Origin of the sequence: Leucobacter fengyongliangi (genome assembly GCF_050971685.1) — a bacterium.
GTDB lineage: Bacteria > Actinomycetota > Actinomycetes > Actinomycetales > Microbacteriaceae > Leucobacter.
The window spans coordinates 1-115,343 of the sequence record NZ_JBPCEU010000007.1 but is presented as its reverse complement, the minus strand read 5'-3'; the positions used below and the strand labels follow the sequence as shown (position 1 = coordinate 115,343).

Annotated in this window: 105 protein-coding genes, 2 tRNA genes and 1 pseudogene (1 of these 108 running past the window's edge); 78 read left to right on the top strand and 30 right to left on the bottom strand. The window is 62.1% G+C overall.

What is annotated here, in order from left to right; translation table 11 throughout:
• From ftsW to msrA, 14 genes are all read left to right on the top strand, one after another.
• Nucleotides 1-298, top strand: the 3' end of a protein-coding gene (gene ftsW / locus ACR0R4_RS06970; protein WP_433646607.1) for a putative lipid II flippase FtsW. 809 nt of this gene lie to the left of the window's left edge; only the last 298 of its 1,107 coding nucleotides appear in the window; its start codon lies off the left edge, out of view; its stop codon occupies nt 296-298.
• Nucleotides 295-1,365 carry a UDP-N-acetylglucosamine--N-acetylmuramyl-(pentapeptide) pyrophosphoryl-undecaprenol N-acetylglucosamine transferase gene (locus ACR0R4_RS06965; protein ID WP_433646606.1) on the top strand — a complete coding sequence of 357 codons (1,071 nt, stop codon included), beginning with the start codon at nt 295-297 and terminating at the stop codon, nt 1,363-1,365. Before ftsW ends, ACR0R4_RS06965 begins: the two co-directional genes overlap by 4 nt.
• Nucleotides 1,366-1,389: 24 nt before the next feature.
• Nucleotides 1,390-2,802, top strand: coding sequence for a UDP-N-acetylmuramate--L-alanine ligase (gene murC, locus ACR0R4_RS06960; RefSeq protein ID WP_433646605.1), 1,413 nt, complete (start codon nt 1,390-1,392; stop codon nt 2,800-2,802).
• 398 nt (nt 2,803-3,200) lie between these two features.
• Nucleotides 3,201-3,875, top strand: a complete 675-nt coding sequence (locus ACR0R4_RS06955; protein WP_433646604.1) for a cell division protein FtsQ/DivIB — start codon at nt 3,201-3,203, stop codon at nt 3,873-3,875.
• Nucleotides 3,876-4,067: 192 nt separating this feature from the next.
• Nucleotides 4,068-5,258 (top strand): cell division protein FtsZ, encoded by a 1,191-nt coding sequence (gene ftsZ / locus ACR0R4_RS06950; protein WP_433646603.1) that lies wholly within the window; start codon nt 4,068-4,070, stop codon nt 5,256-5,258.
• Between the two features lie 22 nt (nt 5,259-5,280).
• On the top strand, nt 5,281-5,979 hold the full coding sequence (locus tag ACR0R4_RS06945; RefSeq protein WP_433646602.1) for a YggS family pyridoxal phosphate-dependent enzyme: 699 nt from the start codon (nt 5,281-5,283) through the stop codon (nt 5,977-5,979).
• Between the two features lie 42 nt (nt 5,980-6,021).
• Nucleotides 6,022-6,510, top strand: a complete 489-nt coding sequence (locus ACR0R4_RS06940) for a cell division protein SepF (RefSeq protein WP_433646601.1) — start codon at nt 6,022-6,024, stop codon at nt 6,508-6,510.
• Between the two features lie 6 nt (nt 6,511-6,516).
• Nucleotides 6,517-6,810: a YggT family protein gene (locus tag ACR0R4_RS06935; protein ID WP_433646600.1), complete on the top strand. Its 294-nt coding sequence runs from the start codon at nt 6,517-6,519 to the stop codon at nt 6,808-6,810.
• Nucleotides 6,811-6,877: 67 nt separating this feature from the next.
• A complete protein-coding gene (locus tag ACR0R4_RS06930; RefSeq protein WP_433646599.1) occupies nt 6,878-7,513 on the top strand; it encodes a DivIVA domain-containing protein in 636 nt (211 codons plus the stop codon).
• Between the two features lie 9 nt (nt 7,514-7,522).
• Nucleotides 7,523-8,101 (top strand): signal peptidase II, encoded by a 579-nt coding sequence (gene lspA, locus ACR0R4_RS06925; RefSeq protein ID WP_433646598.1) that lies wholly within the window; start codon nt 7,523-7,525, stop codon nt 8,099-8,101.
• Nucleotides 8,101-9,021: an RluA family pseudouridine synthase gene (locus ACR0R4_RS06920; protein ID WP_433646596.1), complete on the top strand. Its 921-nt coding sequence runs from the start codon at nt 8,101-8,103 to the stop codon at nt 9,019-9,021. The genes lspA and ACR0R4_RS06920 overlap by 1 nt, the downstream gene beginning before the upstream one ends.
• Before the next feature lie 132 nt (nt 9,022-9,153).
• Nucleotides 9,154-12,636, top strand: a complete 3,483-nt coding sequence (gene dnaE, locus ACR0R4_RS06915; protein ID WP_433646646.1) for a DNA polymerase III subunit alpha — start codon at nt 9,154-9,156, stop codon at nt 12,634-12,636.
• Between the two features lie 48 nt (nt 12,637-12,684).
• Entirely contained in the window at nt 12,685-13,533 is an 849-nt protein-coding gene (gene nadE, locus ACR0R4_RS06910) for an NAD(+) synthase (protein ID WP_433646595.1), read from the top strand.
• A gap of 5 nt (nt 13,534-13,538) precedes the next feature.
• Complete coding sequence (gene msrA, locus ACR0R4_RS06905; protein ID WP_433646594.1) at nt 13,539-14,063, top strand: peptide-methionine (S)-S-oxide reductase MsrA; 525 nt, start codon at nt 13,539-13,541, stop codon at nt 14,061-14,063.
• Between the two features lie 19 nt (nt 14,064-14,082).
• Here msrA and ACR0R4_RS06900 read toward each other — a convergent pair whose 3' ends face one another.
• Nucleotides 14,083-14,664 (bottom strand): single-stranded DNA-binding protein, encoded by a 582-nt coding sequence (locus ACR0R4_RS06900; RefSeq protein WP_433646593.1) that lies wholly within the window; start codon nt 14,662-14,664, stop codon nt 14,083-14,085.
• A 260-nt stretch (nt 14,665-14,924) separates the two neighbouring features.
• Here ACR0R4_RS06900 and ACR0R4_RS06895 point away from each other — a divergent pair, with 260 nt between their 5' ends.
• The 15 genes from ACR0R4_RS06895 (at nt 14,925) to era (ending at nt 29,093) form a co-directional block, all read left to right on the top strand.
• Complete coding sequence (locus ACR0R4_RS06895; protein WP_433646592.1) at nt 14,925-15,443, top strand: DUF6993 domain-containing protein; 519 nt, start codon at nt 14,925-14,927, stop codon at nt 15,441-15,443.
• A gap of 141 nt (nt 15,444-15,584) precedes the next feature.
• Nucleotides 15,585-17,264, top strand: a complete 1,680-nt coding sequence (gene ettA / locus ACR0R4_RS06890) for an energy-dependent translational throttle protein EttA (protein WP_433646590.1) — start codon at nt 15,585-15,587, stop codon at nt 17,262-17,264.
• Between the two features lie 10 nt (nt 17,265-17,274).
• On the top strand, nt 17,275-17,751 hold the full coding sequence (locus ACR0R4_RS06885) for an acyl-CoA thioesterase (RefSeq protein ID WP_433646589.1): 477 nt from the start codon (nt 17,275-17,277) through the stop codon (nt 17,749-17,751).
• A gap of 116 nt (nt 17,752-17,867) precedes the next feature.
• Nucleotides 17,868-18,128, top strand: coding sequence for a 30S ribosomal protein S20 (rpsT, locus tag ACR0R4_RS06880; protein WP_433646588.1), 261 nt, complete (start codon nt 17,868-17,870; stop codon nt 18,126-18,128).
• 74 nt (nt 18,129-18,202) lie between these two features.
• Entirely contained in the window at nt 18,203-20,050 is a 1,848-nt protein-coding gene (gene lepA / locus ACR0R4_RS06875) for a translation elongation factor 4 (protein ID WP_433646587.1), read from the top strand.
• Nucleotides 20,047-20,739, top strand: a complete 693-nt coding sequence (locus ACR0R4_RS06870) for a DUF1990 domain-containing protein (protein ID WP_433646586.1) — start codon at nt 20,047-20,049, stop codon at nt 20,737-20,739. The genes lepA and ACR0R4_RS06870 overlap by 4 nt, the downstream gene beginning before the upstream one ends.
• Nucleotides 20,740-20,742: 3 nt before the next feature.
• Nucleotides 20,743-21,966 (top strand): radical SAM family heme chaperone HemW, encoded by a 1,224-nt coding sequence (gene hemW, locus ACR0R4_RS06865; RefSeq protein ID WP_433646585.1) that lies wholly within the window; start codon nt 20,743-20,745, stop codon nt 21,964-21,966.
• 42 nt (nt 21,967-22,008) lie between these two features.
• Nucleotides 22,009-23,043 (top strand): heat-inducible transcriptional repressor HrcA, encoded by a 1,035-nt coding sequence (gene hrcA, locus ACR0R4_RS06860; RefSeq protein ID WP_433646584.1) that lies wholly within the window; start codon nt 22,009-22,011, stop codon nt 23,041-23,043.
• A 90-nt stretch (nt 23,044-23,133) separates the two neighbouring features.
• A complete protein-coding gene (gene dnaJ, locus ACR0R4_RS06855) occupies nt 23,134-24,231 on the top strand; it encodes a molecular chaperone DnaJ (protein WP_433646583.1) in 1,098 nt (365 codons plus the stop codon).
• Between the two features lie 6 nt (nt 24,232-24,237).
• The gene (locus ACR0R4_RS06850) at nt 24,238-25,008 is read left to right on the top strand and encodes a 16S rRNA (uracil(1498)-N(3))-methyltransferase (RefSeq protein ID WP_433646582.1); all 771 of its coding nucleotides are present in this window, start codon (nt 24,238-24,240) and stop codon (nt 25,006-25,008) included.
• Between the two features lie 23 nt (nt 25,009-25,031).
• Nucleotides 25,032-25,382, top strand: a complete 351-nt coding sequence (locus ACR0R4_RS06845; RefSeq protein WP_433646581.1) for an HIT domain-containing protein — start codon at nt 25,032-25,034, stop codon at nt 25,380-25,382.
• Nucleotides 25,372-26,418: a PhoH family protein gene (locus ACR0R4_RS06840; protein ID WP_433646580.1), complete on the top strand. Its 1,047-nt coding sequence runs from the start codon at nt 25,372-25,374 to the stop codon at nt 26,416-26,418. Before ACR0R4_RS06845 ends, ACR0R4_RS06840 begins: the two co-directional genes overlap by 11 nt.
• Nucleotides 26,415-26,873, top strand: a complete 459-nt coding sequence (gene ybeY, locus ACR0R4_RS06835) for an rRNA maturation RNase YbeY (protein WP_433646579.1) — start codon at nt 26,415-26,417, stop codon at nt 26,871-26,873. Before ACR0R4_RS06840 ends, ybeY begins: the two co-directional genes overlap by 4 nt.
• Complete coding sequence (locus ACR0R4_RS06830; protein ID WP_433646578.1) at nt 26,873-28,195, top strand: hemolysin family protein; 1,323 nt, start codon at nt 26,873-26,875, stop codon at nt 28,193-28,195. Before ybeY ends, ACR0R4_RS06830 begins: the two co-directional genes overlap by 1 nt.
• 7 nt (nt 28,196-28,202) lie before the next feature.
• On the top strand, nt 28,203-29,093 hold the full coding sequence (gene era / locus ACR0R4_RS06825) for a GTPase Era (RefSeq protein WP_433646577.1): 891 nt from the start codon (nt 28,203-28,205) through the stop codon (nt 29,091-29,093).
• A 36-nt stretch (nt 29,094-29,129) separates the two neighbouring features.
• Here the strand turns inward: era and ACR0R4_RS06820 are convergent, their stop codons facing one another.
• Nucleotides 29,130-30,926: a DUF2207 domain-containing protein gene (locus ACR0R4_RS06820; protein WP_433646576.1), complete on the bottom strand. Its 1,797-nt coding sequence runs from the start codon at nt 30,924-30,926 to the stop codon at nt 29,130-29,132.
• A gap of 152 nt (nt 30,927-31,078) precedes the next feature.
• On the opposite strand from ACR0R4_RS06820, the gene leuA reads away from it, so the two are divergent.
• From leuA to ACR0R4_RS06785, 7 genes are all read left to right on the top strand, one after another.
• Entirely contained in the window at nt 31,079-32,857 is a 1,779-nt protein-coding gene (gene leuA, locus ACR0R4_RS06815) for a 2-isopropylmalate synthase (protein ID WP_433646575.1), read from the top strand.
• Between the two features lie 115 nt (nt 32,858-32,972).
• Entirely contained in the window at nt 32,973-33,632 is a 660-nt protein-coding gene (gene ruvA / locus ACR0R4_RS06810) for a Holliday junction branch migration protein RuvA (RefSeq protein WP_433646574.1), read from the top strand.
• Nucleotides 33,629-34,627: a Holliday junction branch migration DNA helicase RuvB gene (gene ruvB, locus ACR0R4_RS06805; RefSeq protein ID WP_433646573.1), complete on the top strand. Its 999-nt coding sequence runs from the start codon at nt 33,629-33,631 to the stop codon at nt 34,625-34,627. Before ruvA ends, ruvB begins: the two co-directional genes overlap by 4 nt.
• A 63-nt stretch (nt 34,628-34,690) precedes the next feature.
• Nucleotides 34,691-35,098 (top strand): preprotein translocase subunit YajC, encoded by a 408-nt coding sequence (gene yajC, locus ACR0R4_RS06800; protein ID WP_433646572.1) that lies wholly within the window; start codon nt 34,691-34,693, stop codon nt 35,096-35,098.
• Nucleotides 35,099-35,177: 79 nt separating this feature from the next.
• Nucleotides 35,178-37,004, top strand: coding sequence for a protein translocase subunit SecD (gene secD / locus ACR0R4_RS06795; RefSeq protein WP_433646571.1), 1,827 nt, complete (start codon nt 35,178-35,180; stop codon nt 37,002-37,004).
• 1 nt (nt 37,005) lies between these two features.
• Complete coding sequence (gene secF / locus ACR0R4_RS06790; protein ID WP_433646570.1) at nt 37,006-38,067, top strand: protein translocase subunit SecF; 1,062 nt, start codon at nt 37,006-37,008, stop codon at nt 38,065-38,067.
• 71 nt (nt 38,068-38,138) lie between these two features.
• Nucleotides 38,139-40,388, top strand: coding sequence for a RelA/SpoT family protein (locus ACR0R4_RS06785; RefSeq protein ID WP_433646569.1), 2,250 nt, complete (start codon nt 38,139-38,141; stop codon nt 40,386-40,388).
• Here the strand turns inward: ACR0R4_RS06785 and ACR0R4_RS06780 are convergent.
• Together ACR0R4_RS06780 and ACR0R4_RS06775 are read right to left on the bottom strand one after the other, a co-directional pair.
• The gene (locus tag ACR0R4_RS06780) at nt 40,367-41,011 is read right to left on the bottom strand and encodes a hypothetical protein (protein WP_433646568.1); all 645 of its coding nucleotides are present in this window, start codon (nt 41,009-41,011) and stop codon (nt 40,367-40,369) included. The genes ACR0R4_RS06785 and ACR0R4_RS06780 overlap by 22 nt on opposite strands.
• Before the next feature lie 62 nt (nt 41,012-41,073).
• Nucleotides 41,074-42,300, bottom strand: coding sequence for a DUF349 domain-containing protein (locus ACR0R4_RS06775; RefSeq protein ID WP_433646567.1), 1,227 nt, complete (start codon nt 42,298-42,300; stop codon nt 41,074-41,076).
• Nucleotides 42,301-42,414: 114 nt separating this feature from the next.
• Between ACR0R4_RS06775 and ACR0R4_RS06770 the strand changes: the two genes are divergently transcribed.
• The 26 genes from ACR0R4_RS06770 to ACR0R4_RS06645 all read left to right on the top strand — a co-directional run bounded on the left by ACR0R4_RS06770 (nt 42,415) and on the right by ACR0R4_RS06645 (nt 66,648).
• Entirely contained in the window at nt 42,415-43,830 is a 1,416-nt protein-coding gene (locus ACR0R4_RS06770) for a replication-associated recombination protein A (protein ID WP_433646566.1), read from the top strand.
• Nucleotides 43,831-44,047: 217 nt separating this feature from the next.
• Nucleotides 44,048-44,677, top strand: coding sequence for a 30S ribosomal protein S4 (rpsD, locus tag ACR0R4_RS06765; protein ID WP_433646565.1), 630 nt, complete (start codon nt 44,048-44,050; stop codon nt 44,675-44,677).
• A 115-nt stretch (nt 44,678-44,792) separates the two neighbouring features.
• Nucleotides 44,793-45,017 carry a hypothetical protein gene (locus ACR0R4_RS06760; protein ID WP_433646564.1) on the top strand — a complete coding sequence of 75 codons (225 nt, stop codon included), beginning with the start codon at nt 44,793-44,795 and terminating at the stop codon, nt 45,015-45,017.
• A 106-nt stretch (nt 45,018-45,123) separates the two neighbouring features.
• A complete protein-coding gene (gene alaS, locus ACR0R4_RS06755; protein WP_433646563.1) occupies nt 45,124-47,778 on the top strand; it encodes an alanine--tRNA ligase in 2,655 nt (884 codons plus the stop codon).
• 15 nt (nt 47,779-47,793) lie between these two features.
• On the top strand, nt 47,794-48,330 hold the full coding sequence (ruvX, locus tag ACR0R4_RS06750) for a Holliday junction resolvase RuvX (protein ID WP_433646562.1): 537 nt from the start codon (nt 47,794-47,796) through the stop codon (nt 48,328-48,330).
• Nucleotides 48,327-49,406 carry an endolytic transglycosylase MltG gene (gene mltG / locus ACR0R4_RS06745; protein ID WP_433646561.1) on the top strand — a complete coding sequence of 360 codons (1,080 nt, stop codon included), beginning with the start codon at nt 48,327-48,329 and terminating at the stop codon, nt 49,404-49,406. Before ruvX ends, mltG begins: the two co-directional genes overlap by 4 nt.
• The gene (locus tag ACR0R4_RS06740; RefSeq protein WP_433646560.1) at nt 49,373-50,323 is read left to right on the top strand and encodes a shikimate dehydrogenase family protein; all 951 of its coding nucleotides are present in this window, start codon (nt 49,373-49,375) and stop codon (nt 50,321-50,323) included. The genes mltG and ACR0R4_RS06740 overlap by 34 nt, the downstream gene beginning before the upstream one ends.
• 5 nt (nt 50,324-50,328) lie before the next feature.
• A complete protein-coding gene (gene aroC, locus ACR0R4_RS06735) occupies nt 50,329-51,525 on the top strand; it encodes a chorismate synthase (protein WP_433646559.1) in 1,197 nt (398 codons plus the stop codon).
• Nucleotides 51,522-52,289: a shikimate kinase gene (locus tag ACR0R4_RS06730; RefSeq protein WP_433646558.1), complete on the top strand. Its 768-nt coding sequence runs from the start codon at nt 51,522-51,524 to the stop codon at nt 52,287-52,289. Before aroC ends, ACR0R4_RS06730 begins: the two co-directional genes overlap by 4 nt.
• Nucleotides 52,286-53,380, top strand: coding sequence for a 3-dehydroquinate synthase (gene aroB, locus ACR0R4_RS06725; RefSeq protein ID WP_433646557.1), 1,095 nt, complete (start codon nt 52,286-52,288; stop codon nt 53,378-53,380). Before ACR0R4_RS06730 ends, aroB begins: the two co-directional genes overlap by 4 nt.
• A 100-nt stretch (nt 53,381-53,480) precedes the next feature.
• The gene (locus ACR0R4_RS06720; RefSeq protein WP_433646556.1) at nt 53,481-54,914 is read left to right on the top strand and encodes an MFS transporter; all 1,434 of its coding nucleotides are present in this window, start codon (nt 53,481-53,483) and stop codon (nt 54,912-54,914) included.
• Nucleotides 54,911-55,573, top strand: a complete 663-nt coding sequence (gene rpe, locus ACR0R4_RS06715) for a ribulose-phosphate 3-epimerase (protein ID WP_433646555.1) — start codon at nt 54,911-54,913, stop codon at nt 55,571-55,573. The genes ACR0R4_RS06720 and rpe overlap by 4 nt, the downstream gene beginning before the upstream one ends.
• 55 nt (nt 55,574-55,628) lie before the next feature.
• Nucleotides 55,629-55,892, top strand: a complete 264-nt coding sequence (locus ACR0R4_RS06710) for a phosphoribosyl-ATP diphosphatase (RefSeq protein WP_433646554.1) — start codon at nt 55,629-55,631, stop codon at nt 55,890-55,892.
• Between the two features lie 46 nt (nt 55,893-55,938).
• Nucleotides 55,939-56,781, top strand: coding sequence for an ATP phosphoribosyltransferase (gene hisG, locus ACR0R4_RS06705; protein ID WP_433646553.1), 843 nt, complete (start codon nt 55,939-55,941; stop codon nt 56,779-56,781).
• On the top strand, nt 56,781-57,560 hold the full coding sequence (gene hisF, locus ACR0R4_RS06700; RefSeq protein ID WP_433646552.1) for an imidazole glycerol phosphate synthase subunit HisF: 780 nt from the start codon (nt 56,781-56,783) through the stop codon (nt 57,558-57,560). The genes hisG and hisF overlap by 1 nt, the downstream gene beginning before the upstream one ends.
• The gene (hisI, locus tag ACR0R4_RS06695; protein ID WP_433646551.1) at nt 57,557-57,952 is read left to right on the top strand and encodes a phosphoribosyl-AMP cyclohydrolase; all 396 of its coding nucleotides are present in this window, start codon (nt 57,557-57,559) and stop codon (nt 57,950-57,952) included. The genes hisF and hisI overlap by 4 nt, the downstream gene beginning before the upstream one ends.
• A gap of 28 nt (nt 57,953-57,980) precedes the next feature.
• Nucleotides 57,981-59,531: an anthranilate synthase component I gene (locus ACR0R4_RS06690; protein WP_433646550.1), complete on the top strand. Its 1,551-nt coding sequence runs from the start codon at nt 57,981-57,983 to the stop codon at nt 59,529-59,531.
• Nucleotides 59,524-60,141: a Trp biosynthesis-associated membrane protein gene (locus tag ACR0R4_RS06685; protein WP_433646549.1), complete on the top strand. Its 618-nt coding sequence runs from the start codon at nt 59,524-59,526 to the stop codon at nt 60,139-60,141. Before ACR0R4_RS06690 ends, ACR0R4_RS06685 begins: the two co-directional genes overlap by 8 nt.
• Before the next feature lie 99 nt (nt 60,142-60,240).
• Nucleotides 60,241-60,474, top strand: a complete 234-nt coding sequence (locus ACR0R4_RS06680; protein WP_433646548.1) for an HGxxPAAW family protein — start codon at nt 60,241-60,243, stop codon at nt 60,472-60,474.
• A 1-nt stretch (nt 60,475) separates the two neighbouring features.
• A complete protein-coding gene (gene trpC, locus ACR0R4_RS06675) occupies nt 60,476-61,246 on the top strand; it encodes an indole-3-glycerol phosphate synthase TrpC (RefSeq protein WP_433646547.1) in 771 nt (256 codons plus the stop codon).
• A gap of 38 nt (nt 61,247-61,284) precedes the next feature.
• Entirely contained in the window at nt 61,285-62,547 is a 1,263-nt protein-coding gene (gene trpB, locus ACR0R4_RS06670; RefSeq protein WP_433646546.1) for a tryptophan synthase subunit beta, read from the top strand.
• Nucleotides 62,547-63,344: a tryptophan synthase subunit alpha gene (gene trpA, locus ACR0R4_RS06665; RefSeq protein WP_433646545.1), complete on the top strand. Its 798-nt coding sequence runs from the start codon at nt 62,547-62,549 to the stop codon at nt 63,342-63,344. The genes trpB and trpA overlap by 1 nt, the downstream gene beginning before the upstream one ends.
• A gap of 78 nt (nt 63,345-63,422) precedes the next feature.
• On the top strand, nt 63,423-64,379 hold the full coding sequence (lgt, locus tag ACR0R4_RS06660; protein ID WP_433646544.1) for a prolipoprotein diacylglyceryl transferase: 957 nt from the start codon (nt 63,423-63,425) through the stop codon (nt 64,377-64,379).
• A 41-nt stretch (nt 64,380-64,420) separates the two neighbouring features.
• Nucleotides 64,421-65,896 carry a pyruvate kinase gene (gene pyk, locus ACR0R4_RS06655; protein WP_433646543.1) on the top strand — a complete coding sequence of 492 codons (1,476 nt, stop codon included), beginning with the start codon at nt 64,421-64,423 and terminating at the stop codon, nt 65,894-65,896.
• Nucleotides 65,897-65,947: 51 nt separating this feature from the next.
• Nucleotides 65,948-66,029: transfer RNA gene (locus ACR0R4_RS06650), tRNA-Leu, on the top strand.
• 16 nt (nt 66,030-66,045) lie between these two features.
• Nucleotides 66,046-66,648 carry an ANTAR domain-containing response regulator gene (locus tag ACR0R4_RS06645; protein ID WP_433646542.1) on the top strand — a complete coding sequence of 201 codons (603 nt, stop codon included), beginning with the start codon at nt 66,046-66,048 and terminating at the stop codon, nt 66,646-66,648.
• A 51-nt stretch (nt 66,649-66,699) separates the two neighbouring features.
• On the opposite strand, the gene ACR0R4_RS06640 is transcribed toward ACR0R4_RS06645, so the two are convergent.
• Nucleotides 66,700-67,137, bottom strand: a complete 438-nt coding sequence (locus ACR0R4_RS06640) for a hotdog fold thioesterase (RefSeq protein ID WP_433646645.1) — start codon at nt 67,135-67,137, stop codon at nt 66,700-66,702.
• Nucleotides 67,138-67,322: 185 nt separating this feature from the next.
• On the opposite strand from ACR0R4_RS06640, the gene polA reads away from it, so the two are divergent.
• The 3 genes from polA (at nt 67,323) to coaE (ending at nt 72,280) form a co-directional block, all read left to right on the top strand.
• Nucleotides 67,323-69,947, top strand: coding sequence for a DNA polymerase I (gene polA, locus ACR0R4_RS06635; RefSeq protein WP_433646644.1), 2,625 nt, complete (start codon nt 67,323-67,325; stop codon nt 69,945-69,947).
• 191 nt (nt 69,948-70,138) lie between these two features.
• Nucleotides 70,139-71,587 carry a 30S ribosomal protein S1 gene (gene rpsA, locus ACR0R4_RS06630; protein WP_433646541.1) on the top strand — a complete coding sequence of 483 codons (1,449 nt, stop codon included), beginning with the start codon at nt 70,139-70,141 and terminating at the stop codon, nt 71,585-71,587.
• An 81-nt stretch (nt 71,588-71,668) separates the two neighbouring features.
• Nucleotides 71,669-72,280 carry a dephospho-CoA kinase gene (coaE, locus tag ACR0R4_RS06625; RefSeq protein WP_433646643.1) on the top strand — a complete coding sequence of 204 codons (612 nt, stop codon included), beginning with the start codon at nt 71,669-71,671 and terminating at the stop codon, nt 72,278-72,280.
• A gap of 9 nt (nt 72,281-72,289) precedes the next feature.
• Here the strand turns inward: coaE and ACR0R4_RS06620 are convergent, their stop codons facing one another.
• Nucleotides 72,290-72,901: a vitamin K epoxide reductase family protein gene (locus tag ACR0R4_RS06620; RefSeq protein WP_433646540.1), complete on the bottom strand. Its 612-nt coding sequence runs from the start codon at nt 72,899-72,901 to the stop codon at nt 72,290-72,292.
• A 226-nt stretch (nt 72,902-73,127) separates the two neighbouring features.
• On the opposite strand from ACR0R4_RS06620, the gene ACR0R4_RS06615 reads away from it, so the two are divergent.
• The 12 genes from ACR0R4_RS06615 to ACR0R4_RS06560 all read left to right on the top strand — a co-directional run bounded on the left by ACR0R4_RS06615 (nt 73,128) and on the right by ACR0R4_RS06560 (nt 83,313).
• Nucleotides 73,128-75,683, top strand: coding sequence for an Rne/Rng family ribonuclease (locus ACR0R4_RS06615; protein WP_433646539.1), 2,556 nt, complete (start codon nt 73,128-73,130; stop codon nt 75,681-75,683).
• A 171-nt stretch (nt 75,684-75,854) separates the two neighbouring features.
• Nucleotides 75,855-76,163, top strand: coding sequence for a 50S ribosomal protein L21 (gene rplU / locus ACR0R4_RS06610; RefSeq protein ID WP_433646538.1), 309 nt, complete (start codon nt 75,855-75,857; stop codon nt 76,161-76,163).
• 35 nt (nt 76,164-76,198) lie between these two features.
• On the top strand, nt 76,199-76,453 hold the full coding sequence (gene rpmA, locus ACR0R4_RS06605; RefSeq protein WP_433646537.1) for a 50S ribosomal protein L27: 255 nt from the start codon (nt 76,199-76,201) through the stop codon (nt 76,451-76,453).
• 89 nt (nt 76,454-76,542) lie between these two features.
• Nucleotides 76,543-78,048 carry a GTPase ObgE gene (obgE, locus tag ACR0R4_RS06600; RefSeq protein ID WP_433646536.1) on the top strand — a complete coding sequence of 502 codons (1,506 nt, stop codon included), beginning with the start codon at nt 76,543-76,545 and terminating at the stop codon, nt 78,046-78,048.
• The gene (gene proB / locus ACR0R4_RS06595) at nt 78,048-78,848 is read left to right on the top strand and encodes a glutamate 5-kinase (RefSeq protein WP_433646641.1); all 801 of its coding nucleotides are present in this window, start codon (nt 78,048-78,050) and stop codon (nt 78,846-78,848) included. The genes obgE and proB overlap by 1 nt, the downstream gene beginning before the upstream one ends.
• A 10-nt stretch (nt 78,849-78,858) precedes the next feature.
• Entirely contained in the window at nt 78,859-80,112 is a 1,254-nt protein-coding gene (locus ACR0R4_RS06590) for a glutamate-5-semialdehyde dehydrogenase (protein WP_433646535.1), read from the top strand.
• Between the two features lie 85 nt (nt 80,113-80,197).
• Nucleotides 80,198-80,410 carry a hypothetical protein gene (locus tag ACR0R4_RS06585; protein ID WP_433646534.1) on the top strand — a complete coding sequence of 71 codons (213 nt, stop codon included), beginning with the start codon at nt 80,198-80,200 and terminating at the stop codon, nt 80,408-80,410.
• Nucleotides 80,376-81,011, top strand: coding sequence for a nicotinate-nucleotide adenylyltransferase (nadD, locus tag ACR0R4_RS06580; protein WP_433646533.1), 636 nt, complete (start codon nt 80,376-80,378; stop codon nt 81,009-81,011). Before ACR0R4_RS06585 ends, nadD begins: the two co-directional genes overlap by 35 nt.
• Before the next feature lie 3 nt (nt 81,012-81,014).
• Nucleotides 81,015-82,265: a hypothetical protein gene (locus ACR0R4_RS06575; protein WP_433646532.1), complete on the top strand. Its 1,251-nt coding sequence runs from the start codon at nt 81,015-81,017 to the stop codon at nt 82,263-82,265.
• A gap of 29 nt (nt 82,266-82,294) precedes the next feature.
• Nucleotides 82,295-82,675 (top strand): ribosome silencing factor, encoded by a 381-nt coding sequence (rsfS, locus tag ACR0R4_RS06570; RefSeq protein WP_433646531.1) that lies wholly within the window; start codon nt 82,295-82,297, stop codon nt 82,673-82,675.
• Between the two features lie 36 nt (nt 82,676-82,711).
• A tRNA-Ala gene (locus ACR0R4_RS06565) sits at nt 82,712-82,787 on the top strand.
• Nucleotides 82,788-83,004: 217 nt separating this feature from the next.
• Nucleotides 83,005-83,313, top strand: coding sequence for a hypothetical protein (locus ACR0R4_RS06560; RefSeq protein ID WP_433646530.1), 309 nt, complete (start codon nt 83,005-83,007; stop codon nt 83,311-83,313).
• A 24-nt stretch (nt 83,314-83,337) separates the two neighbouring features.
• Here the strand turns inward: ACR0R4_RS06560 and ACR0R4_RS06555 are convergent.
• The 8 genes and pseudogenes from ACR0R4_RS06555 to ACR0R4_RS06520 all read right to left on the bottom strand — a co-directional run.
• Nucleotides 83,338-84,468, bottom strand: a pseudogene (locus tag ACR0R4_RS06555) (recombinase family protein); the annotation flags it as partial.
• Between the two features lie 155 nt (nt 84,469-84,623).
• A complete protein-coding gene (locus tag ACR0R4_RS06550) occupies nt 84,624-84,890 on the bottom strand; it encodes a hypothetical protein (RefSeq protein ID WP_143003620.1) in 267 nt (88 codons plus the stop codon).
• On the bottom strand, nt 84,856-85,491 hold the full coding sequence (locus ACR0R4_RS06545; RefSeq protein ID WP_143003621.1) for a hypothetical protein: 636 nt from the start codon (nt 85,489-85,491) through the stop codon (nt 84,856-84,858). The genes ACR0R4_RS06550 and ACR0R4_RS06545 overlap by 35 nt, the downstream gene beginning before the upstream one ends.
• Entirely contained in the window at nt 85,488-86,006 is a 519-nt protein-coding gene (locus ACR0R4_RS06540) for a single-stranded DNA-binding protein (RefSeq protein WP_071043335.1), read from the bottom strand. The genes ACR0R4_RS06545 and ACR0R4_RS06540 overlap by 4 nt, the downstream gene beginning before the upstream one ends.
• A 74-nt stretch (nt 86,007-86,080) precedes the next feature.
• Nucleotides 86,081-91,117, bottom strand: a complete 5,037-nt coding sequence (locus tag ACR0R4_RS06535; protein ID WP_409617153.1) for a helicase-like domain-containing protein — start codon at nt 91,115-91,117, stop codon at nt 86,081-86,083.
• 47 nt (nt 91,118-91,164) lie between these two features.
• Nucleotides 91,165-91,719 (bottom strand): hypothetical protein, encoded by a 555-nt coding sequence (locus ACR0R4_RS06530; RefSeq protein WP_071046098.1) that lies wholly within the window; start codon nt 91,717-91,719, stop codon nt 91,165-91,167.
• A 107-nt stretch (nt 91,720-91,826) separates the two neighbouring features.
• Entirely contained in the window at nt 91,827-93,611 is a 1,785-nt protein-coding gene (locus ACR0R4_RS06525; RefSeq protein WP_079941066.1) for a type IV secretory system conjugative DNA transfer family protein, read from the bottom strand.
• Nucleotides 93,608-94,066, bottom strand: a complete 459-nt coding sequence (locus tag ACR0R4_RS06520) for a hypothetical protein (protein WP_079941065.1) — start codon at nt 94,064-94,066, stop codon at nt 93,608-93,610. Before ACR0R4_RS06520 ends, ACR0R4_RS06525 begins: the two co-directional genes overlap by 4 nt.
• Nucleotides 94,067-94,695: 629 nt before the next feature.
• Between ACR0R4_RS06520 and ACR0R4_RS06515 the strand changes: the two genes are divergently transcribed.
• The gene (locus ACR0R4_RS06515) at nt 94,696-98,211 is read left to right on the top strand and encodes an SIR2 family protein (protein ID WP_433646529.1); all 3,516 of its coding nucleotides are present in this window, start codon (nt 94,696-94,698) and stop codon (nt 98,209-98,211) included.
• Between the two features lie 213 nt (nt 98,212-98,424).
• Here the strand turns inward: ACR0R4_RS06515 and ACR0R4_RS06510 are convergent, their stop codons facing one another.
• From ACR0R4_RS06510 to ACR0R4_RS06435, 16 genes are all read right to left on the bottom strand, one after another.
• Nucleotides 98,425-101,418 carry a thioester domain-containing protein gene (locus ACR0R4_RS06510; protein ID WP_200769281.1) on the bottom strand — a complete coding sequence of 998 codons (2,994 nt, stop codon included), beginning with the start codon at nt 101,416-101,418 and terminating at the stop codon, nt 98,425-98,427.
• A gap of 135 nt (nt 101,419-101,553) precedes the next feature.
• Complete coding sequence (locus tag ACR0R4_RS06505; protein WP_432707308.1) at nt 101,554-103,023, bottom strand: putative type IV secretion/conjugal transfer ATPase; 1,470 nt, start codon at nt 103,021-103,023, stop codon at nt 101,554-101,556.
• Complete coding sequence (locus ACR0R4_RS06500) at nt 103,020-103,514, bottom strand: hypothetical protein (RefSeq protein WP_139770611.1); 495 nt, start codon at nt 103,512-103,514, stop codon at nt 103,020-103,022. The genes ACR0R4_RS06505 and ACR0R4_RS06500 overlap by 4 nt, the downstream gene beginning before the upstream one ends.
• 28 nt (nt 103,515-103,542) lie before the next feature.
• Entirely contained in the window at nt 103,543-104,988 is a 1,446-nt protein-coding gene (locus ACR0R4_RS06495) for an SCO6880 family protein (protein WP_079941061.1), read from the bottom strand.
• A 9-nt stretch (nt 104,989-104,997) separates the two neighbouring features.
• Nucleotides 104,998-106,374: a conjugal transfer protein TrbL gene (locus ACR0R4_RS06490; protein WP_079941060.1), complete on the bottom strand. Its 1,377-nt coding sequence runs from the start codon at nt 106,372-106,374 to the stop codon at nt 104,998-105,000.
• 33 nt (nt 106,375-106,407) lie between these two features.
• Entirely contained in the window at nt 106,408-106,677 is a 270-nt protein-coding gene (locus ACR0R4_RS06485) for a DUF6112 family protein (RefSeq protein ID WP_079941059.1), read from the bottom strand.
• A gap of 133 nt (nt 106,678-106,810) precedes the next feature.
• Nucleotides 106,811-107,074: a DUF6112 family protein gene (locus ACR0R4_RS06480; RefSeq protein WP_079941058.1), complete on the bottom strand. Its 264-nt coding sequence runs from the start codon at nt 107,072-107,074 to the stop codon at nt 106,811-106,813.
• A gap of 6 nt (nt 107,075-107,080) precedes the next feature.
• On the bottom strand, nt 107,081-107,749 hold the full coding sequence (locus ACR0R4_RS06475) for a M23 family metallopeptidase (RefSeq protein WP_348528108.1): 669 nt from the start codon (nt 107,747-107,749) through the stop codon (nt 107,081-107,083).
• Nucleotides 107,750-107,762: 13 nt separating this feature from the next.
• The gene (locus tag ACR0R4_RS06470) at nt 107,763-108,482 is read right to left on the bottom strand and encodes a hypothetical protein (protein WP_079941055.1); all 720 of its coding nucleotides are present in this window, start codon (nt 108,480-108,482) and stop codon (nt 107,763-107,765) included.
• Nucleotides 108,483-108,523: 41 nt separating this feature from the next.
• A complete protein-coding gene (locus ACR0R4_RS06465; RefSeq protein ID WP_079941054.1) occupies nt 108,524-109,582 on the bottom strand; it encodes a ParB/RepB/Spo0J family partition protein in 1,059 nt (352 codons plus the stop codon).
• Nucleotides 109,582-110,424, bottom strand: a complete 843-nt coding sequence (locus tag ACR0R4_RS06460) for a hypothetical protein (protein WP_079941052.1) — start codon at nt 110,422-110,424, stop codon at nt 109,582-109,584. The genes ACR0R4_RS06465 and ACR0R4_RS06460 overlap by 1 nt, the downstream gene beginning before the upstream one ends.
• A gap of 95 nt (nt 110,425-110,519) precedes the next feature.
• Nucleotides 110,520-111,002: a hypothetical protein gene (locus ACR0R4_RS06455; RefSeq protein WP_139770610.1), complete on the bottom strand. Its 483-nt coding sequence runs from the start codon at nt 111,000-111,002 to the stop codon at nt 110,520-110,522.
• Nucleotides 110,999-111,700, bottom strand: a complete 702-nt coding sequence (locus ACR0R4_RS06450; RefSeq protein WP_079941094.1) for a DUF2637 domain-containing protein — start codon at nt 111,698-111,700, stop codon at nt 110,999-111,001. Before ACR0R4_RS06450 ends, ACR0R4_RS06455 begins: the two co-directional genes overlap by 4 nt.
• Nucleotides 111,697-112,647, bottom strand: coding sequence for a bifunctional DNA primase/polymerase (locus tag ACR0R4_RS06445; protein ID WP_079941049.1), 951 nt, complete (start codon nt 112,645-112,647; stop codon nt 111,697-111,699). Before ACR0R4_RS06445 ends, ACR0R4_RS06450 begins: the two co-directional genes overlap by 4 nt.
• A gap of 166 nt (nt 112,648-112,813) precedes the next feature.
• A complete protein-coding gene (locus ACR0R4_RS06440; RefSeq protein WP_369691078.1) occupies nt 112,814-113,311 on the bottom strand; it encodes a helix-turn-helix transcriptional regulator in 498 nt (165 codons plus the stop codon).
• A 676-nt stretch (nt 113,312-113,987) separates the two neighbouring features.
• Entirely contained in the window at nt 113,988-115,244 is a 1,257-nt protein-coding gene (locus tag ACR0R4_RS06435) for an integrase catalytic domain-containing protein (protein WP_433645266.1), read from the bottom strand.
• Nucleotides 115,245-115,343 lie beyond the last annotated feature (99 nt).

Below are 115,343 nucleotides of genomic sequence, written 5' to 3'. Positions count from 1 at the left end.
CGTGATCGTGCTGTTCGTCGCGCTCGCCGCGGTTATGCTTCGGGTGATCGCCCGGGCCCGTGATCGCTTCGGGCGCGCGGTCGTGGGGGGGATTCTCGTGTGGATTGTCGGGCAGGCGTTCATCAACATCGGAGTCGTGATCGGCGTGTTTCCGGTGCTGGGAGTGCCTCTTCCGCTCATAAGTTCGGGAGGCACCGCGCTTATCGCCTGCCTGCTCGCGATGGGAGTGGTGGTATCCATCGCTCGTGATGGTTCCGCCTACCAGGCCGAGCTCGCGGCGCAAGGTGCGCACTCATGACCCGTTACCTGCTCGCGGGCGGCGGGACCGCCGGCCACGTGAATCCGTTGCTTGCGCTCGCCGACCATATCGCTCGGGTGGATCCCGATTCCAGCATTGTGGCACTGGGAACTCGGGAGGGCCTCGAAGCGCGGCTCGTTCCCGAACGCGGATACGAACTCGTGTGGATCGACCGGGTACCCTTCCCTCGGAGACCCGACATGCAGGCCCTCCGTTTTCCCTCTCGCTTCCGCCGAGCGGTCTCGAAAGTCCGCCGGCTGATCCAAGATCGCCGCATCGACATCGTGGTGGGGTTTGGTGGCTATGTCTCTACTCCGGCGTATGTCGCGGCGCACCGTGAGGGGATCCCCATGGTGATTCACGAAGCCAACGCGAAACCCGGCCTGGCTAATCGGCTCGGTGCTCGTTACGCCGCGCGTGTCGGAGTGACGTTTCCGGATACGCCCATTCGCGGTGCCCAAGTCACGGGGATGCCACTTCGGCCCGAGATCGCTCGACTTGATCGTGCGCTGCTTCGTGCACAAGCCAGGGAGCACTTTGGCCTGGATCCGCACAAGCCAACCCTGCTGGTGACTGGAGGCTCGCTCGGCGCGAGGGCGCTGAATCGAGGCATCGCAGGATCGGCGGAGGCGATCGTCGATTCTGGTGCTCAAGCCTTGCACGTCTGGGGCGGATTGACTGAACTCGAAGACCCTGAGGTGCCGGGGTATACGGTCATTCGCTATTGCGACCGGATGGACCTGGCGTTCGCCGCGTGTGACCTCGCCGTCTCGCGGGCAGGATCAACGACGGTGAGCGAGCTCGCAGGTCTTGGGATTCCGGCCGTTCTGGTGCCCTACGGCACGGGCAACGGCGAGCAGAGGTTCAACGCACGTGCCACGGTGCGAGCTGGTGGCGCGCTGCTCGTGAATGACGCTGATCTTACCCCTGAATGGATTCATCAATCGCTGCTGCCGCTGCTGGGTGACGCGCGGCGTCTCGCCAACATGGGTCAAAAGGCGCGGTCGTCGGGCGCCCTCGATGGTACCGAGCGGCTCTATGAACTGGTGCAAGAGGCGGTAGTCTAGGGTGTTCGCGTCAAAGGAGGACCCATGATTTATCCCGACCTCACCGTGAAGATTCCGGAGCACCTGGGTCGCGTCCACTTCGTTGGTATTGGTGGGTCGGGCATGAGCGGCATTGCGCGCATGATGCACCAAGCAGGCGTGCGCGTCACCGGGAGTGACCGCAGCGCGAACTACAGCACACGTGCGTTGCAGGAGCTCGGGATCACCGTGGCCATCGGGCACGACGAGAAGAACGTCAGAGACGCCGATACCCTGGTAGTCACCGGTGCACTCTGGCAAGACAACCCAGAATATCAATTCGCGCTCGCACACGGCCTTCCCGTGCTGCATCGCTCTCAGGCGCTCGCCTGGCTGGCGCGGGGCCGACGAGCTGTATCGGTGGCGGGCGCTCACGGAAAAACCACGTCGACCGGAATGGTTGTCACCGGGCTACAGGGCCTGGGAATCGATCCCTCGTTCGTGAATGGCGGCATCATTGAGTCGCTCGGAGTGAGCTCAGGCGCGGGAAGCGATGACCTCTTCGTGATCGAGGCTGACGAGTCTGACAAGTCATTTCTGCTGTATGACACTCGGGTTGCGCTCATCACCAACGTGGATCCCGAACACCTCGATTTCTACGGCTCCCGCGAGGCGTTTATGCAGGCGTTCGTCGATTTCGCGCACGGGGCGAGTGAACTTGTGGTGATCTCGGCCGATGATCCGGGTGCACAAGAAGTACGCGCAGCACTCCATTCCGCCGTCCCGATCCGCACCTTCGGAGAACATCCGGATGCCGACGTTCGACTGGTGTCGATCAACGACTCCGGGCCAGTGAGCTTCGTAGCGGAGGTCGACGGAACGCAGTGCGAGGCGCAATTGCGGGTCTTTGGCCGACACAATGCGATGAACGCGCTGGGCGCGCTCGCGACGCTCACGGGGCTTGGCTACGATGCTGCCGCGGCCCTTGCCGCCATCGCGCAGTTCGGCGGCACGAAGCGTCGCTTTGAGTTCCATGCAGAGGTGGGGGGAGTGCGTGTGTATGACGACTACGCTCACCACCCGACCGAGGTCGCTGCCCTGCTCGATTCCGCGCGCGCCGTCGTGGGGGATGGGCGACTCATCGCGATCCACCAGCCACATCTATACAGCCGGACACAACTGTTTCATCGGGAGTTTGCGGAGGCGCTTGAGCGCGGGGCCGATTACACGGTGGTTCTCTCCGTGGACGGGGCCCGGGAGGACCCTGTTGACGGGGTTACCGGTGCGCTCGTTTCTGACGACTTCGTGAAATCCGACCGGGTGATCTACGTCGATGAGTGGCAACGCGCGGCCGAGCATCTCGCCGAAATAGCACGCCCCGGCGATGTGATGATTACGATGAGCTGTGGCACGGTGTACCAGATCATTCCGCAGGTTGTCGCCGCTCTGCGCGACCGGTTCGAGCCTGAGGTTCAGTGAAGCGCCCCGGTGGTTTTGACCGGGGAGACGCACCACGGTTCGATGAAGCTGCGCGATCGGTGCCGAGCGCAGCGAGAGAGCCGAGTCAACCAAGCGATCGAAGCAACACCGGCACACCGAGCGAACAGGGCACAGCCCCAATTGATGCACTGACGGAACCGTTAGAACCGGTCCGCGCTGAACCCGTGCGCGCTGAACCCGTGCGCGCTGAAGTGGGGCCACCCAACGAGCCAGATGTGCAGGCCGTGCCGTCTGCATGGAATCCGCTGCGGCGGTTTTCAGTGGATTCTTCAGAGGCGACTGAGGACCCCGTTCGAGCCGCGGGTCGGCGGTTGCGCAGCGCGGAGCGATCTCGCAGGGCGCGCGAGCGGAGAGACCAGCGCCGATTCACTGTGCACGTGCGAAGACGTAGACGTGTCTGGGTGATCGCCGGATCCGCTGTTGTCGCACTCGCGTTGTTTGTAGCCGTTGGGGTGTTTACGCCGATCATGGCGGTACAGGAAGTGCAGGTCGTTGGTACTTCGCGTATCGATGCAGGCGAACTTGCGGGAGCCCTCGGCAGGTTCGAGGGCGTTCCGCTAGCTTTGGTAAATGAGCAGGATGTGCATCGTGCACTTGAGCCATTTCCGTTGATTCAGCGATACGCGATCGAGCGAATCCCACCGCACACGCTCATTGTGCGTATCGAGGAGCGCGACCCAGTCCTTGCCCTGGAACGCGAGGGTCAATTCGTTCTCGTCGATCCTGCAGGCGTACTGGTCGCGACATCCGCGGAGCGACCAGAGGGAGTGCCCGTTGGGTCTGGGACGGTCATTGATACCGCGTCACCGGCCTTCGCCGCAGCAGCCAAAGTTGTGCGCGACATGTCGCCGGACTTGCGTGTGCAGCTCGCTGCGGTGACGGCATCCAGCGGGCAAGACATCGAGTTCACGCTCACGAGTGGAACGCGCGTTATCTGGGGCGATGATGCCAATACGCAGCGCAAGGCAGCAGTGCTACGTGCGATGCTCGCGTCGATCGGTACAGTCTCGATGATTGATGTGGCCTCACCTGAGTCACCGGTATTCCGCTAACCCGGATTTCGTTGAGCTCTTCCGACCTGCTTGCTGCTCGATTCGGGCTACTTTCGTGAGAAAGTCGGCCGCCTCTCGGAGTGTCGGCCGACTTTCCCGCTCTCAAGAACATAGCTTGGGGTTCGTAAACGTATACCCGAATACTAACTTTCACCTTCAGGTAGAGGTTGAGAGTTGAGGGGAAGGACCCACGTGTCATCGAACCAGAACTACCTCGCAGTGATCAAGGTTGTCGGCGTCGGCGGAGGCGGGGTCAATGCGGTAAATCGCATGATCGAGCTCGGGCTGCGCGGAGTCGAATTCATTGCAGTCAATACCGACGCGCAAGCGCTTTTGCTGACTGACGCTGATGTCAAACTCGATATTGGTCGTGAGCTGACCCGCGGTTTGGGCGCAGGTGCAGACCCTGAGGTCGGGCGACGCGCCGCTGAGGATCATTCCGACGAGATCGAAGAGGCTCTGACTGGAGCCGACATGGTCTTCGTGACCGCGGGTGAAGGCGGCGGTACCGGCACCGGAGCGGCTCCCATCGTGGCTCGCATCGCGCGTTCAGTCGGCGCACTCACAATTGGCGTGGTGACTCGCCCGTTCAGTTTTGAGGGCAAGCGGCGTGCGGCACAGGCAGATGCAGGAGTCCACGCACTGCGCGAGGCTGTCGACACGCTTATTGTCGTGCCGAACGACCGACTCCTTGAGATCAGCGAACCTGGGATTAGCATGATCGAGGCCTTTGCCGCCGCCGATCAGGTTTTGCTCGCGGGTGTGCAGGGGATCACCGATCTCATCACAACGCCGGGCCTCATCAACGTTGACTTTGCAGACGTAAAATCAGTGATGCAGGGTGCGGGATCCGCACTCATGGGTATTGGTTCGGCGCGTGGCGCAGATCGCGCAATCAAGGCGGCGGAGTTGGCGGTCGCGTCTCCGCTGCTCGAAGCATCAATTGAGGGCGCACACGGTGTGCTGCTGTCCATTCAGGGCTCGTCGAACTTGGCGCTTAGCGAGATCACTGAGGCATCTCAGCTTGTACATGATGTCGTGCATCCTGAGGCAAACATCATCTTTGGCACCGTCATCGATGACACGCTCGGCGATGAGGTTCGTGTCACGGTGATCGCCGCTGGATTCGACACCGAACCGGGAAGCGAAGGGAATCGTCCAGAACGTGGACGCCGGGCGAACCGCGTTGAGACGATCGAGAACCTCGCACCTGCGGCCGTCGGCATCTCTGCCAACGGCTTTGGATCGGGTGCGAGCCAGTCCGACTCTTCGCCGCTTGAGTTCGGAGATGCCATCAGCAACCCTCCGGTGGAGGAACACCTTTCAGACCCCGCCTTCGACGGCGAGGATCTCGATCTCGATATCCCCGAGTTCCTGCGGTAATACGGGCGTGACGGACGAAGGCATGGCTGACGGGTCGTCGGAGCGGGCTCTGCTCGCCTCGCGACTCGAGAGCGTCCGATCTGGCATCGAGGAGGCCGCAAGGTCTGCCGGCCGGGACCCCGCGGAACTCACTTTGGCCGTGGTGACGAAGTTCCATCCGGCGAGCTTGGTGCGCAACCTTGCTTCGCTGGGAGTGCACGACGTCGGAGAGAACCGGCATCAGGAAGCGCAGACGAAGTCGGCCGAGTTGCAGGATCTAGATCTCCGCTGGCACTTCATCGGTCAACTGCAAACCAAGAAGGCCAGGCAAGCGGCCCAGTACGCACACGCGATCCACTCGATTGATCGAGAGAGACTCGTGGATGCGCTTGCGGGAATCGAACGTACCGTTGACGCGTTCGTGCAGGTCAACCTTACGAGCGACCCGAGCCGCGGCGGAGCTCCTCCCGAAGAGCTCGAACGACTTGCCGAACGCATCCTAGAGACGCCCACACTCCGGCTGCAAGGCGTCATGGCGGTCGCTCCGCTGCCCGAGGAAGAAGACGCTGCTCGCGCGTTTGCGAGACTCCGTGGGTACTCGGATCGAGTGAGAGCCCTCGCGGCGGAAGCCACGTGTATCTCTGCAGGAATGACCCACGACTATGCAGAAGCAATTGCGGCAGGGGCGACACACCTGCGCATTGGGAGCGCAATCACGGGAAATCGTCCGGTCGCGGGCTAGGGTCGAAAGTAATCTGATCGCTGAGATCGTTAGGAAGTAATCATGAGCAATCCACTGAAGAAGACCATGGTGTTCCTCGGTCTCGCCGAGGAGGACCTCGACGAGCAGGGTACCCCCAGGAGCGAGCCGCAGCACCAGGCGGAGGCTCACGCTCCTGCGAGCACCGCTGCCCGTCCCGCGCCCCAGCGCGCGCCTGTGACCCCGCTGCGAAAGGTGACACCGGTGCGGATGCCGGCAGCACAGACCATGAATGAAATCCTGACGGTTCACCCCACCGAGTATCGCGATGCCACCGTCGTGGCAGAGAGCTTCCGAGAGGGAGTTCCCGTGATTTTGAACCTTTCTCGCATGAATGAGGCTGAGGCCAAGCGACTGATCGACTTTGCGAGCGGCCTCTCCATGGGTCTGCGCGGTCGAATCGAGCGAGTGACCAGCAAGGTGTTCTTGCTGTCGCCCGAGCACATTGCCGTCAGCGGTGACGAAGGCACGAAAAATGAGGATGGCTCATTCTTCGTGAGTCCTTCAGCGTAATTCCCGGTGGCGATCGCACTCGCAGTCATTCTGCTTACCCTGAAGTGGCTGCTTCGTATCTACACCTATGTCCTCTGGGCAAGATTCATTCTCGACTGGATCATGGTGTTGAACCCCAGGTTTCGGCCGCGAGGGTTCTTGCTCGTGCTCGTAGAACTGGTCTATACGCTGACCGATCCACCGATCAAGCTTTTCAGGAGAATCCTGCCTCCAATCCGGTTGGGGCAGATTTCGCTTGACCTCGGATGGATGCTGACAATGTTCGCTTGCTGGATCCTCATCGCCCTGATCCCCGTCTAACAGGGATTGTTTGCTACCGTTAACGTGACACCACCCCAGTGGTTCCCCAACGAAAGAGATATTCACGATGGCCTTGACACCCGAAGAGGTTGTGAACCAGAAGTTCACAATCACGAAGTTCCGCGACGGCTACGATCTTGACCAAGTCGATGACTTCCTCGACACGATCGTTGAACAGTTTCGCCAGCACGAGCAGGAAAAGGCGGAGCTCCAGCAGCAGCTTGACGAGGCGAATGCTCGTGTCGAAGAGCTGACCGCTCAGCTGGAACAGGCCGAGGTCGCATCAGTCGAGGAAGGTAAGCCTTCCGAGCAGACTATTGTCGTCGATGCCCCGGCGCAGACGGCTACTCAGATGCAATCCGCCTCTGGTACAAACCCGGCAGACGCGGTGAAGTCGAGCGCAATGCTGCAGTTGGCACTCGAGTTGCATGACAAGTACGTGCACGAGGGGGAGACGCAACGCGACCTCCTGGTAAACGAGGCAGAGACCAAGGCCAAGCGCCTGGTCGAGGAAGCCCAGTTGCAGCGCGCAGAAGAATTGCGGATCCTGGGTGAAGAACGTCAGGGGCTGAAAGACAAGATTAAAGAGTTGCGCGAGTTCGAGTCCGACTACCGTGGCACGCTACGTTCCTACATTCAGTCGCAGTTGCGCGGTCTCGACGGCTCTCCCGAGCCTGACGGCGCACCGCAGGGTCTCGAGTAGTCCCGGGGCGTGACTCACGCACCCGAATCGGAGGCCCTCTCCCCGTCGGCCTTCGTCGCGACAACGCGACGCCGCATGCAGTCGTTCCTGCTGCTTGGCGTCGCGATTGTCGTGTACGTGGCAGATCAGCTCACGAAGAACTGGGTTGTCAATACCCTCCCCGAGGGAACACCAGTTCCGGTGTTGGGGGAGTTCCTGCAGTGGTACTTCGTGCGCAACCCAGGTGCGGCGTTTTCGATGGCGAGCGGTGCGACCTGGATATTCACGATTCTGGCTGTCGTTGTTGTCGTGGTAATCGTGTGGCAGATCAGACGACTCGGGTCTCGCTCTTGGGCATTGTTTTTCGCACTGCTTCTGGGAGGAGTACTCGGAAACTTGACGGATCGCTTGACCCGTGAACCTGGATTTCCGGTCGGTCACGTCATTGATTTCATCTCAACCCCGTGGATGATTCCCGCGATCTACAACATTGCTGACATGGCAATAGTTGTCGGAATGGGTCTGTTTATCCTCATCTCTCTCTTGGGTCTTCCGATGGACGGGTCCCCGCGGGCAAAGCGTGCCTCCGCTCAGAAGGAGTCCACGTAATGGAGCGGCGATCACTGCAGGTACCTGACGGACTCGCGGGTAAACGGGTAGACGCTGCGCTTGCGTCGCTTCTCGGATTCTCGCGCACCTTCGCCGCGGAGATTGTCGAGCAAGGCGGAGTGACACTCGATGGACGAGAACTGGCGAAGTCCGACCGGTTAAGCGCTGACGGCTGGCTGGAGGTCAGCTGGCACGAGCGGCGCGGCCCGGAAATCATACCGGTGGTCGTTCCCGACTTGAAGATCGTGCACGACGACGATGACATTGTGGTGATTGATAAGCCCGCAGGGGTTGCCGCTCATCCCTCGCTCGGCTGGCAGGGCCCGACAGTTCTCGGTGCGCTCGCAGGTGCGGGCTACCGGATCGCAACTTCTGGCCCAGCCGAGCGTCAGGGAATCGTGCACCGACTCGATGTGGGAACGAGCGGTTTGATGGTGGTTTCCAAGAGCGAGCGAGCCTACAGTGAGCTGAAGCGTGCCTTTCACGACCGTGAGGTTGACAAGATCTATCATGCGGTGGTGCAGGGACACCCCGATCCGTTCGCTGGAACGATCGAAGGTCCGATCGGGCGTCACCCGGGGTCCGAGTGGAAGTTCGCGGTTACCCGCGACGGGAAGCCATCAGTGACTCACTATGTCACCCTGGAGGCTTTTCCCTACGCTTCGCTCTTGGAGATCGAGCTTGAGACTGGACGTACCCATCAGATCCGAGTACACATGTCAGCTCAGAGACATCCCTGTGTGGGCGACAGCATGTATGGTGCCGACCCAACGTTGACGGAAAAGCTTGGACTCCAGCGTCAGTGGCTGCACGCGATGAAGCTCGGATTCAAGCATCCAGGTTCGGGGGAGTACATCGAGTTCAAGTCCAGTTACCCCGCCGATCTTCAGCATGCCTTGGCGGTATTGCAGGGCGTCTAGCAGATCCACTCGGACAGCAAAAGGGAGTGAGCTGCGCTCTGACCGGTACCCTGGAGGTTCGTGATCTGAGAGGCGGCGGTCGTGAGTGACGCAGACGGTTTTGTGCATTTGCATGTGCATAGCGAGTACTCGATGCTGGACGGCGCCGCCCGGGTCAAACCGCTGATCGAGGCGGCACATCAGCAGGGAATGCCTGCGATCGCGGTGACCGATCATGGCAACACTTTTGGCGCATTCGACTTCTGGAAGACGGCGCGAGACACCGGTATCAAACCCATCATCGGTATTGAGGCCTATCTCACGCCAGGTACCGCGCGCGGCGATCGCACGCGCGTCCGCTGGGGCTCGGGAGGCGGAGACGACGTCTCGGGAGGTGGTGCCTACACCCACATGACTCTGCTCTCGGAGACCACCGAAGGCATGCACAACCTCTTTCGCCTTTCGAGCCTCGCTTCGATCGAGGGGTACTACTTCAAACCGCGCATGGACCGAGAACTCCTGCAGACCTATTCTCGGGGCATCATTGCCACGACAGGATGCCCGTCGGGTGAAATTCAGACCAGGTTGCGCCTCGGCCAGGTTGCCGAGGCGCGAGAAGCGGCCGCGGAGTTTCAGGACCTGTTTGGAAAAGAAAACTTCTTCTGCGAGATCATGGACCACGGCCTCGATATCGAGCGCCGGGTGCAGAAGGAACTGATTCAGCTTGCCCGTGACCTGAGTATCCCACTGGTCGCGACTAACGACTTGCACTACACGCATCAGTCCGACGCAGAGGCACACTCCGCCTTGCTGTGCGTGCAGTCAGGATCCACGCTCGATGACCCAAATAGGTTTCGGTTCGACGGTGATGGGTACTACCTGAAATCCGCCGCAGAGATGCGGCACCTCTTCCGCGAGTTGCCTGAAGCCTGTGACAACACGTTGCTGATCGCAGAGCGGTGCTCGTCTGAGTTCAATACGAGCGCCAACTACATGCCGCGATACCCCGTTCCCGCCGGGGAGACTGAAGACAGCTGGTTCGTCAAGGAGGTTGAGCGGGGCTTGCACTACCGGTATCCGGAGGGCATTCCCGATGCCGTGCGAAAGCAGGCCGAATATGAGACGACCGTCATTCTCCAGATGGGCTTCCCCGGCTACTTCCTGGTTGTCGCCGACTTCATTAACTGGTCGAAAGACAACGGCATTCGCGTCGGACCCGGGCGCGGATCAGGAGCGGGTTCTATGGCCGCCTATGCGATGCGCATCACCGATCTTGATCCGCTGCAACACGGGTTGATCTTCGAGCGGTTCCTGAACCCCGACCGTGTCTCGATGCCCGACTTCGATGTCGATTTCGATGATCGGCGCCGCGGCGAGGTCATCCGATACGTCACCGAAAAATATGGTGACGAGCGGGTTGCGCAGATCGTCACCTACGGCACAATCAAGTCGAAGCAGGCGCTCAAGGATGCCTCACGCGTATTGGGGTTCCCTTTCGGGATGGGGGAGAAGCTCACCAAAGCGATGCCTCCGGCGGTGATGGCGAAAGACATTCCCCTGTCTGGGATCACCGACCCGAGCCATCCTCGCTACAAGGAAGCCGCTGAGTTTCGTGTCGTGCTGGAAACCGATCCCGATGCGAAGACCGTCTACGAGACGGCGCGAGGGCTTGAGGGGCTTAAGCGGCAGTGGGGGGTGCATGCTGCGGGGGTCATCATGTCAAGTGACCCGCTGATTGACATCATCCCGATTATGAAGCGGGATCAGGACGGCCAGATTGTCACCCAGTTTGATTATCCGACGTGTGAGAACCTGGGTCTCATCAAGATGGACTTTCTTGGCCTGCGGAATCTCACGATCATTTCAGATGCGCTGGAGAACATTCGGCTCAACCGCAACGAAGAACTCGACCTCGAACGACTCTCACTTGACGACAAAGCCTCGTATGAGCTTCTCGGACGGGGAGACACCCTCGGAGTCTTTCAACTTGACGGTGGACCGATGCGCGGGTTGCTCCGGTTGATGAAGCCTGACAACTTCGAAGACATCTCAGCGGTGCTGGCGCTTTATCGGCCGGGCCCGATGGGCGCCGATTCTCATACAAACTATGCGCTGCGCAAAAATGGTCTCCAACCGATCACCCCGATCCACCCGGAGCTTGAGGAGCCGCTGCGCGAGATTCTCGACACCACATATGGGCTCATCATCTACCAGGAACAGGTGATGTCGATCGCCCAACGAGTCGCGGGATTCACGCTCGGTCAGGCCGATATTTTGCGCCGGGCAATGGGAAAGAAAAAGAAGGAAGAACTCGACAAACAGTATGCTGGCTTCTCCGCAGGAATGACTGAGCGAGGCTTCTCCGCCCCCGCAATCAAGTCGTTGTGGGACATTCTTCTGCCATTCTCCGATTACGCCTTTAACAAGGCGCACTCGGCGGCATACGGAGTGGTGAGTTACTGGACCGCATACCTCAAAGCCCACTACCCGGCCGAGTACATGGCCGCGCTCTTGACCAGCGTCGGAGATTCAAAAGACAAGCTCGCCATTTACCTCAACGAATGTCGACGGATGGGTATCAAGGTACTGCCCCCCGACGTCGCCGCCTCGTTTGCGAACTTTGCAGCAGTGGGCGAAGACATTCGGTTTGGTCTAGGCGCGATTCGGAATGTGGGAGCTCACGTCGTCGAGGGCATTCGCAGAGCTCGCGAGGCGGACGGAGACTTCGAGTCCTTTCATGACTTCTTGAAGCGCGTGCCGATGTCAGTCCTGAACAAGCGGACCATCGAGTCACTCATCAAGGCAGGCGCGTTCGACACCCTGGGTGCCACGAGACGCGCCCTCGTTGAGATCCATGAGGGTGCGGTCGAGTCTGCGGTGAAGGACAAGCGTGACGCTGAACATGGAAACGTCGGGTTCGACTTCGACAGTCTGTTCGCGGACGCAGCCGACGGCGACGCGGGCGAGACTCATTCCCTCGTTCCCGATCGTCCAGAATGGACCAAGAAGGACAAACTCACGTTCGAACGTGAGATGCTCGGTCTCTACGTCTCGGATCATCCGTTGCGTGGTCTTGAGGCGGCACTTGCAAAGGAAGCCTCCGCAACGATCGAGCAGGTGTCAAACCCGGACGGGAACTTCGACGGCGAAACCGTGGTGCTTGCCGGCCTCCTGACGAGCGTGCAGCATCGCACTGCGAAGTCGGGCAACGTCTACGGCATGGTGACGATTGAAGATTTCAGTGGTGAGATTCAAGCGCTGTTTATGGGGAAGTCGTATCTCGAGTTTGGGAGCCTCTTGCAGGCCGATTCGATTGTCGCCCTGCGCGGGAAGGTGAACGCGCGTGACGACGGGATGTCCGTGCATGCCTATGGGCTGAAAACGATCGACGCGGTCGTGCAAGACGATGCCGCTGCGCTTACTCTCACCATTTCGGAGCGGCGAGCCACGGAACATCTCATGCGAGAGTTGAGGGGGACGCTCATTCGGCATCCGGGTTCCAGCGAAGTGCGACTGCGCTTGACAACCCCGACTGGGATACGGGTGTTTGAGGTGCCGTTCTCCGTACAGGTGACCGCCGACCTCTATGGCGAGCTGAAGGGATTGCTTGGTCCCCAATGCCTGTCCGCTGCGTAACAGCCGCTGCGTAACACGAGAGTAATCAAGCGGGAGTAGGCTGGCGTCATGCGCGAAACTCAGCAAGAGATTATTGAGGCTCTCGATGTCCAGCATGTGAGCGATCCGCGTGCAGAGATTGATCGGCGTGTTGATTTCCTCGTGGAATACGCTCGGTCAATCCCTGGTGTGCGTGGATTTGTTCTGGGGATTTCTGGCGGGCAAGATTCTTCTCTCGCGGGCCGTCTTGCTCAGCTTGCCGCTGAACGGCTGCGGGCTAGTGGACGCGATGCTCAGTTCATTGCAGTGCGACTTCCCTACGGGATGCAGCACGATGAAGATGATGCCAGTCTCGCACTGTCGTTCATTCAAGCAGACCGTTCCGTGACGGTGAATATAGCCTCGGGGGTAGACGCACTGGCCGCAGAGGTCTCCGAAGCCTGTGGTGAGGCGGTGTCTGACTTCACGAAGGGCAACATGAAGGCCCGAATGCGCATGGTTGCCCAATACGCGATCGCTGGGGATCGCTCCCTCCTGGTGATCGGCACTGATCATGCGGCTGAGGCGATCACCGGTTTTTTCACCAAGTTCGGTGACGGTGCTGCTGACGTCCTTCCACTCGCGGGACTCACCAAATCGCAGGGAGCCGAGCTGTTGCAGGAGTTGGGTGCGCCCGCGAGGCTCTGGGAAAAGATCCCGACGGCTGACCTACTTGACGAGCATCCCGGGCAGACGGATGAAACCAACTTGGGCATCAGCTACACCAGCATCGATGCATATCTCCAGGGACGTGACGTATCGCTGACCGATGCGGAGTCTCTTGAGCGCAAGTACCGTGCAACAGAACACAAGCGACGGTTACCGGTAACCCCGGAAGACAACTGGTGGAAATTCCCCAGTCAGATGCAGGGAGAGTGACTGAGATGACCACGACCTATGTACTCGCGGGAGGCTGCTACTGGTGTCTCGATGCCGCATACCGGGTGCTTCGCGGAGTTACGGATGTGTTTTCGTGCTTCACCGGCGGTCATACGTCGGCACCAACCTATGAGCAGGTGTGCACGGGTGCCACGGGTCACGCGGAGGCTGTGGCGGTGACATTCGACGAGACGATTCTTCCCTCCTCTGTAGTGCTTGACGCGTTCTTCACGATGCACGATCCCACCCAGTTGAATCGGCAAGGCGCAGACGTGGGAACCCAGTATCGATCTGCGATGTTCTACGCCGATGACGCCCAGCGGGAGACCTTTGAAGCAGCCAAGGCTCGAGCATCCGAGTGGTGGCCATTGCCAATCGTGACCGAAATCGTGCCCCTGGGAGAGGTATTCCCTGCTCCCGAATCGCACCAGGACTTCTTCACCAAGAACCCGACGCAGGGGTACTGCCTGGCGGTTGCGGTGCCGAAAGTGAACAAGGTCAGATCGGGATTCCGAGAATACCTGATCTAGGGGTTTCTAATGGGTCGGGTCAGGCGGCGATAGGAACGAAACCGTCTGAGCTGGGTTCCCCGGAACTGGTGAAACCGTTCTCTGCATTGCCGGACGTTTCGGTGCTCGACGTGTCTGCAGGTTCCGTGTCTTCTGCGAAAGGTGAACGCGCGGCGACCTCGCGCGCGCCCTCCTCGCCTGGCTGTTCACCAGTGGCTCTGCCCCAGCGACTCTCTGGCTCCGTCGAGGACGATTCGGGCTCCCCCCGCTGTTTCTTGGAGAACTGCGACACACCCCACCGCAGGTCGTGCCCGAGCGCTTCAGCCTCTATTTCGACTGACGTGCCCGAACGATCGTCGCGCTCCCAACTCCGGATGCGGAGCCGGCCGCTCACGACCACCCGGTCTCCTTTGTGAAACGAGTCGTGAGCATTGAGGGCGAGCCCGCGAAACGCGGTGACCGTGAACCAGTTGGTTTCTCCGTCGACCCAGCTCTTCTTTTCTCGGTCAAAGCGGCGCTCGCCACTTGCCACGCGAAATGAACAGAGTGCGATTCCGGATTGGGTAGTGAGAGCGCGTGGCTCTGTCGCGATCGTGCCGACCACGGTAACGCTATTCGACATGTCATTTCTCCTTGTGTGAGGGTCTTCCGTTCGGCATCGTGCCTCTGAACGGAACTGGGGTGGCGAGGGAGCCAGGTTGGCCGTGCCGGGTTCGCCCGGCTCCCTCGATCCCAGCTTCGCGCAGGCTGATACGACCAAATTGGCCGAGCGCGAGACTGGGGATAACTTCTGGTTGCTTCGCTCCCCACAGCACCTGTGAGCGTTCAATTGCCGAGCCCACGGTCATCCAAGGTTCAACTCGACTCGATACACTTTCGGGCATGGTCGTTCAAGCCCGCACTCGAGTTCTGCGCACCGCGTACTCGATGCTGCTCATCGGTGCGGTCGCAGCGGGACTCGGAGGCTGCGCCCCCGCAGGGGTGACCGCCGACCGGGTGACTCCCACACCCTCAGACGCGGCGTCGCAGGAAACCGAGCCCGATCTGGTTCCGGAGGAGCCCGCGCAACTCATTCCAGATGGTGGAGCCGAGGCGAACCTTCCGTTCTTCAGCGAGGTACTCCGGCAATTCTCGGCCGGTACCGAAGTTGTTGAGGGGCGGCCCGTTGTTGACGCGCTGGTTGCCGCAGGGTTTGATCGTGCAGCGATGCAAGTAAGTTTTGATCAGAGCAAGACGGGGCTCGTGGCAGATAGCATCCTTGTTTCAGTGCTTCTGGGTGGGGAATGTCTCATCGGTCAGGTCATCACCGCTGATCGCAGCACCTTCACCACCATTGCGCCAGCCTTGACCGAGGGCCAGAATCTCTGTTTGATCGGAAACACGAGGCCGATCGACTGGTAGGGAGCCCCGGCGCAGTTCTGCAGTGTGCACGGTTTCTCCGCGCCCGCGCGGAGTCTCCTCCAGGCCGGGTAGAGTTGTGTCGGCTTGATTCAAACGCTGAGCAAGAGCAAGAGGTGATGGGCGCCCGGCGCCCGAAAGTATATGGCTGAATACATTTATCAGATGGTTCGCGCACGCAAGGCAGTGGGCGAAAAGCTCATTCTTGACGATGTGACGATGGCATTCCTGCCCGGAGCAAAGATCGGCATGGTCGGCCCCAACGGTGCCGGCAAGTCAACGATTCTGAAGATCATGGCCGGACTCGATACGCCGTCAAACGGTGAGGCAACGCTCGCACCCGGTTACACAGTGGGCATTCTCATGCAGGAGCCCGAACTTGACGAGTCAAAGACGGTGCTCCAGAACATCGAAGAGGGCATCGCTGTCAAAGCGAAGGTTGACCGGTTCAATGAGATTTCGGCAATGATGGCCGAGCCAGATGCCGATTTTGACACGCTGCTCGCCGAGATGGGCACGCTGCAGGAAGATATTGATGCCGTCGACGGTTGGGATCTCGATAACCAGCTCGAACAGGCGATGGATGCGCTTCGCACCCCGCCCGCTGACGCGCAGGTCGCGAACTTGTCTGGTGGTGAGAAGCGACGTGTTGCGCTCTGCCGTCTTCTGCTGCAGAAACCCGACCTCCTCCTGCTCGACGAACCCACAAACCACCTTGATGCCGAGAGCGTGCTGTGGCTCGAGCAGCACCTACAGAAGTACCCCGGCGCGGTTATTGCCATCACCCACGATCGGTACTTTCTCGACAATGTGGCTGAATGGATCGCTGAGGTTGACCGTGGTCGTCTCATCGGCTACGAGGGCAACTACTCGACCTACCTTGAAAAGAAGGCCGAGCGTCTCGACGTACAGGGGAAGAAAGACCAGAAGCTCGCAAAGCGTTTGAAGGAAGAGCTCGACTGGGTGCGCTCGAACTCAAAGGGCCGTCAGGCGAAGTCGAAGGCTCGTCTTGCGCGCTATGAGGAGATGGCGACCGAGGCCGAGCGCACGAAAAAACTGGACTTCGAGGAGATCCAGATTCCCGCGGGTCCGCGACTCGGCAGTATTGTCATTGAGGCAAAGAACCTGCAGAAGGGCTTCGACGGGCGCCAACTCATCGATGGTCTCTCGTTCAGCCTGCCGCCCAACGGCATCGTCGGCGTCATCGGTCCCAACGGCGTCGGAAAGACGACTCTGTTCAAGACGATTGTTGGGCTTGAACCTCTCGACGGTGGCGAACTGAAGATCGGCGAGACGGTCAAGATCAGCTACGTGGATCAGAGCCGTGGCGGCATCGACCCCGACAAGACGCTGTGGGAGGTAGTCAGCGACGGGCTCGACATCATCACGGTCGGGAAGACGGAGATCCCCTCGCGCGCGTACGTTTCAAAGTTCGGGTTCAAGGGTCCGGATCAGCAGAAAAAGGCTGGGGTGTTGTCGGGTGGTGAACGAAACCGCTTGAACCTCGCGCTCACGCTGAAGCAGGGTGGCAACCTGCTCCTTCTTGACGAGCCGACCAACGACCTCGACGTGGAAACTCTGCAGTCGCTGGAGAACGCGCTCCTTGAATTCCCCGGGTGTGCTGTGGTCATCACGCACGACCGGTGGTTCCTCGATCGCATCGCGACGCACATCCTCTCCTACGAAGGCACTGAAGAGAACCCGGGGAACTGGTACTGGTTCGAGGGCAATTTCGAGTCCTACGAGGCAAACAAGGTCGAGCGAATGGGGCCCGAAGCTGCGAAGCCCTCGCGAGTGACCTACCGCAAGCTCACTCGCGACTAGGGGCATCGCAATGGCACGCGCGCACGTCGATATTGAGCTCCGTTGGGGTGACCAGGATGCCTATGGTCACATCAACAACGTCGCCTTCGCGCGGTATCTCGAGGAATCACGAGTGCGGGTCTTCTGGCTTGGATCGGCGCGAGAGCTCACGGGGATGGAGCGCCATTTTCGTGGTGCCGATCCCGAGGGCCCGAAAATGCTGGTTGCGAGTCAACAGATCGAATTCCTGCGGGTGCTTGAATATAGCGCAACCCCGCTGGTGGTCGAGTTGTGGATCGGCGAGCTCGGGGGATCAAGCCTTGAGGTGCACTACGAACTTGTCGACGAGACCCGTGACGCTCGTGCGGTGGTCGCGCGCGCCATCACCACCGTGGTCATCGTCGACGGGGTGACGCTCAGGCCGGTGCGGCTGAGCGAAGAGGGACGGGCCTCCGTCGCGCCCTGGATGGATGCTCCGCTCCGCCTCGGTCGGCGGAAGGCGCGGTAGTCTGCTAGGCTTAGCCCTTGGCTTGCGTGTGGAGTGATCCACACTCTTCGCAAGGTGCCCTCTCTCACCGCGCGAAACATCATTGACCAGGCTTTACACAAAGGAAATCACCCAACGTGGCAAATATTAAGTCGCAGATCAAGCGCATCAAGACCAACCAGAAGGCGACCGACCGCAATCGGGCGTACAAGAGCGAACTGCGCACCCTCGTGCGCCAGACCCGCGATGCGATCACCGCAGGCGACAAGGCAGTTGCCGAGCAGAAGCTCGCAATTGCCTCGCGGAAGCTCGATAAGGCCGTGTCTAAGGGTGTCATTCACGAGAACCAGGCCGCGAACCGAAAGTCCAAGCTCGCGGTGAAGGTCGCTGCGCTCTAGCAAGTCCCAGAGCGCATACAAGCAGACCCCGCTTCGGCGGGGTTTTCTTGTATGCCATGCGAGAATAGAAGGCAATGTCTCCACGCAGCGTGAACCCACCAGTGCCGTCCGCAACGGACCCGGCACAGATTCGTAACTTTTGCATCATCGCTCACATTGATCACGGCAAATCAACCCTCGCCGATCGCATGTTGCAGATCACTGGCACCGTGCCCGATCGTGAAATGCGGGCACAATATCTTGATCGCATGGACATTGAGCGCGAGCGCGGAATCACCATCAAGTCGCAGGCCGTGCGGATGCCGTGGGAAGTTGATGGCAGGCACTACGCGTTGAACATGATTGACACCCCGGGTCACGTCGATTTCAGCTACGAGGTGTCACGATCACTTGCAGCCTGCGAAGGAGCGATTCTGCTCGTCGATGCGGCACAGGGCATCGAGGCGCAGACCCTCGCAAACCTGTACCTCGCGATGGAAAATGACCTCGAGATCATTCCGGTCCTGAACAAGATCGACCTTCCCGCTGCTGATCCTGAGCGCGTCGCGCGCGAAATCGCCGATCTCATCGGCGGCTCACCAGAAGACATCCTGAAGGTCTCGGGGAAGACGGGCATGGGCGTTGAGGAGCTGCTCGACAGTGTGGTCGCGCGGATCCCCTCGCCGACTGGAGATGCGGACGCACCCGCACGTGCCATGATCTTTGACTCTGTCTATGACGCCTATCGTGGTGTCGTTACCTACGTGCGCGTGATCGATGGCCGTTTGGCCCCGCGCGAGAAGATCAAGATGATGTCGACCGGGGCCGAACACGAGGCGCTTGAGGTTGGCGTCTCTGCGCCCGAGCCGACCCCAACGAAGGGTCTATCCGTAGGTGAGGTTGGATACCTGATTACCGGCGTGAAAGACGTGCGGCAGTCAAAGGTGGGCGACACGGTCACCGGGAAGATGCGGCCCGCAACCGAGGCGCTCCCTGGGTACACTGACCCGAAACCCATGGTTTTCTCCGGACTCTACCCACTCGACGGCAGCGACTACCCCGTGCTGCGCGAGGCCCTCGACAAGCTGAAGCTCTCCGATGCGGCATTGCAGTATGAACCAGAGACATCGGTAGCGCTCGGCTTTGGTTTCCGTTGCGGCTTTCTCGGACTCCTGCACCTCGAGATCATTTCTGAGCGTCTACGCCGGGAGTTTGACCTCGACCTCATCGCGACGGCTCCGAGTGTCATCTACCAGGTCACCCGAGAAGACGGCAAGGTGGTCACGGTCACGAATCCGTCGGAGTATCCAAACGGGAAAATCTCGAGTGTCCGCGAGCCCATGGTTCGCGTGGCGATTCTCGCACCCAAAGACTACGTCGGTACCATCATGGAACTGTGCCAGAGTCGCCGCGGCAACTTGCTGGGCATGGAGTATCTCGGAGAGCGCGTTGAACTGAGGTACGCAATGCCGCTCGCAGAAATCGTGTTTGACTTCTTCGACCATCTCAAGAGCCGCACCCAGGGCTACGCCAGCCTCGACTACGAGCCGATGGGTGAGCAAGAAGCTGACTTGGTGAAGGTTGATATCCTGCTCCAGGGTGAGCAGGTCGACGCGTTTAGCGCGGTCGTACACCGCGATAACGCCTACAGCTACGGCACGATGATGACGGAGCGCTTGCGCAAACTGATTCCGCGCCAGCAATTTGAGGTGCCAATCCAGGCCGCTATCGGTGCGCGGATCATCGCGCGTGAGAGCATTCGGGCCATTCGCAAGGACGTGCTTGCAAAATGCTATGGCGGTGATATCAGCAGAAAGCGTAAGCTGCTCGAAAAGCAGAAGGAAGGCAAGAAGCGCATGAAGATGGTTGGTCGCGTCGAGGTTCCGCAGGAGGCGTTTATCGCCGCCTTGTCGGGCGACGTGGAGGGCAAGGAAAAGAGATGACCCGCCGCTCCACACACGTGGATCACGAGGTTGTTTACGCTGCGGTGGGCGCATCAGCTGATCCGGACCTGCTGCGTTTCCCCCCGGAAGGATCGACCGCCTATGCAGAGGAGTTGCGCCTGGGCAGCGGGTCTGACCGTTTCCTGACGGCATCGAGTCTGCTCATGACCTGGGCAGCTCCGCGCGGGGTGGGCCTCGCGGTGACCGAGGTCGAACTTGGCGATGGCGGTCACTACTCCGGAGTGGTGTTCTCCGAGGAAGGCGTCCCCGAGGTGCCCGCAGCGCCTGAAGTCCAGTTCGGGCCCGAGGGCGAGCCCTACCTGACCGCCGGGACGACCGCACGCCTCGTATGGCCAGACTCGAAGACCACCAGGCTCGTTCGTGTGGTGTACACGGTGGACGAACCTCGCCGCGTTGGGTACGCGTGGGGGAGCGCAGATGCCGACGGTGTTGTGGGCGAAGAGGCCTTCATTGTTGAGCATCGCGAAGACGACTCGGTGTGGGCCACTGTGCGCGGGTTCTTGTGGGCTCCTTCTGCAGGCTTACTGGGCCTCAAGGGTCGCGCCGCGGTCCGGTATGTCATCAAGCTGTCGAAGGAGCAGCTTGCCGCGCTGGCGCCGGGAGCTGCTGCGAACACCGAGGAGAACCCCGCGCAGGCTTCGGACGACCCCGAAACCGGCGGCAACTAGCGCGTGCCAGGCGCACTTCCCGACGGGGATCCCGCACCGGCCGACGGGTCCCTGCCGGAGAGTGCTCGGCAGGGCGCTGAGGTTCGTGATTTCGGGGTGTACGTTCACGTTCCCTATTGCCGAGTTCGTTGTGGCTACTGCGACTTCAACACCTACACCGCCAGCGAACTCGGGGGAACCAAGCGAGCGGACTATGCAGGGCAGGTCTCTCACGAACTTCGATTCGGATCTGAGGTCATGCGTCGCTCTGCTGTGCCTGTGCGCCCGGCATCGACAGTATTTTTTGGGGGAGGAACGCCTACGCTGCTCCCCGCCAGCGACCTTGCCTCGATGCTGCAGACAATTCGTGAAGAGTGGACGCTTGCGCCCGATGCCGAGATCACCACGGAGGCAAATCCAGACTCCGTCGATGCACGTTATCTCGAGAACCTTGCGAAGGCAGGCTTCACTCGAGTGAGTATTGGGATGCAGTCCGCGGTTCCTCATGTGCTTGCGACGCTTGATAGAACCCACGACCCGGAGCGCGTTCCAGATGTGGTGCGGTGGGCACGCGAGGCTGGCCTGCAGGTCAGTCTCGACCTCATCTATGGAACCCCGGGTGAAACTCTCGCCGACTGGGGGCGTTCGCTTGATGCAGCAATTACATGCGAGCCGGATCACCTCTCCGCCTACGCACTCATCGTTGAATCGGGCACGAAATTGGCTGCACGAATTCGGCGGGGAGAAATCGCCGCACCTGACGACGACACCCACGCAGAAATGTACGAGGTCGCTGACACCCGGCTCACCGCAGCAGGCCTGTCCTGGTACGAGATCAGCAACTGGGCGCGCGCCACGGAAACTCGGTCGCGGCACAACCTGGCATACTGGCGAGGTGCCGACTGGTGGGGGGCTGGGCCCGGTGCGCACAGTCACGTGGGCGGAACCCGGTGGTGGAACGTCAAGCATCCGAGTGCCTACGCTGACCGAATCGCTGCCGGAGTCTCTCCCGCCCATGCCCGTGAGATACTCGGTGCGGATGCACGCCGGAGCGAACGGGTGCTGCTCGAAACCAGAATCGCGACCGGTCTGCCCATCGAGGTGCTGCTCTCCGAGGAGCGGCAGGAGGTGTCTGGCCTGATCGCGGATGGGCTGATCGATGGACGCGCAGCTCTCAAGGGGAGAGTGATCCCGACCCTTCGCGGGCGTCTGCTTGCAGACACGGTGGTGCACAGGCTGCTCAGGTAGACTTGGCACTCGGTATTATCGAGTGCTAGGCGGGAGGGTGGCATGGTTTCAGATAGAAGTCTCGCGGTGCTCCACGCAATCGTCGGTGACTATGTCGCATCGAACGAGCCGGTGGGTTCTAAGACCATTGTCGAGAGACATCAGTTTGGGGTCTCCTCCGCAACCATTCGAAACGACATGGCGCTGCTGGAAGATGAGGAGCTCATCGCCGCGCCACACACCTCCTCGGGCCGTATTCCGACCGACAAGGGGTATCGGCTCTACGTTGACACGCTGGCGAAGATTCGGCCATTGACGACCGCGCAGAAGACCGCCATAGAGCGCTTTCTCGGCGAGTCGAACGACCTGGACGACGCGCTCGCTCGCACCGTTCGACTCCTTGCGCAGCTGACGAACCAGGTAGCTGTGGTGCAGTACCCGTCTCTTCGGCGCACGCAGGTGCGTCACATCGATCTCGTAGCGGTGGGGGAGAGCCGGGTGCTCAGCGTAATTATTTTGGGCACTGGAGTGGTTGAGCAGCAGGTCGCGAGCCTCCCCGCGGCCCAAGTCACGGAAACCTGGGTGCACGGGCTGCGTGACCGTCTCGCCGGCGCGATTGTGGGTACGGACCTTGAGTCCGCGGTATTGGGTGCTCAGTCACTGCTGGACTCCCTCGACGAGTGGTCGCAACCGGGCGAATCGGAGCTCGTGCGCAAGGTACTGGAAGTGGTGCTGAGTCAGCTCCAAGCAAATCGAAGCGAGCGGATCACGATCGCCGGGGCAGCGAATCTCTCGCGTCCAGGTGAATTCACTGGGAACCTCTCATCGGTGCTCGAAGCGATTGAGGAGCAAGTCACCCTCTTGCGACTTTTCGGTGAGATGGCTCAGGATGGACGAGAGGTTGCCGCCTCTATCGGGCGCGAGAATGAACCATACGGCCTCGAGGGTGCCTCGGTGATCACCTCCAGTTACGAGATTGACGGAGACAGCAGATCGAATCTGGGGGTAGTGGGATCGATGCGAATGGATTACGCATCGAATATCTCCACCGTTCGAGCGGTCGCCCGTTACCTCAGCAAAGTCCTCGACGAGACCTAAGTTTGCGGTCGGGGACGAGCGCCCCGATCCCCCCCCGATACATCACGACACCATGCATTTGTTGGATACCAGAACGAGAGGCTGCACACAGTGGCGGACCACTATGAGACGCTCGGGGTTTCCCGAGAAGCTTCCATTGACGAGATCAAGAAGGCGTATCGCCAGCTCGCACGAGAGTTGCATCCCGATGTCAACCCGAGCGAAGACGCCTCGGAACGTTTCAAGTCCGTCACCCACGCCTACGATGTGTTGAGCGACCCGAACGAACGCCAGCGCTACGACATGGGAGGCGACCAGGGCGGGGCGGGTGGCTTCGGCGACATCTTTGAGACCTTCTTCGGCGGCGGATTCGGTGGGGGGCAGCGGGGCCCGCGTGCCCGCGCCGAGCGAGGCGACGATGCGATGATCCGCGTCGATGTGGAACTTGCCGAAGTGATCTTCGGTGTGCAGCGCGAGATCGCAGTCAATACCGCGGTGCTCTGTGGCACGTGCTCGGGCAGCTGCTGCCAGCCGGGTACGTCGCCCGCCACCTGTGATGTATGTGGCGGCGTCGGGCAGGTACAGCGACAGGTTCGCTCGCTTTTCGGGAATGTCGTGACCATGCACCCTTGTGGGAGCTGCTCGGGCTACGGCACAGTGATCCCGCACCCCTGTGTCGAGTGCGGGGGCAAGGGGCGGGTACGTGAGCGTCGCACGATGAACATCGACATTCCCTCGGGCATCGACACCGGCACCAGGCTGCAGATGCGCGGGGGCGGCGAAGTTGGCCCGGCGGGCGGCCCGAACGGAGACCTCTTTATCGAGTTCCGGGTGATGCATCACGATGTGTTCAGTCGAGATGGCAACGACCTCCTGGCGACAGCTCAGGTCAGTATGACCGACGCGATTCTTGGGGCCGAGAACACGGTTGCCGCACTCGACGGTGACGTTCAGCTTGAGGTGCCCGCGGGGGTGCAATCGGGCGATGTCATCACGATTCGCGGTCGTGGCATTCAGGCTCTGCGCTCTACGACGCGCGGTGATCTGAAGGTCGCGGTTCAGGTGGTGACCCCGACGAAGCTCGCGGGCCGCGAAAAAGACCTGGTGCGCCAACTGGCCGCGCTGCGGAAGGAAGAGCCTCCGACCCTCGGCGAGTTTCAGCAGGGCCTGTTTGGCAAAATTCGGGATCGCTTCTTCCGGCAGGGCTAGTCGCTGATGGCACACCTGTACTATCGCGAGGATCTCGCCGCGGAGGACTTCACCGTCGGCGCAGTGATTGAGGTGCGTGGCGACGAGGCGCGGCATGCGGTTCGCGTGAGTCGAATGCGGGCGGGCGAGCGCACGATCCTGGGCGACGGTGCGGGCACCACCGCCCAGGGCACAGTCACGGTTGTTGATCGCGACCGCTTCGCGGTGCGGCTTGAGAGCGTGCATCGCGCCGAGTCCGTCCAAAACCGGCTGGTGCTCGTGCAGGCGCTGGCTAAGGGCGACCGCGACGAGCGAGCGGTTGAGCAGGCGACCGAGTTCGGTGTCGATCGGATCGTGCCGTGGCAGTCCGAGCGTTCGGTGTCTCGCTGGGACGGGGAGAAGGCTGGGCGAGGGGTTGCCAAGTGGCAGCGTGTCGCGCGCGAGGCCGCGAAGCAGTCACTGCGCGCGCGAGTCCCGCTCGTCGATCCTCCTGCGTCGCTTGACGGACTCTGCCAGCTCGCCCAGGTCGAAAGCACCCACGTACTCGTGCTGCACCCTCGCGGGAGCAAACGCCTCAGCGACTGGTGCAACGGACTCAGTCTCAGCCCGGGCAGCGATGCCATTGGCAACGAGATTGTCGTGGTGGTCGGACCAGAGGGCGGGCTGAGTGACCGAGAAATAGACGCGCTTGAAGCGGCGGGAGCGCACGTGCTGCAGCTCGGCGACGCGGTACTGCGCACCTCGTCAGCCGGCCCGGCTGGGCTCGCGCTGCTCAACGCGGCTCTCGGCCGCTGGTGAGTGAACCCAGCTAGGCTAGGGGAATGGCAGAATCAACCATTTTTGGCAAGATCATCTCGGGTGAGATAGCCGTCGATCGGCTCGCCGAGACCGATCGGGTCATCGCTTTTCCAGACATCGCGCCACAGGCACCTGTGCACATCTTGGTGGTACCCAAGAGCACCGAGTACGCAAACGTGGTGGAACTCGCGGCGGGCGACCCCAGTCTGTTGGCCGAGATCGTCGAGGTGGCGCAGCAGCTCGCTCGCACACACGCGGATGGCGACTTCAGACTGGTATTCAATACCGGCGCGAACGCCGGGCAAACCGTCTTCCATGTGCACGCCCACGTGCTCGCGGGTGGCCTGAAGGAGAGCGCGATCGTTGGTTCCTGAACCTGACGCACGAGACCTGGCTGTCGGCCAAGAACCTTCGGGCGCGGGCGATGCCCGTGATCCACTGCTACAACGCACCGTGTTGCTCACGGGAGTGGATGTCGCCTCGTTTCTCGGTCACCGCGATCAACTCATCGCCGACCTCGAGCGGCAGCACCCGCAGGTTGAGTTTCACGCGCGCGATCACGTCATGACGCTGAGCGGTCCCGCATCCGAGGTGAAGGCCGCCGAACAGGTGGTCGCTGAGGTACTGGAGGTTGCCCGGCGCTCCGGGGCGGTCTCGCGGCACGACGTCCGTGAAGTCACGCGCATGGTGCAGCGCGGCGACGGTCCGACCGCATCTCAGGTGTTGAGCGAGCCGATTCTTTCGGTTCGCGGGCACTCCGTTCGACCTCAGACGCAGGGGCAACGCGAATACGTCACCGCCATAGACCAGCACACGGTCGTCTTTGGTATTGGCCCCGCTGGCACCGGAAAAACCTACCTCGCGATGGCGAAGGCGGTTCAAGCGCTGCAGCGCCGTGAGGTCGCGAAGATTATCTTGACCCGGCCCGCGGTCGAGGCGGGCGAGCGGCTCGGGTACCTGCCGGGCACGCTCGAAGACAAGATCGATCCGTATCTGCGGCCGCTGTTTGATGCCATCGGCAGCATGATGGAGCCCGAGGCTGTCCCGAAGCTCATGGCGAGTGGCACGATCGAGGTGGCACCGCTTGCCTACATGCGCGGGCGCACGCTGAACGAGTCATTCGTGATTCTCGACGAGGCTCAGAACACGACACCTGAGCAGATGAAGATGTTTCTCACCAGGCTCGGCTACGGCTCAAAGATGGTGGTCACCGGTGACATCACCCAGGTGGATCTGCCCATCGCCTCGAGTGGCCTGCGTGTCGTGAGTCGCATTCTGCGGGGGGTCGAAGACGTTCACTTTTCTGAGCTCACATCAGACGACATCGTTAGGCACAGTCTGGTCGGGAGAATCGTTGACGCGTACACCGCGTATGAAGAAACACGCAGGGTCCAGGGAGGAACACCGTGAGCGTCGAAATCAACAACGAGTCTGGCATTGCTGTCGAGGAGTCGATACTCCAGCGTCTCGCGTCCTTCGTGCTGGAATCGTTGCACGTACACACGCAGACCGAGGTGGGCATCATGCTCGTCGATGAGGCCGCGATCGAGCAGTTGCACGTGCAGTGGATGGATGAGCCGGGACCCACCGATGTGCTGAGCTTTCCGATGGACGAGTTGCGGCCGGGTCGCGCTGATGCGCCCACCCCAGCAGGGTTGCTCGGAGATATTGTGATGTGCCCTCAGGTGGCACTGGCACAGGCTGACGCGGCGGGCCACGATCTCGCACAGGAATTGCAGGTGCTCCTCACCCACGGCATGTTGCATCTGCTGGGATTCGACCACCATACGCCCGACGAGGAAGCCGAGATGTTCGGCCTACAGCGGGATCTCCTCCTGAGCTTCGCGGTACGAGAGCGTCCCTAATGAGTGGGTTTCTCGTGGTGGCCCTCCTCATGGCGGCTGCGGCGCTCTTGGTGATCGGCGGCCTACTAGCCGCAAGCGATGCCGCGCTCGGCGTGCGTTCACGTGCGGAGCTCCTTTCGCTGGCAGATGACTCCTCTCCGCGCGTCGGTGCCGCGATCGGAGCGATCGCCGACGACGAGGCCGCGCATGTGAATGCAATCAGCTTCGCGCGAGTGGCGGCAGAGACCCTCTCCGCGGTGCTCATCACGATGGTGCTGGCGTATTCGGTCGACCAGCTGTGGCTCGCTCTCCTGCTCGCGGCGCTCATCGTGACGGCGATCACCTTTGTGCTCGTGGGCTCAAGCCCGCGCACCGTCGGCACACATCACCCCGAGTCCGTGATCCGCTTCTCTGCCAGGTTTGTGCGCTTCGTGCGACTTTCTCTCGGCCCGATCGCCGGGGCGCTCATGCGGTTTGGTGATCGCGTGACTCCGGGTCGCACCTCGGGCGGGGTGCGTATTCGCGATGAGCAGCAGTTGCTGTCGATGGTGGATCAGGCGACCGAGCAGGATCTCCTCGAGGAGGATGACCGAGACTACATTCACTCACTGATGGAGTTCGGCAACACGCTGGTTCGCGAGTTGATGATTCCGCGCATCGACATGGTCACGATCGACACAGACCAGTCAGTGCGAGAGACCCTCGAGGTAATGCTGGCATCGAGGCATTCCCGCGTGCCTGTGGTGACCGCTGGCGACCTGGACGAGGTGGAAGGCGTGGTCTATTTGCGCGATGCAAGCGGATTTGTGCTGCGCCGCGCGGATGAGGCGGAGCAAGCCACGGTGACGCGAATCATGAAGCCAGCCATTTTTGTTCCCGAGCTCCAACGAGCCGACGAACTGCTGCGCCAGATGCAGCGCGAATCGAACCACTTGGCGCTCGTCGTCGATGAGTACGGAGGCATTTCTGGCCTCGTCACCCTTGAAGATCTGATCGAGGAGTTGCTCGGTGATATCAGCGACGAACATGATCGAGACGCACCCGAAACCATCCTGCAGGAGGATGGTTCGTTTCAGGTGAGCGCCCGCCTGCCGGTCGATCGTCTGGGTGAGATCTTCGGTATCGAGCTCGAAGATGACGAGGTCGATAGTGTGGGTGGGCTCGTGGCCAAGCACTTGGGCAGGCTGGCCGAAACTGGCGATTTCGTGGTGGTCTCGGGCATTGAACTGACCGCCCGAGAGACCGAACGAAAGCGGCAACGACTGGTTACGGTAGGAGCCCGCTGGGTCGGGGCCGACACCGGTGAAATCACCAAGCCCCACGACACCACCGAGAGAAACTGAGGCACCCATGAAGTCCGAACACCGAGCCGGGTTTGTCTCGTTCGTCGGCCGACCGAACGTGGGGAAATCGACGCTCACGAATGCGCTGGTGGGTGAGAAGATTGCGATCACCAGCCCCAAGCCGCAGACAACGAGAAAAACCATCCGAGGTATCGTGCATCGAGCCGACGGACAACTCATCATCGTCGATACGCCCGGGATCCACCGGCCTCGCACTCTCCTGGGCGAGCGGCTCAATGCCCTCGTGGAGGCGACGCTTGGCGATGTCGATGTGATTGGGCTGTGCGTGCCGGCAAATGAGAAGCTTGGCCCCGGTGACCGATTCATCAACGATCGACTCGATGATTTCCCGCGTGCGAAGAAAGTCGCGATTCTCACCAAGGTTGATCAGGCGACCCAGAGCGAGATCATCGATCAGCTCACTCGAATCGGGACGCTGCGCGAGTGGGATGCGGTCGTGCCGATCTCAGCGGTGACCGCTGAGCAACTTGATGTGCTGGCTGATGTGCTGCTCGGCCTGATGCCAGAGTCACCGCCGCTGTACGAGGCCGAAACGACGACCGACGAGAGCGAATACGACCGGATCGCCGAGCTGATCCGCGAAGCCGCGCTTGACGGGGTGCGTGACGAACTCCCGCACTCTCTTGCCGCGAGCGTCGATGATCGTGAGGTTCGTGAAGACGGGCTGCTCGAGATTTACGCGAGCCTGTACGTTGAGCGCGACAGTCAAAAAGGCATTGTGATTGGCAAGGGCGGATCGCGTTTGCGAGACGTGGGGGAGCGCGCCCGTCACGAGATCGAGGCGCTGCTGGGCCGCCGCATCTACCTGTCGCTGCGGGTAAAGGTCGCCAAGGAATGGCAGCGCGATCCGAAAGCGCTCGGTCGGCTTGGCTTTTAGCCCTCCACGAGGAGCTGTGCGGTGCGCGGGCGAGAGTCAGCGCCCACCGCTGAATCCGCCGCCGCCACCACCTCCCGAGAATCCGCCTCCGCTTGTTCCGCCCGAACTGCTCGAACTGTAGCTCACGGAACTCGTGAAGGAGTCACTGAAACTTGAGATCGATCGGTCGAGGTGCGACAGGCCGTAGGCACCAAGTGCCGGGTACCAGACGGGGCCAACCACCCCGGTCTCCTGGTAGGCAACCTCGAGTACCTTGCCCCACTCCTTTTCCAGGCCAAAGAGCATCGCGTAGGGCAGGAGTCTTTCGTAGAGCACCACGACGTTGACGGACCCGTCGGGTCGGCGCTCTGCGGTGGTGTGGCCCTGCAAGAGTCGGAGGCGATCAGCCTCCGCGACGCGAATGAACTCGCGCACGCCGGCAAGGTATTCTCGGGCCTCGGCACCGCGCTGGGTGTGCATGGTGTGCCGCATGACTCCGATGACACCGAGCACGATCGCGGCGATACCGACGGGGAGCGCAATGAGGATCGTGAACCAGTTCTCACGTGCAATGCCGATCATGGTGAAGCCAATCGTGCCCGCGCCCAGTGCGATGGCTCCTGCGCCCAGCATGGTCGCGGTGCGAGAGCGGACACGCTCGAGATACCCTCGTTTGGTCGCTTGCTTTGCGCCATCGCTTGTGAGCGCCAGCATTTTCTTACCAAACTGCTCATCTTTCTTGGGAAGCGTGAACGTGGCTCCCGCGCCAGCTGACCCGAACAGGTCAGATATCGTGCGACGATCCAGTTCATCACCCGCCCGAGTCTGGTCCAGGAGTCGGAGCACCGGCTGTGGCTTGCCCCTGCCGAGAAACCCAGTGGACTCGGCGCCGTCTTCTATGCGGATCGCACCGCGCACCGCGAGGTGGACCACCTCGGCGGCGATCGTCGACTTGGTTTCCCCTGCAATGGGTCCGGCGAGAAGCGGGGGAAGGGTTTCCGGTACCTCATACTGAGCCACGATCACTCCGCGGTGTGTGCGGCGCCTTCTGCGCTCAAGCAACACGAGTGCCGCGGCCACGATGCCAAGCACGAGCGCCGCAGTCCCGATCACCACGGGTCCGATGTCGAGAAGCGGATTCGGGAGTCGTACAGGTGGCTGAACCACGCTCCCTCGCTCGAATGCGATCCCAACGGTCACACCGGATCCACCGGGAAGCGCGAATGGTGCAATCGCCAGCTTCGAACGCCCGGAGTCGACCTGAGCCTCACTCATCTCGCAGGTCTCCGTTGAGTAGGCCGTGCCCGTAAAGCATGCGGTCGCCCCGGTCAGCCGGGGGGAGAGGTCTTTCGCGACATCGAACTCAGCTGAGAAAGCGGCGATGGACTGAGCGCGCTCAATCGGCACGATATCCCAATAGAACTCGTCGCGATCGTCGGTGGTGAGAATCACATCATGCAGCGTGTAGGAAATGACATAGGTGTGTACGCCCCGCACGAAGTTGTCGTCGCCGATCAGGATGATCCGGAAGGTGCCATCGTCGTCGGTGTCAAACGGGATGGCTGTTCCCGATTCGTCGGTAACCGAAATCTCCTGAGGTGCGGCATTGGCCTTTTCGTAGTTCAAGGGAAGTGCACGCACGATGCCGCGGTTTTGATCAAAGTCGGGAAAGACCGCCACGAGTTTCTCAGTGACCCGAGCCACTGCCCGGCCCTCCTCGTCAACGTCGAGTTGATAACTCACATGCCAGCTGTCGTACACGAAATCGTCGACATCGGCGTGTGCCGGTGACGCGACTAGCACGACTCCGAGCGTCGTGAGAAGCGTCGTGAGAAGGATCCAGAGTCGCACCATTCCTCAAGAGTATGCGAATTCCAGTGATATGCTTGGCGGGTGCTGTTCGGTTTGCTTCTCCTTAGCTGCCGCGACGAGTCCTAGTTTCAGGCCTCCCTCGTCGCGGTGTTCGTGTTGGCTGAACAGAACCAAGAGCGAGAGAAGACAAGACCATGAAGAACATGCAGCAGCCGTCGGCGATGCCGATCCACAAGTATCGTCCGTACCACGAGATCATCCCGGTGGATCTGCCGGATCGAACGTGGCCCTCGAATCGCATCACTGAAGCGCCCCGATGGTGCGCCGTTGATCTGCGTGACGGTAACCAGGCCTTGATCGACCCGATGAGCCCCGAGCGCAAGCGGATCATGTTTGATCTGTTGGTGAAGATGGGGTACAAGGAGATCGAGGTGGGGTTTCCGAGCGCCAGCCAGACTGATTTCGACTTCGTGAGGCATCTCATCGAGGAGAATGCGATTCCCGACGATGTGACGATTCAGGTTCTCACCCAAGCACGCGAGCACCTGATCACGCGCACCTACGAATCGCTGATCGGCGCCAAACGTGCCATCGTGCATCTGTATAACTCGACGAGCATCCTTCAGCGCGAGGTTGTGTTTCGTGAGGACCGCGAGGGGATCAAGCAGCTCGCGCTCGAGGGCGCTCGGTTGTGTCTCGCGAGCGAATCAATCTGCGCGGATACCGAGATCTACTATGAGTATTCGCCAGAGTCTTACACCGGTACCGAACTCGAGTACGCACTTGAGGTCTGCAACGAAGTGATCGAGGTGTTCCAGCCCACGCCTGAGCGCAAGGTCATCATCAACCTGCCCGCGACCGTCGAGATGGCCACTCCGAATATGTACGCCGACTCGATCGAGTGGATGAGCAGGCGGTTGGCCCATCGCGACAACGTGATTCTGTCGCTGCACCCACACAACGATCGCGGCACGGCGATCGCCGCGGCCGAGTTGGGATACCTGGCCGGGGCAGATCGAATTGAAGGCTGCCTGTTCGGCAACGGCGAACGCACCGGCAACGTCGATCTCGTAGCGCTGGGTATCAATATGTTCACACAGGGAGTCGACCCGCAGATCGATTTCTCGCGGCTCGACGAAGTCCGGCGCACGGCCGAGTACTGCAATCAGCTTCGCGTGCACGAACGGAGCCCGTGGGCGGGAGATCTCGTGTACACGGCGTTCTCCGGATCGCACCAGGACGCGATCAAGAAGGGCTTCGAGCGCATGGCAGCCGACGCTGAGGCCGCGGGTGTGTCGGTTGACGAGCTCGAGTGGGCGGTGCCGTACCTGCCAGTGGACCCGAAGGATCTTGGCCGCTCGTATGAGGCCGTCATTCGAGTGAACTCGCAGTCGGGCAAGGGTGGAGTCGCCTACTTGTTGAAGACCGACCACTCACTTGATTTGCCGCGCCGCCTGCAGATTGAGTTCAGTGCGGTCGTTCAGGGCCTCACCGACACTGAGGGCGGCGAGGTCTCGAGTGACGATATCTGGCGTATCTTCCAAGACGAGTACTTGCCGGTGACCGGTGACGATAGTTTTGAGCGCTGGGGGAGGTACGAGTTGTTCCGCACCGCTACAACCAGCTCCGGTGACGGGGTGACGGAACTCACCGCTGACTTCCGGGTGGGTGATGATGTGCAGCAGTTCACGACCCGAGGTAACGGCCCCGTTGATGCCTTCATCAACGGGCTCAACACGGCTGGCCATAGGGTCACACTTTTTGATTACGTGGAGCATGCGATGAGCGGCGGTGGGGATGCTGTAGCCGCAGCCTATGTTGACCTGGATGTCGACGGTCAGCGTTTGTGGGGAGTGGGCATCGATCCCGACACGACCCGCGCCACGCTGAAAGCGATTGTGAGCGCGGTGAATCGATCGATCAAGTCGCAGGGCAACGTTCCGCTGGCAGAGTCAGTAGGCGCAGCCCGCTAGTTCGCGAGGCGATCGAAGTGGGGTGGGAAGCTGATTCCCACCCCACTTCGTACGTATGTTCGACTTCTCGGCGTGTGCGCGGCCGGGTGCCAACACATCGCCGTAGGGTAGCCCTGTGATTGCATCGATTCGTGGTGAGGTCCTCTCAGCCGGTCCCGGCTGGGTGGTGGTGGGTGTTGGCGGTGTAGGAATGCGCGTTGAGGTTCCGGGCGGGCGCGTGAGTGCGTCACATCCCGGTTCGGAGCTCTCCCTCCATACCTCACTGATTGTGCGAGAGGACTCCCTGACATTGTTTGGGTTCTCGACGACCGACGAGCTCGAGGTGTTTGGCCATCTTCTTGCGGTATCTGGCGTTGGGCCCCGCAGCGCACTCGGCGTGCTTGCGCAGATGAGCCCGGCAGAGATTGCGGCCGCTGTCCATGTCGAAGACGAGAAGCCGTTTCGGAAAGTATCGGGAATCGGTCCGAAGACGGCGAAACTCATCGCGGTCTCGCTCGCCGGAAAAGTTACTCCTGAGGTATACGGGATCCCGCGCAGCGCGGTTCCCGTGCAGGCCGAACATCACGAAGCTGATCCCGTCGAACTCGCGGTTGCCGACGTCGCTCAGGCGCTCATCGGCCTCGGGTACAGTGAGGCCCAGTCCGAACTTGCCGTGCAAGATGCGGTAGACGCTGGTGCCGCAACAGAAACGTCAGCGCTGCTTCGCGCGGCACTCGCGCTTCTCCAGGCTCCGAGAAGCCCCGGTCGTGGCACATCCGGCAGGATTGTACGATGAGCGTCGAGCTGTCACCTGAGATCGAGCAGAATGAGTTGGGCTTCGAAGGTGCCCTGAGGCCTGAGTCTCTGGAAGAATTTGTCGGCCAGTCAAAGGTGCGACGGCAACTTCGCTTGTTGCTTGATGCCGCCCAGATGCAGCAACGAACTCCCGACCACATCCTCCTCGCGGGTCCACCAGGGCTGGGCAAGACCACGCTCTCGATGATCGTGGCCACCGAGTTGAACAAGCCGCTCCATCAAACCTCAGGCCCCGCGATACAGCACGCTGGTGATCTCGCTGCTGTGTTGTCTGCCCTGACGCCGGGCGAGGTGCTCTTCATCGACGAGATACACCGCATGGCGCGCAGCGCGGAAGAAATGCTGTACCTGGCGATGGAAGATTTCAGGATCGACATCATGGTCGGCAAGGGTGCCGGGGCAACATCGATTCCTCTTGAGCTTGCGCCGTTCACCCTGGTTGGAGCCACGACGCGATCAGGTCTTCTCCCGAATCCGCTGCGCGATCGGTTTGGATTCACGGCACACCTTGAGTTCTATGCCGAAGACGAACTTGCCTCGGTGGTGCATCGCGCGGCGCGACTGCTAGGTTTTGACATCGCAGGTGCCGGGGTCGATGAGATCGCGAGTCGATCTCGTGGCACCCCGAGAATCGCAAATCGCCTCTTGCGACGGGTGCGTGACTACAGCCTGGTGCACGGAACGCCCGGCAATACTGAGGCGGTGCAGGCTGCACTGACCCTGTACGACGTTGATCAGTTTGGGCTTGATCGGCTTGACCGTGAAGTGTTGCGGGCAGTCGTTGAGCGGTTTGGAGGGGGACCGGTGGGGCTCTCAACCCTCGCAGTGTCGGTCGGAGAAGAAGCGGAGACGATCGAGGCCGTGGTTGAACCATTTCTCGTACGCACCGGTCTGCTCACGCGAACTCCGCGCGGGCGCATGGCAACCAGGCGTGGGTGGGAACACACGGGAATTCCGCTACCGGATACCCTATAGTCGTGAGGGTTGCGTAGCCGAACCTGGCTGCGCTTGCTCAGATCGCCCACCGAAAGGATCGCCGTGGTTCTCGACCCGATGTCGCTCATTATGTTTGGGCTCATTGCCGTGCTCATCTTCTTCATGTTCCGCAACGGCAAGAAGCGCCAGCGTGCCATGCAGGAATTGCAGAGCAACCTTCGCCCGGGGGCCGAGGTCATGCTTCAGTCCGGCATCTTCGCCACGATCGAAGATATTGACGACGAGGAGAATCGGGTGACCGTGCGCAGCGGCACCTCGACGCTCGTCGTGCACCGCAACGCGATTGGCCAGGTGGTCACTCCCGTCGACGCTCCTGCGGAGGAAGAGGCCGAGCTCGCGCCCGACGATGATCCTTCCTTTGGCGAGCGACTGGGTGACACCAGTGCAGAAGCGCCGAAAAATGACTTCGGTGCGCAGCCAGACGCTGACGGCGACAAGCCCAAGGGCTAGTATTTAACACAGAGAAGCGGGCGCGTGGCGTCCGCTTCTCTGTGTCAGTCCTCTCTCAGTTACAGAAAGTAGACGATTCGTGGCGCAGTCACCTGCTGTGAGACGAGCCCGGCGCTCGCTTACCGCCCTGTTGGTTATCGTTATTGCGCTCGTGGGTATCATCGCCCTCGGTGTCTGGCGTGGTGAGGCAACCTGGACTCCGAAACTCGCCCTCGACCTGCAGGGGGGAACGCAGATCCTGCTTGCTCCCACGCAGATCGACGGACAGTCGGTTTCAGGTGAGCAGCTCGATCAGGCAGTCGCAATCATCCGTCAGCGTGTCGATGCCTCTGGCGTAGCTGAGGCTGAGATCACGACGCAGGGCAGCCAGAACATTTCCGTATCGATCCCCGGGAAGGCCGACGAGGCGACACTCCAGCGCATCGAGGCATCGGCGAAACTCGATTTCCGCCCGGTGCTCTACCTCGGCCAGGGTACAACCGCGCCAACCGCCGAAGACCAGGCCGCCGCAGACACGGAGATTGCCGGTGATGGCAGCACGGTCACCGACGAATCTGGGGCTGCAGCCGAAGAATCCGCGCCCGGCGATGCTGCAGCAGAAGCGCCCGCAGCGGCTGATGCAGCTGTGGCAAACGTCGACCCGGATCCACTGCCAGACACCGCGTTTGACACGGCTTGGCTTACCGAAGGTCTGCTTGCAGAGTTCAACGATTTCTCTTGCACCTCGGAACAAGCGCTGGGTCTCAGTGAAGCAGCGACAGACCGCCCCCTGATTACTTGTGATCAATACGGTGTCTACAAGTACATACTTGGTCCGGTCGAGATGAGCGGCGAAACCATCTCCGATGCTTCAGCGATGATCGGTACCACCTCCACGGGGGCCACCACCGGCCAGTGGGTCGTCCAGATGACGCTGAACGACACGGGAACCAAAACGTTCGGTGAGATCAGCACCCGCATGTACGGGGCGACCCCGCCACTCAACCAGTTTGCGTTCGTTCTTGATGGGCTGGTCGTGTCGGCACCTGAGATGAACGGACAGATTCTCGACGGTCGCCCCTCGATTAGCGGATCATTCACTCAGGAGAGTGCAGAGGCACTCGCAGATCAGCTGAAGTTTGGGGCGCTGCCCATCGGCTTCACCGTGCAGAGTCAGGAAGACATCTCTGCGACTCTCGGATCGAACCAGCTCCAGGCAGGTCTGTTGGCTGGACTCATCGGTTTGATTCTGGTCGTCATCTACTCCCTGATTCAGTACCGGGTACTCGGATCCCTCACGGTTGCGTCACTCGCAGTCGCGGCGGTGTTGACGTACCTGCTCCTCGCGCTGCTCTCGTGGCGGCAGGGGTATCGACTGTCACTCGCCGGAGTTGCCGGCATCATCGTCGCGGTGGGTATCACTGCTGACTCGTTCATCGTGTACTTCGAGCGAATTCGGGATGCGCTCAGAGACGGCTTCTCGCTTGAAAACGCAGTGGAGAACGGATGGAAGCAGGCGTTCCGCACCATTCTCGCGTCAGACGGAATCAACTTCCTGGCTGCGGCGATTCTCTTCATTCTCGCGGTCGGCAGCGTACGAGGTTTCGCGTTCACCCTCGGACTCATCACCATTGTTGACATTCTCGTCGTCGCCCTGTTCACTCACCCCATGATGACGCTTCTGTCTCGAACGAAGTTCTATCGCGATGGTCATCCAGCATCTGGTCTTGACCCACAACAGCTGGGAGCCGTGTATCGCGGCCGTGCTCAGTTCCGGGCACCGGTCATCAAGGGCACTGGAGCCGGAAAGAAGAATCAGGCTGCAGTGAAGGAAGCAGACCGCAGGCAAACGATTGCCGAGCGGAAGGCCGCTGAGGCTGGTGCCTCACAGCCGATACAGACGGCGTCGACCGGAAAGGACAGCTAGCATGGCTCGTCGTTCATTTGCAGAGTTCGGGAACGCGCTCTACACCGGTGAGAAGTCGATTGACTTCATCGGTCGGCGCAAGCTCTGGTACACAATTGCAGCTGTGATGATCGTCATCGCTATCGTCGGGCCGTTCCTACGAGGCGGCTTCACGTTTGGCATCGAGTTCACTGGTGGCAGCCAGTTCCAGAGTCACACTGAGGGCGGAGAAGCACGTGACCAGCAGGTCGCCGCGGATGCCGTTGAAGAGGTGCTTCCCGGCTCCGCGCCGCGAATTTCTCTGGTGGGGCAGACCGATATCAGGGTGCAGACCGAACAACTCGATGAGGCAGAGTCGCGAGAACTGAAGGGTGCCTTGGCCGATGCCTTCGGGGTGGACGAGGCAGAAGTTACCTCCTCATATATCGGAGCGCTGTGGGGGCAGGACATCACACGTCAAGCTGTGATCGCGCTCGTAGTGTTCTTGCTCTTTGCCACACTGGTCATGGCGCTGTACTTCCGAACCTGGAAGATGTCGTTCGCTGCGCTCATTGCGTTGTTCCACGATCTCATTCTGACCGCGGGTATTTACGGAATTTCCGGATTTGAGATCACGCCCGCAGCGATGATCGGATTCCTCACGATCCTCGGCTACTCGCTCTACGATACGGTCGTGGTGTTCGACAAGATCCGCGAGAACACGGCCCCGGGCGAATTCACCGAGCGACGGACATTCGCAGAAACCGTGAACCTGGCGGTGAACCAGACGCTCGTGCGCTCAATCAATACTTCCGTAGTGGCTCTCCTCCCGGTGGCCTCGATCCTGTTCATCGGGGCGGTCGTGCTCGGCGCAGGAACACTGCGCGATATCTCGCTTGCACTCTTCATCGGAATCCTCGTGGGTGCCTATTCGACGATCTTCATCGCCGCACCGACGTACGTCCAGTTGCGGCAGAATGAAGCAGCGATCAAGAAGCACGACGCGCGCGTAGAGAAGCTCCGAGCGGCCAAGGGCCAGCAGAATACCGAAGGGGTGTCGGATTCCGACGCAGTCGAGGCCTCGACGAGCAAGGCGCAGGGCTGAAGCCTGCTCGGTTCGTGAAGCAGGCACCAAGTGGTGTAGCGTTCAATCAATCACGACGCAGGAGGTGAGGCATGTCAGGGAACGACCTGTCGCAAGCCGGTGCGTCATCATTGAAGCGGCTTGTCCCCAGGATTTTTTCGCGAGCCAGTTCACCGGGCGCGGTCGACCAACTCGTGCGCACGGTTCGAGCAGGTTGGCCGAAGGCTGACCTCTCGATCATTGAGCGCGCATACATCGTGGCTGAACGCTCCCATCGCGGGCAGAAGCGGCGGAGCGGCGAACCCTATATCACCCATCCGATCGCGGTAGCCCAAATACTTGCCGACCTGGGTGTTTCGCCGGTGGTGATTGCTGCGGCGCTGCTGCACGACACGGTAGAGGATACGGATTATTCACTCGCGCAGCTCACGGAGGAGTTTGGCGAAGAAATCTCGATGCTCGTCGATGGTGTGACAAAGCTCGACAAGGTGAAGTACGGTGATTCTGCGCAGGCAGAAACTGTGCGCAAGATGGTCGTGGCAATGTCGAAAGACATTCGAGTACTCGTGATCAAGCTTGCAGACCGGCTGCATAACGCCCGCACCTGGGGTTTTGTGACCGGCGATTCTGCCAGGCGGAAGGCGCAAGAGACTCTCGAGATCTACGCACCACTTGCCCACAGGCTCGGTATTCAATCAATGAAGACTGAACTCGAAGACCTGTCGTTCGCGGTACTGAAGCCGAAACTCTACGCGGAGATCGACAACCTTGTCAGCCAGCGCAATCCCAAACGCGAAGAGTTGGTGGGCGTGGTCACCAACGCAATCGAGCAGGATCTGCGCGAGGCCAAGATACGCGGCGAGGTCACCGGTCGTCCGAAGGAGCTCTACTCGATCTATCAAAAGATGATCGTGCGGGGCCGTGATTTTGACGACATCTACGATTTGGTTGGCATCAGGGTCCTGGTGCACTCTATTCGCGATTGCTACGGGGTCCTGGGGGCCGTGCACTCGAGGTGGACGCCGATCCCCGGCCGGTTCAAGGATTACATCGCGACTCCGAAATTCAATCTCTACCAATCGTTGCACACAACGGTGATCGGTCCCGACGGTCGCGCGGTCGAGATCCAGATTCGTACGTTTGAGATGCATCAGCGAGCAGAATATGGCGTGGCCGCGCATTGGAAGTACAAGCAGGGGCAGGGGAGCAGCGCCCCACTTTCCAATGACATGGCCTGGCTTGCTCACATCTCCGATTGGCAGGCAGAGACAGAGGATCCGAGCGAATTCCTCGATGCGCTCAGGTTTGAGATTGGCGCGAAGGAGGTCTACGTATTCACCCCGAAGGGTCGGGTCATCGGGCTTCCTGCAGGGGGAACGACCGTTGACTTCGCCTACGCAGTGCACACTGAGGTGGGCCATCGCACCATGGGTGCGCGGGTGAACGGTCGTCTGGTGCCGCTGGAAACCGGGTTGCAGAACGGCGACGTAGTCGAGGTGTTCACTTCCAAAGACCCGAACGCCGGCCCAAATCGTGACTGGTTGAACTTTGTGAAGAGCAAGCGTGCTCAAAACAAGATTCGTCAGTGGTTCACGAAGGAGCGCCGTGAGGAAGCGGTTGAACTCGGCAAGAACGAGCTTATGAAGGCCTTGCGAAAGCAGAACCTCCCGCTCCACCAGGTGATGAACTCCGAAGCGATCCAGCAGGTCGCGCTGCAGCTTCGCTACGTCGACGTGGCTGGCCTGTTTGCTGGGGTTGGCGAAGGCCATGTTTCGGCTCAGTCGGTCATCGAAAAGGTCACCGCGCTGGTGGATCGCGATGCCGCCTCCACGGATCCCGGTCTCGCCGCAATCCCCGTTTCCGCACCGCTCCGCCCGGGCAAGTCAGTCTCGCACTCGGGTGTGGTCGTCAAGGGCGCTACGGATGTTCTTGTGAAACTCGCGAAGTGTTGCACCCCCGTACCGGGCGACGAGATCCGCGGTTTCATCACCAAGGGACAGGGTGTGTCGGTTCACCGCACTGATTGCCAGAACTTCCTGGCGCTGGAAAGGCAAGGGGACCGACTCGTTGATGTGGAGTGGGCACCCACCTCGCACAGCGTCTTCCTGGTGAATATCCAGGTCGAAGCCCTCGACCGTTCTGGCCTCCTGTCGGACGTGACCCGAGTGCTCTCAGAGCATCACGTCAACATCTTGTCCGCGACCGTGCAGACTTCGAGTTCGCGACTCGCTATCAGTCGTTTTGTGTTCGAAATGGGCAACACGATGCACCTCGAGCATGTGCTCAACGCAGTGCGTCGCATCGAGGGGGTCTACGACGCCTATCGCATGAACTCGGCCTGAGCTCGGTGCGAAACGGCGTCGCTTGGTTCAGTCAAGCGCAGCGTCAGTCTGCTGAGTGCTCGTCTCCGATGTGGTCGTCTGGTTGCCAGGATCTGAGAGTGCACCGCCGCAGCGCCCCCATCAATGAGGGGGAAGAGGAGACGCAGAGCGACGAGTTCTGTGACGCCGAGTGGGGTGGAGTCGAACAGCAGGTCGGTCGCAGTGCGGAGCGGGCTCGTGACGGTGAACGGTCCGAAATGGCTGAGATCCGCGCCTGTCAGGCTCAGCTCTTGCACCCGCACCTGGGTCGACCGCGACTGCGTGTTCCTGGTTCGCGCGGGCATGCTCACGCGGAGTGGTCTCCCAGGGTCCCTCGCCGCACCCCAGATCCAGGCCGCAGTGAGATATGCAGCAATTCGATCATGCATGAGCCACGGTGCGAGTGCCGCAAGCCTGACACGCGGGCTATCTGGCCACCCCACCCCGCGCAGGCCTGGCCCGCACGGCACAAGAGTTCCACGAATCAGCTCAGCCGAGCGAAGTGCCTCGGGCCACAGATCGAATCGGGGTGGGTCGGGTAACCCCCGGGCGGGGATCGTACGTGGCGCCGGGGCGTGCTTGGCGTTCGTTGGGTGGGCGGTCATTCCTCCAGTGTGCGGCCGGAAGGAAACTCATGTCGGGTATCCAGTGAATCTGTGGATAAGTTTTAGTCGCCGAGCGCGGAGAGCCACGATCGCTGCGTGGCAAGCGCGGCCTCGGCCTCGGCCTTGACCTTCGGGTCGGACGCGGCAGCGATCTGGGCTTCCAGGTCAGCGATCGACGTCTCGAGTTGGCCGCGCAGGCCCTCACTGCGAGCCTTCGTCTCGGGATTCGACTTCCGCCAGTGCTCGTCCTCAAGCGACTTGACGTGATCTTCGATCTTTCGCATCCCGCCCTCGATCTCACGGAGTGCCTCACGAGGAACGCGACCCACCTCGTCCCAGCGCAACTGCAACGCGGTGAGGCGCTTGCGGGCGGCGACTCGATCGGTCTCGGCGAGCAGTGGCTCGGCTTCGGCGAGAAGCGCCTGCTTCGCTGCCAGGTTCGCCGTATGCTCCTCGTTAGATTGCGCGACCTCGGCGGCCTTCGCCTCGTAGAGCACATCCCCCGCGGCTTTGAAGCGAGCCCAGAGCTGGTCATCGAGCTTGCGACTCGCGCGACCCGCTGCCTTCCACTCGTCGAGGAGGTTCCGATAGGCAGGGATCCCATCGATGCCGCGCGGGGCGAGCGCCTCGGCCGCGGCGATGATGCGCTCCTTGCGCTGCTTGACTTCCTTGTTCGTGGCATCCATCTGAGCGAAATGCGCGCGTCTCGCCGAATCGAAGGTCTGCCTCGCGCTCCGGAAGCGCTTCCACAGTGCATCGGCTTGTGCTTTCGGCACCTGCGGACCGCTCCGCTGCGTCGTCTGCCAGGTGGTGAAGAGATCTTCAAACGCCTGACTGGTTTCTTTCCAGCGGATCTGCGCTTCGGGCTGACTGGCAAGGCCTTCCGCCTCCAACACGATAGCTTCTCGCTGCGCGAGCGCCGCCTGCTTGGCCGCTTCACGCTCAGCCTGCTGCTTCTCGCCGAGTTCGTTTGCCTTGCCGCTGAGCTTCTCAACGCGGGCGCGAAGTGCGGCAATGTCACCCACCGCGGCTGGCTCGGTCAGCAGTACCTGCAACTTTGCAACGGTATCGGCAATCTCGGCCCCGGCTGTTCCACGTGCGATGCGAGCCTCGAGAAGTGTCACCTGACCGGCGAGATCGGAAAACTTTCGCTCGAAGTAGGCAATCGCCTCCTCTGCGGTGCCATCAGGGAACTGCCCGACCTCGCGTTCTGAGTCGCCTTCGCGGACAAAAACCGTGCGGTTCTCGTCGACTCGGCCCCAAGGATGTTCGTTCGTCGCTTCACTCACCGTGATTCACCCGTCATCGTAGAGATGTCGACGTCTCGCGCCGACCGTGTCAATGCCACTCCAACTATGCCACAGCGCGCGCACAGTGTCAGGAGCGGTCGCTAGCATCAAGGCATGAATATGCAGCCCATGGCCGGTCACACCGCCCCGCTCGCGGTGCGGATGCGTCCTCGGTCACTCGACGAGGTCGTCGGTCAGCAGCACTTGTTGCAGCCGGGCTCACCGCTTCGTGTGCTCGCGGCTGAGGCGGCAGACGGCGGCGGTGCCGTATCGGTGATCCTCTGGGGCCCGCCGGGCACAGGTAAGACAACACTCGCGCAGGCAGTGGCCCAATCAAGCGGTCGCCGCTTCGTTGAGCTCTCAGCGGTAACCGCTGGCATCAAAGATGTGCGGACTGTGATGGAACGCGCACTCAACGACCGAGACCTCTTCGGCGTCTCGACGGTGCTGTTTCTCGACGAGATCCACCGGTTTTCCAAAGCGCAACAAGACGCGCTCCTTCCTGGCGTTGAAAACGGGTGGATCACGCTGATCGCCGCGACCACAGAAAATCCCTCCTTCTCGGTCATCAGCCCGTTACTCTCACGGTCGCTGCTTCTGACGCTTGAGCCGTTGGCCGATGACGAGCTCTCTACCTTGCTGCGTCGAGCAGTGACCGCGCCCTACGGATTGGGAGGGGTGGTGGAACTCGCCGATGAGGCGAGAGATGCCCTGGTGCACCTGGCATCAGGCGACGCAAGGCGCGCGCTTACCGGGCTCGAGGCCGCTGCGGCCTCTGCGCTGGCCGCAGAAGCGCCAGGTGTTCCTGAGTCCGACCACGCACCCGAATCTGTCGCTGTCGCTGGATCCGCCACTGATCTGGCTGCCGAGACGAGCGCAGTTCCGCGGGTCACTGCAGAGATCGTGGCCGCTTCGATCGATCGTGCGCTGCTCAGGTATGACCGCAACGGCGACGAGCACTATGACGTCATCAGCGCGTTCATCAAGTCGATTCGTGGCTCTGATCCAGATGCGGCGATCCACTACTTGGCCCGCATGATCGAGGCCGGCGAGGATCCGCGCTTCATCGCGCGTCGGCTCATGGTGCACGCGGCGGAGGATATTGGTCTCGCAGACCCGCAGGCGCTTCCGATCGCGGTCGCGGCGGCCCAGGCGACGCAGCTCATTGGTCTTCCCGAAGCTCGAATTCCGCTTGCCGAGGCCACGATCTATCTCGCCACCGCTCCGAAATCGAACGCGGTGATTTCCGCGATCGATGCCGCGATCGCCGATGTGCGCGCGGGCAAGATCGGCCGAGTTCCGAAGCCTCTGCGCGATGGTCACTACCCGGGCGCCAAACGGCTGGGGCATGGCAAGGGATATGTTTATCCGCACGGTGATCCGCTCGGTGTGGTCACCCAACAGCACCTTCCCGATGAACTGGTGAACCGGGTGTATTACGCGCCGTCGGATCACGGAAATGAGCGGGTTGTGCGTGAGCGGCTCGAGAAAATCCGACGCATCACGCGAGGGCGCGAGAACCTGATATGATTATCGCTGGCCAACGTCGTGTGCGGTCTCAGTCCCTGAGCGCACACACCGACGGCAGTCGCTCGGATTCCGGGTTTCTGCAACTGGTCGTTCCCTCACCGTAACGGTGTGCTGTGTCGCGTGCATCACTTGTTGATGCGGATCCAGCCTGGCCGAGGGGGCATTCCGCGGTGCGAGTCCTGCGCCGCGGGGAACACAGAAACCTGAAAGGAAACACGTGTCGACTACGTCGCGTACCCGTTCCAAGACCCGCCTGTCGCGGGCACTGGGAATTCCCCTTACCCCGAAGGCGGCTCGTTACCTCGAGAAGCGTCCGTATGGCCCCGGTCAGCACGGCCGCACCAAGCGAAAGAGCGACAGCGACTACGCGGTACGCCTGCGCGAGAAGCAGCGTCTTCGCGCTCAGTACGGCATCCGCGAGAAGCAACTGTTCATTGCCTTCCAAGAAGCTCGTCGTCAGGACGGCCTGACCGGTGAGAACCTGGTTGAGCTTCTCGAAATGCGTCTCGATGCACTGGTGGTTCGCGCCGGTTTCGCTCGCACTACTGCCCAGGCTCGCCAGATGGTCGTGCACCGTCACATCATGGTCAACGGCCAGATTGTGGATCGCCCGTCCTTCCGCGTCAAGCCGGGTCAGCTCATTCACGTGAAGACCCGCTCGGAGGGCATTGAGCCGTTCCAGGTTGCCGCCGCTGGCGGACACGCAGAGGTTCTTCCCCCGGTTCCGGGCTACCTTGAGGTCGAGCTCGACAAGCTGCAGGCGCGGTTGGTTCGTCGCCCGAAGCGTGCTGAGGTTCCCGTGACCTGCGAAGTTCAGCTCGTGGTCGAGTACTACGCAGCTCGCTAAGTTCTGCGAAAACAACTGAGGGGGTGCCAACTTGGCACCCCCTCAGTTGTTTTCTGAGCCCGCGAGAGAGCCTGCCCGGTAGACTGACCGGGTCAGAGAGAAACTGGAGAACAACATGCGCAGACTGTCTTGGCTGATCGTCGGAATTGCGCTCGGCTTTGTCGGTGCGCACTTCGTCAATCAGACCCCCGAGGGTCGACGATTCTTCGACCGCGTCGGGCGCGGGGCGAAGGAGTTCAGTGACGCGGTGGCCGCCGGTTATCACGAGGTCGAGGAAGAGTTCTCAGAGGTTCTCGACGACGTTGAGCGGCGCCTGGCGAAGCTCGAAGCGAAGCCATAGCCACCGACCGACACACACTCGCGACAACACCGCGCCCCAAACCACAAGTGGCGCGGCCTCCCCGCTCATTTGCGTGAAACGCGACACACGAAGGACCAATATTTCGATGCAGACCGCCGAGATTCGCCAACGTTGGCTTGACTTTTTCGAGAAGAACGGTCACACGGTGGTGCCTTCGGCCTCGCTCGTCAGTGACGACCCGAGCCTGATGTTTACTGTTGCGGGCATGGTGCCGTTTGTGCCCTACCTGTCGGGGCTCGTGCCTTCGCCCTACTCGCGTGCAACGAGCGTGCAGAAATGCATTCGCACGAATGACATCGAAGAGGTGGGACGCACTCCCCGGCACGGCACGTTCTTTCAGATGTGCGGCAACTTCTCATTCGGAGACTACTTCAAAGAGGGAGCGATCCGCTTCGCCTGGGAACTTCTCACGACCGCGGAATCCGCGGGTGGGCTCGAGTTCGACCCGAAAGACCTCTGGGTCACGGTATACGAGGACGACGACGAAGCGTTCCGGCTCTGGCGTGAGATCGCCGGGCTGCCACAGGAACGGATCCAACGGCTGGGGAAAGACACGAACTACTGGTCGACCGGTCAGCCAGGGCCGGCGGGGCCCTGCAGCGAAATCTTCTTCGATCGTGGCCCTCAGTACGGCATCGATGGCGGTCCCGCGACCGACGATGATCGGTACGTCGAGATCTGGAATCTCGTGTTCATGCAGTACTCGATCACCGATGTGAAGTCGAAGACCGACTTCACGATCGTGGGGGAGTTGCCCCAAAAGAACATCGACACCGGCATGGGGCTCGAACGCGTCGCCTTCATCAAGCAGGGTGTCGAGAATATGTACGAGATCGATCAGGTGCGCCCGGTGCTCGATGCCGCGGCCGCTCTGGCCGGCAAGAGCTATGGGGCCGACCACGCGGACGACGTGCGTTTGCGAGTGATTGCCGATCACGTGCGCAGCGGACTCATGCTGATCGCCGATGGCGTCACCCCCTCGAACGAGGGTCGCGGGTACATTCTGCGACGACTGCTGCGCCGCGTCACACTATCCATGCGGTTGCTGGGTGTCGAAGGCGCCAGCTTTGCCACGCTGTTCTCCGCGTCGCGCGACGCGATGAAGAGCGCGTACCCCGAGGTGGAACGTGACTTCGACTTCATCTCGCGCGCGGCATACGCAGAGGAGAAAGCGTTCCTGCGCACCCTGAGCTCCGGAATTCAGATCCTCGACGAAGCGATCTCAGGTGCGGCACGCGGGAAAACTGACCTTCCCGGCGATACCGCATTCCTGCTTCACGACACGCTCGGCTTTCCCATCGAACTCACGCTTGAAATCGCGGAAGAGGCGGGTGTCGCCGTCGATGCCGACGTCTTCACCGCGTTGATGACCGAGCAGCGTGACCGGGCGAAGGCCGACGCTAAAGCGAAGAAGGGCCAGCGCGCCGACGTCACGGTGTATCGCGAGCTGCGCGGCCTGGGCGAGACCGTGTTTACGGGGTACGACGAACTCACGCACGAGAGCCGAGTGCTCGGAATCGTGGTTGATGGCGCACCCGTGGCCTCAGCCAACGAGGGACAGATCGCCGAGCTGGTGCTCGCCGAGACCTCACTGTGGGCGGAAGCGGGTGGGCAAGACAGCGATCAGGGCATCATCGTGGGCGATGGTTTTGAGGTCGAGGTGCTCGACGTGCAGAAGCCAGTGCCCGGACTGATCGTGCACACGGTGAAGGTCACAGTCGGCACGGTGTCGATCGATGCCCGTGCGGAAACCCGCGTCGACGCCGACTACCGTCGCGGTGCGACCCAGGCACACTCGGGTACCCACATTGTGCACGCGGCGCTGAGACAGGTGTTGGGTGCGAACGCGCACCAGGCCGGCTCCTACAACAAAGCCGGATACCTTCGCCTCGACTTCACCCACAGTGAGGCGCTGTCGACCGAGACGAAATCCGAGATCGAGGAGATCTCGAATCTGGCGATTCGCGCGGATCACGAGGTATTCACCCGTGAAATGTCGCTCGACGACGCAAAGGCGCTCGGTGCCATGGCGCTGTTTGGTGAAAAGTACGGAGATCGGGTGCGCGTGGTAGACATCGGCGGCCCCTGGTCGCGCGAACTGTGCGCAGGTACCCACGTGGGCAGTTCAGCCGAGATCGGAATGATCAGTCTGGTGAGCGAGAGTTCCGTGGGATCGACGAATCGACGCGTCGAGTCTCTGGTCGGGATCGAGGCGTTTCGAAATTTCGCTGCAGAGCGGGCAATCGTGCAGCAGTTGACGAGCGGACTCAAGGTGCCACGGCTGGAACTCGTACAGAGAGTGCAAGACCTCAGCGCGCAATTGAAATCCGCAGAGAAGAAGATCGCCCAGTTGGAAGCGGCGAAGCTTTCCGAACGTATCCCGGAGCTCCTCGCGCAAGCTGAACGCCTCGGAGACCTGAAGGTTGTCTTGGGATCGCTCGGGACTGTGGGATCGCCCGACGATGTTCGACAATTGGCGCAGCAGGTGCGCGAGCGCTTCGGGAATGTCGCGGCGGTTGTTGTGCTCGCTGGCGAGGCTGCAGGCAAGCCGCTCGTGATTGCCGCGACCACCCAGGCCGCGCGTGAGGCCGGAACCAAGGCGGGGGCGCTCGCCAAGATCGGTGCCCAGGTGCTCGGCGGTGGCGGTGGTGGGAAAGACGATCTCGCGCAGGGTGGCGGCACCGATACATTCAAGCTTGACGAGGCGCTCTCGGCGATCCGCCGAGCGCTGGCTGAGTAGCACGGGATCGGACGCGTGCGCACCGGAGTGAGGCTCGGCATCGATGTGGGAAAGGCGCGCATCGGTGTCGCGCGCTGCGATGTGCATGGCATGCTGGCCACCCCGCTGGAAACGGTGCCGCGCGACGAGGCCGCGTCCAGCGATATTGCGCGGATCCTGGACCTTGCCACTGAGTACGATGCGGCGGAGCTGGTGTTTGGGCTCCCCCTCAACATGCGGGGGGAGCGCACACCATCGACCGAGGACGCGGTGCGCTTCGCTACGCAGGTGGCGACGGTGCTCCACACGACTGGCCGCGACGGGTCCGTGACGGTGCGGCTTGTCGATGAGCGCCTCTCGACAGTATCGGCGCAGGGGCTGCTGCGGCAGGTCGGGCGCACCACCAAACAGAGTCGCCAGATCATTGACCAAGCGGCCGCGGTCGTGATTCTGCAGCATGCGCTTGATAGCGAACGAACGCAGGGGCGCGCGCCAGGATCGACGATAGAACCCGGCTCGGGAACTACTGAACACACGGAAGAGCACGCGGGCGACGGGGGAGTACACGGATGAGCGCAAAACGGGCCGGTAAACGACTCCTGATCGTCATCATTGTTTTGGCGGTACTGCTCGGGGGCCTGGCTGTGGCGGGTGCCTCGCTGTGGGGCACCTACGGCGAGCGTGTTTCGCAGGCACTTGGCTGGACCACCAATGACTACGAGGGCGAGGGCCAGGGCGAGGCCACGATCACCATCACGGCCGGTGAGATCGGCGAAGACATCGCCGAAGCTCTCGCTGAGGCCGGAGTCGTGAAGACCAAGCAGGCGTTCTATGAGCTGCTGCTCGCGCAGGAGCCCGCGGTCGAATTCATGCCGGGGCTGTACCAGTTGCGACTCGAGATGAGCTCCGCGGCCGCGCTCGCTGCGCTGCAAGACCCTGCGAATCGCATCGAATTCACCGCGGTGATCCCCGAGGGGCGCACCGTCGCGCAGACCCTCGAGATCGTCTCCGCAGGTGCTCAGATTCCTCTCGAAGAGCTGCAGGCTGCGGCGGCGAACCCCGCGCAGTTCGGGTTGCCGGCGAACGCAACGTCGCTCGAGGGATGGTTGTATCCCGCGACCTACGAGTTCGAGGCCGAGACCAGCGCCGTAGATGCGATCGCAAAACTCGTTGGCTATCAGGTCGCACTTCTCGACGAACTGGGCGTGGCAGTCGAAGACCGTGAGCGTGTGCTCACGACCGCCTCTATCGTCGAGAAGGAAGCCGGCCGAGCAGAGGATTTCGGCAAGGTCTCGCGAGTGATTCAGAACCGACTTGATGCGGGTATGTTGCTGCAGATGGATTCCACGGCGCAGTACGGGTTTCAGCAGCACGAAGAAGGCACCGTGTGGTCGTCGAACGAGGCGCTCGCCGACGCGAACCCATGGAACACGTATGTGAACCCGGGTCTCCCGGTGGGCCCGATCGCGAACCCTGGGCGTGCCGCAATTGAGGCGACGCTTAACCCAGAACCGGGGGATTGGCTCTACTTCGCCGCGGTCAACCTCGATACCCGCGAATCGAAGTTCTCGACCACCATTGAGGAACACAACCAGGTGGTGGCCGAGCTGAATGAATGGTGCATCGCAAACCCGGGGCGCGGGTGCTGACCGTGCCCGCATCGATGGAGACTAACGGCCAGCCAGCCCGATTGGCAGTGCTCGGTCACCCCATCGCGCATTCACGCTCGCCTCGTATCCATCGCGCGGCGTACACCCAGCTCGGGCTGCCCTGGCACTACACGGCGGTGCGGATCGGCGAGGCTGGCCTCGAGCGATTTCTTGCCACGCGGGGTGAAGAATGGCGAGGCTTCTCAGTGACGATGCCGCTGAAGACTGAGGCGCACCGACTGAGCACAGTGCTCGACCCAGTGGCACGTGAGAGCGGCGTGGTGAACACACTGTTCCGTCTGGTGGGCGGCGGAGACGAGCCCTCCTGGGCTGGCTTCAATACCGACGTAGCAGGCCTCGCCGCTGCCTTGCGCACGAGCGGCATGCGGCGCAGTCGCACGCTCATCTTGGGAGCGGGGGCCACCGCAGTGTCAGCGATTCTCGCAGCCAGGCAACTCGGTGCCGAGCGAGTCACGGTGCTCGCTCGCAGGCCACAGGCCGCGATGGCTCTTGCCGAGCGATTCGATGAGTCGCGCGCCGACTCCGCCGGAGATCGGGGTTCGTTTCGGGTCCTCGGCTACGGCTGGGCTGACCCCGAATCAGGGGAGAGCGTCCGTGCCGAGGTTGCCGAGGCGACGGCAGTCATCTCGACGCTTCCTGGCGACGCGGGTGAACGGATCGCGCTCCCCGCGGGCATCAGTACTATTCCGCTCTTCGATGTCGCCTACGATCCCTGGCCCTCACCGTTGGCTGAACGATGGAAAGTTGCTGGCGGAGAAGCCCACGCTGGCATCGACATGCTGGTAGAACAGGCACTGGCACAGGTACGAATCTTCGTGGGGGGTGACCCGGCCTTCTCCCTCACCGACGAGGCGCGCCTCTTCGCCACGATGCGCGACGCCGGTGTGGGAGGATAGTGCCTATGTTGCGTTGGCTCACGGCCGGAGAATCTCACGGCCCAGAACTCATTGCTGTCCTCGAAGGCATGCCCGCAGGGGTACCCATTTCGCTTGCCCTGGTGCGCGAAGACCTGGCGCGCCGAAAGCTGGGATACGGCCGCGGATCACGCATGAAGTTCGAACAGGACGAGCTGAACTTCTCCGGCGGCGTCGTGCAGGGGCGCACCATCGGTGGGCCGATCGCGATTCGCATTGGCAATACCGAATGGCCTAAGTGGGTTGAGGTGATGAGTGCTGAACCGACCGAGCTGTCTGAGAAGTCGCGTGGCCGAGGTGCCGCGCTCACTCGCCCACGACCCGGCCATGCTGACCTCACTGGGATGCAGAAATATGGCTTCGACGAGGCTCGACCCGTGCTGGAGCGGGCAAGTGCCCGCGAAACCGCGGCACGGGTCGCGCTCGGAGCGGTTGCTCGCGCGTTTCTTGCCGAGCTCGGTATTCGTCTGGTGAGTCACACGCTCGCGGTGGGCCCGATCGAGGTGCCCGCAGGCTCGCCGCTGCCCCGGCCCGAGGACGTGGCAGTGCTTGATGCCGATCCGCTGCGGTGCTTTGACCCGGCCACCAGCGAGCGTATGGTGACCGAGGTCGATGACACCAAGAAATCTGGCGACACGATCGGTGGAATCGTCGAGGTGCTCGCCTACGGCCTGCCGCCCGGACTCGGTTCCTACGTGCACTGGGACCGGCGGCTCGACTCGCGACTCGCGGGGGCGCTCATGGGGATTCAGGCGATCAAAGCCGTCGAAGTTGGCGACGGCTTCGAGACCACTAGGCGTCGGGGATCCGCCGCGCACGACGAATTGCACGTGCGCAACGGTGACATCGTGCGCGACACCGATCGGGCTGGCGGCATCGAGGGTGGCATGACCACCGGGCAGGTGCTGCGTGTTCGGGCCGGAATGAAACCAATCGCGACGGTGCCCAACGCGTTGCCCACCATCGACGTGTTGACCGGCGAAGAGGCGAAGGCGCATCACCAGCGCAGCGATGTGTCTGCGGTACCTGCCGCCGGGGTCGTCGCAGAAGCCATGGTCGCGCTCGTTCTCGCAGACGCGGTTACCGAGAAGTTCGGTGGCGACAGTGTGGCGGAGACGGCGCGCAACATGAAGAGCTATCTTGCCGCGATTCCGGAGAAGCTCGCAACCAGCATCGAATCGTGAGCGACGAAGCGGGTCAGCGACCGGTGCCGACGCCACCGAAGCAGCCGCTTACGCAGCCGATCAATATCGTCGCGGAACGCCCGCCCGCGAAGCGGAGGGTCTCTCGGCGAAGACGTAAGAATCGCCTGCCCGAGCGAGCAATCGTGTTTGTCGGGCCGATGGCCGCAGGCAAGACGAGCCTCGGCAGGCGCGTCGCGAAGGATCTCGGCATCCCGTTCATCGACACCGATGTCGTGTTCACACGCAGTCACGGCGCGATTACGGACTTTTTTGCTGAGCACGGCGAGGCTGCCTTCCGCGCGATCGAAGCTGACATCATCGCGAGAGAACTCTCTGAGCCGGGTGCGCGCATCGTCGCGCTCGGAGGTGGTGCCGTGATTACCGAGCGCACCCGGGAACTTCTGAAGGAGTATCCGGTCGTGCTTCTGATGACCACGCAGGCATCGGTGTTGCGCACTGCAAACCTCGACAAGCGGCCACTGCTGCGCGACGACCCCGGGGCCTGGGGGCGCATTCTCGATGCGCGTCGGCCGTTCTATGCCGAGGTGGCCGACGTGACCTTCCGTACCGACCGTGCGACGAAAGAACAACTTTCGCGCCGGGTCGTGCAGTGGGCCAGGGCTCAGGGGCGTGGCAAGTACGGTGAGCCTCTCGTCGGACGAAGCCAAGCATCTGGACCCCGCATCGCCCCCGATGCGCAAGGCACCGACACAACTCAGACCCCCAACTCGACACCGACGAAAGACGAGCCGCGCACGCCATGACCGACACCACAGCCCAAGGCCCCACCCAGATCTCGGTCACGGGTGAGGGCAACTACACCATCACCGTGGGCCGCGGTTTGACCGACCGGGTTGCCGAGGCGCTGGGTGAACGCGTCAATAAGGTGCTGATCGTGCACACGCCCACGGTGGGAAAGCTCGCAGATGAGTTGCGAATTGAACTACAGAAGCAGTTCGGCCAGGTTCTGCTCGCGGAGGTGCCCGACGCGGAATCGGCAAAGCGCGTGGAGGTTGCGGCGTTTTGCTGGCAGATTCTCGGCCAGGCGGACTTCACGCGTAGCGATGCGGTGATCGGCCTCGGCGGTGGAGCGGTGACGGATCTCGCGGGGTTCGTGGCAGCCACGTGGCTGCGCGGCGTGCGGCTCGTGCAGATTCCCACGACGGTGCTCGGCATGGTGGATGCCGCGGTTGGCGGCAAGACCGGAATTAACACCACCGAGGGGAAGAACCTGGTGGGCGCGTTCTATGCACCCCACGCGGTGATCTGCGACCTTGACCTGCTGCAGACGCTCCCGAAGAACGAGATACTCGCCGGCTTTGCGGAGGTGGCGAAATATGGATTCATCGCAGAACCCGAGATTCTCGACACGATCGAGCGCGATGTGGAGCGCGCGACCGATCCTGGTTCAGATGAGTTTCGCCGGCTCGTCGAGCTCTCGATTGGGGTCAAGGCGCGGGTCGTGTCGGATGACTTCCGCGAGGGAGGACTGCGCGAGATCCTCAACTACGGCCACACGCTTGGCCACGCGATTGAGCACGCCGAGCGTTATCAGTGGCGCCACGGCGTCGCGGTCTCGATCGGTATGGTCTACGCGGCAGAGCTCGGTCGAATGGCTGGCTCGCTGTCAGACGCGGTGGTCGCACGCCACCGCTCGGTGCTCGGGACGCTCGGTCTTCCACTGAGCTATCCCGCTGATCGCTGGCACGGCCTCCTGGCGACGATGCAGCGCGACAAGAAGGCGCGGGCTGGCATGCTGCGCTTCATCGTGCTCGACGATATCGCAAAACCGCGAGTGCTCGCCGGGGTGGATGAGTCGGTCTTGCAGTTCGCCTACCAGGAAATCGCCAGCTAGCGATCGGGGCGCGGATGCGTCCCGGCGTCGCGAAGTTTTTGTGACCTATTCAGGTTCACTGGCCCTGCCCGATCTGCGAGAATCACCTTACTCTTAACGTATGAGTCAGCACACGCCCCCTCCCGGGGGAATGCGTACCTTTTTTCAGGTGCTCGCAAACACGGCGGTGGCGAACCTCACCACTAACTTCCTGTGGTTCTCGCTCGTGTTCTGGGTCTATCTCGAGACTCGCAGCATCCTGGCCACGGGGGTGCTCGGTGGTGCCTACATGATCCTGCTCGCCGTGTGCTCAATGTGGTTCGGGTCGCTGGTGGATCGGCTCCGCAAGCTCCGTGTCATGCTGCTGTCGGCGTGGATCACGCTCGCGGCGTTCTCGATCGGAACAGCGATATTTTTCCTGATCCCGCACGAGACACTGCTGCGGATCGACGGCCCGTGGTTTTGGGTGTTCACCGTGATCCTCCTCGCCGGGTGCGTGGTCGAATTGCTCCGAAACTTGGCGCTTGCGACCACGGTCACACTGCTCGTACCCGACGACCGACATGCCAATGCGAACGGGCTCGTGGGGACGGTGCAGGGGCTCGCCTTCATTGTCACCAGCGTGTTCAGCGGACTCTCGGTGGGCCTTCTGGGCATGCCGACGACCATGATTATCGCGCTCGTCTTGACCGCGGCACCCATTGTGCACCTCCATATGCTCCGCATACCCGAACCAGAGATCGCGCACGATCCCAACCGCAGCGCGGTGGACTTCAGGGGCGGGATGACAGCGATCCTCCTCGTGCCGGGCCTCATTGGGCTGATCCTCTTCACGACGCTCAATAACCTTGCGAGTGGTGTCTATATGGCGCTGCTCGACCCCTACGGACTCAACATGTTTCCGGTTGAGATCTGGGGTGTCGTGTTTGGCGTAGCGGGCACCGGTTTCATCGTCGGAGGTGCCCTCGTCGCACGATTCGGGCTTGGAACGAACCCGATCCGCACCATGCTGATCTTGGTGATACTTATCGGAGTGCTCGGTGCAACCTTTACCCTGCGCGAGTGGCCATGGCTCTTCATCGTTGGCATCTGGTTGTTCATGGTCGCAATGCCGGCGATTGAAGCCGCCGAGCAGACCGTGATCCAGCGTGTCGTGCCCTATGAGAAGCAGGGCCGGGTGTTTGGGCTTGCGATGACCTTTGAGGCGGCGGCGTCGCCGATCACCGCGCTGATGATCGCACCGGTCGCCGAGTTCTTCATCGTGCCCTACATGGAAACCGCTGCCGGGCAGGAGCGCTGGGGGCTGCTGCTCGGGGAGGGCGAGAGCCGAGGCATTGCGCTCGTCTTCTTCTGGTCGGGAGTTGCGATGGTCGTGCTCGGTGCGGCGGCATTCTTCACGCGCACCTTCCGCACGTTGAGCTTTAGCTACGCGGAGGCTGCCCCCGATGTCGGCGCGTCCGAGCCAAGTACCCCGGCCGCAGCGACCACTCAAGGTGCGGATGCGCCGGCTCTGGGTGATCCACAATCTGAGCAAAGCCGTACACTTGAACGGTGACCGTGCACCGCATTAACCCGAGCATTCTTTCCGCCGATTTCGTGAACCTGCAGCATGAGCTTGAGCGCATCACAACAGCCGACCTCGTGCATGTTGACGTGATGGACAATCATTTCGTGCCCAATCTCACGATGGGACCACCGATTGTCGAGCGAATCCAGGCGGTCTCGCCGATACCGCTTGACGTGCACCTCATGATTACCGACGCTGATCGATGGGCGCCGGGGTACGCCGAGATGGGCGCCTACTCGGTGACCTTCCATGCCGAAGCCGCCGCAGATCCTGTTTCGCTTGCGCGGCGTATCCGTGACATCGGCTCGCGTGTAGGCATCGCGCTGAAGCCGGGGACCGATCCTGAACCGTACCTCGAGTTGTTGCCCGAATTCGACCAAGTGCTCGTGATGACGGTTGAGCCTGGATTTGGCGGCCAGAAATTCATGGCTGAGATGATGCCGAAGCTGCGCCGCTTCGCAGACGCGAAGGCGCGGCTGGGCCTGGATCTGTGGCTGCAGGTCGACGGGGGAATCACGGTCGATACGATCGGCATGGCGACCGAGGCAGGGGCCGACACGTTCGTCGCGGGTTCTGCGGTCTTTGGCGGCGTGCCCGAAGACCGGATCGCCGAGTTGCGAGCCGCAGCGGCCACTCACCGCCACTGAACCAGTGCACTGGCTACTCGCTCCACCCACACAGAAGAAACGGTACCCTGAAGAAGTGAAGTCGTTCGAGGCGCTATTCGCCGAAATTAGTGAGAAGGCCAAGACCCGGCCCGAAGGCAGCGACACCGTCGCGCGGCTTGATGCAGGTGTTCACAGCATCGGAAAGAAGATCGTTGAGGAGGCTGCCGAGGTATGGATGGCCGCCGAATACGAGAGTGACGAGGCCTGCGCCGAAGAGATCAGTCAGCTGCTGTACCACCTGCAGGTACTGATGCTGGCGAAGGGGATCTCCCTGCAAGACGTGTACCGCCATCTCTAGCGTCAGCGCGCGTCGCCAATCTCTGCCACCACGGAAGGACACACCCATGCTCCGCGTTGCGGTTCCCAATAAAGGCTCGCTGTCTGAGATAGCGGCCGAGATGCTCGGTGAGGCCGGATACAGCGGCCGTCGCGACAGCCGCAAGCTCGTGCACACGGATAGTCGGAACGAGATCGAGTTTTTCTACCTTCGCCCGCGAGATATCGCGACCTACGTGGGCTCGGGGGCACTTGACGTAGGCATTACCGGACGCGACCTACTGCTTGACTCCGGGTCCGAGGCGCGCGAGATCGCTCACCTCGACTTCGGCGACTCCACCTTCCGGTTTGCCGCTCCCAAGGGCTCGGGCATCACCGAGATTGCGCAGCTCGCCGGGATGCGGGTCGCGACCAGCTACCCAAAGCTCGTTGATGATTTCCTCCGCGAGCGAGGTGTCGAGGCCGTGACGGTCAAACTTGACGGTGCCGTTGAATCGGCAGTCCAGCTCGGCGTCGCCGATGCGGTGGCCGACGTGGTGTCGACTGGCGCGACGCTGCAGGCGGCGGGCCTCGTCATCTTTGGTCCGGTGATTCTCGAGTCAACTGCGGTGCTCATCGGAGGGCCGAGCAGCCAAGACGGTATCGATCGCCTGTTGCGCCGACTCCGGGGTGTGCTGGTGGCCCGTAAATTTGTGCTCGTTGACTACGACCTCGAGGAGTCGAAGCTTGAAGCCGCGGTCAGTATCGCTGGCGGAATCGAGTCACCCACGGTCTCGCCGCTGCGTGAGGACGGCTGGGTTGCTGTGCGGGTCATGGTGCTCGCAGAAGAGGCCAACGAGGTGATGGATAAACTTGCCGACCTCGGTGCGCGCGCGATCCTCGTGACCGCGATCCACGCTGCGAGGCTGTGATGTCGGTCGCCGTGCGCGTGATCCCGTGCCTGGATGTGGCAGCTGGCCGGGTCGTCAAGGGCGTGAACTTCTTGAACCTCCGGGATGCGGGTGACCCCGTCGAGCTCGCTGCGAAATACGCTGAGCAGGGCGCCGACGAACTCACGTTCCTCGACGTCACTGCGACCGTGGACGATCGCAGCACCACGCATGACGTTGTGCGTCGCACGGCAGAACAGGTGTTCATCCCACTGACGGTCGGTGGAGGCGTGCGCACCAGCGACGACGTGGCGAGGCTCCTCGGTGTGGGGGCAGACAAGGTGGGCGTCAACAGTGCGGCCATCGCGCGGCCGGGCCTCGTCGATGAGATCGCCGATCGTTTCGGATCTCAGGTGCTCGTGCTTTCACTCGACGTCAGGCGCAGCACGCGGCAGCCGAGCGGGTTTGTGGTGACCACACACGGTGGGCGCAACGAGACCGACCTTGATGCCCTGGAATGGTGCGTCGAGGCGGTGCGGCGCGGGGCCGGAGAACTCCTGGTGAACTCGATGGATGCCGACGGTACGCTTGCTGGCTTTGATCTCGAACTCACCGCCCAGGTGCGCGCGCTCTGCTCGGTGCCGGTGATTGCCTCCGGAGGTGCGGGCAAACTCGAGCACTTCGCGCCGGCGATCGCCGCGGGTGCCGACGCGGTGCTCGCCGCATCGGTGTTTCACGACGGAACCTTCACGGTGGGTCAAGTTAAACGTGCGATCGCCGATGCGGGGTATGAAGTGCGCCTCACCGAGAGTGTCGCATGAGCGCGGCGGATCGGGCAAACGTGGCGGAAATTGAAGTCACAGAATCGCTCGACGCCCTGGTGTTTGGCCAAGACGGGTTAATGCCCGCGATCATTCAGGACGACGAAACTCATGAGGTGCTCATGCTCGCCTGGATGGATCGCGAGGCAGTGCGTCGCACGTTGACCACCGGCCGGGTGACGTTCTGGTCGCGATCGCGCCAGGAATACTGGCGCAAGGGAGACACCTCGGGGCACCGACAGTACGTGCGTACGGTCGCCATGGACTGTGATGCCGACACTCTGCTCGTGCGTGTGGTGCAACTCGGCGCGGCCTGCCACACCGGCACGCGCACATGCTTCGAGGGTCGCGGGCTTCCAGCTCACCCGGGCGACCCGACAGACAAAAAGTGATGCGCACACAGCGCGATAGGCTGGAAAAGTGAGTCTCACCACGTCACGCGCCGACTTCGATGCGGCCCGCGCCACCCATTCAGTCATTCCCGTCTGCCGCGAAATCTTCGCTGATGCCGACACTCCGGTCAGTATCTACCGCAAGGTCGCTGGTTCTCGTACGGGCACGTTCCTCCTTGAGTCCGCCGAGCAGGGCGGGGTGTGGACCCGGTTCAGCTTCGTTGGAGCCGGGAGCTTCGGCGTACTGAGCGAGCGGGACGGTCGCGCACACTGGCTCCCTGAGCCCGGCAAGGGTCTGACCGAAGAGCGACTGTTGTCGGGTGGAATCGCCGCACTCGCCCCGGCGGCAGCGCTGCGCGCCGTGGTCGAACGCTGGGAGCAAGAGCCCACCCCCCACCTCCCGCCGCTCGCGAGTGGCTTTGTTGGGTACCTCGGCTGGGACACGGTGCGGCAGTTTGAGCGACTCGAGCATGGGCCTAGTGATGGCCCGGGTTTGCCCACTCAGAGCCTCAGTTTTGTCTCGGAGCTTGTGGTGATCGATCACCGAGAGGGCAGCGTCGTCTTGCTCGCAAACGTCTTGAACGACGCCGAGGCCATCTCCGCCCAGGCGCAGTGGGACGACGCGCAGACTCGGCTTGACGCACTGCAGGAGGCGCTTGCGGCGCCCCTCTCATCACCGCTCGGCATGCTCGACCGCGACGCACTGCCCAACGCGGTGCGGTTGACAGCCGAGACCGACTACCTCGCGGGGGTCGACCGCTCGAAGCAATACATCGTAGACGGAGACATCTTTCAGGTCGTGCTCTCACAGCGCTTCGATCAGGAGTGCACTGCAGATCCCCTTGACGTGTACCGGGTGCTGCGGCATCTGAACCCCAGCCCGTACCTGTACCTCCTGCAGCTGGAGGACGCGACGGGCAGACCATTCGCGGTGGTGGGTTCAAGCCCAGAGGCCCTGGTGACCGTGCAAGAAAGCGGTCACGTGATGACTCACCCGATTGCTGGCTCGCGACCGCGTGGTGCATCGGTTGACGAAGATCAGCAATTCGAGCGAGATCTCCTCGCCGACGAAAAAGAGCGAGCCGAGCACCTCATGCTGGTGGATCTCGCACGCAACGACCTGCTGCGCGTCTGCGAGCCTCACAGCGTCGAGGTCACCGAGTTCATGCGTATCGAGCGATTCAGTCACATCATGCACATCGTCTCGACCGTCGAGGGTCAGTTGCGGGAGGGGCAGAACTCGGTGGATGCCTTGCGAGCGACCTTCCCCGCAGGCACACTCTCGGGAGCACCGAAACCACGCGCGCTGCAGATCATCGACGAGCTCGAGCCGGTGCAGCGAGGCGTCTACGGGGGAGTGGTGGGATACTTCGGACTCGCCGGGGCCGCCGATCTTGCCATCGCGATTCGCACCGCAACGATTGTCGACGGGATTGCCATGGTGCAGGCTGGCGGGGGCATCGTCGCCGATTCGGTGCCGACGCTCGAAGACCAGGAGTCGCGAAACAAGGCCGCGGCACCTCTTCGAGCTGTGGCCATCGCGAACACCCTCCGGCATTTGGATGTGCCACGTGCGTAGCAAGCTTCCCCTGCTCGCCGCCGTTGCACTCTCGAGCGGACTCGCGTTGGTCGCAGCGACGCAGCCCTGGGCAACGATCGTGCTCGTCGAGGGTGCTGCCGCAGCGGGCGCGCTGCAGGTGAGCGGTCAGGATCTCAACGCCTCGTTGTCGCCGGTCGCGATCGCCGCGCTCGCGGCTGCGCTCGCGTTGACGATCGCCGGAAAGATTTTTCGTCGGGTGCTGGGGATCCTCGTCGCGGCGCTGGGAGCCGGGGCAATTGCCGTTGCTGTCGGTGTGCTCGCGGATCCGGTGGGTGCCGCCGCGGGGCGGATTGCCGAAATAACGGCAATCTCCGGCGCCGACCAGCTAGCACTCATCCAGTCCAGTGCGCTTTCGGTGTGGCCGCTCGTGACTGCGATTGCTGGCGGTGCGCTGATCGTATTTGGTGTGCTCGTGGTGATACTGAGTGGCAGGTGGGGCACGGCTGGCCGCAAGTACGAATCGAGAACCGGCGCGGATGTGGCTGAGCGAGCCGCGACCGAGCCAGACCGTATCTCTGACTGGGAGCGACAGAGCGACGGTGAGGACCCGAGCGAAATCGATTCATTGCCAGAGTCCCCCAAAAAGTAGGGTTGGTCACCACCGACCCGCGACAGACTGCCACTCGGTTCGCAGGAAATGCCCAGCAACCGGTAGGCTTGAGACGAACCATAGGCTTCAAGGAGATTCATGAGTACCCACCACGGAGACCCCGGACACGGCGATTCGCCAGCTGCGTGGACGGCGGTGATCGTCATGCTGCTCGGTATCGCTTTTGGCACGGTCGCGTTCTTCCTGCACCAGCCACTTCTCGTGTGGATCAGCGTCGGCGTTGTTGCATTGGGCGGAGTGCTCGGCTGGGTGCTCTCAAAGGCCGGGTACGGCGTCAAGGGCCCGAAGTTCACGCCTAAGACGCACGAATAACGTGCTCGAGCAACTTCTCGCGGGCTCACTAGAAGACGCGCGGGCTCGGCGAGAGCTGCGGCCACTGGCTCAGGTTGAGGCCGACGCGATTGCTCGGCCCGAGGCCCTTGATGCGATCGAGGCCCTCCGGCCGACCGACCACATTCGTGTGATCGCAGAGGTGAAGCGGGCGAGCCCTTCGCGCGGCGACCTCGCAGATATCCCAGAACCACAGGCCCTTGCCGCGCAGTACGAGGCCGGCGGCGCGAGTGTCGTGAGTGTCCTCACCGAGCAACGCAAGTTCAAGGGATCCCTCGCCGACTTGGAAGCCGTGCGCAAGGCTGTGAGCATCCCCGTGTTACGCAAGGATTTCATAGGTGACGAGTATCAGATTCTTGAGGCCCGTGCAGCTGGGGCCGATCTCGTCCTCCTCATCGTCGCCGCCTTGCCGCAACCGGTTCTCGTCAGACTTCACGCACTGATCCGCGAACTGGGAATGACACCGTTGGTGGAAGCTCATTCCGCAGATGAGGTTGCTCGGGCTGTCGATCTTGGCTCGCAATTGATCGGTGTCAATGCGCGCAACCTCAGCACGTTCGAACTTGATCGGGAGCTCTTCGGCCGGGTCGCTGATCAGATTCCTGCGGGAGTGATTCGCGTGGCCGAGTCCGCAGTGCTTGATGTGAGCGATGTGATCCGGTATCGCGAGGCAGGGGCCGACGCGGTACTTGTCGGCGAGGCGCTGGTCACTTCCGACCCCATCGCCACGCTGCAGAGTTACCTCAGCGTCTGAAAACCTTACATCTGGGAAGAGGCACCATGACTCAGGACATGACTCAAGATCAGAACGAACTCGGACCACTGCGCGCACAGTCAGGGCCGTTCTTCGGTGACTTCGGTGGGCGGTTCATGCCGGAGTCGTTGATAGCAGCGCTCGACGAATTGACGCAGGCATACGAAGATGCAAAGAATGATCCCAGCTTTGCGGCCGAGCTTGCAGAATTGCACCGAAGCTATACCGGTCGACCCTCGATCCTCACGGAGGTCAAGCGGTTCGCCGAGCACGCGGGTGGGGCGCGCATCATCCTGAAGCGGGAAGACCTAAACCACACCGGTTCCCACAAGATCAACAATGTGCTCGGTCAAGGGCTGCTCGTTAAGCGACTCGGGAAGACCCGGATCATCGCAGAGACAGGTGCCGGCCAGCACGGAGTGGCAACAGCCACGATCGCAGCACTGTTTGGGATGGACTGCACCATCTACATGGGCGAGGTCGATACCGAGCGGCAAGCGCTGAACGTGGCGCGCATGCGCTTGCTGGGCGCCGAGGTGATACCGGTGAAGACTGGGTCGCGCACCCTCAAAGACGCGATCAACGAGGCGTTCCGCGACTGGGTTGCAAACGTCGACACGACGCACTATCTGGTGGGCACAGTTACCGGGCCACATCCCTTCCCGGTCATGGTGCGCGATTTTCACAAAGTCATTGGCGAAGAGGCACGAGCACAGATGCTCGAGCTGACCGGTGCACTCCCCACCGCAGTGGCAGCCTGTGTCGGTGGCGGTTCGAACGCGATCGGCATCTTCCACGCGTTCCTTGACGACCCGGAAGTTGAACTCTACGGCTACGAGCCTGGTGGGCACGGAATCAGTTCTGGAGAGCACGGCGCTACCATCGGCGAGGGGTCGCAGGGGGTGCTGCACGGCTCCCGCACGTTCGTGCTGCAAGACGCAGACGGGCAGACCCGCGAATCGTATTCAATCTCAGCTGGGCTCGACTACCCGGGAGTTGGTCCCGAGCACGCGTGGCTTGCCAGCATTGATCGGGCGAACTACGAATCGGTCACCGACGACGAAGCGATGCAGGCGCTGCGGCTACTTAGCCAGACCGAGGGCATCATTCCGGCGATCGAGTCGGCGCACGCGCTCGCCGGGGCACTTCGACTCGGAAAGCAGCTGGGCGAAGGCGCGGTGATTCTCGTGAATCTCTCGGGACGCGGTGACAAAGACATGGCGACCGCGGGCCGGTACTTTGGGCTGTTTGATGGAACCGAACTCGAAGGCGCCTCCGCGAGTGCAGGAGAGGGGCACTGATGGCGAATCACGAGTCACAGGTTTCCGCAGCCATCCGACGGGCCAAGGAATCGCGTCGCGGAGCGCTCGTCGGGTACCTGCCCGTTGGCTTCCCGGATCTCGACACCAGTGTCGCCGCGGCGATCGCGATGGCGAAGGCCGGGGCCGATGTGATCGAACTGGGGCTGCCGTACTCCGACCCCGTGATGGACGGAGTGGTGATTCAGGAGGCCACGCAGACCGCGCTGGCAGCCGGCTTCCGTCTCACTGATGTTTTTGAGGCAGTGCGTCGCGTACGAGAGGCGGTCGACACGCCGGTACTCGTGATGACCTACTGGAACCCCGTGTTGCAGTACGGTCTCGAACGATTTGCAGGCGATCTCGCTGCCGCCGGGGGGGCTGGGCTCATCACGCCAGATATCACCCCCGACTCTGCAGCCGAGTGGATCTCCGTGAGTGAACGTCTCGGACTTGACCGCGTGTTCTTGGCCGCGCCGACATCCTCCGATGATCGTCTCGCGCTCGTTTCCCGCAGCACCACTGGGTTTGTCTACACCGTTTCTACGATGGGCATCACCGGAGAGCGCACCCAACTCGACGAGGCAGCTCGGAATCTCACTACGAGACTGCGCGAGAGCGGGGCCGAGCTGGCGTGCGTCGGGATCGGCATCTCGACGGCTGCGCAGGTGTCTGCGGCGCTCGAATACGCAGATGGTGCGATCGTGGGCACCGCCTTCGTGCGGGCATTGCGTGACGGAGGCATCGAGCAACTCTCCCGCGTGGTGCGCGAAATCGCAGCTGGCACCGCCCAGCATTGACCTGGCACTGATATACCCGCGGTAGGATTTTGTTGACCCGCGCCCGATGGCGCAGAGCGTGATGCGAAAGAGCGGTACATGATTTTTCCGATGAGTATTCCGAGCCCCGACGTGCAGTTTCTGCAGATCGGTCCGCTGCGCGTCTACTTCTACGCCCTGTGTATCCTCGCGGGAATTGTGCTGGCGACGATCTGGACGGGCCGGAGGCTGACGCGCCGGGGTGGCGAGCGCGGCGTCGTCATTGATTTCACAGTGTGGTCGGTAGTGCTGGGCATCCTCGGTGCGCGCCTGTACCACGTGGTCACTCACTGGGGAGATTACTTTGGCGAGGGAAAGAACTTCCTCGAAATCTTTGCGTTCTGGAATGGCGGCATCGCGATCTTCGGTGCCCTCATCGGCGGCGGTATCGGCGTGCTGGTCGCTTCACGCATCACCGGGATTCGCTTCTGGTCGTTTGCTGACGCGCTCGTTCCGGGTCTGTTGATTGCTCAGGCAGCGGGTCGCTTAGGCAACTGGTTCAATCACGAGTTGTTCGGCGGCCCCACCACGCTTCCGTGGGGGCTGCAGATCGAGTCAACCAACTCCGCGTTCCCGATTGGCCTGCCCGAGGGCACACTCTTTCACCCCACGTTCCTCTACGAGATCGTATGGAATACACTCGGCGTGATCGTACTGTTGCTCATCGAGCGACGCCTCCGCCCACGCTGGGGCACGTTCTTTGGCATGTACCTCATCTGGTACGGCATTGGTCGCGCCGTCATCGAGTCGATGCGTGTGGATCCGAGCCTCATCATCTTGGGGCTGCGCACCAACGTCCTCGCGGCGCTCCTCGCGGCGCTCCTCGGTGTCATCATCATCTTTGTCCAACGCCGTCGCCATGTCGGTCTCGAGGCGAGTATCTATCTTCCCGGACGCCGCAATCCGGCCGATGCGGTTGACGAATTGACGGCGAACCCCGACGAGTACTACCACGTACTCCCGGATCGCACGAAGGCTGTGGCCCCACCAGCAGGGGTCTCACCGTCGACCATATAGGCGAGCCCGAAGCGGGTCCACCATCGAACGAAAGGCAGGCCATGCGCCACGCAAAGATCGTTGCAACCTGGGGACCAGCGGTCTCGAGTTACGATCACACGCTCGAGCTCATTCGCGCCGGGGTGAATGTGGCACGGTTGAACATGTCTCACGGCACGCACAACGTGCATGAGGGCATTTTCCGTAACATTCGCCGCGCGGAGAACGAGGTGGGCAGGCCCATTGCCGTGCTCGCCGATCTGCAGGGCCCGAAGATTCGATTGGGCACGTTCGCGGCAGGACCGTTTGATCTCGCAGAGGGCGACGAGTTCGCCATCACCACTCGCGATGTCGTTGGTGACCAGACAATCTGCGGCACGACCTATAAGGGCCTTCCCGGCGATGTCCGTGTGGGCGACCCACTGCTGATCGATGATGGCAAGGTGGGGTTACGTGCGGTACGGGTAACCGAAGACACCGTGCATACTGTGGTTGAGATTCCGGGCGCGGTCTCGAACAACAAGGGCATCAACCTGCCCGGTGTGGCCGTGAACGTGCCGGCGTTGTCGGAGAAAGACGAGGCCGACCTTCGGTGGGCCTTGCAGCTAGGTGTCGACTACATTGCACTCTCGTTCGTGCGCGATGCCGCCGACATCACTCGCGTGCACGCGATCATGGCAGAAGAGGGAGTGAAACTCCCCGTCATCGCCAAAATCGAAAAGCCTCAGGCAGTCGAGAACCTTGAGGCTATCGTCGATGCGTTTGACGGCATCATGGTCGCACGTGGCGACCTGGGTGTCGAGATGCCTCTCGAACAGGTTCCGCTTGTGCAGACCGAGGCGATCGCCGTCGCGCGACGCATGGCGAAGCCCGTCATCGTGGCCACGCAGGTGCTCGAGTCGATGATCGAAAGCCCGAGGCCCACTCGCGCGGAGGCGTCCGACTGCGCAAACGCGGTGCTCGACGGTGCCGACGCGGTGATGCTCTCAGGTGAGACAAGCGTTGGGGCATTTCCCGTGGCCGCCGTTGCCACCATGGCCCGCATCATCGAGGCGACCGAAGATCACGCCCTCGACAGGATCGATCCGTTGCGCACCAGCCCGCGCACCCAGGGGGGTGTGCTCACGCTGGCGGCGGCGGAGGTGGCGGAGTTCATTGGGGCCAAGTACATTTGCGTGTTCACGGAGTCCGGCGACACGGTGCGCCGGATGTCTCGACTCCGCAAGCCAATCCCGATCATCGGGTTCACGCCGAGTCGAACAATCCGTCGACGGATGGAGCTGACCTGGGGTGCGCGCAGCTATGAGGTTCCGCGAGTCGGCTCTACCGACGAGATGTTCGAGCAGGTCGATAAGGTGCTGCTCGACGCGGATCGTGTGGAGATCGGCGATAAGGTACTGATCATCGCAGGTTCGCCTCCCGGAACCGTGGGATCCACAAATACGCTCAGGATTCACCGGATGGGGGAGACCTTGGGGCTACTTCCCGAGGCCGGGCCGCGGAAACACGTCATCGGACGGGGAAGCATCCCGCTCTAGATGCGATAGTGTTGCACAGGTGGAAAGCGACTTTCGAGCCGCTACCCATTTGCCGGATTGGCGGAATTGGCAGACGCGGCGCACTCAAAATGCGTTGCCTTCGGGCGTGGGGGTTCAAGTCCCCCATCCGGCACCGTTAAACTAAGACAATGACTGAGCAGACTTCTTCCCCCGGCGCGGCACGTCGTGTCGTCGTCGCAGAAGACGAATCCTTGATTCGTCTCGACATCGTTGAAACGCTTCGCGACAATGGCTTTGACGTTGTCGGAGAAGCGGGTGACGGTGAAGAGGCGGTGCGTCTGGTAACGGAGTTGCGCCCCGACCTCGTCGTGATGGATGTGAAGATGCCGAAGCTTGACGGCATCTCGGCGGCCGAAATTATCAATAAAGATCACATCGCCCCCGTAGTGCTCCTTACCGCCTTCAGCCAGCGCGAGCTGGTTGAGCGTGCGGGAGAGGCCGGTGCCTTGGCCTACGTAGTAAAGCCGTTTACCCCGGCTGACTTGATCCCAGCCATTGAGATTGCACTCTCACGCTTTCAGCAAATCGTGGCGCTTGAGAGTGAAGTTGCCGATCTTGCAGAGCGTTTCGAGACGCGCAAGCTGGTGGATCGTGCGAAGGGTATCTTGAACGACAAGATGGGCCTCACCGAGCCCGAGGCGTTCCGCTGGATCCAGAAGGCCTCAATGGATCGTCGCCTCACCATGCAAGACGTGGCGAAGACGATCATCGATCAGCTCGGGCCCAAGTAGCACGAAGCGGCGAGACGAACACCCCGGTTTCTGACCGGGGTGTTCGTCGTTCTAGCCGGCCGCGTGGGGCTCGGCCACCTGCTTGAAGAGGTTTGTGATGCGGATCGTGGAGCAGCGTTTGCCCGCCCCATCGCGCACGACGATTTCGTGCACCGAGATCGTGCGACCGACGTGAATCGGCACGCACACCCCGGTGACGACACCGGCCATGGCCGAACCCGTGTGGGTTGCGTTGATGTCGACTCCGACGGGAACCGTGCCCTCGGGTGCCACGAAGGCCGCGTGCGTCGAACCGAGTGATTCTCCCAGCACGACATAGGCGCCACCATGCAGCAGGCCGATCGGTTGGGTGTTTCCGAGCACGGGCATCGTCGCGACGGCGCGCTCACGCGTGAACTCAGTGAACTCGATGCCCATGCGTTCGGCGAGAGCGCCCACTCCGAATCGGCTCAAGAATGCTTGGCCATCCGCGTTGTTCGGCGAGTCCACCGGCGTGGTGTCTAATGCCGTTGGCACAGTGGGTTGCGTGCCTCCCTCGGTGGATTCTGCTCGGGGTGCTGTCACCGTATCCGCTTTCTCGCGTTCATAATATCCGTGCCTCTTAGGGGCCGATCGGCGCGCCCGTCGGAGGCGGCTTGTAGGCTAAGTGGGTGTCGAACACTCAGCCTACCCTCATGCTCATAGACGGCCATTCCCTGGCATTTCGCGCGTTCTACGCGCTGCCCGTGGATAGTTTTCAAACCCAGTCCGGTCAGTACACCAACGCGATCCACGGGTTCATCGCCATGCTGATTAACCTGCTGGGTGCCGAGCAGCCCGATTCAATCGCTGTGGCCTTCGATATCTCGAGGCATTCGTTCCGCACTGATGAATACCCCGAATACAAAGGAACCCGCGGCGAGACACCGGCCGAGTTCAAGGGTCAGGTTCCTCTTCTGCAGGAGGCCCTGCACGCAATGGGGATCCGCACCATTGAGAAGGAGAACTACGAGGCCGACGACATTCTGGCCACGCTCGCGACGCAGGGGGCCGACGCCGGGTATCGCGTGCTCGTGGTGAGCGGCGACCGCGACACGATTCAGCTCGTCGATGAGCGCATCACGCTGCTCTACCCCTCGAAGCAGGGTGTGAGCGAACTGACGCGGTACGACACGGCAAAGGTGCTTGAGCGCTACGGCATCAGGCCCGAACAGTATCCCGAAATTGCCGCACTGGTCGGCGAGACGAGCGACAACCTGCCCGGGGTGCCCAAGGTGGGCGAAAAGACCGCGGTGAAGTGGATCAACCAGTTCGGCTCGCTGGAGGAGATCTTGCGTCGCCAGGACGAAATTGGCGGGAAGGTGGGGGAGAGTCTCCGCGAGCACGCACATCTGGCCGAACGCAATCGTCGCCTGAACCGACTGGTGCGTGACGTTGACCTCGACCTGAGCGTCGACCAGCTTGAGCGCGGCAACATCGACATGGCGGCCGTGCAGCAGGTGTTTGCCAAGCTGGAGTTCCGCACTCTGCTGCAGCGGGTGAGCAAGCTTGCGGGCATCGATGCGGCCGACGGGAGCGCCGCCGCGGCCGCAAGCTCGCTCGCGCCCCAGCTGCCTGAACGTCGTCTGCTGCTCGACGAAGAGCTCGGCGACTGGCTATCGAAGGCGGTGCAGCCGGGCATTGTGATTTCCGACACGGGCAGTGGTTTCGAGGTGGGGATCGCCACCCCTGATTCGACCGTGCTGGTGCACTGGCAGCCCGGTGGCCGCGATTACCAGCAGTTTGAAGAATGGCTTGCTTCAGAAGCGCCCAAGGTGCTGTTTGACGCAAAGGCGCAGCTGAAACTCGCGGCGCGAGCTGGGGTTGCCATGCGCGGGATCGAGGGCGACGTCTTGATCGCCGCCTGGCTGCTGCGGCCGAGCACGCCAGAGAAGACACTCGACGAGGCAGTGTTCCGATTCTTGGGCGAGCAGATGCCGAAGGCCGACCCGAACCAATTGCTCCCCGAGGAGGGTGCGGGGGCGGGGCCCGAAGCTCTTGCCTGGTACCTGGTGCGAGCTCACGAGGTCGCAGTGTCGCGCTTCGAGGGGCGTACGGGATCGATCTATACAGATATCGAACTGCCGCTGGTGTCGGTGCTGGCCGCACTCGAGGATCGCGGCGTGCAGATTGATCTCCCGCTCTTGCAGGCACACGAGGCCGAGCTTCGGGGGCGTGTGGCCGAGCTTGAGCAGCGCGCCTTCACGGCGATTGGCCGAGAGGTCAATCTCTCCTCGCCCAAGCAGTTGCAGCAGGTGCTCTTCGACGAACTGGACATGCCGAAGACTCGCAAGACCCAGACGGGCTTCACGACCGACGCGGCCGCGCTCGCGGACCTCCAGGCCAAGAACCCGCACCCCTTCCTCGATGCGCTCCTCGCGCACCGAGATGCCAACAAGCTGCGTCAGATCGTTGAGGGTCTAATTAAGGCGGTGCAGCCCGACGGAAGGATCCACACCACCCTGTTACAGATCGGCGCGAGCACTGGGCGCCTCGCCTCGACCGAGCCGAACCTCCAGAACATCCCGGTGCGCACAGAGGAGGGGCGTCGGCTGCGCGAGGGCTTCATTCACGCGCCCGAGTTCGAGGCACTCATGACGGCCGACTACTCCCAGATTGAAATGCGCATCATGGCGCACCTCTCGGGCGATGTTGCGCTGATCGAGGCATTCATCGAGGGTGAGGATCTCCACCGGTTCGTGGGCTCACGCATCTTCGGGGTGACCCCGGCTGAAGTGACTGCCGAGATGCGCTCGAAGGTGAAGGCGATGTCGTACGGTCTCGCCTACGGGCTTTCCGCCTTTGGGCTCTCGAAACAGCTGGGTATCTCGGCGGCAGAGGCCAGGCAACTCATGACCGACTATTTTGAGCGCTTTGGCGGGGTGCGTGACTACCTGCGATCGGTGGTTGAGCAGGCCAAGCGCGCCATGTTCACCGAGACGGTGTTCGGCAGGCGTCGGCCGTTCCCCGATCTTGCGAGCCCGAATCGGGTGTTGCGCGAGAACGCCGAACGCGCGGCGCTCAACGCCCCGATTCAGGGCACGGCTGCCGACATCATGAAGATCGCGATGATCGGCGTCGAACGACGCATGCGCGAGGCGAAGCTTTCGTCGCAAATGATCCTGCAGATTCACGATGAGCTGATGTTCGAGGTTGCGCCCGGTGAATGGGAAGAACTCGAGGTGATTGTGCGTGAGGAGATGGGGGGAGCAGCAGACCTCACGGTGCCGCTCGAAGTGCAGGTCGGCCGCGGCCCGAACTGGAATGCAGCAGCGCACTAGCATTCGCGTGCACCAGGCTAGACGTTCAAGGAATCGGACTTGGGTTTCCATCTTCTGTCGCATAGACTGAAATGTCACAACTGTGACGAATCAACCATGTCCACATGCTGGATGGTGCGTTGATCCGCGCGAATCCTTTGCGTGAATCACCGTGTCCAGCCTGATTCCCTGTCCATCTGGAGACCAATTACATGACGAATGCAACGACCGAAAAGGCAAGCAAGCAGGTCGCAATTAACGACATCGGCTCGGCCGAAGACTTCCTTGCCGCGGTCGAGAAGACCCTGAAGTTCTTCAACGACGGCGACCTCATCGAGGGCACCGTGGTGAAGATCGATCGCGACGAGGTTCTCCTCGACGTGGGCTACAAGACCGAGGGTGTCATTCCCTCGCGCGAGCTGTCCATCAAGCACGACATCAACCCCGACGAGGTGGTGAAGGTTGGCGACGCTGTTGAGGCACTCGTGCTCCAGAAGGAGGACAAGGAAGGCCGCCTGATCCTGTCGAAGAAGCGTGCGCAGTACGAGCGTGCGTGGGGCGATGTGGAGAAGATCAAGGAGACCGACGGTGTCGTCACCGGTACGGTCATCGAGGTCGTCAAGGGTGGTCTGATCGTCGACATCGGGCTTCGCGGCTTCCTTCCCGCTTCGCTCATCGAGCTTCGCCGCGTTCGCGATCTCACGCCCTACCTGGGTCAGGAGATCGAGGCCAAGATCCTCGAGCTCGACAAGAACCGCAACAACGTGGTGCTGTCGCGTCGCGCACTGCTCGAAGAAACGCAGTCGGCTAGCCGTTCGTCCTTCCTCGCTGACCTCAAGCCCGGCCAGGTGCGCAAGGGTGTCATCTCCTCGATCGTCAACTTCGGTGCGTTCGTTGATCTGGGTGGCGTGGACGGTCTCGTGCACGTCTCCGAGCTCTCCTGGAAGCACATCGAGCACGCCTCCGACGTTGTCGAGGTGGGCCAGGATGTCACCGTCGAGGTGCTCTCGGTTGAGCTTGATCGCGAGCGCGTCTCGCTGTCGCTCAAGGCTACGCAGGAAGATCCGTGGCAGGTATTCGCCCGCACCCACGCGATCGGTCAGATCGCACCGGGTGTCGTCACCAAGCTCGTGCCCTTCGGCGCGTTCGTGCGTGTTGCGGACGGCATCGAGGGCCTCGTGCACATCTCGGAGCTGTCGGGTCAGCACGTTGAGCTCGCTGAGCAGGTCGTTTCGGCCGGCCAGGAGGTCTTCGTCAAGATCATCGACATCGATCTCGAGCGCCGCCGCATCTCGCTCAGCCTGAAGCAGGCGAACGAGGGCGTCGATCCCGAGGGCACCGAGTTTGATCCCGCGCTCTACGGTATGACCGCCGAGTACGACGATAACGGTGAGTACAAGTACCCCGAGGGCTTCGATCCTGAGACCCAGGAGTGGAAGGAAGGCTTCGAGACCCAGCGCGAGAAGTGGGAGCAGGAGTACGCTGCAGCCCAGGCTCGTTGGGAGTCGCACAAGAAGCAGGTCGGCCAGTCGCTCATTGAGCTTGCTGAAGCCCCCGCGACCGATTCGGGCGCGACGAGCTACTCGAGCGAGTCGCAGGCTGGCGCGCTCGCAGACGACGAGGCCCTTGCCGCGTTGAAGGCACGTCTCGAGGGCAACTAACCCCTCACACTGAAGGCCTGGCCAGGGAGATGTTTCCCGGCCAGGCCTTTGGCATCTCATCGAGTCGGTAGTGTGTCTCTTATGCAGCTCATTGCGTTAACCGGGGGTATCGCCGCGGGTAAGTCCACCATCGCTCGGAGACTGGCAGAGCTTGGAGCAGTCCACATCGATGCCGACAGTCTCGCCCGGGAGGCGGTTCTGCCGAATACCCCGGCACTGTCGCAGATTGTGGATCGCTTCGGCACTCACGTTCTGGCCCCCGACGGCATGCTCGACCGCCAAGGACTCGCACAGATCGTGTTCAGTGATCAGGGTGCTCTTGGCGACCTTAATGCGATCGTGCACCCCGCCGTACGTGAACTCACGGCGCGGCGCATCGCTGAGGCAGAAGCGGCCGATCCAGATGCCGTGGTCGTATACGACGTTCCGCTCCTTGCAGAGGGCGGAGAGGTGCGGCCGTTTGACCTCGTCGTGGTCGCCGAGGCGCACCCCGAGGTGCAACTCCACCGTCTGGTGACGATCCGTGGGATGAATCACGATGACGCTTCCGCCCGCATCGCCAGTCAGGCGAGCAACGAAGAGCGCCGTGCGATTGCCGACGTGCTGATCGACACGGGTGGGTCAGAAGAGGAGACGCTGGCGCAGGTCGACGAGCTGTGGCTGCGACTTACGGGAGGGGCAACTGCCGCCTGATGAGGGAACCTAGCCGCGTGCGAACTCCGCGAACCAGTTCAGTTGAAACTGGGCAACCGCGGCGATGATGAACAGGTTGATGAGTACGATCACCCAGACCCACGAGTTGAGCGATCGGAAGAAGCGTCGACCGCGCGCCGACAGTGGAATACTTCCTGCGGCGAAGGGGTGGATGAGCCCCGACCACCACAGCGGAATCATGGCCACCCAGGCCACCATGCACCAGGGGCACAGGGTGCCGAGCGCGAAGATGCTCTGGAATTGCAGCCAGCCGACCAACACGAACCCGCCGAATAGCCCGAGCTGATACAGCCGCCAGAACCAGGCCATGAAGCGGGCACCCGCGAGGAGTGCAACGCCGACCGCGATGGGTGCGACGAATGCACTCACACCGATGATGGTGTTGCTGAAGCCGAGTATGGACCCCTGCCACGAACCCATGTTGGGGCCGCAGGTGACAAGCACGCTGATGTTACAGTTCGGCACGTGAGCGGGGCTCTGAAGGGTCTTGATGTATTCAGTCAAGAGCTCGAATGATGCGAACCATCCGACCATTCCCAAAAGAATCGAGAGGATCGCGAAGCCGACCGGGCGCGCGGTCTGTTGGGGCGCTGTGCTCATGCCGATGATCCTACTGGGGTGCACTGCGCGTTCCCTGCTTCCGCGTGACATAATGGAAGCCGTTACCTGGTGTCACGAAGACGCTCGGTACGACAGTCTTTTTTGGTCGCAGGGCGACCAAGCACGAGGCACCCGCCTCGCGCAGCACAGTATTCGCGGCGGCCACGCTGCAAGAGATTTTCCCGCAGATGACACAGCGCGTCTCGGACAGAGGAGTACACCAGCAATGGTGAATGAACCCGAATTTGAAACCGTTTCCACTGAACATTCCGATGTTGAGGAAGCCGCAGCAGCGCACGAATCAGCGCCTGAACCCTCCTCTGTGGTCGGTAGTGAACCCGCGGCCGATTCCGTGGGTGAGGGCGACGTCGTCACCGATCCAGTTGCGGTCACGGAGCTGGCAACGTCAAGCGAGCCGGAAACGTCAAGCGAGCCGGAAACGACCAGTGAGCCGGCAACGACAGTCGAGCCCGAGACGACAGCAGAGCCAGTTGCCACACCCGAGCCTGAAGCTGAAGCTGCGGCCGAGCCCGAGTCGGCACCCGCACCGATTCTCTTGCTTCCACTCTCAGAGATGACACCTGAGGAGCGTTTCCGCGCGACGACCCGCCTCATCTTCCTGGCCCCTGATGTCCCTCCGGTACAGCCGCGTCAGCGCCGCACCGAACTTCGCCAGCTTGACGACATCCTTGATCGTCAGTTCACGAGAAACACCCGCGAAGCTCGCGCGGAGGTTTTTGAGAACGAAGAGTTTGAGGAACGCGAAGCTCCCGCGAACCGGCGGCGCACCCGCCGTCGGAGCGGCCCAGACTCATACGTTGAGGAAGAAGCGCCGCGCCCCCCGGCCAGGCAGGCCCCGCTGATCACGGAACCCCAAAAGGTCAAGGGATCCACCCGCTTGGAAGCGAAGAAGCAGCGTCGACGCGAGGGCCGCGATGTGGGCCGGCGGAGGCGCCTCGTCATCACCGAGTCGGAGTTTCTCGCGCGCCGTGAGTCGGTAGACCGACAGATGGTTGTGCGTACCACGTCGGATCGCATTCAGATCGGTGTGCTCGAAGACAAGGTGCTCGTAGAGCATTATGTCGCTCGATCGAGCGAGTCGTCGATCATCGGCAACGTCTATCTCGGCCGCGTGCAGAACGTGCTGCCCAGCATGGAGGCCGCATTCGTCGATATCGGTCGCGGTCGAAACGCGGTGCTCTACTCGGGCGAGGTTGACTGGTCTGAGTTCGAGGGAACCAGTTCGGCGCGTCGCATCGAGAATGCCCTGAAGCCGGGCGATCACGTACTCGTACAGGTGACCAAAGATCCGATTGGGCACAAGGGAGCACGACTCACCAGCCAGATCTCGCTTCCCGGCCGCTTCCTGGTCTACGTGCCCGGTGGTGCCATGAACGGTATCTCGCGCAAGCTCCCCGACACCGAGCGTGCCAGGTTGAAGAAGATCCTCAAAGAGGTCTTGCCCACGGGTGCCGGCGTGATCGTGCGCACCGCTGCCGAGGGGGCCACCGAAGATCAGCTAACGAACGATGTGCAGCGCTTGACGCGGCAGTGGGATTCGATTCAGCAGCGCGTTGCGAAGGGCGGCGGCCCCGTGCTGCTGCACTCGGAACCCGACATGCTCATCAAGATCGTTCGTGACGTATTCAACGAAGATTTTCACAAGCTCATCATCTCGGGCGACGACACGTATGACACCATCACCGGCTACCTCGACCAGGTCGCGCCGGAGCTGCTTGAGCGGGTCGAGAAGTACGATGCGAGCCGAGATATCTTCGACGAGTTCCGCGTCACTGAGCAGATCGCCAAGGCACTTGACCGAAAGGTGTGGCTGCCCTCGGGTGGGTCACTCGTGATCGATCGCACCGAGGCCATGACCGTTGTCGACGTGAACACGGGCAAATTCGTCGGCTCTGGCGGAAATCTCGAAGAGACCGTCACGATGAACAACCTTGAAGCTGCCGAGGAAATCGTGCGCCAGCTTCGCCTGCGCGACATCGGCGGAATCATCGTGGTCGACTTCATTGACATGGTGCTGGAGAACAACCGCGATCTCGTGCTTCGCCGACTCGTTGAATGCCTGAGCCGGGATCGTACGAAGCATCAGGTTGCGGAGGTCACCTCGCTCGGACTCGTACAGATGACCAGGAAGAAGCTGGGTCTGGGGCTCCTTGAGGCGTTCAGCGAGCCGTGTGAGGTGTGCGCCGGTCGCGGGATCATCGTTCATCACGAGCCGGTCAATCGTCATCGGAGCGCGGATTCGCCGACTCCGCGTACCAAACGTCGGAATAACTCAACGTCGCAACAGGCACCGAACACGCAGACTCATGCCATCACTGATGAGTCACGTAACATGCTCGCGAAGATCGCCGCGAAGACGATTCCCGGCGCGCAGGAGCATCATGAGGAAAGCGGCGGGCAGTCGCAGAACAAGGAATCTCGCGAAGGTCAACGCGGTGAGTCGCAAGTATCTGAGTCATCGTCCGCTTCCGCACGAGTTAGCACGTCCGAGGCTGCCGATCTCGTCGAGCAGCTCGTGGTCGATTCCGCGAGTCGGCGCTCGGGGCGAGGGCATCGCGCGAGTTCTGAGCGACCACTGGCATCCAGTGCGGAGGCGCTCAGCTCACCATCGCCTGACGACCTGCTGGGATCGGTGCTCGACGCGCTTCCTCCTGCGCCCGAACCGGGCCGCAGCCGCAGTCGTGGTCGTCGCGTGAGTACCCCTGCAATTCGGGGAGACAATCCCACGCCCACGATCGAATCGGCCCAGGGTGAGGCTTAACACGCCGACCCTGGCTGCATTTGACCGTACCGATGGTTTGCGATAAAGTTGACCGTTGGTGCCACTCAAAAACTGAGTGGTCTCTTGCATGGAGCGCTATGCGCGCTCTCCCCGACAGCTCCCGGCCTCGCCGGGAACGCGGAAGAACGTTCTCGAGGAAAAGGTAGACAATTGGTTTACGCAGTAGTGCGCACAAGCGGCCGGCAGGAGAAGGTCGAGGTCGGTACGATCCTGACCGTCAATCGGGTGACCGGTGATGCCAACGGCAAGCTCGATTTGCCCGCCCTCCTTCTCGTGGACGGCGATCAGGTCACCACCGATCCCGCGAAGCTTGCAAAGGTTAAGGTCACCGCTGAGGTGCTCGACGATCTTCGCGGCCCGAAGATCGTGATCCAGCGGTACAAGAATAAGACCGGTTACAAGAGCCGCCAGGGTCATCGTCAAGACCTCAGCCGCATCAAGGTCACCGGAATTAAGTAACCCGAGCCCCAAAGATTTCGTAAGGAGACAGGCAGATGGCACATAAGAAGGGCGCGAGTTCGACCCGCAACGGTCGCGACTCCAACGCACAACGTCTCGGTGTGAAGCGCTTCGGCGGTCAGCAGGTGAGCGCAGGTGAGATCCTCGTTCGTCAGCGTGGCACACACTTCCACCCCGGCGCCAACGTCGGCCGCGGTGGCGACGACACGCTGTTCGCACTGGCTGCAGGCGCAGTCGAGTTCGGCGCGAAGGGCGGCCGCAAGGTCGTCAACGTGGTAGCCGCAGCGTAAGTTCGGTTTGTAATAGGCAGGGGCGAGCTTCGGCTCGCCTTTTGCCGTATCTAGGGTAGTTCGTTGAGAAGGATGAGGGGAGGCGCGTAATGGTGACGTTCGTTGATCAGGTGCAGGTGCACTTGCAGGCGGGTCGCGGGGGCAATGGTTGTGTGTCCGTAAGACGAGAAAAATTCAAGCCACTCGCGGGCCCAGACGGCGGCGACGGCGGAAACGGTGGCGACATCGTGCTGTTTGCGGACCCGCAGTCGACCACCCTTCTCGACTATCACCGTAGACCCCACCGCGTTGCAGAGAACGGCGGCTTCGGTGCTGGCGACTACCGCAACGGTGCCCACGGCACCGAGTTGATCCTTTCCGTTCCCATCGGCACGGTGGTGAAAGATGGAGATGGCGAAACGCTTGCTGACCTCACCGAGCCCGGGGCGAAGTTCATCGCGGCAAAGGGCGGTCTCGGTGGGCTCGGTAACCTGTCGCTCTCGAGCCCCAAGCGCAAAGCGCCGGGCTTCGCTCTCTTGGGCACTTCGGGCAATTCGGGAAGTTTCACGCTTGAGCTGAAGACGATCGCCGACGTGGCCTTGGTTGGCTACCCGTCAGCTGGCAAGTCGAGCCTGATCGCCGCGATCAGCGCGGCAAAGCCGAAGATCGCAGACTATCCGTTTACTACCCTTCACCCGAATCTTGGGGTGGTGCAGGTCGAAGAGCACCGCTTCACAGTGGCAGATGTGCCTGGCCTGATTGAGGGCGCGAGTACGGGGAAGGGCCTCGGGCTCGATTTCCTGCGCCACGTTGAGCGGTGCAGCGCGCTGCTCCACGTGCTCGATTGCGCCACGCTCGAACCGGGGCGTGATCCACTATCTGACCTTGAGGTGATTCGCGCGGAACTCGCGGCCTACCCAGTGCCCGAGGGTCAGACCCCGCTGCTTGAGCGTCCTCAACTCGTCGCCCTCAATAAGGTCGACGTGCCAGAGGCGCGAGAGCTCGCCGACTTTGTGAAGCCGGAGCTTGAGGCACTCGGCTACACGGTCTTCGAGATCTCGACGGTCTCCCACCACGGACTGCGTGAACTCAGCTTCGCGATGGCAGAGCTCGTCGAGACGGCACGTGAGCGTGAACTGGCTGAGGCAGTCGACTCGCCACGGATCGTGCTGCGCCCGCGCCCGGTCAACGACAGCGGATACCGTGTCGTGACCGAAGGTGGGTCGTATGGCACCATCTTCCGTATTCTCGGGGCGAAGCCTGAGCGCTGGGTCGAGCAAACCGACTTCACCAACGACGAAGCGGTGGGATACCTCGCGGATCGACTGCAGAAGCTGGGTGTCGAAGATGCCCTCGTGAAGGCGGGTGCCGTCGCAGGATCGACGGTGGTCATCGGGCCCGGATCCGGCGTTATCTTTGACTGGGAGCCGACGCTCACGAGCGCCGCCGAAGTGCAGATGGGTGCCCGCGGCACGGATGCCCGGGTCGATTCCACCGATCGGCGCACGAACCAAGAGCGTCGCGTCGAATACCACGAACTGATGGATGCTAAGGCTGCCGCGCGCGCCAATCTTGAGTCCGAGCGAAAGGCCGGGCTCTGGAACGAGGACTCGTGATCGAGGGGCAGGGCAACGAAGATGCGCCTCCACGCTTCGCGGGATCCCGAATCGTGGTCAAGGTTGGCTCATCGTCGGTAAGCGGAGACAACGCGGCACAGATTCCGAGCCTCGTCGATTCACTCGCCAGGCTGCATCGCTCGGGCAGCGAGGTGATTCTCGTGTCGAGCGGTGCCATCGCCACGGGGGTGCCGTTCTTGCGGCTTGACGAGCGGCCTGACGACCTCGCAACCCAGCAGGCCGCTGCTGCGGTGGGGCAAAATATCCTCGTGAACCGCTATCAGCGCTCGCTCAGCGTGCACGAAATCATCGCCGGGCAGGTGTTGCTTACGGCTGGCGATATGGAAAACCCGACGCACCGAGGCAACGCGAAGCGTGCCATTGAGCGGCTGCTGGCGCTGGGTATCCTTCCCATTATCAACGAGAACGACACGGTCGCGACGCACGAGATTCGCTTCGGTGACAACGACCGGCTCGCGGCCCTCGTGGCCAGGCTGATCCACGCGGATCAATTGGTGTTGCTATCTGATGTCGACGCGCTGTACACGGCCCCACCCACGACTCCCGGCGCCACCCGCATTGAGCACGTCACGTACGGGGACGAGCTCGAGGGCGTGGAAATTGGTGCCACGCAGTCAGGCTGGGGAACCGGGGGAGCTGCGACCAAGGTTCAGGCGGCCCGGCTTGCCGCCGAAGCTGGCACTGAGGTGCTACTTACCGAGACCAAATTGCTCGCTGGCGTGCTCAACGGCGAACCACACGGCACCCGGTTCTCGGCCAATGCGCGGGCGGATCGCTAAACTGGGGCACATGAGCGCCTCAGATCCCTTCATCGACCGACTCGAATCGGCCCGCCAGGCTGCCCGCGGGCTCGCACAGGCGACCACCGCGCAGAAAAATACTGCTCTTGCTGCGATTGCTGATGCGATCGAGTCGGGTGTCGATCAGGTGGTGGCCGCGAATCAGATCGATCTGGATCGTGGCCGCGCATCCGGGCTGACGGAGGGCTTGCTTGACCGTCTGCTGTTGAACGAGTCGAGACTGCACGGGCTCGCTCACGCGGTGCGAGACGTGATTGCTCTGCCCGACCCGATCGGTCAGGTCGTGCGAGGAAGCACACTGGCCAACGGCATCCAGATCACTCAGGTGCGGGTGCCCTTCGGTGTTATCGGTGCGATCTACGAGGCCCGCCCAAACGTCACCGTAGATATCGCCGCATTGGCGCTGAAGAGCGGAAACGGCGTGGTCTTGCGCGGGGGCAGCGCCGCCGAAAACTCGAATCGGGAATTGGTAGGAATCATTCAACAGGCGATTTCTGCCACCGGGCTTGACGGCGGCGCGGTGCAGACGATTGACGACTTCGGGCGAGAGGGCGCCAGTCGACTGATGCGTGCCCGCGGCTATGTTGACGTACTGATTCCTCGGGGGAGCGCGGGGCTGATCTCGACGGTGGTGCAGGAATCAACGGTCCCAGTGATCGAAACGGGATCGGGCATCGTGCACGTGTTCGTCGATGCAAGCGCCGACCCCGAGAAGGCCCTGGCGATCGTGCAGAATTCGAAGACGCACCGCCCGAGTGTGTGCAACGCCGCAGAAACACTGCTCGTGCACCGCGACGCTGCCCAGCGGCTGCTGCCTCGCCTGGCTGAAGAACTTCTGGGCGCAGGGGTGCTGCTCAGCGGCGACGAGGCATCGCGCGGACTTGCTGCAGGTATCGCCGAGGCAAGTGAAGATGTCTGGGCCACCGAGCACCTTGCGCTTGAAATGGGAGTGAGAGTGGTCGAGTCACTTGACGAGGCGCTCGCGCACATTGAGCGATACTCGACCCGCCACACCGAGGCGATTGTGACTGAGGACTACGCGAGCGCTCAGCGTTTCCTCGCCGAGGTCGACTCAGCGGTCGTCATGGTGAATGCCTCGACGCGCTTCACCGACGGTGGAGAGTTCGGCTTCGGCGCGGAGGTGGGGATCTCGACGCAGAAGCTGCACGCACGCGGCCCGATGGGTCTCTCCGAACTCACGAGCACCAAGTGGCTGGTGCGGGGAGATGGCCAGACTCGCTAGCGTGTCGCGGCCTCACCACTCGAAACCTGGGAACCCGCTAGACTGACTACGTTCAACGTACCGTAATGAATGCAGGGGAAGCTTGATGTCTGTTCTCGCAACGATCGCACTTGCCGCCGAAGAGGGGCATCACGTCGTCAACGAATTGTGGTTCCCGGCGTTCTTCTTCGGGGTCATCATGTTCGTGCTGTTTGCTGCCCTCGCGGCTGTCACCTTCAGCTTCCGTGATGTTGCGAACCGCCACGCGGAAAAGGCCGAGGCGTATGCCCGCGAGCACGGCAACACCCAGCATCACTGAGATTGAGGCGCCGCGAAAGCGCCGCACTGGAGTGATGGGTGGAACGTTTGATCCGATCCACCACGGACACTTGGTCGCAGCCAGTGAGGTTGCGAAGTGGTTTGACCTCGACGAAGTGATTTTTGTGCCGACGGGCGAGCCCTGGCACAAGTCAAACGTTTCTCCGAGCGAGCACCGATATTTGATGACCGTGATCGCGACGGCTTCTAACCCGAATTTCCGGGTGAGTCGTGTCGATATCGATCGTGATGGCCCGACGTACACGGTAGACACCCTGCGCGACCTGCAGGCCATGCATCCGAACTCCGAGCTGTTCTTCATCTCGGGTGCCGACGCGGTTGCCCAGATCGTTAGCTGGAAAGACGTGCCCGAATTGTGGGATCTCGCGCACTTCATCGCGGTGTCACGGCCGGGCCACGAGCTCTCGCTTTCAGGATTATCTGATGAACACGTAAGCTTGTTGGAAGTGCCTGCGTTGGCGATATCCTCAACCGACTGCCGCAGTCGCGTTGCCAGGGGGTATCCCGTTTGGTATTTGGTACCCGACGGGGTTGTGCAGTACATCGCCAAACACGATCTGTACAGCGAAGAAAGTGACTGACGCATGAGTGACAATGAAGAGGATCGCCCACTGAGCCGACGCGAGCGTCGACTTAAAGAATTGGGCGAGACGGGTATGAATCCCGTGGTATCCGGTGCAACGGCGCCCGGAGCGGATCCACGAACAGACCTCGTCGATTTCGAGGAAATCGTCATCTCGCCGGTTGACGAGCATGGCCGGCCTCGCACGCGTCGTGAGATGCGTGAACTCCGCGAGCAGGCACTCGCCGAGCGTGCTGCCCAAGCCGAAGAGGTTGCTGCGCTCGAGCCGAGCGTCAACGCTGACGTTGACGCTCCAGCCGAGGAGTCTGAACCGGGTGTGACCGATGCCCCGGTCATTCAGGCCGATGAGGCGCCGGAAGTAGTTGCAGACACTGAAGCAACTACGGACACTGAAGCGGTCGAGATCGAGAAGCTCTTCGAGGCCGAGGAGACTGTGGCGGTTCAAGACGACGCTGCAGGAGATCCGCAGCCCGATTCCTCTGTGCCCGCTTTTGATGATCACCTTGCACAGACTCAGCCATTTTCGCCCGCTGATTTCGCCGCAGCCACCACCGCAGCCGAAGTTGACGAGGTCGTCGAAATCCACTCCGACGAAGACGGCGATGAGATGTTGGACGCGGAAATCGCCGCAGACACAGTTCCCATCAGCGCGATCCGCGAGCGATCCACACGGGCCGCAGAAGCCCCGCAGGCGTATACGTTTCCTGACATTGCGCCACTCGATGACGGAATTTCTGTGTTTGACAATCCGGCCTCGCGCGGAGTCTCGGGGAAAGACCCGGGCTCCGTGGGCGAAAATGGCGGGGGCTTTGATGACATCATTTCGCGTGCCGTGGCGCAGGAGGGCGCGGCGAGCGCTTCGAGTTCGTCCGCACTGATTTTGCCCGCTATGCCCGAGAGTGGCCAGCTGGCCGGTCGTCTCGGTGAAACCGGGGAGCTGTACATTACTGGCTCCATCGAGCTGCCGAGGTCCCTGGGTGAAACCGGCGGCCATGCGAGCCTGCTCGACTCGGTCGAGGCGGATCCGCTCGATGAACTGGGTTTTGCAGATCGTGCGGCGAGTGCCGGCGGCATCGCCCCTGTCTCGGCTGCGCGCGCAGTGAGCGCCCGGGCAACGCTCGGTCCGGTCGTGACCGAGGCGCAGAAGGAAAAGAGTAAGCTCCCCGTGGTGTTGATTGCCACGGGTGGCGGCTTGGTAGTGGCCGTTGTGGCGCTACTGGTATGGGGAGCAACTTCAGGGATGTTTGGTTGAGCGTGAAAGAAAGCCCAAGTGTGCAGCAGATGCTGCGTACAGCAGTGCTGGCAGCCGAGTCGAAGGGTGCAACGACGCCGGTGGCGTTGGAAGTGTCCGAACACTTCGCGCTTGCCGATGTGTTCTTAATTGTCAGCGGAAGCGTCGAGCGCAACGTGCAGGCCATCTCCGACGAGGTGGAGGACGCGTTGAATACCTCGGGCGCCCGCACCATTCGGCGTGAGGGTCGGGGCGGTGGTCGATGGGTGCTGCTTGACTTTGGCGACCTCATCGTGCACGTGTTTCACCAGGAGGATCGCGAGTTCTACCAGCTCGAGCGACTCTGGAAGGATTGCCCCGTTATTGACCTCGAGGGCTTCATCGCGGAGACCGCTGATTTGCAATCGGATCCGGGCGATAGTGTAAAGTAGAAGAGTTGTCGGGTGAGCATTCGCCCGACTTCCTATGGGTCTGTGGCGCAGCTGGTAGCGCACCTGCATGGCATGCAGGGGGTCAGGGGTTCGAGTCCCCTCAGATCCACCAAAAGTTCGAAAGTCGAAACTTGCCCCGCTTGAATGCGGGGCATTTTCGTTGTTGCTACCGGGCCTGCGCTGTAGGTGTTGATTCTCTGCGAAGTCACGGTGTCGACACCGGCCTGGGGCTGCAGCTCGACGTTCTCGTTCTCGTCCACGATGATGCGCGTGAACAAGGCTTGGTTCAGGAACCGGCGTTCAGCGGGTTCGCAACGCAGGTACAACCCTTGCAGATCGGTGAGCACGGCGAGCATGTCTTCGAGGCCTTCACGGGCGTCCGCGTAGCGGGAATGCAGGCTGTCGAGCCTGGTCTGGATCGCGCCGAGTGCGTTCTGGATTCGGTCTTGCTCGCTCTTCAACAGATCGACCGGGATCGCATCGGCGTAGTGCGCCTGCACGAGCTTCAACCGTTCGGACTCGAGGCGAGCCTTCTGCTCGGTGAGTGCCGCGCGCTCGTCGCTGGCCCCGCCTTCGAGCCTGTCGAACACCTCGTGCAGAATCTTCCCAACCCCGGCAGCTTGGTCTTCGGTGAGTGACTTCGTGGCGTATGCCTGCTCGACTTTCAGTTCGATCCGCTCCACCAGGATCGCACTTCGCGTGCAACTCGTGGTTTTGCGACGGCGACCTGAGCAGGAGAAGTAGTCGTACCGTTCGCCCGTGTTTCCCTGCGGACGTTCAAGCATGAGCTTTGCCCCACAGGAGCAGTAGAGCGCGCCTTTGAGGTAGTGGTCGTGCTTCTGCGGTCGCTGACCTCGCTGGTTGTTGCGGTCGAGAATCTGCTGCACTTTCGACCAGACCTCGGGTGTGACCATCACGTCGTGGCTGCCCTCGTAGACTGCGCCCTGAAACGTGACGAGGCCCTTGTAATACGGGTTCGTGAGTACCTTGTGCAGCATCGTTGTGGTGAGGGGCTTCTCAGGATGCTTCGGTGTCGGTCTCGTGGTCAGGCCGCGCCGATTCACTTCCTCGGTGAGCATCGAGAGTGTCCAGTCGCCATTCGCGTAGCTCTCGAACGCAAACTTCACAAGGTCGAATCTGTCGGGATCAGTGGTGACCTCGCGAATCTCGGCACCGTTCTCGGTGGTTCGCACGTTGAGGTAGCCGAGCGGGGCACGACCGGGAGTGCCACCCATGACTGCTTTCTGCCGGAGGCCCTTCACCACCTCCTGCGCGAGGTTCAGCGAATAGAACTCCGCGATCGTGGCAAGGATGCCGTGCATTAGCATCCCCGACGGCGACTCGTCGATGTTCTCAGTGACCGACACTAGCTGGATGCTGCGCCCGCGTAGCGTTGCATGGATCACGGCATCATCAAGGCGGTTCCTTGCCATGCGATCGACCTTGTTGATAATGCAGAACTGCACGGGGTTCACCGCCACATATTCCAGCATCTCCTGCAGCGCTTTACGGTTTGCGGTCTTCGCCGATTCGCCTGGCTCGATGAACTCTTTGACGATCACTGCCCCGAGCGAGGCGGCTTTCTTCTCGGCGGCTTCGCGTTGTGCAGGGATCGAGAGACCTTCTTCGAGGCCGTTGCGGGTGGCTTGATCCTTGGTCGAGACTCGCAGGTATGACACCGCGAGCGGGGTGCCATCACCGGGGGCGGGCTGCGGTTTGGCTTTGGCTGCTTGGGTAGCGAGCTTGCGGAGCGAGTCGAGGTCGAGACCGGCAGGGAGACCTAGGAGAGTCATTGCGATTGCCTTTCGTCAGGCAGCACCGAGCATGACTCGCTGCTGCGTGACGTGGCGGTCAGATTCGCAAGAGAGAAAGAACACTGCACTCCGGGCAATCGCCGGGGCCGTGTCGCAAGGGGTGCCACGTCTTGCTTGAGTATCTGTCTACGATGCTACTGCTTCACCGCGAGGGCGTCTTGGAAGAACCGGGAGAGACCGGCATTTCCGATATGCTGCTTGGCGGATTCATTCTGATCAGCAGACGCTGATGTCGAACGGAGTGCGATCCTGATGAGTACCTCCGCAAGCAACGGCACATCCACGGTCTCGCGGTCTTCGCAGCGCACCTTGACCTCCCGGCCTGCGGAAAGGGCTGGAGTCTTTCGCTGGTAGCTGCGCACCATCTCAATCACCGCTTGCGGCATTGCGGCGTGCTTCATGCTCAGCCACGAGAAGGAAGTAAGCGTCTTCGTCGGCACGGCGCGAAGCCACATCGGCTTTGACGAACTCTACGAAGTCGGCGTCTCGGTCAACGATGGGGGCCTCCGCCGCCGCAGGGTACGGGGTGTCGCCCGGCCAAGTGGTTTGCCGTGTGGGGCGGTCGCGGTCGATGCGGGTGCCGGAGGCTTGCACCCATTCGCGCAGGCGCATCCGCGCTTCGGTGAAGTCGCGGTGCCAGGTGATCGGGCCGCTGGCGTGCTGTTCAGGATCGTAGGCGCCGAGCCAATGACAATGCAGCGCCGAGAGTTCCCATACCAGCTCGGGGTGCCGGTGCCACAGCGGGGGCAGCACTGCCGGTGTGAGACCGTAGGAGAGTTTCAGCCAGGACACCCAGCTGTTGAGTTCGAGCCACTCGATCTCGGCTTGTTCGCTGGTGAGTAGGTTCCAGTTGATCGGTCGCGGCGGTGCGCTCACTCTGCCTCCCGCGTTCACCGGAGTGCCGAGACGCGGGAACTCTCGTGATGTCGATGCCGATGATTCTGACTCGGGCGCCTCCACGTCGGGAGGAAGTTCACTCGTATCCATGATGCCCTCGCTCATCGACTCACGCCGACTGATGCCGCGCTCACGTGTGTGGTGCGGTGCGGCTCAGGATGTGCGCTGACTGCCGTCGAGTGCTCCTGCGCGGCGCTGAGTGCCTGCCTCATCGCGGTGTGCTCTGTCGCACGCTGTTCGGCGCGGGGGCTGCGGTCGACCGTGTAGCGGGTGCGTCGGGTGTTGTGGCCGATCTGCTTGACCTCGAAGCGTTCCTTGCCAGTCTGCTTGCTGACGCGCACCACGCCCTGCGCGATGAACGAGTCGCCCTTGCGGTACTGAGCGAGGATTGTCTCGGCAGCACCCCAGTATGCGGTGAGCGCGTGAAAGGTCGGTTCTTCCTTGATCGTGCCGCCGGTCTCTAGGTCGTGAACGAATCGCTCGGTGCCGTAGCGGGCATAGATTTTGGGTACGCCGTCGCGGGTTCTGCTGGGCTTAGGCTCGGTTGCGAAGAACCCGATGATCGCATCGAGGGTTTCGATCGGCTCAGATGTGGGGGCCGGTTCGCTGCTGTCGTTCATGGTGGTGCTCCTTGGATGTCGCGCCGCGCCTCCGCGCGGCAACAAGCAGGTGAGGTCGCCACCCCGAGAAGCGGTTACCGCCCGATCTGCAACCCAGACGGTCTCAGCGGCATCGGGTCGAACGCACTGGGAGCAGCAGCTGGAGTATGGGGTCGCTGCTGGTCGGGTTCAGAGCGCACACCGCCCCGAGGCTGATACGCGCGCACCGCCTCAACCGTGAGTTCTGGGCGAGGCGGCGAAGCCGAGACCCGCTCAGGCTCAGGGGTGGGTTCCTCCGGGGTTTGCCGCTGCATAACGGCGATCTTCTTCTCAACCTTTTCGAGGTCGGCCTCAGCCGCAGAGAGTGCGAGGGCGTGCTTGAACGGCTGCCCGAGTCGTTGCTCGGCATCCTGCCGGGTCTGTTCGGCCCGCGCTAGATCCTGTTCGGCTTCGGTCAGCAGCTTCGGGAGTGCGGCCATACGATTCTCGATCCGCTGGATTAGGCCGACACCGCCTTGCAGGAACGAGTCTCGGGTGACTGTAAACGATCCCCTCGGAACTCCGTGCAAGCTGGTACGCACGAGCACGTCTCCGGCCATTTCGGGCACGAGCTCGCAGCTGATGTCGAAGCCACCGATCCGCCCGATCACGCCGTAGTCCTGTACTTGGTGACGCCCCGCGTACTGCATGTTCGCTTGCCTTGCCCACCCCATGAGCGCGTGGCCGGCATCGCTACGCGAATCGTAGAAGCGGCCTTGGATCGTGATGCGGAACTTCTCGGCCGTGGTGTCGATCATGTTCGGGATCGCTGCCCGTATCCCCTCGATGTCATCGGCAGCACGGGCAGCGTCTTGAACTGCCTGGGAACGGGTGTATTCAAGCATCCGCTCGTTGTTCTGGTGCGCCCGTTCGAGCCGTCGCAGCCGGGTAACTTCACTCTGAAGATTAGCCTGATCGAGCAACAGCGGGTTGCCGGACGAGATGGCTTTCGCCTCGGCAGCGGTGAGCGAGGCGGAGTCGATTTCTTCGATCTCGCGCACATCCAGCCTGCCGCGCATCACCTGCGAAATGAACTTCGCTTTACGCTCAACGCCCTGCCACATATACGAGTCGAAAGAACGCTCTGTGACGAGCCTAACGATCGCGACTTCCTCATTCTGGTTGCCCTGCCGCAGAATCCGACCCTCGCGCTGGGCAATGTCAGAGGGTCGCCAAGGGCAGTCAAGGTGATACAGCGCGATGGCCCGTGCTTGAACGTTGGTGCCGACGCCCATGCGTTCGGTGGAACCGAGAAGTACAGAGATGTGCCCGGCGCGGGCAGCCGCGAACAGGCGACCTTTCTCGAGGTCGTTGCGGGCCTCGTGAATGAACCGGATACCCTCGGCAGGCATCCCACGGTAGATGAGTTGGGTGCGCAGTTCCTCGTACACATTCCACCGTTCCTTGTTCGGTGTCGAGAGGTCGGAGAACACCAACTGCATCGCACCTTTGATCGGCGATGGCTCGCCGGTCACCGTATCGAGGTACTCGGTATCTCGGGTGTTTTCCCAAGTACGGAAGATCATGTCGGCCGCGACGTCGACCTTGGTAGGGCCGGAGGGATCGTCAGATACGATCAGCCGCATATCGAGTGCAGCTTTCCTGCCGTCGCTGGTGACCGAGAGCATGTTGTCCTCGCGCGGGTCAACACTGCCCGAGGCGATCATCTCGGCACGTTCACCGAGGGTCTTCACGAACGCCACCAGTTCGGACGATGGGGCTACGCCTCTGGTCAGCGGGGCACGGTTGCCATCGTCGCGAATGCGAATATCGGGAACGGGGAGCTTCAGATCCTCGGCGGCCTTCACATCAGCGAATGTGCTCCACATCCTGAGCATCTCCGGCACATTCTGAAACTTCGCGAAGCGCGTTTTCATCCTGAACGATGCTCCCGTAGGAGACATCTCCATCTGCGTGACCGTCTCGCCAAAAGTCGCCGCCCATGCGTCGAAGCTCTCACCGATCCCGGCAGCATAGAACAGATCTGGGCGCAGGTAGCGCTGCATCACATACGCCTCGGTGATGGAGTTCGAGATCGGTGTCGCCGTCGCAGCGGTCACAATCCTTTTCCTCCCCGTCGAACGGAGATACTCAAGCTTCATATGCAGATCAGAAGCGCGCTCGGAGCCCGTGATAGCGGCATCTCGAATGTTCGAAGGAGTGGCGAGGTTCTTAAACAGATGCGCCTCGTCCACAATGACGTAGTCGATACCGGTGTCCTCGAAGTTGATGCCCGAATCGCGCGGTTTGTCAGCGAGCTTCTTGAGGCGTTCCTCGGCCATCGTGAGGGCGCGCTGCATCCGCTTCACACTGATTCGATCATCCTTGTCGGCACCCTCAAGCGCGGCGCGGAGACCGTCGAGTTGCCGGTCACGATACTCGCGCTCAGTATCCACCCGCAGCGGCACGCGCTCGAACGCAGAGTGCGTCATGATGATCGCATCCCACTCGTTCGCCGCCGCTCGCGCGACGAACGCGCGCCGTCGATCCCGCGTCACATCCTGGCTCGACGCTGTGAGAATCTTCGCGTTCGGATATAACTGCAACCACTCACGCGAGAACTGCTCCAACATATGATTCGGCACCGAGACCACGGGCTTGTTGATGAGGCCCATACGTCGCATCTCCATCGCGCCGCACACCATCTCAGCGGTCTTCCCGGCACCGACCTCATGGAAGAGACCGACGGACGGTTCTGCGACCATCCGGGCTACCGCTGCGCGCTGGTGCGGGCGCAGCGTGATCGTGTTCGCAGCAAGCCCTGGGAATGTGAGATAGTCGGCTGCGCTCGTGTAATCGCGGAGCGCGATGCACGCGAACCTGCGGTTGTAGCCGTCTACCAGGGTGCGGGCGCGCTCGGGGTCTTCCCACACCCATTCAGCGAACCGCTCCTGCAGCTGGTTCGCCTTCTCCTGCGCAGCTGCTGTCTCAGTTGGGTTGAGTACCTGCCGTTCTTTGCCCTCTACGTCCTTTTCGGTGTCGTAGACGAGGATGGGCCGTTGCTCAGCGAGCGCTTCAAGCAGAACGGGCGCGGAGCGACGCTCGGTGCCCCATTCAGAGGTTGAGCGGATACCGTGCCTGCCGCCCTTCACCTGCCACATACCTGGCACCGGGTTCTCGACCACGACATCACGGGCCTGCAGAAGCTCGGTGAGGAACTGCTGGTGAATCTGCGCGCTGATCCACACCGCTCCGATCCTCGGCGTGATGTCTTCAGCGCCGAGAGGTTCGGGTTTCACTTGTTCCAGCGCGGTGATGTTCACCGCGAACTCGGGATCACGCTCTGCACGCTGACGGGCAGCGTCGAGCTTTTCGTAGATGTCACCCGAAAGGTACGCCGGGGCATGAATCAGTTCATCGGTCACCGGATCGGTGAACACCAGGCCGTCGAGCGCGCCGCGAGCCTCGTGCTCGCTCATGCCGAGCAGATCAGCGATCAAGATCAGGTCGATCCCGCCGGTACGGTCGAGACTCACCGCCACCGCGTCCGCAGGGGTCTCCACCCCTTGAATCTCAGGTCGAGGCACCACGACCCGCTCGCTCAGCAACGTCGCCGGAGTTGCCTCTTGAGTGGTTTCCTCGAAGTTCTCGAGCGCGAGCACGAGCGGCCCGAACGGGTCGCTGCGCAGCAGCCTGATCGGGGTCGGCACCGTGCGCGCATACTTCGGGTTGCCGTCCTCATCGAAGCGCCCCGTACTGCGCAGCTTGTAGCGATTCAGCGACCCATAGACGCCTACATACTTCTGGTAGGAGCGGCGTAGTTGCTCGCGTGCCTGATCGAGTTCAGGGGTGTCATCGAGCGAGTGCGCCTCCATCGTGAGCAGTGTCGACGCTTGATCCCGCAAACTGAGTAGCGCTCGTAGCTCTCGTGCCGCTGACTTCGGTACGGCGAACGGTACGATTGCGCCTGCGGCGACCACGCCGAAGCTGCCATTGTCGTGCGGCACGATTGACCCATCCCATCTGCCGGGCTCCGATGGCACGAATGCCGCGCGCCGCGCCTCGACCTCCGGTGCGGCCTCGGTCAGTGTCAACCCCTCTCGACGTGCCTGGAATGTCAGCTGGTCGAGTGCGTTCCGCAGGTGCTCGGCGGCGTGCTCGTGGTCGCCTTTCACGACGAGGGTGAGTGCCGAATAGAGGCCGTGCTGCATCCCGATGTCACCGAGCGCCATCTCCGGGCGCTCGTCAAAGTAGCGGTTCAGGTTTAACGGTTTCCCGTCGAAGTCGAGCTGCGTCACCGTCTCCCATGTGAGGTCGCGCGGTGGTTCACCGTCTGCGCGGCGACGGAACAGTAGCAGGTCGGTGACGATCTCGGTGCCCGCGATCCTGCGGTGCGCGCCGCTCGGCATCCTGACCGCGCCGATGAGGTCAGCGACCGCGTTCATTTCCCGGCGTGGGCCAGGGTTTCTCGCGTCGAGCGTGTAAAAGGAAGTAAGTACCGCCATCAGCCCACCGGGCCGCAAGAGCCTCAGCGACTTGATAATGAAGTGATTGTGGATCGCGTATTCAGAGGCGTTGTACACCCGGTCATGCAGCTGGATCTTCCCGTAGGGCACGTTGCCCACCGCGACGTCGAATGTGCCCTCGGGAAACCGGGAGTCCGCGAACGACTCGGTGCGAATATCCGCGTGGGGGTAGAGTGCGCGGCTGATCGCTGCCGTCATCGGGTCAAGCTCCACGCCAGTCGCATGGGCACCTTCGGGTGCGAGACCGATGAAAGTACCGGAGCCGCTACCGGGTTCGAGCACGCGACCGCCCGAGAAACCGAGGTCTCCGAGCGCCCGCCATATCTCACGCACGACATCGGGGTCGGTATAGTGCGCGTTCATCGTCGTGCGAGCCGCAGCCCGCCACTCGTCCTCACTGAGCAGTTCACGCAGCTCGGCGCGCTCGTTCTCCCACTCCGGTTTCGACGTATCGAAAACGTCTGCAACCGCACCCCAGCTCGACCAGCGCGCGAGCACCGACTGCTCAGCCTCCGTGGCCGGCCGTTGCTCCGCTTCAAGCTGCCGCAATAGCCGGATCGCAGCGATGTTTGCGTGGTAGCGGCTCTTTGCTCCGCTCGGCGGGCGAGCCTCGACCGTGCCCGGCACAAACCGGGGAGCAGTCGGGTGAGGCGGTGCTGGCTCGGTGGTCTCGGCTACTGGACTTCGCGGAGGAAGCGAATGTTCGCCCCTTCTTCCATGATCCCCTGATGCTCCTCCAGGTAACGATAGGGGTTCTCCGCTCCGATCAGGCCCTCGAAGAACCACATCGGGATCGCCCACTCCTGAGCTATCTCTTCCAGTTCCTCGGTCGCGTAGATCGGGTACGGGCTGTCCTGAATCCGATCGACGATCATCATCAGCCCCTCGTCCATCGGCCGGGTGTCCTCCCACTCCTGCCGAGCCTCGGTCAGCGTCAGCGAGGGATCGCTCATCCATGCGAGTTGATGAGTCATGGCGATCTCCTCCGCTATCTTCCGTGCCGTGGTCAGCAGTGCGACCTGGGTAAGATAATCCTCCCTCGCTTCGGGCATTTCCGCCAGCATCACGCGCGCCATGTCCTCGCTCAGCGAACTCACTTCGCCCAGCACTTCGGTTCCAATCTCCGAAAAGAGTGTCTCCAGCTCCTCGCTCGAAGCCGCCAAAGTCTTCATGTGGTTCGGGGCGTATCTCTCCCAATGTGCCCTGATCCGGTGCGTGTAGTGCGTCATTGCTCTCACCTGCTTCTCTTGTGCCAGCTTCGGCAATCTGTGCGTCAGCGGTTGTTTCATCCAGGCCCCAGAGGTCGAGCTCAAGCTGGTCTGGTGGCGGCTGCCGTCTACGCCTCGCCATCGGAAGCACCGCCTCTCAACGCGGATTCGAGCCGCGCCCGATCCGAGCGAAGCTGCGCCGCATCGTTACGGGCTGTCCAAGGCCGTAGATCGGTGATGATCGGGGGTGCGGCACGCAGCAGCATCACGCCCGTGCCGAACGGGATCATGCGCAGCTTCTCTGGCGGCATGATCGGTACCCTGCGGATCGACCGCTGCGAGGAACGCTCACCGAACGCGCCCATCGTGATCGAATCGGTGTGCTCGTCGCGTTCACCCAGCAGGGCGGAGAGGTCTTGCAGATCGCGCGTATTCGACGCGCCGCCGAGGATCACTTTCACGATCGACGCATCCCAGATCGCGTTCGCGGAGTTGTCACCCCATTTCTCGCGCGCCTGCGCGAGCGATTGCAGGATCGGCACGGTCGTAATGCCGGTGCCACCGCCCTCAGCCATGAGCGTCGGAAGCGACGGCAACGCGGCGATGTTCGCGATCTCATCGAGCACCAGCGCGAGCGGAGGGTCGAGCCGGGCACCAGCAGAGACCGCCGCCTGACGGCGGGCGGTCTCCACGATGTCTTCCACAAGCGCAGCGACGAGCGACGCTGACGCGCCAGCCCCGGCGCCGGTCGCAAGCAGATACAGGGTGCCCCGATCAGCGAGGAACTGCGCTGGGTTGAACTCTTCCCCAGGGCTGGGTGAGACGGTATCCAGCACTCGGGGGTCGGCTAGCGCTGCGAGACTGAGCGCGACACCTTGCCAAATGCTGTCGCGTGTTCTCGGGTCAGCGTCGATCACGCCACCGAGTGCGTCAGCCCACCCCGACGCCGCACTCGGGGTGCTCTCAAGGATCGTGACGGCCTCAGCAGCAGCGGCAGGATCGAGCGTCCACCTGAACAACTCAGAAGTGGGCCTCTCATCGAGCGCGGCAGCGTGCAGCAGCGACTGCAACGCCACCCGAGTCTTCGCCTCCCAGAAGCCACCATTCTCGGTATCGCCAGAAGCCAGCCCGGTCGCCGAGGCGAGGCCGGTGGCGCGGATCATCGCAGTGAGAGGATCGGTGCAGCCCCGCACCGGCGACCATCTCATTCCCGCAGGAATACCATCGGCGAGGCGCTGCGGATCGAACACCGCCACCGGACGGTCGCCTCTCCTGCGCGCCTCAAGCGTCGCGGTCACGTTATCGGGCCGAGTCGATGTGGTCACCACCGCGCCCGGCGCATCAAGGATCATGTTGATCGCGAGGTGCAAACCCTTTCCAGAACGGGGCGGGCCGAGCACGAGCATTGAGTCTTCGACCGATGCCCACACGGGTTTGCCGTGGGCGCTGCCGAGCCGGTAGCCAACATCGGGAGGGCCGGGGGATGCGAGCGAGGGGCGAAGATTTGATGCGCGTCGCATGAGTGCTTTCTCTGACGCTTGCGCCTCGATGTCTGCACGGGTCGCGATACCGACGATCCGGCGAGGATCGGCCTCTCGCTTCTTCTGGCCGCGACGCACCATCGTCCACGCCCATATTCCGACGCCTGCGAGCATCCCGAGGATTACGGCCGCGACGAGCCAGTATACGACAGGGTTCAGCCCTGGCGCGCCGAGCGGCGTACCAGGGTCGCCGGGAGTGAAGAGCACTCCGCCACCTGCCGCGATCCCAGCCTCCGGTGCGGGGAGCCCGGTCGCCCATGCGGTGATGGTGCCAGCGGCACGCAGCACGAGTGCGAGCGCGAACAGGGCGGCGAGGCCGGCCATCGCGAAGTTGGTGAGTTCGTGCCCGTACCCGCCGACTTGCCGGTTCATGGCGTCGCCCGAACGAGTTGCATGGTGCCCGAGACGCGCCCAATCAGCAACATCTCCTGCACATTTGCCGGTATCTGATCCTGCGCCACGACCGCGTTGACCTGCCCGTCTGGGGCGGCGCTGCCGTAGCCGATGATCGGCGCGATCGCGACATCCTCGCCAGCGATAAACCCGTGCCCCTGCACCGGCACCGGAGGCGCTTGCATGACCGGCACCGGATCAGACACGGGAGCGACTGGATGTGCGGTTGGGGCGCGCGACGGCATCACGATATCAGTGAATCTTGCGCCGTCGTACTCGGTGACGGTGACCTTGACCGCTGTGCCCAGGCTCGTGGTGATAGCTTCGAGCACTGCCGAGAACGCCTCCCTGCGCCAGGCTGGAGCATACGGCGGCGGCGCGTACGTCTCACCGTCAACGAGTACGATCATCGCCCCGTCTGACTGCACGGTCATCTGCACGAGCGGTAGACGAACTGGAGCTTCCACATCGGGCCGATGCGCCGGCTTCGCACTGTGTCGCCTCATCCGAATACCGCCCGCGTCAGGAGTTCGAAGGATATGGGCAGGGTTCGGTTACTGCATCTCATGCAAGCGAAGTGTGACCTTCCGACCGAAGCCCTGCACTGGTGAGCTGAGAACAGCGCTTTTTGTTCGCGAGTTACGGGTTAGGCGGCAGAGCCTACGCCTCCGATGCAGAGGATACGTTCGGGCGGGAACCGGCTTGATACCAGAGGTCGTGTGCCGCTATCAACCGTTAGATGAGCGAATGGGGCAGGAAATCAAACACCACTCGTGAGTAGAAGAGCGGCATCAACCTGAACACGCTTATCTTTGCCGCCGATGAAGGCCGGAGCATCGGCTTCGATTGCTGGTGGCTCCAGGCTGGTGGTAAGCCCGCCAAGTTCACCGCATTCAACCCGCACGCGGCGACTCCCGGATAGCAGGCTGCGGCGACAAAGCTCACATCGCAACTGTGCCAGCGATACGCTGAGCCTTGCGGCATACATTTTGGCTGGAGACACCTCCAGACCAGAGGCAGTAGAACTCTCAACAGGCGAATGAGCAGAAGCAGAAGGAGAATCTTGACTAGAGCGTGGCAGGCAGGCGGAATCTCGCTACCGCAGGAGCTTGATCGCGCGTTAAGTTCCGACAAACTTGTGTTCTTTGTTGGAGCTGGGGTCTCTTCCGCGTCGCCTTCAAACCTGCCAGGTTTTCTGGGCCTTGCGGCCGACATCGCAAATGACATGGGTCACTCGGATTGGGTGCCCGAGAAACCAGATCCTTCCATCCACTTCGATGAAATCATGGGGCGCTTGAATGATCTTCATGGAGACGCGCATGCTCGAGTGAGTGCAAGACTCAGGCCCATAACTGAGCCGAACACCTATCACGAGGATCTAATCGCCCTCGCAACGGTTAACGGCAACAAACCTCGAATCGTCACAACCAACTTTGACTTACTCTTCGAGGAGGCCGCGCGTCGAGCAGAAGTGGAATTGTCTGTCCACCATGCGCCGGCATTGCCGCTAGGCAACGACTTCAGCGGCTTGGTGCACTTGCATGGGCCGATCGATCCAACGCACTTTCAGCGTATGGTGTTGACTGATCAAGATTTTGGCCAGGCCTACATCACCGAAGGTTGGGCTACGCAGTTCCTTACTCGAATGCTCGAAGAGTACGTCACCGTATTTGTTGGATACAGCGCAGATGACGTCGTTATGCGGTACCTTGCACGCGCGTTGCCCACTGACGGGGGAACCCGATTCGCATTCATGCGCGAGGACTACAAAGACGAAATGACTGCGAAGTGGCAGCGCCTCGACGTCTCGCCCGTTCTGTATCCGAAAGCGGAAGGGTCAAATGGGCACGCTCGACTCCAAACTTTCTTCACGAACTGGCGCGAGCGGGTTACCTCTACAAGCGAAGACCGCTATGACGCAATTGTGGCACTGATCGATAAGGGACCGTCCGACCGAACTACTCCAGACCCGGAGCTTTCGTGGCTGCTAAGCGATGAGGAGTATTCTCGTCACTTTGTGGGTCGGGCTGACCCGACTGAGTGGATGCGACATGCTGAGGCAATCGGCATTTTGGATGTAATCTTCGAACCTGCAAATGAGCAAACTGCTCGAACTCAAGCCATGTGGAGTGCCTGGGTGACAAGGTCGATCTCTGTGGACCGCGGAGAAAGCATGCTGGAGATCCTTGCGAAGCACCGCGGGCAGATGTCTCAACAGCTATGGTTCGACGTATTTCGTCAACTGTATGAGGGCTACCAGCCGCATGATCACCTGAGGAAGCTCTTGATTCTGCTTACTGCCGCCCGTTCAGACAGCGACGACTCTCAGCTTTCGCTGCTGATTCAGAAACTTGCCGAGGTCGATCCGGAGGCCGCAGAGGTGCTCCTGCACCAGCTCCTAACTGCCCGGCTCGAATTCACCTCTCATCGCGGCATACTCGGTCGACCTGACTTCCTGACGACCGAGTTCGTGTTTCCCTGGCATCCTTCATCGATCCGAAAGGTATGGCCTCAGCTTCTGCAGAGCCTCAGAGATCCAGACCAGCTCCTTTCCTTAGTGCTCAGCCTTATCGCACACGTGGAGACCACGACCGCATTCTTCGACGGTACCAACTTCAGAAATCGATTCTCCACCCGCCGATATACAGTTGATGGCAATGAACGGTTCCTTATAAGTCGTGATGAACACGGCGTGCTTCTGGTCGACGTCGCACGCGACCTTCTCAGGGAATACGTGCGTCATGGCCGACCAGAACGCGCAAACAATCTGCTGGATAGTTCTTCTGAATTAGCACAGCGGCTCGGGATCGATGCGCTCACAGAATCACGACCATCCGAAGCAGACTCCCTCATCGGCCGAATGATCAGCCAAGGTTTGATCCTGAGTCGTTCTCACAAACCAGAAGTGTTCCGGCTACTCAAGGAAATGTACCCTCACGCATCCGCCGAGATCTGTGCGGAACTTCTGAACCACATTCAGGAAACAAGTGCAGCTCCAGGCGGGATCGAGGTCAGCGACTCTGAACGATTCAATGCGGTTGACTGGCTGACTCGGCAGGTAAAAGAGGACGACCCGGCACATCAGCTTCTTCGGGAGATGAAGCAGGAGCATCCCGAGTTCTCGCCACGCGAGGAACCCAATCTCGACGCAACACCAGTGACCTTTGCCCGAGTCGAGACCCCCAGTGAAGCTGAAGGGCGTTTCCGCGGCATGACGCCAGCAGAGGTTGCCAATAGCCTGAAGAGCGACCCGGATCTTGACGACATATTTGAGCAAGACACACTCAGTCTCGAGCTGAACGATTTCTTCGAGAATGAACCCTTTAGCGCTGGTGAGCTTCTCGCTGAGTTTTTCAGGCAAGGCCTCTATTCGTACAGTGCATGGGCCGTCGTGCTACTCATCCTCACACGCCCAGGCGCAGACTGGGAAGCTGAACCACTGCTGACCCAGCTGAGGAAACTTCCTAGACAACAAACCTCAGCGATCGCCCAGAACGTCGCATACACCTTGATGCGCCCAACTGCGACACAAGAGGAGGACCTCGAACAGCCAGACGAACGTTGCAAGCTCCTGTTCGGTCTATGGCGTCTCACGTTGCTTGAAGGCGATAGCGACATCGAACCTCGAGACCCGAACGAAGCAAACTCAACCGCTCGCGGAGTCGTCGCCAACGCATTCTTGGAAACCGTCTTCCGAACAATGCATGAGCAGAAGAAAGAATCCATCGACCCGGCATATTTGCTGGCATTCAGCGAGTTCTTAGAGGCCCAAGACAAGGATGTGAGAGATCCGAGTCCGATGATGCTCGCGCGATATGCGGCACACATTCAGCACTGGGATAACGAATGGTTTGACCGCAAGATCGCCGTCAAGTTGAACGAGATCGCTGATACGCCACAATCGAGGAGCTTTTGGGCCGGGATCTTTACCGCCAACAACGTGACAGATGCACTCATGGTGAGCACGAGAAGCGCGTTACGTACTGGATGGCTTCAAGTATCAACAGAGCTGCCCGGCTCGATCGAAGCGTATATCGATCTGCACTCGGCACAGTTCGCCTACTACACCGAACCCGAGGAATCCACCTGGGCAGACCCCTTCACCTTAAACGCTCCTGCCGCGACGAGAGCGCGCTGGATACGAAATGTGGCACACAGGGTTTCCCGCGTCGATTCATTCCCAGAGGTGCTCTACAGCTATTGGAAGCACCGACTGGACAAGCAACCTCCACTGACAGGGACCGAGCAACGTGCACTTCTAAGCTGGATCACAGTCCCAAGCATCGATATTGATCGTGCAGTAGATCTCTTCATTCAAGGCCCTGAGGCTTCACCCTCAGACGAGGATCGAGGCTTCGACTATTACGATCCTGGCGAGTTCCCAATAGACCATCCCTCAGCTCTTCTGAAGGTAGGGCTCCATCTGCTTCGGGGCCGAACCACCCTGCCATCGTTCCTGCAACCGATCGTTGAAGCCGCGAAGATCGCACCAGATGACGACCGCCATATCGTGAAGGAAGTCTGGTCCGAACTACTGCGCCTCGGTTACTTTCCGGCGAGAGATTTCCTCGACGACTGAGCTCCTCTCAGATAAGCGTCTTCGCGCATTGCCGGTGGCTGGTGGCGCTGGCCTGACCCTCTGCCGGACTGAGATCGCGAGTGTGTAGGACCCTGCTGAGACCCTGCCGTTGGGCCCGGCTTCAACTGGGTTCTGGCTACGAAGTGGGGCACATGCATGACAAGAGGCACGGCCCCGGTACAGGGGTCGTGCCTCTCTGGGGGAGTGTGCGTGTTAGTCGTTCATGAATGTGTCGATAGCATCACCACCCTTCCTGTCGACTTCGGCATCCTCATCATCCGCACCGTCTGCCTCGTCGCGCTGCTGAGCGAGGCGACGCCCGAACAACAGCACGCCTGCTGCGGCGAGAATCGCGACGCCCGCGCCGATGCCGAGAGCCCACATGCCGCCGTTGTCGCTGCCGGTGACCGCCAGCTCAGGCGGAGCGGTCAGCTCGGTCACGACCTTGGTGGTCTCGTTCGGGGCACCGCACTGGCCACGATGCAGCACGTCACCGTCGGGGCCGATCAGGGTCTCCACCCAGTAGTAGGTGCCGACGCGATCAAACACCACATCGTTCGAGCGGTAGTCGCCCGGCCTGTCGACCTCGATGGTTTCTGAGGTGAAGACCAGCTCGTCTGCGGTGCAGAGCGCCTCGCTGCCGCCCTGTCGGTACGCCTCGAACTTCAGCGTGGAACCCTCGGGCACGTTACCTGTGACGGTAGCGACGTCGTGTGCGGGATCACCGAGCAGTACCTCGGGCACTGCGTTCGTGACCACGCTCACTTCCTCGGGCTGCCCGGTGATCACGGTGGTCTCGCCCGGAGCGCCGCAGCGCCCCTCTGCGATCACTTCGCCGTCTTTGTCGTACAGGGTCTCGACCCAGTAGACATGGCCGGGCTGGTCGACGCTCGTGGTGCCGGAGCGGTAGACGCCTGCCTGGGTGACAGGAATCTGCTCGCTCTCGAAGAACGGTGCGTCGCACTGCGGCTCGGCTTCGGGATCGACCGGGCCGTGAGCGCGGAAGATCAGGTATGCGCCTTCGGGAATGTCGGTGCCTTGCACGAGTGCGAGATCCTCGAACGGTTCGCCGACGCGCGCCTCGCGTGTCGCCTGCGTGATCACCGACACGGGCTGTCGATCATCGGGCACGAAGAACCGCTCGCGAATATCGCCCGGCGAAGTCGTGTGCGGCTGCACCCGGTCGTCACCAGCGAAATGCGACACGATGACGTAGTAGCCGGGCTTCACCGGCTTGATCGCATCCTCATCCGTGTACCCGAGATGGTAGGTACCGTTCCGTGCGGGCGTCGTGATCGAGGTGAGAACGGGGGCATCCTCAAGATCGAGGTCATTGGTCAGCTCGTCCTCGGTCTTGAACGGGCCATACACCGTGTGCACGACCTCGTCATGGTCGGCACCCCAGTACCCGTCGCCCTCGAACTCGCCGTGATTCTCGGGGAACCCGCTCATCTCGATCCGGTCGAACGCGCGACCGCCTTTGAGATGCACGTTGTATTCCTTGACCTCGGAGACGATCTTGATCGGCCAGCGCACCGAGTGCGTCTCGATGTTGATGCCGTAGTCATCGGCCCAATCAGCGGCGAGGTAGGGGCGCACCCATTCAGGCTGGTCAGCGCGCTTCATCTCCCACACCCAGGTCACAAACCCCGCGTTCGGCAGAACGATCTCAGGGCTGGTGTAGGTGCGGGGGCCGGTCGCGGTGATCGTGACCGTCTCGATTGCTCGCGCATCAGCGGGCACCTGGCCGGCCTGCTCAGGAGGCAGCGTGCCGGGCACCTGATAGGCGGTGCCCTCGAAGATCACGGGGATGTGCTCGCCGTTGTGCTTGAGCCAGACCCCGTTACTCGAGGACACGGTGATCGTGTCAGTTACGGTATCGCCGGGGTTCACGAGCCGTTGGTCAGCGCGCGAGACCGCCTCGGGCTGGAACGGCACCACCGACGTCTCAGGTACGAGGCCGAAACGATCGGTGAAGCTCTCAGTGATGTACTTCGCGTTGCCTCCCTGCGCCTCTTTGTCGATCGACCAGACCCAGGTGTAGAAACCCGACTCGGGAGCGGTGATCGTGCCCGGCGACGTGTAACTGCCGGGGCCGGTCAGGGTGAGCTTCTCCGTGCCCGTGACAGGCGCACCGCGCGGCGGCGCGTTCGCCTCGGCGGGCTGCGCGTCGAACGGGCCGTAGAGCGTGCCGACGGCCTCGACCGGGATCGGGGAACCGTTGATGCGAATCCACGAGTGCTTCGTCACCGTCACGTTCACGCCGTCAACGAACTGGTCGCCCGCCTGTACGAACTTCGATGCGACCTGCGTGGTCAGCTCGGGCTGAAAATCGAGCGGGATCACGGGAGACTGCGCGGCGGCTCTCACCGGCTCGAAACTCGCTGCTGCGAGAATCCGCTGCTCGCCGGGAGTGTAGAACATATCCACCCCAGCACCCATCCCCGCAGCCCGTGACGAGAACGACGCACTCACACGGTACTCCGGCGCACCCTCAGCGGGGGTGCCGGTGATCGCGTGCGTGCCCGCACCGAGTGTCGCAGTAGTCGCACCGTTCGCAAACGTCGCATTGGTGAGCGTTACTGCACCCGTCAGCGACCCCGGCGTGGTGCTGATCGTGAGGCGACCCTGGTACTGGTCGCTCATCTCGATACTCATCGACGCGGACGGCTTCGCCACCGCGTTCTCGGCGGCGGCCTGCCGCATCGCTGCGAGGTTTCCGAGCACCGTCGACCGCGCACCAGCCGGTACACGCTCGATGAAGTGCGCCTCACCGCCGCGCGCGGCATAGGTGTCGTGGTCGGCGACATCCCACACGAACAGCTGCACCGCAGCCGTGATCGCCGGGTCTGACGATTCGCCCCAGGTCGCCAGCACATAGTTCAGCCGTGCGAGTTGCCCATCGGAGAGATTGTCGAGGGTGGTCTTCAGCTCGGGATGCTCGGTGTTCCCGTAGGGCGGCAGCGCGTCGATGTCCATGCAGTATGCCTGACGGCCGTGTGAGGAGAACGAACCGAGCCACAACTGCTCATTTCCATACCCGACGCCCAGGGTCGCGGCCTGCGCAGCCGGAGCAGGCATCATGACGAGGCTCGATACGAGCATCAGCAGCGCCAGCAGCAAGGCGGCGAACTGCGCTCGGAATCTTCGCTCCTGGGGATCGACCCTGGGCCGATCATCCGGTGGGCGGGTGGACGTGTAAGACATAGATCGCTCCTGACTCCTGTGTTGACAGGCCCCGCAATAGGGCGGTGACCCGACAGCGAGGTAAGACAGGAACCCCGAGCACGAAGAAACGGTCTGAGAAGCGCAGCACTTCTCAGACCGTTTGCGGAGATGAATTCAGCCCATGCGGGTGGTGGTGTCGAACGCTTCGAGTTCAGCAGGATGCAGTTGGTGCTGCGAAACGAAGCTCCTGCCTTTGATCTTCCACAAGCCTTGTCCGACGCCGAGACCGGGCAGCAGCGACTGTTCGGTTCGGGTCAGGCCGAGCGCCTGCGCGGTCGCGCCCAGCTGGTCGGGTTCCTGCCGGTAGATCACCCGCGTCTCGGCGTTTGCGAGCAGCGACGAGGCGAGCGCGCGCATGGCGGAGCCACTATCGCCTACGTTGTCGAGGTCTGAGAGCTTGTGAAAGACCAAGACGTTCGCGATCCCGTAGTGCCTCGCCAACCTCCACTGGCTGTCCATACGTCGAAGCAGCGAGGGGTAGGCCATGAGCCGCCAGGCTTCGTCGTAGATCACATACCGCTGCCCGCCCGCTGGATCGAGCAGCGCACCCTCCATCCACGCCGATGAGCAGGTCATCAGCACCGAGGTCAGTGCGGAGTTCTCGACCATGCGCGACAGGTCGAGGCTCACCATCGGCAGCGACGGATCGAAGCGAACGGTCGATGGCCCGTCGAAGATGCCCTGCAAGTCGCCCGCAACGAGTCGCCTGAGCGCGTGTCCAAGTTGGCGACCGTCTTCTTTGAGCCTGCCGTCAGCATCGCTGCCAGGCTCGAGGATACGGTCGACCACTTGCGGCAGGATCGGGGTGCCGTGCTCTCGCATCACCGCGCCAAGCGCGTGGTCAATGCTGGTGTGCTCCAGAGGGGTGAGGGGTCGTGCGAGCATGGTTTCTGCGAGTGCGCCGACGAGCTCGCGGCGACGCGCGGTGACCTGAGCCGCCCAGTCTTGATCGCTGATCCCTGCCGCACGATAACCCTCATCGAGAGGGTTGAGGCGGTGTGGCAAGCCACGTCCAAGAATGATCGCGCGCCCGCCGACCAGCTCAGCGACGGGAGAGTGCTCGCCTTTCGGATCGCCGGGCACATAGACTCTGCGCCCGAACGGCAGCGCTCTCGTGTAGAGCGATTTCACGAGCGCCGACTTGCCGCTGCCCACGATTCCGGCGATCACGATGTTCGGGGCGGTGATGAGGCCGCGCTGGTAGAGCGTCCACGGGTCGTACACGAACGAGGCCCCGGAGTAGAGATCCTGCCCGATGAACGCACCGTCTGAGCCGAGGCCGGCCTCGGCGAGGAACGGGTATTGCGCACCCAGCGTTGCCGTTGTGTCTTGATGCTTCGGTAGCCGAAATCGGCCAGGGGTGCGCAGCGACTCAGGGTACGGCTCGCCCGCTGCGGGGAGATAGACGGTGTTGCGGCGTTCCTCCCGTTCGGCCTCGCGCCTGGCTCGCTGTTCGGCATCTTCGCGGGCGCGCGCCTCCAGGCGCAGCTGCGCAGCCGCTCGGCGTCTTGCTTTCTTCAAGCGGCGGCGCTCGGCGGTCGGGGCGACGAGCACGCTTGCGTGCAGACGCTCTTCGTCACTCACCGCGATAACCCCGCATCGAGTCTCTGGGGTGCGGCCGTGCGGCCGGGGCCGTGCGCGGTCTTGGGCGCAAGGGTGCCCGAATCGAGCGCCTCCGGCCTGAGGTAGGTGGTGACGCTCGCAGCGGGCGGAGCATCGGGGCGATGTGGGGTCGGCCATTCGAGGAGCGAGAGGTGTTCGGAGGTGCGACCCAGGCGCGTCTCGGCACGGTCGACAAACTCTGCGGCTTGGAGAAGGTCACGGGCTGCTTCTTCGATCACCGCGACACCAGAGACGATGGTGCCGCCGGTTCGGATAATCGCCTCATCGTTGCGGGCGATCGCACGCGACGCGAACCTCCTGAACACGTCGGGCAGCAGCCGAGAGATGCCGAGCAGTTCACGGTTCAGATCGTAGAGTTCACGGGGCGGGGTCTCACGAACGGTGTGGGCGAGGTAACGGAGTGCGTCGTAGGCGGCAGTCGCCGCTTCGCGCGGGGTCTCATACTCAGGCATCAGTGGTGTCCAGTCAGTCAAGGCGGGTTCAGATGGGGCGGGCGAGCGGGAGGGCTGCGGCGGCGAACGCGCGGGCCTGCTGCCCGACCAAGCGACGGCATTCACATGAGGCTTGGATCGCGGCCTGTTCGACCGCCGCGACCGCTGCCTCGAGTTCCTCGCTGGTTGAGGCGGTGACCGAGATGAGGCCGGTGACGCGGGCGAGGCCGTGCCCGGCAGAGAGGTCGGCCTCTTGCTGCATTACGTCGACGTACTCGGCAGCGGTCGCGGCGTCTTCGATCTGCCCGATCTTCTGCCGCTGCGTCTTGTCCGAAATCAGTTCGGTGCGTTTGCGCCGCAGATCACGCGCCGCTTGATCGGCGCGCACCGGCAGGTAGTGCAACGAGAGAGTGCGCAGGATCCCCGACGAGAGCACAAGGGGCGAGAGGAACCCTGGGTAGACCTGGCTGCGCGGCCATTCGCTGACCCACAACACCGCATGATGCGCACTGTCAGACCTGATCGACTCCCACCGTTCAGTGACAGCGACCGGGCCAGCAGTTGCGAGATCGCGCCCAAGTTCGCCGTGACGTTCGAGCGCGGCAGCGGTCGCTGGATCGTAGGCAGCGCGCAGCACCATTGCCACATCGCCTGGGGTAAGCCACCCGTCGACCTGCAGATCTGCGGCACGAACCGCAGCGACCAGGGTATGCATCTCCTGCCGCAGCACCTGCGCAGCCCCGCGCACACCGCCGCCAGCGGTGCGAATCGCGCGTGCCGCGAGGCGCATATCGAGCGAGAGTGAGACGGTAGTGGCGTGCCGTTCCCCGGTGGGACCCGCCCGGTCGATGAGTTCGCCATAGACGGTCGCCGCCCACGACCCGTCAGCGTTGCCGTGCTCCTGCCACCATTGCGCCAGCCCGGTGCCGGAGTCGGGCAGGGTGCGCTCAGACACCTGGATGCGGGCGATCCTCCCCGACCTGCACGCGGAGGCGAGCACTCTGCCCCAACCGTCGACGCGGCGCTGCTGGTCGCCCGGATCGAGCAGCACGAACGCAGGATGAGAGACCCCGAGGATCGCGGTCAAGAGGTGCTGGTGCGGGTCATGGATCATCGCCGCCCCGGTCTCATCGTCCACCCACTCCCGCAACGCGGCAGCATCGCCAGGGAGCGCAAGGGTGCCCTCGGGTCGAAGCCGCATAAGCGCGCGTCGGTACTCGGCCTGCCCACTCGCTTGCTTCTGCCACCACCGCAACACGATGGGTGCCCACTCGACGATCTTCCGCCCGCCAACCGGCACGGTCGCGGTGACAGCGGCAAACCCCCAGACCGGGGCCGTCCAGACAAGCCCCGCACCACCCGTGACGTAGAGGCCGCCAACGGCAGTGACGAGACCGATCCCTAGCGTGACCAGCTGGGGCAGCGAGAGACCGAGCATCACGCCCCGCTTGGTGAGGCGCGAGAACTGCACGGTCGACAACTCGAACTCAGACATGACAGCTCCCTACGCTTTCGGGGTCGAACTATCGCCAGAGTTCGCACTCGGGCCAGGCGGCAGCGCGCGAGGCGGCGGTACCTGCCCGTGGCGTGCCGGAGGCGGATCCGAACTCTGCCCCGGCGTGCTCGCCCCCTCCATCTGACTGTCAGCCTGCTGCGCGACCTGACTGCCAAGCTCCGGGCCGAGGGTTGCAGCCTTCTTCGCCGCTGCCGCACCGAGCGCGATCCCAACACCGATCGGCCCACCCGCAGCACCCGCGCCAACGCCCGCTCCAGTGCCGCCACCGACACCCGCGCTCGCTCCGGTGCCACCACCTGCACCCGCAGCACCAGCACCACTCCCGCTCCCGCCGGTAGGCGTCGGCGCGGGAGGCTTGCCTTTACCGCCGGAGCCACCTGAACCGCCCTCGCCGCCCGAATCGCCGAGAACGCGAGACGGGTTCCCAGGCATCCGATTCGGCACCGGCACCGGCCGGTTGAGCGCCTGCTTCGCTTCGGACTCGGTGGACATGGCGTGGTAGTAGTCGGTACCGAGCCACGAGATCGCCTTATAGGTGATGTACGGGGCGAACGCGGCAACCGCGAGAAGCACAATCCCCGCTAGCGGGTCAGTGAGCGCCTGGATATCGAGGGCGATAGGCACCGAAATCTGCGCGATCGCGACCAACAGGATCACGGTCAACACGAGTTTCGAGACGATGAGCGCGACCACGAACATCAGCCATTTCCCCGCCCACCCGCGCGTGGTATCCCAGGAGAATCCCGCCAGTGCGAGCGGCGCGAGCGCGACCGTCAGCAGGAGCAGGCTCTTTCTCACGAGCAACGAGAACCACACGATCGCTGTCGCCGCGATTGACAGGCCGCCGAGGAACAGCGTGACGATCGCTCCGATACCTGGGGAACCGAGGTTCAACGTAGTCAGTGCGGTGATGAGCATCGTGATCTTGTCGCCCATTGACTGCATCGAGTTCCCGGTCGCTTGCACGACGCCGAGGCACAGCTGATCCACGATCTCTAATCCCAGCGCGACGAGCGAGACCGCGACGAACGAACCGAGGATGCTCTTCCCGAGACCGATCCCAGCACGGGCGAGACCACCGGGTTCGCGTTTCACCACGGCGGTGATGAGTTGGAAGCAAGCCAGCAGCAGAGCGATCATGACGCCGATGCCGAAGATGAGATTGTAGACGCCGACAAACTCGGCACCAGTAACGTCGACCAGCGTGGTCGAGTCGAATACGATCCAGAGGCCCTGGATGAACCAGGCCGCAGTCTGGCCGACACCATCGGCGATCCACTGGATCGGAGCGGTGGCGACCATCGCGGTGGCTTCGTCTCGCACCTCGCACAGCATCGACAGGATCGGCTGCTCACACAGACTCATCGGGAACTCCTTTTGAACCGTCGAACGCGAGGGTCAGACGGACTGGCCCACATCCCAGAAGAAATTGATCAATGTGACGGCGGCCCCACACAAGATCGCGGCCCCGCAGCAGATCAACACGCCAGTTTTCCCGCGCCCGGCCAGATGCGGGTTCGACGAGTTCGCCCCGAACGCCCAGACCACCGCGCTGATGATGAGGCCGAGCGCGGAAAGGATCAAACCGAACGTCATCACCGCGCCGACGATGAGCCGGAGCGCGTCGATGCCGGGAAGCCCGGAACTGTTGGGGTCGATGTCGATCATGGGGAAGCTCCTTAACGGGTCAGGGCGCGGGAAGTGCGTACCCGTCAGGTGCAGGCCATGCCCCGAGAACGAGCGAAGCCCGGCAGCAGACGCGAAGACGCGCCGACTGCCGGGCAGATCCCGAATCGGGTGGTTACAGAGTGGGGCCGTAGGTGAGGAACATATTGGTGATCGCGACAGCGGCTCCCGCCATCACCGCGCCGCCGAGCGAAACGAACACGCCGACCCTGCCGCGCATCGCGGTCTGCGGGTTGCCGCCCCAGGTACCTGCCGCCCAGGCGACAGCGGAGACGATGAACATGAGCACGCTCACCACGAGCACGATCATCAGTGCAGCCCCTATGGCGTCCTCGAGAGAACCGAGGTCGAGCGAGCCGAAGTCAGGAAACACATTCATCCGGCCTTACCCCTTTGCTGCGGCTTCGGCATTGAGGTCGCATCCGGCGAGCGCGGGAGCATCGGTGCCGATGCCGGAAAGGTCGATAGCTCCGTGGGCGGCGAGCCACGGCTCAGGATCAATCGCTGCGGCGCGAGACCCGCCGGGTCGCACTTCGAGGTGCAGGTGCGGGCCGGTTGACCAGCCGCTCGATCCGACATCGGCGATGTGCTGGCCAGCGACGACGGTATCCCCGGCGTTGACGTGGATGCCGTGCGCCCACATATGCACATAGGCGGTCGCGACGGTCTGCCCGTCAATGGTGTGCTCAATCGTGATGAGGCCACCCCAGCCGCCATCCATCCCGGCGAACGTCACATACCCGTCAGCGACCGCCATGATCGGGGTGCCGTCTGCGGCGGCAAGGTCGAGGCCGGTGTGCGTGCGCGCCTCACCAGAGATCGGGTCGATCCTCGGCCCAAACTGGCTCGTGCGAACCCAAACGCCTCTCGCCAGCGGAAACACGATGCTCTTCGTCTCGGCCGGCCTCTCGGGTGCCAATGCCTCACCGCCCCCAGAAGTGGTGTCGGTGCGGGTGAGACAGGCCTCGCCGCCGGGAACCGCAACCAGCACAAGAGCGATGAGGCCGAGGCCGGGGAGCAGCGCGAGGGCGGCGAGGAACGCGAGAATCTTCACAATGCGATCCCGCTCATCGCAGTGGTTTGTCGAGCACGGTCAAGCGCAGCAGACGGCACTGTTCGTACGTCGGCTCGCAGGCGATGAACATGGTGAACGCGACTGGATGCTCAGTCGCGACCTCTTTGCCCTCCCATACCCCGGTGCGGTGCCTGGTGCCGTCGACGGTGTAGGCGATGGTGCCCGGTAGCAGCGTGCCCTCGCGTGCCTGCCGCTCCACCTCGGCCCAGGTGTCGGGCACACCGATCTGGTCGATCACGAGATGCTCCCGCGTCTCGTACCGTTGCAACTCGATCCACGCCGCCCGGTTCGGTACATAGGCGGCGAGGTCGGTGGCGAGGCCGTCTGTTTCTTCGTTTGCAGGGTCGGAGGCTTGATCGAGCATCGCCTGCACATAGTCGGTCGGCTGATACCCGTCTCGGGTATCCCACGCGAACAGGGCGAGCGCCGCAGACTCCGCGAAGCGATCAGCATCTCCGGTCTGTGCGACCGTGCCGAAAGGCGCAGACCGACTCGTGGGGCGCTCAGCGGTGTCGCCTGGGTCGGGGGCGACGGTCGAGCCGACCATCGGGGTCGGCTCGTCATCGGGTGGGCCGAGCAGCAGCCCGATCGTGGCGATGATGAGGATGAACAGGAGCCCGGTGCCGAGCACCGTGGCGACGATCATGCGTAACCGGCGCGCCCGCTCAGGATCAGCGGCCGGTTGCTGCGGTGAGGGAGTACGACGTTTCATACCGCACAGGTGCGAGACCGCACCCCGAACACCGGCTTGGGTCAGGCGGCTGCGCGTGCTTCTTGGAGTTCGGTGGCGAAGCGCATGGTGCCCTCAGCGATAGAGACGAACAGATCGAGCTGCTCGCCGGAGAGCTCTCGCACCATCTGCTCGACGCCGTAGTGTCGCCACCAGCCGTCGAGTTCGCTCCAGGTTGCCCAGAACGCGCGGGAACTGCGCAGCTTCGGCATCTCATCATCGGCTGTGAGCGCAGTGCGAGGGGTGGGGCGGCGCTTCGACCCGCTGCTTCCTTTCACTCGTTCGAGGGCGGCCTGGGCGAGGCGTTCCATCTCAGCGGCTTTCAGATCGGCCTGGCGGGCGCGAGCCGCCTCACGGCCTGCGCTTTCGCGCACGCTCTCAGGCTGGGTGGGATCTGCCGCGATGCGGTCGAGTTCGTCAAGCGATAGGGCGGCGTTCATGCGCTGATGCGAGGCCAGTACCCCGGCACCATACCGAATCCGGACGAGCTCGGCCTCGGCCTGCCCGCGAACCGCCGCCGAGACGGTGCCGTCAGCGGCGAGGTCTTCGATGCGGTTCACACGTTCGAGCATCTGATGGGAGTCACGCCCGGTCACCATGCGGGCTGCCTGTTCGCGTGCTTTCCCGTATTCGCGCGCCTCTGACGGTGGTGGTGAATCACCACCACCGGAGATTCTGGCGAGTCCAGGCTGCGCTCCGAAGCGAGTAGCGGCCTGCCGCAGCGCGGCTTCTTCCTCGAGCACGGCTTTCAGCTCGCGGTAGAGCGCCGCAGCTTCCAGGGTGGTGAGGGGCTTGTGTAGGGCATGATCGGCGTGCTCGCTGAGCAGTTGCCCGAGCCGGTCGGAGAGGCCTGATCGCACCCACACGTTGATCGTGCGCCAACCGAGTTTCCGTGCGGCAGCGACCCGGCGCACCCCGATCAGCACGAACCCTTCCGGGGTAATCGTCGGCGGTTGCAGCAGCCCGTGTTCAGAAAGCGACTTCGCCAGCAGGTCGAGATCTCCGAGGTCGCTGCGATGCCGGGTGCCAACCAGGAGCGAGTCGAGCGCCCGATCCAACTGAATCCCATACTGACCGCTCATCACGCACCGCCAGGTTTCGGGGCAGACTCCACGATCTGCCGCACCAGGTGCTCGTCACTCAGCAGTTCGGGAAAGCTCTCACCGATCACGATTCGCATGAACAGGCCACGGCCCGCGTTCGTTGCCGCGTAAGCAGGGTTCTGAGTGCCCAGCAGCACCGCGACGACGGTGTTCCAGGCATCTTTCGTTACGTCCAGGAGCGCGAGGGCGAGACGGTCTCGGCGCAGCACGTCGAACGCGCTCGTGCGGCTCCCGAGCCTTTCAAGGCCTTCGTAGATGTACCAGATCACATTCCGGGCCGTTGATTCAGGCCAACAGAGCCGCGAGAACAGGAACACTGCCTGCTCGATCATGGTCACCTCGGGAGAAGGTTCTTCTTCGCCTGCATCCTCAATGCGGGGCTCACCGACTTGGAACGCTGGGTTCCATTCGAGCAGCGCCTGGTCGCGGTCTGCGAACCGTTCCGCATCATGATTCGCGGAGACCTCAGACTTTCGAGCCTTATCGACCGAGCAGAGCAGCCCCTGCCCGCGCTGCTCATAAATGCACGTCAGCCGCACCGCCTCGGTCACCACGGCCCAGGGGTTGTCGGCGCGGGCGGTGCCAGGTTTCCGCATCGCCTCGAACGCGGCGGTCACCGCCTCCCAACGGTCGAGGCCGTACTTGCGGGCAAGACGCGCATACTTGCCTGCGGTGAACTTCGCGAGCTCATGCGCCTCGGTGTCATAACGCCACGCGCCGGGGCCGGCCTCCTGCAAACGAATAAGCAACGCCCGCAGCCCCTCCGGGGTCTCGAACTCGTGATCCTCGGGCGAAGCAGCGGCGATAAGTGATCTGGTCATGATGGCGCACCTCCTGCAAGAGACGTGCGATCCTCATCCCGAACGAGCAGAACCAGTCTGAGAGCGATACCGTGCATGATCCATCACCGTCACCATCAGCCCCGAGAGATCGTTTCGGGTTCGGGCATCGAGCGGTGCGGTGCATCCTGACCAAACGGGTTCATCGGAGCGAGATGCCAGGTGCCCTCACGCATCTCCCGATGGAAGTCTCCGACCTTGCCTCGGGCACGCTCCGAGAACGCGGCAGTGAGATCCATGCCGCGAGCGGTCACCCTCGCCCCGGCCTCCGCGAAAAGGTCGGTCGGACGTTTCCACGCCACCCGCACCCCGGCAGGTTTCTCCGGTTCCGGGCCGACAATATCGGCAGGATCATCCGTTGCGCGAGGATCGAAGCCGCCATCCAACTCGAGCGCATCCTCGACCACTTCGGCGTCGTAAATGAGTTCAGGGGAAGGTGTGTGCCGGGTGAGTTCAGCGTCTTCGATCAGCTCGGCCTCGATGATCTCTTCCTTGGTGTAGAGGTCGAGATGGGGTGGGAAACGATACGGCGACATCGCGCCGGGCGGTGGGGTGGTCATGATGGGGTCTCCTGTTCTTCGACGGGTTTGAGAAGCCAGCGGCCGACGGTGCTGCGATCAACACCGAACAACCGGGCAATCTGGGAGTTGTTGAGGCCGAGGCCACGCAGCGTTGACGCCACGGTGCGCCGCTCTTCGGCATTGACCTCGGCAAGTGGAGCCTCACCGTCAACCTCGGGGTCGGGCGCTGGCTCGTGAGCCTCTGCCGCCCGTAGTTGTGCGGCTGCCTGCGCGGCTTCAGCATCGACAGATTCATGATGGGCGGCGGCCTGGAGCACGGTGCGTGATTGACGAATCAAGATCGCCGTGAGATGCGTTGACGCGACGAGCACGACTGGAGGTACGGAAGCAACCAAAGCAGCGATCAAGTCGGGCACGTCGGGGTCTGCTGCAACGAGCGCGTGTACTGCGTTCGCAGCGACCGAGACACCCGCGCCGAGAACGAGCAGCAGCCACGGATACCAGACCACCCGTGTACCAGCCAGCGCGAACACTGCGAGCGTCGCCACGACGATGATGCCGTCTACGATCAACGGCCACAGCCACGCCAGATCAGGGTCGATGCCGCTGCGCGCGGCGAGGCCATGCAGCGCGGTGAAACTGAGGATGAACGCGGTGGCAGCAAGGAGAATCGTGCCCGCTTCAGCAGCGAAAACCGCGACCCGCAGCACCCGGAACGAGATACGCGCGGTATTCATGAGCGTACCCACCCGGCATCGCCATACGAATGGCCCGCGCGAGGAGATCCCGGCATCGCTGAGCGGGCCGACTGCGGCGACTGTTGCTGCCCGGTGGTCGGGTGTGCTCGTTCCCACGCGGAGTCGATCGTTCGCAGAATCTCCCGCTCACCAAGCCCCGCTTGCTCCGCTGCGGGGAGCAACACCCTCACGATGTCGGCCTTGGCGATGCCGTCCTCGGTCATCCTACAAGACATGAAGTACAACGCCCAGTTCCGGTTCCCCTCGGGCTGCGCCGCCACCCATCTGGCCCGCCCAGCATCACTGTTTCGCGCTTCACGAGGCGTGCTCGGCACCGGGCGGGCGCGGGCAGGCTTAGGCGGTGCGAGCAACTCGAGCAACCGCTGCGCATCCACCGGAGCGGTGGGGGCTGGGCTGGTCGAGCGCAGCACGTATGCGCCGAGTGTCCCATCTTTCTGCCGTACCCTCGACGGTGGCACGAGCACATACCCGCCATCGCCACGAAAATCGACCTGCGCAGACGCCGCCTGCCAGATCCGTTGCGGCCGATTCGGGTCGGCAGGAAAGTAAATGTGCAAGCCGCCTGAGGGCGTCTCGACCAACGAGGACCAGCCGCTCAGCAGCCCGGCATCACGAGCGCGACCGAACGACAGAAGCCCGGTGTCGCTGTCGCTGTGACGATCCACATCCACGACATCAAGACCCGACGCCGCACCGGTCGGCACGGCTAGATTTGCGTCAGGCCACCGACGCCACCAGGTTTCAACCTGCCGAACATCGACGGTTGCTGCCGTGAAACCGCCTTTCACTATTGGGCGTTTGAATCCAGACGCACATGGAAAGACGGGCACTCCATGTCTGGCAAGATACATCGCAGCGGTAGGCAGGCCACGGACAGTGCCCAACAGTCTGCCGAGCAGCATGAGCCGTTGATCGAGATCATTCATGTTGCTAACTCCTTCTCACCTTGAGTACTGGCGATAAGGTGCGACGAGGAGAACAGAAGACGCAAGTGACGTTCGGAGGGTACCGTTCGTCAGGCGTAGCAGTGACCCCGACACTATGGAATATCTGGCTTACCGCTAATCACTTCCAAGATGGAAGTGTCCTCTTTCAAACTGCCTCGCTACGGGCCCCAAGACCAACGATTTCGGCCCCCAAAGTCACAGAAGTATCACGCCTACGCGCGATCCGATATTCGTGAGGCGAGACTTGCATAACTGTACGAAAAAGCTTCGAGGCATGCGAACTACTTCTCCATCCGACAAGATGAATGCAATGCTCGACTGTGCTGTCTGTCTCCTGCAGCAACCTTGCCAACATCTCAACCCGGATCAATTGCAATCGGGTCCTTGGCGGATAGCCCCAGGCTCGAGTGCACAGTGTAGAGAGATGACCCGGCGAGAGACTAACTCGCCTGGCCAGCTCTCTAAGTGTCCACTCAAATTCGGGCCTCTCACGCAGGAGCGTTTCGACCTTTAGTACCTCAGGTCTGATCGGCGTCGGGCGCGTCGCACGGAGCCTTTGGTCGGACCCGGCGGGCGGAAATGCCTCCGGTCCACCAATACTGCGTGAAATTGCGTTTGCAAGGGTGAACCAGTGTGCCTGCATCTGGTTTGAATGTATGACAAAATCACTCGTTCTGCTCAGCGCAACCATTCCGTCGAGAATCGGTGCCAGTTTCTTAAGGCGTTTGCCAAGCCGCACGATAATTCGCATGTCACCGTATAAACGTTCAGCAAAGACGTGCGCCTCTGCGCGGTGAGAGAGTCGGCCGCGATACTGCCAATAGACTAGATCAAGCGCATATTCTGGGTCTAAGTAGATGCATGTAATTGAGGCTTGGGGCACCGGGACCACATGGAATACAGTCTCTGCGGGGAGAACTGTAATGTCACCGGTGTGCGCAAGGGTTTCATAGTTGTCAACCAACACGCGTAAGCTACCGCTTCGGACCGCAACAATCTTGATTTCACGGTATGCGGTTCTCTCGGTTGCTGATTTCAGGACATGATGCCGGGCCATGAGTGGAACTCTCGTTTCCACCAGTAAAACGTCCTTGCTCCGAGGTGAACTCTTCACCTGTGTCGGCCACGGCGATAGTGTGGGAATCGCACTAGATGGTTAGAGATAGGAAATTCCTACCCGCCCGACGCCTACCGCTATTGGTTCTCTCCTATGTTATTTTTATGCATTGAACATGCAGACTGTACGAGGAACCTCATATAAATATGCCCGCGAAACACCACCGGTGACTCACATAAGAATGCCCGCGTAATTCTCGAGCTTAGCTTGCCTGTTTCCTGCTCGCGCGGGCCGGCTTGACCCCGGCTGCCGCGTTTGGTGCTTTCGCGAGTTCGATCGCTTCGAGCGTGCGAGTCTTCTCGGCCGCGAGGTAGGTGAGGCGCTGCTGGATTCGGTCGATCTCGCGAGCGATGTGGGCCGGGTTCAAGCTGTCACGGTACCCGGTCAACTCGGCGGTCTTCTCGGCGCTGAGCACACCGGAACGCTGGAGCCGGTCGAATGGTGTCGCGAGCTCATCGTAGACACGTTTACGGCGCCCCCTTTGATCGGTCGCCCAACCGATGGGTTTCTTCGTGGGGGTGAGGAAATTATGGCGATCGTTCACCAGCGGCCATAACTCGTTCAATAGCTTCAGCAGAGGCGCGGTGTCGTACCTCCAGTAGAACGCGTACCGGCGCACGATCTGATTGTTTTTCGACTCGATCGTGGCCTGATCATTCTTCTTGTACGGCCGGGACCTCGTGAAGTAGATGTCAAGTTCTGCAGCCCAACCGATGACGTCGTAGTTGATGAACTCGGACCCGTTATCAAAATCCACCCCGGTCACCTCGAACGGCACTTCGCTGATGAATCGGTCGAGGGCGTCACGAATGTGCAGGTGTGCGTTGTTCCGGATCGAGCGCGTGTACGTCCAACCGGTGTGCATGTCGGTGAGATCAACACTGCGACAGAACTCACCCTTCAAGACGGGCCCGCAGTGTGCGACGGTGTCGCCCTCGAAGAACCCGGGTACGGCCTCGATCTCGTCACCGGCTTTCCTGATCGTGATCGAGTTCCGCAGCAGCGGGCCTGGCGTGGTGGTGGCGATCCCGCGGAGTGGGTCCCTCGCGCGGGCTGGGGCGAGGTAGCGGTCGATCGTGGCCGGTGACATTGCCAGCAACTCGTCCGCGACGTGGTGACTGTACCTGCCCCGGCCTGGGACCAGTTCGCCGTGCGCTTCCAGCAGCATGAGTTGGAGTTCCATTGACGCGGCCAAGTATTTCCCGCTGATCCCGCCCGCGAACGCCCACACTTTCTGCAGCACTTTCAACGCGTCATGTGAGTACTTCAGCGGGCGCGGCTTACGTTGCCGGGCCCCTACCCGACGCGGTTTCAGCGCAGCTTGTAACTGTCTGCGCGCGTTGTCTCTGGACCAGCCCGTGATCGCGCATACCTCGTCAAGGAGACGGCTCTTCTCCTTCTTGGCCGCTGCGGCATACTGCTTCGCGAACTTTCGTGTGATCTCGTGTCTGGCACGCATTGATAGCCCACTTCCCATGAAACTGATGATTCCGTTTCGCGGGCATTTTTACGTGATGCACCGGAAGTGTTTCGCGGGCATATTAGGTGAGGCACGTCG

Excerpts from the sequence above, each read along its gene's own strand:
- ACR0R4_RS06470 (WP_079941055.1), bottom strand. The coding sequence starts at position 108,482 with ATGAAACGTCGTACTCCCTCACCGCAGCAACCGGCCGCTGATCCTGAG.
- ACR0R4_RS06455 (WP_139770610.1), bottom strand. The coding sequence starts at position 111,002 with ATGACCACCCCACCGCCCGGCGCGATGTCGCCGTATCGTTTCCCACCC.
- ACR0R4_RS06530 (WP_071046098.1), bottom strand. The coding sequence starts at position 91,719 with ATGACGCACTACACGCACCGGATCAGGGCACATTGGGAGAGATACGCC.
- ACR0R4_RS06850 (WP_433646582.1), top strand. The coding sequence starts at position 24,238 with ATGGCACACCTGTACTATCGCGAGGATCTCGCCGCGGAGGACTTCACC.
- ACR0R4_RS06830 (WP_433646578.1), top strand. The coding sequence starts at position 26,873 with ATGAGTGGGTTTCTCGTGGTGGCCCTCCTCATGGCGGCTGCGGCGCTC.
- ACR0R4_RS06590 (WP_433646535.1), top strand. The coding sequence starts at position 78,859 with ATGAGCGCCTCAGATCCCTTCATCGACCGACTCGAATCGGCCCGCCAG.
- ruvB (WP_433646573.1), top strand. The coding sequence starts at position 33,629 with ATGAGCGTCGAGCTGTCACCTGAGATCGAGCAGAATGAGTTGGGCTTC.
- era (WP_433646577.1), top strand. The coding sequence starts at position 28,203 with ATGAAGTCCGAACACCGAGCCGGGTTTGTCTCGTTCGTCGGCCGACCG.
- ACR0R4_RS06645 (WP_433646542.1), top strand. The coding sequence starts at position 66,046 with ATGACTGAGCAGACTTCTTCCCCCGGCGCGGCACGTCGTGTCGTCGTC.
- lgt (WP_433646544.1), top strand. The coding sequence starts at position 63,423 with ATGATTTTTCCGATGAGTATTCCGAGCCCCGACGTGCAGTTTCTGCAG.
- ettA (WP_433646590.1), top strand. The coding sequence starts at position 15,585 with ATGGCTGAATACATTTATCAGATGGTTCGCGCACGCAAGGCAGTGGGC.
- ACR0R4_RS06520 (WP_079941065.1), bottom strand. The coding sequence starts at position 94,066 with ATGACCGTGCAGTCAGACGGGGCGATGATCGTACTCGTTGACGGTGAG.
- nadE (WP_433646595.1), top strand. The coding sequence starts at position 12,685 with ATGCGCGAAACTCAGCAAGAGATTATTGAGGCTCTCGATGTCCAGCAT.
- aroB (WP_433646557.1), top strand. The coding sequence starts at position 52,286 with ATGACCGACACCACAGCCCAAGGCCCCACCCAGATCTCGGTCACGGGT.
- ACR0R4_RS06885 (WP_433646589.1), top strand. The coding sequence starts at position 17,275 with ATGGCACGCGCGCACGTCGATATTGAGCTCCGTTGGGGTGACCAGGAT.
- hrcA (WP_433646584.1), top strand. The coding sequence starts at position 22,009 with ATGGTTTCAGATAGAAGTCTCGCGGTGCTCCACGCAATCGTCGGTGAC.
- ACR0R4_RS06945 (WP_433646602.1), top strand. The coding sequence starts at position 5,281 with ATGGCTGACGGGTCGTCGGAGCGGGCTCTGCTCGCCTCGCGACTCGAG.
- rpmA (WP_433646537.1), top strand. The coding sequence starts at position 76,199 with ATGGCACATAAGAAGGGCGCGAGTTCGACCCGCAACGGTCGCGACTCC.
- ACR0R4_RS06895 (WP_433646592.1), top strand. The coding sequence starts at position 14,925 with ATGGTCGTTCAAGCCCGCACTCGAGTTCTGCGCACCGCGTACTCGATG.
- rpsA (WP_433646541.1), top strand. The coding sequence starts at position 70,139 with ATGACGAATGCAACGACCGAAAAGGCAAGCAAGCAGGTCGCAATTAAC.
- ACR0R4_RS06510 (WP_200769281.1), bottom strand. The coding sequence starts at position 101,418 with ATGTCTTACACGTCCACCCGCCCACCGGATGATCGGCCCAGGGTCGAT.
- murC (WP_433646605.1), top strand. The coding sequence starts at position 1,390 with ATGATTTATCCCGACCTCACCGTGAAGATTCCGGAGCACCTGGGTCGC.
- ACR0R4_RS06495 (WP_079941061.1), bottom strand. The coding sequence starts at position 104,988 with ATGTCTGAGTTCGAGTTGTCGACCGTGCAGTTCTCGCGCCTCACCAAG.
- ACR0R4_RS06490 (WP_079941060.1), bottom strand. The coding sequence starts at position 106,374 with ATGAGTCTGTGTGAGCAGCCGATCCTGTCGATGCTGTGCGAGGTGCGA.
- ACR0R4_RS06500 (WP_139770611.1), bottom strand. The coding sequence starts at position 103,514 with ATGCCTGAGTATGAGACCCCGCGCGAAGCGGCGACTGCCGCCTACGAC.
- polA (WP_433646644.1), top strand. The coding sequence starts at position 67,323 with ATGCTCATAGACGGCCATTCCCTGGCATTTCGCGCGTTCTACGCGCTG.
- alaS (WP_433646563.1), top strand. The coding sequence starts at position 45,124 with ATGCAGACCGCCGAGATTCGCCAACGTTGGCTTGACTTTTTCGAGAAG.
- msrA (WP_433646594.1), top strand. The coding sequence starts at position 13,539 with ATGACCACGACCTATGTACTCGCGGGAGGCTGCTACTGGTGTCTCGAT.
- ACR0R4_RS06460 (WP_079941052.1), bottom strand. The coding sequence starts at position 110,424 with ATGACCAGATCACTTATCGCCGCTGCTTCGCCCGAGGATCACGAGTTC.
- obgE (WP_433646536.1), top strand. The coding sequence starts at position 76,543 with ATGGTGACGTTCGTTGATCAGGTGCAGGTGCACTTGCAGGCGGGTCGC.
- ACR0R4_RS06780 (WP_433646568.1), bottom strand. The coding sequence starts at position 41,011 with ATGACCGCCCACCCAACGAACGCCAAGCACGCCCCGGCGCCACGTACG.
- ACR0R4_RS06550 (WP_143003620.1), bottom strand. The coding sequence starts at position 84,890 with ATGAAGCACGCCGCAATGCCGCAAGCGGTGATTGAGATGGTGCGCAGC.
- aroC (WP_433646559.1), top strand. The coding sequence starts at position 50,329 with ATGTTGCGTTGGCTCACGGCCGGAGAATCTCACGGCCCAGAACTCATT.
- ACR0R4_RS06965 (WP_433646606.1), top strand. The coding sequence starts at position 295 with ATGACCCGTTACCTGCTCGCGGGCGGCGGGACCGCCGGCCACGTGAAT.
- ACR0R4_RS06545 (WP_143003621.1), bottom strand. The coding sequence starts at position 85,491 with ATGAGCGAGGGCATCATGGATACGAGTGAACTTCCTCCCGACGTGGAG.
- ACR0R4_RS06435 (WP_433645266.1), bottom strand. The coding sequence starts at position 115,244 with ATGCGTGCCAGACACGAGATCACACGAAAGTTCGCGAAGCAGTATGCC.
- nadD (WP_433646533.1), top strand. The coding sequence starts at position 80,376 with ATGCCCGCGAGCACGGCAACACCCAGCATCACTGAGATTGAGGCGCCG.
- ACR0R4_RS06900 (WP_433646593.1), bottom strand. The coding sequence starts at position 14,664 with ATGTCGAATAGCGTTACCGTGGTCGGCACGATCGCGACAGAGCCACGC.
- ACR0R4_RS06740 (WP_433646560.1), top strand. The coding sequence starts at position 49,373 with ATGGTGCATCGCAAACCCGGGGCGCGGGTGCTGACCGTGCCCGCATCG.
- ACR0R4_RS06450 (WP_079941094.1), bottom strand. The coding sequence starts at position 111,700 with ATGAATACCGCGCGTATCTCGTTCCGGGTGCTGCGGGTCGCGGTTTTC.
- hisI (WP_433646551.1), top strand. The coding sequence starts at position 57,557 with ATGAGCGCGGCGGATCGGGCAAACGTGGCGGAAATTGAAGTCACAGAA.
- ACR0R4_RS06930 (WP_433646599.1), top strand. The coding sequence starts at position 6,878 with ATGGCCTTGACACCCGAAGAGGTTGTGAACCAGAAGTTCACAATCACG.
- ACR0R4_RS06585 (WP_433646534.1), top strand. The coding sequence starts at position 80,198 with ATGTCTGTTCTCGCAACGATCGCACTTGCCGCCGAAGAGGGGCATCAC.
- ACR0R4_RS06785 (WP_433646569.1), top strand. The coding sequence starts at position 38,139 with ATGTCAGGGAACGACCTGTCGCAAGCCGGTGCGTCATCATTGAAGCGG.
- mltG (WP_433646561.1), top strand. The coding sequence starts at position 48,327 with ATGAGCGCAAAACGGGCCGGTAAACGACTCCTGATCGTCATCATTGTT.
- rsfS (WP_433646531.1), top strand. The coding sequence starts at position 82,295 with ATGCTGCGTACAGCAGTGCTGGCAGCCGAGTCGAAGGGTGCAACGACG.
- hisG (WP_433646553.1), top strand. The coding sequence starts at position 55,939 with ATGCTCCGCGTTGCGGTTCCCAATAAAGGCTCGCTGTCTGAGATAGCG.
- ACR0R4_RS06485 (WP_079941059.1), bottom strand. The coding sequence starts at position 106,677 with ATGATCGACATCGACCCCAACAGTTCCGGGCTTCCCGGCATCGACGCG.
- ACR0R4_RS06940 (WP_433646601.1), top strand. The coding sequence starts at position 6,022 with ATGAGCAATCCACTGAAGAAGACCATGGTGTTCCTCGGTCTCGCCGAG.
- ACR0R4_RS06575 (WP_433646532.1), top strand. The coding sequence starts at position 81,015 with ATGAGTGACAATGAAGAGGATCGCCCACTGAGCCGACGCGAGCGTCGA.
- ACR0R4_RS06620 (WP_433646540.1), bottom strand. The coding sequence starts at position 72,901 with ATGAGCACAGCGCCCCAACAGACCGCGCGCCCGGTCGGCTTCGCGATC.
- ACR0R4_RS06540 (WP_071043335.1), bottom strand. The coding sequence starts at position 86,006 with ATGAACGACAGCAGCGAACCGGCCCCCACATCTGAGCCGATCGAAACC.
- trpA (WP_433646545.1), top strand. The coding sequence starts at position 62,547 with ATGGCGAATCACGAGTCACAGGTTTCCGCAGCCATCCGACGGGCCAAG.
- ACR0R4_RS06480 (WP_079941058.1), bottom strand. The coding sequence starts at position 107,074 with ATGAATGTGTTTCCTGACTTCGGCTCGCTCGACCTCGGTTCTCTCGAG.
- secF (WP_433646570.1), top strand. The coding sequence starts at position 37,006 with ATGGCTCGTCGTTCATTTGCAGAGTTCGGGAACGCGCTCTACACCGGT.
- ACR0R4_RS06770 (WP_433646566.1), top strand. The coding sequence starts at position 42,415 with ATGAATATGCAGCCCATGGCCGGTCACACCGCCCCGCTCGCGGTGCGG.
- lepA (WP_433646587.1), top strand. The coding sequence starts at position 18,203 with ATGTCTCCACGCAGCGTGAACCCACCAGTGCCGTCCGCAACGGACCCG.
- ACR0R4_RS06760 (WP_433646564.1), top strand. The coding sequence starts at position 44,793 with ATGCGCAGACTGTCTTGGCTGATCGTCGGAATTGCGCTCGGCTTTGTC.
- trpB (WP_433646546.1), top strand. The coding sequence starts at position 61,285 with ATGACTCAAGATCAGAACGAACTCGGACCACTGCGCGCACAGTCAGGG.
- ACR0R4_RS06720 (WP_433646556.1), top strand. The coding sequence starts at position 53,481 with ATGAGTCAGCACACGCCCCCTCCCGGGGGAATGCGTACCTTTTTTCAG.
- ACR0R4_RS06845 (WP_433646581.1), top strand. The coding sequence starts at position 25,032 with ATGGCAGAATCAACCATTTTTGGCAAGATCATCTCGGGTGAGATAGCC.
- ACR0R4_RS06440 (WP_369691078.1), bottom strand. The coding sequence starts at position 113,311 with ATGCAGGCACACTGGTTCACCCTTGCAAACGCAATTTCACGCAGTATT.
- coaE (WP_433646643.1), top strand. The coding sequence starts at position 71,669 with ATGCAGCTCATTGCGTTAACCGGGGGTATCGCCGCGGGTAAGTCCACC.
- ACR0R4_RS06615 (WP_433646539.1), top strand. The coding sequence starts at position 73,128 with ATGGTGAATGAACCCGAATTTGAAACCGTTTCCACTGAACATTCCGAT.
- ACR0R4_RS06445 (WP_079941049.1), bottom strand. The coding sequence starts at position 112,647 with ATGAATGATCTCGATCAACGGCTCATGCTGCTCGGCAGACTGTTGGGC.
- hisF (WP_433646552.1), top strand. The coding sequence starts at position 56,781 with ATGTCGGTCGCCGTGCGCGTGATCCCGTGCCTGGATGTGGCAGCTGGC.
- dnaE (WP_433646646.1), top strand. The coding sequence starts at position 9,154 with ATGCTGGACGGCGCCGCCCGGGTCAAACCGCTGATCGAGGCGGCACAT.
- ACR0R4_RS06680 (WP_433646548.1), top strand. The coding sequence starts at position 60,241 with ATGAGTACCCACCACGGAGACCCCGGACACGGCGATTCGCCAGCTGCG.
- ACR0R4_RS06465 (WP_079941054.1), bottom strand. The coding sequence starts at position 109,582 with ATGAGCGGTCAGTATGGGATTCAGTTGGATCGGGCGCTCGACTCGCTC.
- pyk (WP_433646543.1), top strand. The coding sequence starts at position 64,421 with ATGCGCCACGCAAAGATCGTTGCAACCTGGGGACCAGCGGTCTCGAGT.
- ACR0R4_RS06820 (WP_433646576.1), bottom strand. The coding sequence starts at position 30,926 with ATGGTGCGACTCTGGATCCTTCTCACGACGCTTCTCACGACGCTCGGA.
- ACR0R4_RS06870 (WP_433646586.1), top strand. The coding sequence starts at position 20,047 with ATGACCCGCCGCTCCACACACGTGGATCACGAGGTTGTTTACGCTGCG.
- ACR0R4_RS06525 (WP_079941066.1), bottom strand. The coding sequence starts at position 93,611 with ATGAACCGGCAAGTCGGCGGGTACGGGCACGAACTCACCAACTTCGCG.
- leuA (WP_433646575.1), top strand. The coding sequence starts at position 31,079 with ATGAAGAACATGCAGCAGCCGTCGGCGATGCCGATCCACAAGTATCGT.
- ACR0R4_RS06920 (WP_433646596.1), top strand. The coding sequence starts at position 8,101 with ATGGAGCGGCGATCACTGCAGGTACCTGACGGACTCGCGGGTAAACGG.